Annotated in this window: 90 protein-coding genes, 1 tRNA gene, 1 other RNA gene and 2 pseudogenes (2 of these 94 only partly in view); 50 read left to right on the top strand and 44 right to left on the bottom strand. The window is 60.4% G+C overall.

The window, feature by feature from the left end; genetic code table 11:
* The 10 genes from aroF to AC6H1L_RS04030 all read right to left on the bottom strand — a co-directional run.
* Positions 1–811 carry the 5' portion of a 3-deoxy-7-phosphoheptulonate synthase gene (gene aroF, locus AC6H1L_RS04075; protein WP_497600268.1) on the bottom strand. It extends 266 nt beyond the left edge of the window, so the window shows 811 of its 1,077 coding nt (coding positions 1–811); its start codon is at positions 809–811; its stop codon lies beyond the left edge, outside the window.
* A gap of 484 nt (positions 812–1,295) precedes the next feature.
* Positions 1,296–1,673, bottom strand: a complete 378-nt coding sequence (gene aroH / locus AC6H1L_RS04070; protein WP_497600267.1) for a chorismate mutase — start codon at positions 1,671–1,673, stop codon at positions 1,296–1,298.
* A gap of 145 nt (positions 1,674–1,818) precedes the next feature.
* Positions 1,819–2,697, bottom strand: coding sequence for a tryptophan synthase subunit alpha (gene trpA / locus AC6H1L_RS04065; protein WP_497600266.1), 879 nt, complete (start codon positions 2,695–2,697; stop codon positions 1,819–1,821).
* A gap of 23 nt (positions 2,698–2,720) precedes the next feature.
* The gene (gene trpB / locus AC6H1L_RS04060; protein WP_497600265.1) at positions 2,721–3,983 is read right to left on the bottom strand and encodes a tryptophan synthase subunit beta; all 1,263 of its coding nucleotides are present in this window, start codon (positions 3,981–3,983) and stop codon (positions 2,721–2,723) included.
* A gap of 83 nt (positions 3,984–4,066) precedes the next feature.
* Positions 4,067–5,533 carry an indole-3-glycerol phosphate synthase TrpC gene (gene trpC / locus AC6H1L_RS04055; protein WP_497600264.1) on the bottom strand — a complete coding sequence of 489 codons (1,467 nt, stop codon included), beginning with the start codon at positions 5,531–5,533 and terminating at the stop codon, positions 4,067–4,069.
* Between the two features lie 65 nt (positions 5,534–5,598).
* Positions 5,599–6,654 carry an anthranilate phosphoribosyltransferase gene (gene trpD / locus AC6H1L_RS04050; RefSeq protein ID WP_497600263.1) on the bottom strand — a complete coding sequence of 352 codons (1,056 nt, stop codon included), beginning with the start codon at positions 6,652–6,654 and terminating at the stop codon, positions 5,599–5,601.
* A gap of 172 nt (positions 6,655–6,826) precedes the next feature.
* Positions 6,827–7,390 carry an anthranilate synthase component II gene (locus tag AC6H1L_RS04045; RefSeq protein ID WP_497600262.1) on the bottom strand — a complete coding sequence of 188 codons (564 nt, stop codon included), beginning with the start codon at positions 7,388–7,390 and terminating at the stop codon, positions 6,827–6,829.
* A gap of 95 nt (positions 7,391–7,485) precedes the next feature.
* Entirely contained in the window at positions 7,486–9,069 is a 1,584-nt protein-coding gene (gene trpE / locus AC6H1L_RS04040; RefSeq protein WP_497600261.1) for an anthranilate synthase component I, read from the bottom strand.
* A gap of 84 nt (positions 9,070–9,153) precedes the next feature.
* Positions 9,154–10,197: a tryptophan--tRNA ligase gene (gene trpS, locus AC6H1L_RS04035; protein ID WP_497601506.1), complete on the bottom strand. Its 1,044-nt coding sequence runs from the start codon at positions 10,195–10,197 to the stop codon at positions 9,154–9,156.
* Positions 10,198–10,816: 619 nt separating this feature from the next.
* Complete coding sequence (locus AC6H1L_RS04030) at positions 10,817–11,560, bottom strand: histidine phosphatase family protein (protein ID WP_497600260.1); 744 nt, start codon at positions 11,558–11,560, stop codon at positions 10,817–10,819.
* 702 nt (positions 11,561–12,262) lie between these two features.
* On the opposite strand from AC6H1L_RS04030, the gene AC6H1L_RS04025 reads away from it, so the two are divergent.
* The 4 genes from AC6H1L_RS04025 (at position 12,263) to AC6H1L_RS04010 (ending at position 16,711) form a co-directional block, all read left to right on the top strand.
* A complete protein-coding gene (locus tag AC6H1L_RS04025) occupies positions 12,263–12,967 on the top strand; it encodes a metal-dependent transcriptional regulator (RefSeq protein ID WP_497600259.1) in 705 nt (234 codons plus the stop codon).
* A 309-nt stretch (positions 12,968–13,276) separates the two neighbouring features.
* Complete coding sequence (locus AC6H1L_RS04020; RefSeq protein ID WP_497600258.1) at positions 13,277–14,149, top strand: FTR1 family iron permease; 873 nt, start codon at positions 13,277–13,279, stop codon at positions 14,147–14,149.
* Between the two features lie 468 nt (positions 14,150–14,617).
* Positions 14,618–16,285 carry an O-antigen ligase family protein gene (locus tag AC6H1L_RS04015; RefSeq protein ID WP_497600257.1) on the top strand — a complete coding sequence of 556 codons (1,668 nt, stop codon included), beginning with the start codon at positions 14,618–14,620 and terminating at the stop codon, positions 16,283–16,285.
* Positions 16,286–16,396: 111 nt separating this feature from the next.
* Positions 16,397–16,711: a DUF3307 domain-containing protein gene (locus AC6H1L_RS04010; RefSeq protein WP_497600256.1), complete on the top strand. Its 315-nt coding sequence runs from the start codon at positions 16,397–16,399 to the stop codon at positions 16,709–16,711.
* On the opposite strand, the gene AC6H1L_RS04005 is transcribed toward AC6H1L_RS04010, so the two are convergent.
* The 3 genes from AC6H1L_RS04005 to AC6H1L_RS03995 all read right to left on the bottom strand — a co-directional run bounded on the left by AC6H1L_RS04005 (position 16,692) and on the right by AC6H1L_RS03995 (position 20,246).
* A complete protein-coding gene (locus AC6H1L_RS04005) occupies positions 16,692–17,633 on the bottom strand; it encodes a YihY/virulence factor BrkB family protein (RefSeq protein ID WP_497600255.1) in 942 nt (313 codons plus the stop codon). The genes AC6H1L_RS04010 and AC6H1L_RS04005 overlap by 20 nt on opposite strands.
* 241 nt (positions 17,634–17,874) lie before the next feature.
* Complete coding sequence (locus AC6H1L_RS04000) at positions 17,875–18,648, bottom strand: zinc ribbon domain-containing protein (protein ID WP_497600254.1); 774 nt, start codon at positions 18,646–18,648, stop codon at positions 17,875–17,877.
* Between the two features lie 227 nt (positions 18,649–18,875).
* Entirely contained in the window at positions 18,876–20,246 is a 1,371-nt protein-coding gene (locus tag AC6H1L_RS03995; RefSeq protein WP_497600253.1) for a helix-turn-helix domain-containing protein, read from the bottom strand.
* Between the two features lie 474 nt (positions 20,247–20,720).
* On the opposite strand from AC6H1L_RS03995, the gene AC6H1L_RS03990 reads away from it, so the two are divergent.
* The 6 genes from AC6H1L_RS03990 (at position 20,721) to thiE (ending at position 29,256) form a co-directional block, all read left to right on the top strand.
* Positions 20,721–22,805: a DNA gyrase/topoisomerase IV subunit B gene (locus tag AC6H1L_RS03990; protein ID WP_497600252.1), complete on the top strand. Its 2,085-nt coding sequence runs from the start codon at positions 20,721–20,723 to the stop codon at positions 22,803–22,805.
* Positions 22,806–22,877: 72 nt separating this feature from the next.
* Entirely contained in the window at positions 22,878–25,412 is a 2,535-nt protein-coding gene (locus tag AC6H1L_RS03985) for a DNA gyrase/topoisomerase IV subunit A (protein ID WP_497600251.1), read from the top strand.
* A gap of 671 nt (positions 25,413–26,083) precedes the next feature.
* Positions 26,084–26,788 (top strand): thiaminase II, encoded by a 705-nt coding sequence (tenA, locus tag AC6H1L_RS03980; protein WP_497600250.1) that lies wholly within the window; start codon positions 26,084–26,086, stop codon positions 26,786–26,788.
* Positions 26,789–26,900: 112 nt separating this feature from the next.
* Positions 26,901–27,722, top strand: coding sequence for a bifunctional hydroxymethylpyrimidine kinase/phosphomethylpyrimidine kinase (thiD, locus tag AC6H1L_RS03975; RefSeq protein ID WP_497600249.1), 822 nt, complete (start codon positions 26,901–26,903; stop codon positions 27,720–27,722).
* Positions 27,723–27,760: 38 nt separating this feature from the next.
* Positions 27,761–28,558: a hydroxyethylthiazole kinase gene (gene thiM / locus AC6H1L_RS03970; protein WP_497601505.1), complete on the top strand. Its 798-nt coding sequence runs from the start codon at positions 27,761–27,763 to the stop codon at positions 28,556–28,558.
* Positions 28,558–29,256: a thiamine phosphate synthase gene (gene thiE / locus AC6H1L_RS03965; protein WP_497600248.1), complete on the top strand. Its 699-nt coding sequence runs from the start codon at positions 28,558–28,560 to the stop codon at positions 29,254–29,256. The genes thiM and thiE overlap by 1 nt, the downstream gene beginning before the upstream one ends.
* Here the strand turns inward: thiE and thiL are convergent, their stop codons facing one another.
* Positions 29,257–30,285, bottom strand: a complete 1,029-nt coding sequence (gene thiL / locus AC6H1L_RS03960; protein WP_497600247.1) for a thiamine-phosphate kinase — start codon at positions 30,283–30,285, stop codon at positions 29,257–29,259. It lies immediately after the preceding gene.
* Positions 30,286–30,447: 162 nt separating this feature from the next.
* On the opposite strand from thiL, the gene AC6H1L_RS03955 reads away from it, so the two are divergent.
* On the top strand, positions 30,448–31,365 hold the full coding sequence (locus AC6H1L_RS03955; RefSeq protein ID WP_497600246.1) for a cytochrome c oxidase assembly protein: 918 nt from the start codon (positions 30,448–30,450) through the stop codon (positions 31,363–31,365).
* A 209-nt stretch (positions 31,366–31,574) separates the two neighbouring features.
* Here the strand turns inward: AC6H1L_RS03955 and AC6H1L_RS03950 are convergent, their stop codons facing one another.
* Positions 31,575–33,332: a bifunctional lysylphosphatidylglycerol flippase/synthetase MprF gene (locus AC6H1L_RS03950; protein ID WP_497600245.1), complete on the bottom strand. Its 1,758-nt coding sequence runs from the start codon at positions 33,330–33,332 to the stop codon at positions 31,575–31,577.
* Between the two features lie 377 nt (positions 33,333–33,709).
* On the opposite strand from AC6H1L_RS03950, the gene AC6H1L_RS03945 reads away from it, so the two are divergent.
* Complete coding sequence (locus AC6H1L_RS03945; RefSeq protein WP_497600244.1) at positions 33,710–34,066, top strand: hypothetical protein; 357 nt, start codon at positions 33,710–33,712, stop codon at positions 34,064–34,066.
* A gap of 204 nt (positions 34,067–34,270) precedes the next feature.
* Positions 34,271–34,900, top strand: a complete 630-nt coding sequence (locus AC6H1L_RS03940; RefSeq protein WP_497600243.1) for an RNA polymerase sigma factor — start codon at positions 34,271–34,273, stop codon at positions 34,898–34,900.
* A gap of 77 nt (positions 34,901–34,977) precedes the next feature.
* Here the strand turns inward: AC6H1L_RS03940 and AC6H1L_RS03935 are convergent, their stop codons facing one another.
* On the bottom strand, positions 34,978–35,988 hold the full coding sequence (locus tag AC6H1L_RS03935; RefSeq protein WP_497600242.1) for a helix-turn-helix transcriptional regulator: 1,011 nt from the start codon (positions 35,986–35,988) through the stop codon (positions 34,978–34,980).
* A gap of 356 nt (positions 35,989–36,344) precedes the next feature.
* Here AC6H1L_RS03935 and AC6H1L_RS03930 point away from each other — a divergent pair, with 356 nt between their 5' ends.
* The 4 genes from AC6H1L_RS03930 (at position 36,345) to nagA (ending at position 43,612) form a co-directional block, all read left to right on the top strand.
* Positions 36,345–38,279 (top strand): ABC transporter ATP-binding protein, encoded by a 1,935-nt coding sequence (locus AC6H1L_RS03930; RefSeq protein WP_497600241.1) that lies wholly within the window; start codon positions 36,345–36,347, stop codon positions 38,277–38,279.
* Entirely contained in the window at positions 38,276–40,198 is a 1,923-nt protein-coding gene (locus AC6H1L_RS03925) for an ABC transporter ATP-binding protein (protein WP_497600240.1), read from the top strand. The genes AC6H1L_RS03930 and AC6H1L_RS03925 overlap by 4 nt, the downstream gene beginning before the upstream one ends.
* Before the next feature lie 382 nt (positions 40,199–40,580).
* On the top strand, positions 40,581–41,825 hold the full coding sequence (locus AC6H1L_RS03920; protein ID WP_497600239.1) for an NAD(P)/FAD-dependent oxidoreductase: 1,245 nt from the start codon (positions 40,581–40,583) through the stop codon (positions 41,823–41,825).
* A gap of 587 nt (positions 41,826–42,412) precedes the next feature.
* Positions 42,413–43,612 (top strand): N-acetylglucosamine-6-phosphate deacetylase, encoded by a 1,200-nt coding sequence (gene nagA / locus AC6H1L_RS03915; RefSeq protein WP_497600238.1) that lies wholly within the window; start codon positions 42,413–42,415, stop codon positions 43,610–43,612.
* 105 nt (positions 43,613–43,717) lie between these two features.
* Here nagA and AC6H1L_RS03910 read toward each other — a convergent pair whose 3' ends face one another.
* On the bottom strand, positions 43,718–44,758 hold the full coding sequence (locus AC6H1L_RS03910) for an SIS domain-containing protein (protein ID WP_497600237.1): 1,041 nt from the start codon (positions 44,756–44,758) through the stop codon (positions 43,718–43,720).
* Between AC6H1L_RS03910 and AC6H1L_RS03905 the strand changes: the two genes are divergently transcribed.
* The gene (locus tag AC6H1L_RS03905) at positions 44,757–44,963 is read left to right on the top strand and encodes a hypothetical protein (protein ID WP_497600236.1); all 207 of its coding nucleotides are present in this window, start codon (positions 44,757–44,759) and stop codon (positions 44,961–44,963) included. The genes AC6H1L_RS03910 and AC6H1L_RS03905 overlap by 2 nt on opposite strands.
* Positions 44,964–45,040: 77 nt before the next feature.
* Here AC6H1L_RS03905 and AC6H1L_RS03900 read toward each other — a convergent pair whose 3' ends face one another.
* Both AC6H1L_RS03900 and AC6H1L_RS03895 read right to left on the bottom strand, forming a co-directional pair.
* The gene (locus AC6H1L_RS03900; protein ID WP_497600235.1) at positions 45,041–45,463 is read right to left on the bottom strand and encodes a tetratricopeptide repeat protein; all 423 of its coding nucleotides are present in this window, start codon (positions 45,461–45,463) and stop codon (positions 45,041–45,043) included.
* 120 nt (positions 45,464–45,583) lie between these two features.
* Complete coding sequence (locus tag AC6H1L_RS03895) at positions 45,584–46,255, bottom strand: nucleotidyltransferase family protein (protein ID WP_497600234.1); 672 nt, start codon at positions 46,253–46,255, stop codon at positions 45,584–45,586.
* A gap of 230 nt (positions 46,256–46,485) precedes the next feature.
* Here AC6H1L_RS03895 and larE point away from each other — a divergent pair, with 230 nt between their 5' ends.
* Together larE and AC6H1L_RS03885 are read left to right on the top strand one after the other, a co-directional pair.
* Positions 46,486–47,385: an ATP-dependent sacrificial sulfur transferase LarE gene (larE, locus tag AC6H1L_RS03890; protein ID WP_497600233.1), complete on the top strand. Its 900-nt coding sequence runs from the start codon at positions 46,486–46,488 to the stop codon at positions 47,383–47,385.
* On the top strand, positions 47,382–48,125 hold the full coding sequence (locus AC6H1L_RS03885) for a hypothetical protein (protein ID WP_497600232.1): 744 nt from the start codon (positions 47,382–47,384) through the stop codon (positions 48,123–48,125). Before larE ends, AC6H1L_RS03885 begins: the two co-directional genes overlap by 4 nt.
* 138 nt (positions 48,126–48,263) lie before the next feature.
* Here the strand turns inward: AC6H1L_RS03885 and AC6H1L_RS03880 are convergent, their stop codons facing one another.
* The gene (locus AC6H1L_RS03880) at positions 48,264–48,857 is read right to left on the bottom strand and encodes a GNAT family N-acetyltransferase (RefSeq protein ID WP_497600231.1); all 594 of its coding nucleotides are present in this window, start codon (positions 48,855–48,857) and stop codon (positions 48,264–48,266) included.
* A 336-nt stretch (positions 48,858–49,193) separates the two neighbouring features.
* Here AC6H1L_RS03880 and nifS point away from each other — a divergent pair, with 336 nt between their 5' ends.
* The 5 genes from nifS to AC6H1L_RS03855 all read left to right on the top strand — a co-directional run bounded on the left by nifS (position 49,194) and on the right by AC6H1L_RS03855 (position 56,202).
* Complete coding sequence (nifS, locus tag AC6H1L_RS03875) at positions 49,194–50,348, top strand: cysteine desulfurase NifS (protein ID WP_497600230.1); 1,155 nt, start codon at positions 49,194–49,196, stop codon at positions 50,346–50,348.
* A 351-nt stretch (positions 50,349–50,699) separates the two neighbouring features.
* Complete coding sequence (locus AC6H1L_RS03870; protein ID WP_497600229.1) at positions 50,700–51,872, top strand: aminotransferase class I/II-fold pyridoxal phosphate-dependent enzyme; 1,173 nt, start codon at positions 50,700–50,702, stop codon at positions 51,870–51,872.
* An 822-nt stretch (positions 51,873–52,694) separates the two neighbouring features.
* Positions 52,695–52,865 (top strand): hypothetical protein, encoded by a 171-nt coding sequence (locus tag AC6H1L_RS03865; RefSeq protein ID WP_497600228.1) that lies wholly within the window; start codon positions 52,695–52,697, stop codon positions 52,863–52,865.
* Between the two features lie 713 nt (positions 52,866–53,578).
* Entirely contained in the window at positions 53,579–55,354 is a 1,776-nt protein-coding gene (locus AC6H1L_RS03860; protein WP_497600227.1) for a 2-oxoacid:acceptor oxidoreductase subunit alpha, read from the top strand.
* Between the two features lie 2 nt (positions 55,355–55,356).
* Positions 55,357–56,202 (top strand): 2-oxoacid:ferredoxin oxidoreductase subunit beta, encoded by an 846-nt coding sequence (locus tag AC6H1L_RS03855; protein WP_497600226.1) that lies wholly within the window; start codon positions 55,357–55,359, stop codon positions 56,200–56,202.
* Positions 56,203–56,658: 456 nt separating this feature from the next.
* Here the strand turns inward: AC6H1L_RS03855 and AC6H1L_RS03850 are convergent, their stop codons facing one another.
* From AC6H1L_RS03850 to AC6H1L_RS03840, 3 genes are all read right to left on the bottom strand, one after another.
* Positions 56,659–56,880, bottom strand: a complete 222-nt coding sequence (locus AC6H1L_RS03850; protein WP_497600225.1) for a hypothetical protein — start codon at positions 56,878–56,880, stop codon at positions 56,659–56,661.
* A gap of 134 nt (positions 56,881–57,014) precedes the next feature.
* Complete coding sequence (locus tag AC6H1L_RS03845) at positions 57,015–57,158, bottom strand: hypothetical protein (protein ID WP_497600224.1); 144 nt, start codon at positions 57,156–57,158, stop codon at positions 57,015–57,017.
* 400 nt (positions 57,159–57,558) lie between these two features.
* Positions 57,559–57,804, bottom strand: coding sequence for a hypothetical protein (locus AC6H1L_RS03840; protein ID WP_497600223.1), 246 nt, complete (start codon positions 57,802–57,804; stop codon positions 57,559–57,561).
* Positions 57,805–58,313: 509 nt separating this feature from the next.
* On the opposite strand from AC6H1L_RS03840, the gene AC6H1L_RS03835 reads away from it, so the two are divergent.
* From AC6H1L_RS03835 to AC6H1L_RS03805, 7 genes are all read left to right on the top strand, one after another.
* Positions 58,314–59,312, top strand: coding sequence for a hypothetical protein (locus tag AC6H1L_RS03835; RefSeq protein ID WP_497600222.1), 999 nt, complete (start codon positions 58,314–58,316; stop codon positions 59,310–59,312).
* 180 nt (positions 59,313–59,492) lie between these two features.
* Positions 59,493–60,089: an adenylyl-sulfate kinase gene (gene cysC, locus AC6H1L_RS03830; RefSeq protein WP_497600221.1), complete on the top strand. Its 597-nt coding sequence runs from the start codon at positions 59,493–59,495 to the stop codon at positions 60,087–60,089.
* 139 nt (positions 60,090–60,228) lie between these two features.
* Positions 60,229–61,413 (top strand): sulfate adenylyltransferase, encoded by a 1,185-nt coding sequence (sat, locus tag AC6H1L_RS03825; RefSeq protein ID WP_497600220.1) that lies wholly within the window; start codon positions 60,229–60,231, stop codon positions 61,411–61,413.
* A gap of 78 nt (positions 61,414–61,491) precedes the next feature.
* Entirely contained in the window at positions 61,492–62,004 is a 513-nt protein-coding gene (locus AC6H1L_RS03820) for a hypothetical protein (RefSeq protein WP_497600219.1), read from the top strand.
* An 80-nt stretch (positions 62,005–62,084) separates the two neighbouring features.
* Positions 62,085–62,930 carry a sulfite exporter TauE/SafE family protein gene (locus AC6H1L_RS03815; protein WP_497600218.1) on the top strand — a complete coding sequence of 282 codons (846 nt, stop codon included), beginning with the start codon at positions 62,085–62,087 and terminating at the stop codon, positions 62,928–62,930.
* A gap of 388 nt (positions 62,931–63,318) precedes the next feature.
* A complete protein-coding gene (locus AC6H1L_RS03810) occupies positions 63,319–64,350 on the top strand; it encodes a zinc-binding dehydrogenase (protein ID WP_497600217.1) in 1,032 nt (343 codons plus the stop codon).
* Between the two features lie 117 nt (positions 64,351–64,467).
* Positions 64,468–64,641, top strand: a complete 174-nt coding sequence (locus AC6H1L_RS03805) for a hypothetical protein (protein WP_497600216.1) — start codon at positions 64,468–64,470, stop codon at positions 64,639–64,641.
* Between the two features lie 176 nt (positions 64,642–64,817).
* Here AC6H1L_RS03805 and AC6H1L_RS03800 read toward each other — a convergent pair whose 3' ends face one another.
* From AC6H1L_RS03800 to tyrS, 9 genes are all read right to left on the bottom strand, one after another.
* Complete coding sequence (locus AC6H1L_RS03800; RefSeq protein ID WP_497600215.1) at positions 64,818–65,216, bottom strand: hypothetical protein; 399 nt, start codon at positions 65,214–65,216, stop codon at positions 64,818–64,820.
* The gene (locus tag AC6H1L_RS03795) at positions 65,213–65,974 is read right to left on the bottom strand and encodes a glucose 1-dehydrogenase (protein WP_497600214.1); all 762 of its coding nucleotides are present in this window, start codon (positions 65,972–65,974) and stop codon (positions 65,213–65,215) included. The genes AC6H1L_RS03800 and AC6H1L_RS03795 overlap by 4 nt, the downstream gene beginning before the upstream one ends.
* Positions 65,975–66,472: 498 nt before the next feature.
* Positions 66,473–67,585 (bottom strand): recombinase RecA, encoded by a 1,113-nt coding sequence (gene recA / locus AC6H1L_RS03790; protein ID WP_497601504.1) that lies wholly within the window; start codon positions 67,583–67,585, stop codon positions 66,473–66,475.
* 345 nt (positions 67,586–67,930) lie between these two features.
* Positions 67,931–68,557: a recombination mediator RecR gene (gene recR, locus AC6H1L_RS03785; RefSeq protein ID WP_497600213.1), complete on the bottom strand. Its 627-nt coding sequence runs from the start codon at positions 68,555–68,557 to the stop codon at positions 67,931–67,933.
* A gap of 3 nt (positions 68,558–68,560) precedes the next feature.
* Entirely contained in the window at positions 68,561–68,857 is a 297-nt protein-coding gene (locus AC6H1L_RS03780) for a YbaB/EbfC family nucleoid-associated protein (RefSeq protein ID WP_497600212.1), read from the bottom strand.
* A 12-nt stretch (positions 68,858–68,869) separates the two neighbouring features.
* On the bottom strand, positions 68,870–71,110 hold the full coding sequence (gene dnaX / locus AC6H1L_RS03775) for a DNA polymerase III subunit gamma/tau (protein ID WP_497600211.1): 2,241 nt from the start codon (positions 71,108–71,110) through the stop codon (positions 68,870–68,872).
* Positions 71,111–71,441: 331 nt separating this feature from the next.
* Positions 71,442–71,541: signal recognition particle sRNA small type (gene ffs / locus AC6H1L_RS03770), an RNA gene on the bottom strand.
* A 321-nt stretch (positions 71,542–71,862) separates the two neighbouring features.
* Entirely contained in the window at positions 71,863–72,735 is an 873-nt protein-coding gene (gene mtnP, locus AC6H1L_RS03765) for an S-methyl-5'-thioadenosine phosphorylase (protein WP_497601503.1), read from the bottom strand.
* A gap of 124 nt (positions 72,736–72,859) precedes the next feature.
* Positions 72,860–74,092, bottom strand: coding sequence for a tyrosine--tRNA ligase (tyrS, locus tag AC6H1L_RS03760; protein WP_497601502.1), 1,233 nt, complete (start codon positions 74,090–74,092; stop codon positions 72,860–72,862).
* Between the two features lie 425 nt (positions 74,093–74,517).
* Here tyrS and AC6H1L_RS03755 point away from each other — a divergent pair, with 425 nt between their 5' ends.
* Positions 74,518–74,949, top strand: coding sequence for an Hsp20/alpha crystallin family protein (locus AC6H1L_RS03755; RefSeq protein WP_497600210.1), 432 nt, complete (start codon positions 74,518–74,520; stop codon positions 74,947–74,949).
* Positions 74,950–75,191: 242 nt separating this feature from the next.
* Here the strand turns inward: AC6H1L_RS03755 and AC6H1L_RS03750 are convergent, their stop codons facing one another.
* Positions 75,192–76,226: a phosphoribulokinase gene (locus AC6H1L_RS03750; RefSeq protein WP_497600209.1), complete on the bottom strand. Its 1,035-nt coding sequence runs from the start codon at positions 76,224–76,226 to the stop codon at positions 75,192–75,194.
* Positions 76,227–76,502: 276 nt separating this feature from the next.
* Between AC6H1L_RS03750 and AC6H1L_RS03745 the strand changes: the two genes are divergently transcribed.
* Complete coding sequence (locus tag AC6H1L_RS03745; RefSeq protein WP_497600208.1) at positions 76,503–78,509, top strand: bifunctional homocysteine S-methyltransferase/methylenetetrahydrofolate reductase; 2,007 nt, start codon at positions 76,503–76,505, stop codon at positions 78,507–78,509.
* 142 nt (positions 78,510–78,651) lie between these two features.
* Here the strand turns inward: AC6H1L_RS03745 and AC6H1L_RS03740 are convergent, their stop codons facing one another.
* Positions 78,652–78,972, bottom strand: a complete 321-nt coding sequence (locus tag AC6H1L_RS03740; protein ID WP_497600207.1) for a hypothetical protein — start codon at positions 78,970–78,972, stop codon at positions 78,652–78,654.
* Between the two features lie 783 nt (positions 78,973–79,755).
* On the opposite strand from AC6H1L_RS03740, the gene infC reads away from it, so the two are divergent.
* A complete protein-coding gene (infC, locus tag AC6H1L_RS03735) occupies positions 79,756–80,484 on the top strand; it encodes a translation initiation factor IF-3 (RefSeq protein ID WP_497601501.1) in 729 nt (242 codons plus the stop codon).
* A gap of 813 nt (positions 80,485–81,297) precedes the next feature.
* Positions 81,298–82,710 carry a S41 family peptidase gene (locus tag AC6H1L_RS03730; protein ID WP_497600206.1) on the top strand — a complete coding sequence of 471 codons (1,413 nt, stop codon included), beginning with the start codon at positions 81,298–81,300 and terminating at the stop codon, positions 82,708–82,710.
* Between the two features lie 566 nt (positions 82,711–83,276).
* Here the strand turns inward: AC6H1L_RS03730 and AC6H1L_RS03725 are convergent.
* The 5 genes from AC6H1L_RS03725 to AC6H1L_RS03705 all read right to left on the bottom strand — a co-directional run bounded on the left by AC6H1L_RS03725 (position 83,277) and on the right by AC6H1L_RS03705 (position 88,571).
* Entirely contained in the window at positions 83,277–83,894 is a 618-nt protein-coding gene (locus AC6H1L_RS03725) for a hypothetical protein (RefSeq protein ID WP_497600205.1), read from the bottom strand.
* 107 nt (positions 83,895–84,001) lie between these two features.
* Complete coding sequence (locus tag AC6H1L_RS03720; protein ID WP_497600204.1) at positions 84,002–84,925, bottom strand: hydroxymethylglutaryl-CoA lyase; 924 nt, start codon at positions 84,923–84,925, stop codon at positions 84,002–84,004.
* Between the two features lie 353 nt (positions 84,926–85,278).
* On the bottom strand, positions 85,279–86,769 hold the full coding sequence (locus tag AC6H1L_RS03715) for a hemolysin family protein (RefSeq protein WP_497600203.1): 1,491 nt from the start codon (positions 86,767–86,769) through the stop codon (positions 85,279–85,281).
* Positions 86,770–86,777: 8 nt separating this feature from the next.
* On the bottom strand, positions 86,778–88,229 hold the full coding sequence (gene glmU / locus AC6H1L_RS03710) for a bifunctional UDP-N-acetylglucosamine diphosphorylase/glucosamine-1-phosphate N-acetyltransferase GlmU (protein ID WP_497600202.1): 1,452 nt from the start codon (positions 88,227–88,229) through the stop codon (positions 86,778–86,780).
* A gap of 268 nt (positions 88,230–88,497) precedes the next feature.
* Positions 88,498–88,571, bottom strand: a tRNA-Gln gene (locus AC6H1L_RS03705).
* Positions 88,572–89,004: 433 nt separating this feature from the next.
* On the opposite strand from AC6H1L_RS03705, the gene AC6H1L_RS03700 reads away from it, so the two are divergent.
* From AC6H1L_RS03700 to AC6H1L_RS03665, 8 genes are all read left to right on the top strand, one after another.
* Positions 89,005–89,490: a DUF4395 domain-containing protein gene (locus tag AC6H1L_RS03700; protein ID WP_497600201.1), complete on the top strand. Its 486-nt coding sequence runs from the start codon at positions 89,005–89,007 to the stop codon at positions 89,488–89,490.
* Between the two features lie 21 nt (positions 89,491–89,511).
* Positions 89,512–89,961, top strand: coding sequence for a thioredoxin family protein (locus AC6H1L_RS03695; protein ID WP_497600200.1), 450 nt, complete (start codon positions 89,512–89,514; stop codon positions 89,959–89,961).
* Between the two features lie 210 nt (positions 89,962–90,171).
* A complete protein-coding gene (locus tag AC6H1L_RS03690; protein ID WP_497600199.1) occupies positions 90,172–91,779 on the top strand; it encodes a carboxyl transferase domain-containing protein in 1,608 nt (535 codons plus the stop codon).
* 202 nt (positions 91,780–91,981) lie between these two features.
* Positions 91,982–92,965 carry a magnesium/cobalt transporter CorA gene (gene corA / locus AC6H1L_RS03685; RefSeq protein ID WP_497600198.1) on the top strand — a complete coding sequence of 328 codons (984 nt, stop codon included), beginning with the start codon at positions 91,982–91,984 and terminating at the stop codon, positions 92,963–92,965.
* Positions 92,966–93,214: 249 nt separating this feature from the next.
* Positions 93,215–94,006, top strand: a complete 792-nt coding sequence (locus AC6H1L_RS03680) for an enoyl-CoA hydratase-related protein (protein ID WP_497600197.1) — start codon at positions 93,215–93,217, stop codon at positions 94,004–94,006.
* A 1-nt stretch (position 94,007) separates the two neighbouring features.
* Entirely contained in the window at positions 94,008–96,041 is a 2,034-nt protein-coding gene (locus AC6H1L_RS03675) for an acetyl-CoA carboxylase biotin carboxylase subunit (RefSeq protein ID WP_497600196.1), read from the top strand.
* Positions 96,042–96,151: 110 nt separating this feature from the next.
* Entirely contained in the window at positions 96,152–97,093 is a 942-nt protein-coding gene (locus AC6H1L_RS03670) for an NAD(P)-dependent oxidoreductase (protein ID WP_497600195.1), read from the top strand.
* A gap of 216 nt (positions 97,094–97,309) precedes the next feature.
* Positions 97,310–97,519, top strand: coding sequence for a hypothetical protein (locus AC6H1L_RS03665; RefSeq protein WP_497600194.1), 210 nt, complete (start codon positions 97,310–97,312; stop codon positions 97,517–97,519).
* A gap of 60 nt (positions 97,520–97,579) precedes the next feature.
* On the opposite strand, the gene AC6H1L_RS03660 is transcribed toward AC6H1L_RS03665, so the two are convergent.
* From AC6H1L_RS03660 to AC6H1L_RS03650, 3 genes are all read right to left on the bottom strand, one after another.
* The gene (locus AC6H1L_RS03660) at positions 97,580–98,638 is read right to left on the bottom strand and encodes a site-2 protease family protein (RefSeq protein WP_497600193.1); all 1,059 of its coding nucleotides are present in this window, start codon (positions 98,636–98,638) and stop codon (positions 97,580–97,582) included.
* 201 nt (positions 98,639–98,839) lie between these two features.
* Positions 98,840–100,174, bottom strand: coding sequence for an Nramp family divalent metal transporter (locus AC6H1L_RS03655; RefSeq protein WP_497600192.1), 1,335 nt, complete (start codon positions 100,172–100,174; stop codon positions 98,840–98,842).
* A gap of 301 nt (positions 100,175–100,475) precedes the next feature.
* On the bottom strand, positions 100,476–101,720 hold the full coding sequence (locus AC6H1L_RS03650) for a competence/damage-inducible protein A (RefSeq protein ID WP_497600191.1): 1,245 nt from the start codon (positions 101,718–101,720) through the stop codon (positions 100,476–100,478).
* A gap of 479 nt (positions 101,721–102,199) precedes the next feature.
* On the opposite strand from AC6H1L_RS03650, the pseudogene AC6H1L_RS03645 reads away from it, so the two are divergent.
* The 3 genes and pseudogenes from AC6H1L_RS03645 to AC6H1L_RS03635 all read left to right on the top strand — a co-directional run.
* Positions 102,200–103,447: pseudogene (locus tag AC6H1L_RS03645) on the top strand (ribonucleotide reductase N-terminal alpha domain-containing protein); the annotation flags it as partial.
* A 216-nt stretch (positions 103,448–103,663) separates the two neighbouring features.
* A pseudogene (locus AC6H1L_RS03640) lies at positions 103,664–106,033 on the top strand (ribonucleotide reductase barrel domain-containing protein); the annotation flags it as partial.
* 57 nt (positions 106,034–106,090) lie between these two features.
* Positions 106,091–106,804, top strand: coding sequence for a TSCPD domain-containing protein (locus AC6H1L_RS03635; RefSeq protein ID WP_497601500.1), 714 nt, complete (start codon positions 106,091–106,093; stop codon positions 106,802–106,804).
* A 475-nt stretch (positions 106,805–107,279) separates the two neighbouring features.
* On the opposite strand, the gene AC6H1L_RS03630 is transcribed toward AC6H1L_RS03635, so the two are convergent.
* The gene (locus tag AC6H1L_RS03630; protein WP_497600190.1) at positions 107,280–109,532 is read right to left on the bottom strand and encodes a sodium-translocating pyrophosphatase; all 2,253 of its coding nucleotides are present in this window, start codon (positions 109,530–109,532) and stop codon (positions 107,280–107,282) included.
* A gap of 812 nt (positions 109,533–110,344) precedes the next feature.
* Positions 110,345–111,559, bottom strand: coding sequence for a 6-phosphofructokinase (locus AC6H1L_RS03625; RefSeq protein ID WP_497600189.1), 1,215 nt, complete (start codon positions 111,557–111,559; stop codon positions 110,345–110,347).
* A 338-nt stretch (positions 111,560–111,897) separates the two neighbouring features.
* Here AC6H1L_RS03625 and AC6H1L_RS03620 point away from each other — a divergent pair, with 338 nt between their 5' ends.
* The 3 genes from AC6H1L_RS03620 to AC6H1L_RS03610 form a co-directional block, all read left to right on the top strand.
* Entirely contained in the window at positions 111,898–112,530 is a 633-nt protein-coding gene (locus AC6H1L_RS03620) for a mycothiol-dependent nitroreductase Rv2466c family protein (RefSeq protein ID WP_497600188.1), read from the top strand.
* A gap of 377 nt (positions 112,531–112,907) precedes the next feature.
* On the top strand, positions 112,908–114,605 hold the full coding sequence (locus AC6H1L_RS03615; protein WP_497600187.1) for a beta-N-acetylhexosaminidase: 1,698 nt from the start codon (positions 112,908–112,910) through the stop codon (positions 114,603–114,605).
* 332 nt (positions 114,606–114,937) lie between these two features.
* Positions 114,938–115,343, top strand: the 5' end (the start) of a protein-coding gene (locus AC6H1L_RS03610; protein ID WP_497600186.1) for an NAD(P)/FAD-dependent oxidoreductase. 977 nt of this gene lie beyond the right edge of the window; the window shows 406 of its 1,383 coding nt (coding positions 1–406); its start codon is at positions 114,938–114,940; its stop codon lies off the right edge, out of view.

Below are 115,343 nucleotides of genomic sequence, written 5' to 3'. Positions count from 1 at the left end.
TCAGATCCAGTGTATTGCGCGTGCTTTTCTCGAACGTGCGAATACCCCGCTCGCAGAGAATAACTTCGCGATTGCCCTGGGAAAGAATATATTCCGCCGCCAGGAGCCATTCCTCAATGGTCGCCGCCATGCCGCGCTTGAGAAGGACCGGCTTCTTGGCGCGCCCCACCTCATCGAGCAGCATATAGTTTTGCATATTGCGCGTGCCGATCTGCAGAATATCAGCGTACTCGCAAACCAAAGGCACATCGGTCGGCGTCATGACCTCGGTCACCACGGCCATGCCGAACTCGCGCGAGGCCTTGGCCAGCAGCTTAAGGCCCTCCTCACCCAGGCCACGGAAGCCGTAAGGGGAGGTCGAAGGCTTGAAGGCCCCGCCGCGTAAGATGACCGCACCCGCCTTGCGCACCGCCTCAGCGGTGGTCATGAGCTGCTTCTCGTTCTCTACAGTGCAGGGGCCAGCCATCATCACGACCTCGGGGCCGCCGATGCGCACCTTGCCCGCAGCCACACAGGCCACCGGTACCTCAACGATGGTATCATCGGGATGAAATTCGCGGCTCGCCAACTTATAAGGCTTTGAGACTCGAAAGACGCCCTCCACTTCAGGAAAAGCCTCCAGCGCCTCGCCTAGAGCTGGAGTAATCACGCCCTTGCCAGGGGGGTTCTGAGTATTGACCGAACCGATCACACCGATCACCGTGCGCTCAACGCCGCGCGAAAGATGGCCGCTCAAACCCTCCTGCTCCAGAAAACGTAAAATACGCTCAATAGAGGCTTCGCTACAGTTAGGCTTCATCACAACGATCATGGCTCGTGGCTCCTTTATCATTTGGCAGACTGAAGAATCCAGGCTTTGTGCCGCTATCAGGCAGAGTGATCGTACAGATCACCTGGCAACAGCCAGCGAAGCGCTGCTAAATCCCTGGCCGTGCTCCGCCCGGCCCAGTCAGCTCAGCCTGTCCTCCGAGCTACTTTGTCGGCTGGCGGCTGCTTGATTGAGAATGAGAGCTGAGAAGACAGCTCACCAGAGGGACTGCCCTGGCCACACGGTGCACAACGAATCTCCTTCCTCCATTGCGACGCCATCGTCGTTATGATCGAAGCCAGTGAGGAAAGCGAGCAAGGCAGAGATGAGGAGGACAAACCAGCACGCGCCTGAGACACCTGGACTGCTTTACCGGTAGGCTGCCTGTCTGTCTGCCTTCTGGCTCCCATGCCAGAGGCCTGGCGACCGCCAACAGGAAGAAGGCAACCAGGTTCTGGGACCGCCTGCTCTCTTATCTTGTGCCTGCTCACGAGGACGTGAAACCGAACTCTGGGCGTAGCTGCACCGCGCCGCGCAGATAGACATGGCGCAGCTCAGCAGGACTGCGTTCGGTATTGACATGCAGCAGGATACGAATGCACTTACGCAAGCTGCCCGGCACAGGGATCTCTCGCACGCACAACAGTGCTACCTCGGTCCAGCCAAGTTCTCGTGCAGCCTGGGCCGGATAGGCGGCATCCAGATCATCGGTCACGCTGAAAATGGCGCTGGCGATATCCTCACTCCGAATCTGATTCAGCTCTACCATCAACTGGAGCAGCTCGGCGGTAGCGGCCAGAATCTCCTGACGATCATTGCGTTCAACCGTCGTCGCGCCCCGGATGCCTCGACAGTACACGCCCATCACCCTTTCGTGCAAGAATGGCGGCGACCTGCTGCGGCTCTCGCGCTCGGCGCTGAGGGGCGAGCAGGCACGCCTTCTATTGTAAAGGGTGCCGCAAGCACTGTGAAGCGCTCCGCCGCGCCCGGCGGTCACAGACGGTCGTCAATCAGGACTGGCGAACAGTCCGTTCGCGCAGACTGCGAATATAGTCCCGGACTGCCACCCTCTGGGCCTGCTCATCGCTGGCATGCTGCTCCAGAAGCTTGACCAGGGCACTCCCGACGACGGCCCCGTCGGCATAACGAGCGATCTCCGCCACATGCTCAGGGCGTGAAATCCCAAAGCCGACCGCCAACGGTAGATGATAAGGGGTCGTCTGGCGCCGTACACGGGCAATAAAGCTCTCCAGATGTGGCGGTAGGTGATCGCGCGCCCCGGTCACGCCGCTGAGCGAGACACAGTAGAGGAAGCCGCGCGGCTCCTCCGCCGCAACGCCCGCAATAAAGGCAAGGCGATCGTCAGGGGTTGTTGGCGGCACGAGGAAAATCAAGGCCAACCCCTGCCCGTGAGCGGCCTCCAACAGAGGCCCGGCCTCCTCGGGCGGCAAATCAGGGATGATCAGCCCGCAGACACCTGCCGCGGCGGCCTCCCGACAGAAGCGCTCTACCCCGTAGGCCAGGACTGGATTGTAATAGCCCATGAGAATCAGAGGAACAGCGCTGCGGGCGGCTACCTGGCTGGCGAGGTTCAGGCAAGTTGCCACAGTCGTACCGCGCTCCAGGGCCTGATGGCTGGCGTGCTGGATGGTCGCCCCATCGGCCAGCGGATCGCTGAAAGGTAGGCCCAGCTCGATCAAATCGGCCCCGCCCTCGATCGCCGCCTCCACCGCCGCCAGGCTCTGCGCCGCCGAAGGGAAGCCGCACATCAGATAAGGGATCAGTACGCAGCGCCCCTCGCGGCTGGCCTGGGCAAAAGCGTGTCCAATGCGTTGGGCCGGCACCGCCTGACGACGCTCACTGGTCTCAGATTGCTGATATCGCTGCATGGTCTTACTCTGCCTGACTGATTTTATGAAATCTTGACCTGCAACTCTCGGGCCACCGTCAACATATCTTTATCGCCACGCCCCGAGAGATTGACAATGATCAAGCTGCCCGGGGCCAGTTCGCCCCGGGCCCCCATCTCCAAGAGGTAGCCGAGAGCGTGGGCCGGCTCCAGGGCGGGAATGATCCCCTCGCTCTGGCTCAGGGCCTGCAGACCGCGCAAGGCCAGGGTGTCATCGGCTGCCACGTAGCTGGCTCGCCCGGTATCTTTCATATAGCTATGCTCAGGGCCAACACCGGGATAGTCGAGGCCGGCGGAAATGCTATGCGTTCCCAACACCTGACCATCCTCGTTCTGCAGCAGATAGCTAAAGGCGCCGTGGAGCACGCCCGGGCGACCCGCTACCAGTGTAGCGGCATGCTGGCCCGAGGCGATCCCCTTCCCACCTGCCTCGACCCCAAGCAGACGCACCTCTGAGGCATCGGCAAAAGGATAGAAGATGCCCATCGCATTGCTCCCGCCGCCCACGCAGGCAAGCACCAGGTCGGGCAGACGTCCCTCCAACTGCAGAATCTGCTCCCGCGCCTCCCGTCCAATAATCGACTGGAAATCACGCACGATCAGCGGATACGGGTGAGGTCCAACGACCGAACCGATCAGATAAAAGGTCGTCTCGACGTTGGTCACCCAATCGCGGATGGCTTCATTAATGGCGTCCTTGAGGGTACGGCTACCGCTATCGACCGAGCGCACCTCGGCGCCCAACAGGCGCATACGGAAGACGTTGAGTGACTGGCGCTCGATGTCCTCGGCGCCCATGTAGATGATGCATTCCAGCCCCAGCATGGCGCAGACCGTGGCCGTGGCTACCCCATGCTGGCCCGCGCCCGTCTCCGCAATGATGCGCCGCTTACCCATACGCTTGGCTAACAGGCCCTGACCCAAAGCGTTATTGATCTTGTGCGCTCCCGTGTGGGCCAAATCCTCGCGCTTCAGATAGACGCGTACCCCCGGCGCCACCAATTGCGAGAAGCGCGGTACATAGTAGAGCGGCGTTGGACGCCCCACGTACGAGCGCAGCAGCTCCTGTAGCTCCGCCTCGAAGGCCGGGTCGCGGCGCGCCTCGCGATAGGCCGCCTCTAGCTCCGCCAAAGGAGGCATCAGGCTCTCCGGCACAAATTTGCCTCCATAGGGTCCAAAGCGACCGCGAACGTCGGGATAGGTGCCATGCTGATAGATTTCAGTCGGCACCGGCTGCCGCTCTTGTTGTTCTAGGTGTTGCTGCATCGCAATCTTGCCTCATCTGATAAATCAAGGAGATAATTGTGGTCGGCAGACAGGCAGGCCTGGGTGAGAACAGGGCAGCGCCCTCATGAGCCGACAGCCTGTACGGCGGGAAGCTGTTCGCTGCTCTGGCGCACGGCCTCAACAAAGGCGCGCATCTTATGCGCATCTTTTTGCCCGTTGCTCTCAACGCCGCTGCTCACATCAACTCCCCAGGGTCGCACCGTGGCGATGGCCTCTGCGACATTGGCCGGCGTCAAACCACCGGCCAGCACGATCGGTAGCTCAGCGGCAATCGTACGCGCCACACTCCAATCGTGAGAGCGACCGCTGCCGCCGTAGCCTGCCGTCGGCGTATCGAGCAGCACCCGCCAGGCGACCGCCGCATAGCGGCGCGCCTCCTCCTGGGCCTCGGGACCGTGCACCGGCACCGCCTTCAGCACTGGACGTCGCAGGCTTGCGCACAACTCTGGCGGCTCTTCTCCATGCAACTGTACAAAATGCAGGTCTAGCTCGTCTGCTAATTCATTGATACGGCCACTCTCCTCATTCACAAAGACCCCTACCAGATCAGGCACGGCCTGGCCCTGCTCGGCCAAAGCCAGATAGCCGGCCTCGGTCAGCACGCGCCTGACCTGCGACGGTTCCAGGTAGCGCTTACTCTGCGGGTAGAACATCAGGCCCAGCAGATCGGCCCCGCTCTCTAGCGCCGTGCGCAGCGCCTCTGCGCTTCGCAGGCCGCAGATCTTCACCTGGATACCGTGATTGGCTCCCCGCAACAAACGACTGATCTGTCCTTGAACATCCCCGGCCCTCACCAGCGACTCGCCCACCAGCATCGCCTGCACATCATAGCGCCGCAGCCGGCGAGCGTCGGCCTCGCTATGAATCCCGCTTTCGGCCACCAGAATGCGATCGGCAGGAATCAGCCGGCGCAGCTCGCGGATCAAGAACGGATTCATGCTAAAAGTCACCAGATCGCGGCTGTTGACCCCAATCACGCGCGCCCCTGCAGTCACAGCCATCTGCGCCTCTGCCGCACTATGGACCTCTACCAAGGCCTCCATCCCCAAGTCGTGCGTAAGCGCTAGCAGCCGCTGGAGCTGCTGAGCGGTCAACGCGGCGCAGATCAGCAGCAGGGCGTCGGCTCCCCAGGCGCGAGCCTCATAGACCTGATACTCATCAAAGATAAAATCCTTACGCAGCACAGGCAGGCCTACCGCCTCCTTGACTGCCGTCAGGTGCTCAGGAGCACCCAGAAAGAAATGTGGCTCCGTCAAGACCGAGATAGCTGCTGCCCCGGCAGCCTCATAGGTGCGAGCCAGCGCCACCGGGTCAAGATCAGGCGCGAGAGGTCCCTTCGAAGGGGACGCGCGCTTAATTTCTGCGATCAAGCGCAGCCCCCGCTCACCCGCTGTAGACTGCAGAGCGGCGGCGAAATCACGAGCCGGCGGCTGAGCAGCCGCGCGCTCGCGGAGCCTTTCCAGCGGGAGCAAGCGCTGGCGCTCCTCAAGATCGCGGCGGGTACGCGCCAAAATCTGTTCAAGAAACATGGCTCACCTCAGCTCTGGGTCTCTATGCTCCCTGGCTCTTGCTTGTTAACGCGCCCGGCCTGGCCTTACGCGCCACTGCTGGCGGCCAGTGACTGCGAGAAGGCCACAACCTCCTCCAGCTTGCGTCGGGCCCGGCCCTCGCGCACCGTGCTGCGGGCCAGCCTGACCCCCTCTGGCAGCGAAGAGACGCACTCATTGGCCAACAGGGCCGCCGCCGTATTCAAATAGAGCATGTCAGCCAGGGGACCATCAATCTCGCCACTGAGCAGGCGGCGCAGCGTCTCAGCATTCTGCTGCGGGTCGCCGCCCTGGAAGAGACGGCGATCACTACAGCGCGTCAGCCCGGCATCCTCCGGGGTAATCACATACTCGCGCAATCCCTCCCCTTCGCGCACTTCGCAGACGCGCGTCGGCGCGCTCAGCGAGCACTCGTCAACCCCATCCTCACCGTGGATAATCAGCGCATGCCGGCAGCCGAGCAAAAGCAAGACCTCACCCATCTTGCGCAGTAGCGAGCCATCGGCCACGCCCAGCACCTGGTAGCGCGTCCCGGCAGGATTTGTCAGCGGACCCAGAATGTTGAAAACCGTGCGAATACCGATCTCGCGGCGAGTCGGACCAACATGCTTCATCGCCGGATGATAAGTTTGGGCGAACATAAAGCCGAAACCTGTTTCCTGGACGCTGCGCGCCACGGCCTCCGGTCCCAGATCGATGCGCACGCCCAGCGCCTCCAGAACATCAGCGCTACCGCAGCGGCTCGTTGCCGAGCGATTCCCATGCTTGGCCACATGAGCACCGGCGGCAGCCGCTAAAATCCCCGCTGCCGTCGAAAAATTGAAGGTACCCGCCCCATCGCCACCTGTGCCGCAGGTATCCAGCGCGCGCGCTGCTACCTCCTCGCGCAGGTGAACACGCAGCGCCTTCTCACGCATCACGCGCGCCAGGCCGGCAATCTCCTGGGGAGCCTCGCCGCCGGGACGCATGCGCAGCGCCGTCAGGAAAGCCCCCATCTGAGAGGGAGTCGCCACGCCCGACATAATCTCCTCCATCACTGCCGCCGCCTCCTCTTCGCTGAGCGTAGCGCCAGCAACAACGTGCGCAATAGCTTCGCGAATCATCGGGAGCACCTCGCTCTTTCTATGCTAATCTGCCTGCCAGCCAGCCGACCAGCCGACCAGCCGGTCATTCATACGCTGGTCGCCCATGTGTCTGAGCACAGACTTAGCGGCCGTCTGCCGCTCTGCCCCATGCCGTCCTAGTCGCTGGACAGCCTCGCTGGCTTACCTAAGCTCAGCAATTCAGAAAATTGCGCAGCAAATCCTTGCCGACGGGCGTCATGATAGACTCGGGATGAAACTGTACCCCTTCGACAGGATAGCGACGGTGGCGCAGGCCCATAATCAGGCCATCCGCCGTCTCGGCGGTAATCTCCAGCTCAGCCGGGAGAGAGGCGCGCTCAACAATGAGGCTATGGTAGCGGTTAGCTTCAAAGGGGTTAGGAAGATTGCGCAGACAGCCCAAACCACGATGATAAATCAGACTTGTCTTGCCATGCACCGGCTCTGGCGCACGGATCACGCGCCCTCCATATACCTGGCCAATGGCTTGATGGCCCAGACAAACACCCAGAATCGGCAGGCGTGGCCCAAACGTCGCGATGATCTCGCACGATAGGCCGGCCTCATTGGGAGTACAAGGACCGGGTGAAATCACAATACGCTCCGGCTGCAAAGCTGCGATCTCATCGAGCGTAATCTGATCGTTGCGCCGTACCAGTACCTCAGCTCCCAATTCCGAAAGGTACTGATAAAGATTGTAGGTAAAACTATCGTAGTTATCGATGAGCAAAATCATCGCTTGCGCCTCCCTTTCTGCTAGCCGGTGGCGACCTCCTTAGCCGCTGAACAAGTGGACAGCGCAGGCACGGTAGCGGCGCCCCCTCACTTAACTTACGTGCGGGCATAGCGCGGGCGCTGGGCCCGTGCCATCTCCTCAGCTACCTCCACGGCGCGCAGCAGCGCGCGGGCCTTATTCATGCTCTCCTGATACTCGGCGGCGGGATCAGAATCCGCTACCACGCCACCGCCTGCCTGGATATACGCATGTCCGTTCTTCATGACCATAGTTCGCAAAGCGATCGCCGTATCCAGGTTGCCCGAATGGCTAAAGTAGCCAACGGCGCCAGCATAGACGCCGCGGCGCATGCCCTCCAGCTCGCTGATAATCTCCATAGCCCGAATCTTGGGCGCCCCGGTCACCGTCCCTGCTGGAAAACCGGCGCGCAAGGCATCGAAAGGCGTCAGCTCTGGGCGCAGCCGTCCGACCACATTCGAGACCAGGTGCATCACATGCGAATAGCGCTCGATCTCCATGAACTGGCTAACAGAGACGCTACCGGGCACACTCACGCGGCCCACATCGTTGCGGCCCAGATCCACCAACATCACATGCTCAGCGCGCTCCTTGGGATCGCGGCGCAGCTCCTCCTCCAGCAAGCGATCGTGTTCAGGATCGCTGCCGCGGGGGCGCGTCCCGGCGATCGGATGGATCGTTACTTCGCCTTCCTCGACGCGTACCAGCAGCTCCGGCGAGGCGCCGAGGACCACGAAGTCCGCCAGATCCAGATAGAACATATATGGAGACGGATTGATCGTCCGCAGGGCCCGATAGACCGTAAAGGGGGCCGCATTGACCGGGCGACGCAGGCGCTGGGAAGGCACCACCTGAAAAATATCGCCCGCCGCAATATACTCCTTAGCGCGGCGCACCATGCCCTCATACTGCTCGCGCGTAAAGCTAGAGGTCACCGTTGGGAGGCCCTCATAGACCGGCTCAGGCTCGGGGGGGAGGCGCAGCTCCTCCTGCAAGCGAGCGGCAACCCGCTCGATCGTCTGCTGGCAGCGCGCATATTCCGCCTCCAGATCGGCTGCATCTAAATGGAGATGGGTGATGACGCGTAAGCGATGCTTCAGATGATCGAAGGCAAGCACCGTTTCCGTAAAGCTAAAGATGGCCAGAGGCAGGCCCAGCTCATCGGCCTCGGGAACCGGCAGCCGTTCGAAGCGGGAGGCCACCTCATAGGCCAGATAGCCCACGGCGCCGCCATAGAAGCGTGGTAAGGCGTCATCGCCGCCTTGACGTGGCCGCACTAAGCGATAGCGCCCTAGCTCCTGCTCGATCAAGCGGAGTGGATCATAGGAGGGCAGGCGGACCACTGAGCGGCAGCTCTGCCTCCCATCCGCCTCATAGGACAAATAGCGCAGCGTCGCCTCCTGCTCGCCCTGAATCAGTACCAGATATGGATCGATGCCGATAAACGAGTAGCGGGCCATACGCTCGCCGCCCTCCACGCTCTCCAGCAGGAAGGTGTAGGGGCCACGGGCCGCCTTGCAGTAAGCGGAGACCGGCGTCTCTGTATCGGCCAGCACATCGCGGTAGAGTGGAACCAGCGGAATCCGGCCGTTGGCCGCCTGCCCCTCGGCCTCTAGCTCCTGACGCAAGGAACGCACTTCATCCAGAGATGGCGAAAACATAGTCAGCCTCTTCTTCTCCTTCTTCCTCGGCGCGCCTGAGCAGCGCGTCTGGTCTGAGCTGAGCCTGAGCGCCCAGGCTAGCGCTTAGCCGAGACCGATCACATCCTTCATGCGCTGCAAAGTGGCCTCCGCGATCGGACGCACTGCGTCGGCCCCCGCTCGCAAGATCGCCTCTAGCTCTGCCGGATCGCGCATGTACTCTGCGTAGCGGTGCTGGATCGGCTCCAAGGTGGCTACTACCACCTCCGTCAAGCGCGCCTTCAGCTCGCCATAGCCCTTACCCTCAAACTCCGCCTCGATCTCCTCGCGCGACTGCTCCGTCAGGGCCTGGTAAATCGTCAGCAGGTTATTGATACCGGGCCGCTCAGGATCGAAACGGATCAGGCGCAGCGAATCCGTGGTTGCCCGCGCGATCTTCTGCTTGATCGTCTTTGGGTCATCTAGCAAATTGATGCGCGAGTTAGGATTAGGATGCGTCTTGCTCATCTTCTGGGTCGGATCAGTGAGGGACATAATGCGGGCCCCCACCTCGCGAATCAGCGGCTCCGGGATCGTAAATACCTCTTGCTGGTAGATGTGATTGAAACGCTGGGCCAGGTCGCGTGTCAGCTCTAGATGCTGACGCTGGTCCTCGCCGACGGGAACCAGGTGCGTCTGATAGAGCAGGATATCGCAGGCCATCAGCACCGGATACATATAGATGCCCGCCCCCACCGTCTCCTGGTTCTCGCCAGCCTTGACCTTGAACTGCGTCATGCGATTGAGCCACCCCATCGGGGTGAAGCAGCCCAGAATCCAGCTCGCCTCGGCATGCTGGCGTACATGCGACTGCACGAACAGCTTGCAATAGCGCGTATCGAGGCCACAGGCCAGATAAATGGCGGCCAGCTTACGAATATTCTGGTGCAGCTCCTGGGGATCAATGGGCAATGTGATCGCGTGGAGATCTACAATGCAGTAGATGTTATCATACTCTGTCTGTGTGCGCACCCAATTGCGAATCGCCCCCAGATAGTTACCCAGATGGATATCGCCGCTGGGCTGAATGCCGGAGAACGTGCGCTTCTTGAGCGGCGGCGCACTGCTGCTACTCGTTTGTACCTGTTGATCGTGACCGATCGTCGTCATAAGAAAGACCTCCAGCGGGACCTGCTGCCCGCACCGAACGACTGACACTGACACAAGCTGCCTACCTCTCTCCCCGGCAGAGAGCAGAGGCAAGAGAGGCCTGTGGCGCGGCTCAGAGCGTGTGCAGTAAGGCAGAGGCAGGAGCGAAATCAATAAAAAAACGCTCCTCGCCACAGGGACGAGAAGCGTGAAGCTTTCGTGGTGCCACCCTTCTTCGGATCTTAGGCCCGCTAGCTAGTGGGCGGCTCTCCAAGAGCCTGGAGAGCATACGAGCAAACATGTCGCCCTGCCGCGGCCAGGTAGCCTGCAGCGCAGGGAAGGTCATACATAACCCACAGCGGACAAGATCCCTCATTGCCGGGTACGCTCTGATACCCTGTCCTCGATAACGGGGGACGCTCCGGGAGCCAGCTACTGCCCTTGCCGTCTATCCTGCAGCGAAGGGGTTCGCGCTCCAGCTCACAGGCCCATTCTACGACCGCTGCAGCATCGGTTTCCACCGGTCCCGACTCTCTGGCGCGCAGCGCAGTCGTATACTTCTCCTGCTCGTCGCTGATTGTCTGTCGTTGTTGTCTTCTTCTTACCTGGGTAAGAGTATAGATGACCGGGGGAGGCTCTGTCAAGTAGCGGCGGAAAGTCCTTCAGCGACGGGTGGCGCCGTGGGCTTATCGGCGTACTGGAGCTGGCCGGGGACCAGCTCGGCGGCTTGGCCTGAGAGATGGGCGGTACTGGCCCACAGGCGCAGATTACCGACAAGCACCTCTTCAAAGGCATGCAGCTCGATTTCCGTGATCGCGCAGTTGTCCATCGCGCCGTGATAGATGGGAGTGGGGGCGCGATCCGCATTATAGCAGAGGGACTTGACCAGGACCGTGAAGATGCCGCCGTGACCAGCGATAATGATCCGGCGTCCGCTCTGACCGGCGATGACCTTGCGCAGACCCTGACGGATGCGCTGCAGCAGCTCCAGGAAGTTTTCCCCATCGGGGAAGCGTGTCAGATAGCGGCCACTATACCAATCGGCAATGATCTGGTCGTGAAGCTTCCAATTCTCGACCGTTGGAGGGCGGCGCTCAAGGTCGCCAACGTTGATTTCGCGAAATTCTTCTAGCAGAGTGACAGGCAGGCCCAGCGCCTCAGCAATGATCTCGGCTGTCTGGCGCGCTCGCCTCAGCGGTGAGGCGTAGATGGCATCAATGGACTGGCCGCGAAAAAAATCAGCGGTCTGCCTGGCTTGCAGCAGACCCTTGGCATTCAGGGGGTAGTCGACAAGACGATAGGAAAATTCCTTGGTCAGATTAGCCGGGTTCTCTCCGTGACGTACCAGATAGATCGTATTGGTTAATACTGTGCTACTGCTCATTCGCTCCTTTTTAGGAAAAGTCTCCTCAAAGAATAGCAAAAACATGCTAAGCCGCCCGGCTGCACCTGATGACCGTGCCGGCGCAGCGAGCGGGGACTAATCACATTATCATCGTATCACAGGAAGCAGGCTGCTGTCCAAAACGCCAACGCCTGGGATAGCAACAGGACTTTCAGGCCATCTGTTGCCGTCAATCAGGGGCTGTGACTTGCATCTGCTCCTATCCTGGTAGAAGATAGGTATAAGATGATCAAGCCTCCTGGACGTAGCGAAGTGTTCCATCGTGTCCTTTGGAAAGGCTTGTTGGCCCTCTTGCTCCCCCCTGATGGCTACTGGCCTCGTCTTGCTTGGCCGAGGAGAGGAGGATCAGGCTGCCGGACTAGCAAAGGCTTGATCAGGCCGTGGCTCAATAAGCGCACAATTCCCATCAATGATAAGCACGTGAAAAGAAAGATCAGCCTGTGTAGAGGACAAGACCAGGAGGAGCCTCCGGCCCAACCCGGTCGGCCTGCTCTCTTGAGGGCCCTTGACGACCCGGAACCTGGAAACGATCCGGGTCCCACCTACAGCCGGCGTGGCCTGCTCTCTCCTTAAGGAAGCTGGCGTTGATTTGGCATTGCCTGCTTGATATGCTATACTGCTCGTGGGGTAGTATCGCCATTTGCACGAGTTCTGGCCAGCAGCAAAGGGAACGGAAGGATCATGAAGACCGCAGAGTCAGTGAGTCAGACTGTTGAGGAGTATCTTGAAACAATTTATAACATGAGCATGGAGGGGGAAACGGTTATTGGGGCCAGATTGGCCCAGAAATTTGGCGTAGCCCCTCCCACAGTTACGGAGACGCTGAAGCGTCTGGTACGCGATGGTTATGTGGAAATGGATAGCAAGCGGCAGGTCCGTTTAACGGAAGCTGGTTATCGGATTGCCGAATCGGTCTTACGGCGTCATCGGCTTGCTGAGCGCTTCCTTGTCGATCTACTAGGCATGGAGTGGCACCAGGTTCATGAAGAAGCCTGCCGCCTGGAGCACGTCATCTCGGGCAAGTTTGAAGAGCATGTCATTCTCAATCTCAAGGAGCCAACCACCTGCCCGCATGGCAATCCTATCCCCGGTCTGGTGCCCAACGCCCGGACCTATCTCAGCGACTGCGGCGCTGTGCGGCTCTCCACTCTGGCGCCGGGAGAGACGGCGACGATCCTCCTCATTTCAGAGGTAGTCGAAGATGAGTCGGCCCTGATCCTCTATCTGCATCAGCGTGGGCTGACACCAGGCACGCGCCTGACAGTTGTTTCCCAGGGGCGCAAGCTCAATCCCGACGACAGCGAAGAGAGCGTAGTGCTCCTGGTCGATGGGCGGGAGGTGGCCATCATGAAGTCCATTGCCCCCAAAATCTGGGTCACGCGCTAGCCAGGTCCTATCTGTTGGCAGACAGATAGTCCCCAGCCCTGCCCAGGGCTGGGGCGTGGGGTGAGGCAAGACAAAGCAAAAAAAGAATGGCGAGGTGCCGGAGCTAGCCCTGCTGTAATCTGGGCGCGGGCAGAGAGCCGAGAGCAGGCCGGTCCCTTGACGGTCGCTTGCAGTGGCTGCTATCATCAACATAGACTTATATCTGAGTAGTGCGCTCGGATTTCGGCAGGTAAAGCCTGAGAAGGAAGGAAGGGAATCCGCAGCCCGCGGCGCTATTCAGTGGAAAGTGGAGCCAGGAAAGACTGTTCTATGCTCGCGACGACCATTCTCTATCTCCGTGAAGGGCTGGAAGCCAGCCTGATTGTTAGTATTCTGCTGGCGGCTCTACGTCAGTTACACCTGTTGCGCCAGGTGCGCGCGGTTTGGATCGGCGTTGCGCTGGCTGTCCTCTGCTCCTTTCTCGCGGCACTGGCCTTATATGTCACAGTTCGTATCTACGATGGGACCTGGTTCGAGGCCGCTTTTGAGAGCGTGACCTATCTGGTGGCGGTGGTGCTGCTGACTTCGATGACCTTTTGGATGCAGCACCATAGCCGCACCTTGAAGCGCGAGATGATGACCAAGGCCAGTATGGCCAGCTCGGGTCTGGCCTTGGGACTGTTGGCCTTCACCTCGGTCGCGCGTGAGGGGTTGGAGACGGCTTTCTTTACACTGGCATTTGCTTTACAAACTCACGAAGCCCCGCTTCTGATGCTGGGGGCCTTGCTTGGTCTGGCCCTCGCCCTGGCCCTCTGCTTCCTGATCTATCGTCTGGGCTACCGGCTTGACTATCGCCTCTTTTTCCGTGTCATGGGGCTTCTCTTGCTCTTTTTTGCCGCCGGCCTGCTTGGTAACGCCGTGCAAACCATGCAGGAAGAGCTGCACTGGCTGCCGTTCGGCACGGCTGTCCTATGGGATAGCAGTGGCTGGCTGAGCGAAGAGAGCACGGTCGGCAGCCTCCTCCACAGCCTGCTTGGCTATAGCGATGCACCGACTCAGCTGCAGGCTTGTGTCTATGTTGTCTTCCTCCTGGTCTTTGGCGCCCTCTTCTGGCGTTTAACGCGCAAGCCTGTTCCGCTGCGACCTACGGAGTCGTCGCCGGTTCTGCCCTCAGAGGCCGTGACTGAGGGGACCTCGCATTGAGGCTCCCCAGCCCGGCACCCTCTGCGCCTATCAGACGGCGAGGAGTAACGCCGCTGGTCCTGGCACGCGCTGGCCGCCGAAGCAGCCTTCTCGTGCTGGTCAGTGGAGCGGCTGCCATTCTTGGCCTGGCCTTGGTTCGGCTGGCAACTCTTCGCCGTCTTTCTGGCAAAAGGCGAGCAGGAGAGTTGCCAACCTCAGCCGCGCTTACCCAAGTCGGCTATTCTGGGCCTGGGCGGCTGCTTTCCAGCAAGCATATGCTACAATTGAGAGCGTCGGAAAGGGCCGCTCCTGCTCTTCCCTCTCGGGTTCGGGCCGGGCCGGGCCGACGAGCGGGAGCAGGACCTCTTTGCTCTCTTGCCTCTTGTGTCCCTGATCAGTTGCTCAAGGTGCGACGAATTTGCCCTTTCTTTCGATCTATAGCTATGGGGAGCAAGCTACACCCGCACTATCGAGAAGGTTTATCTAAACATGAGCGAAAAAGTCGTTCCTTCCAACGCGCCGGAGATCGAGCCGCAGCGGGCCTACCTCGCTGAACCTGGGACCCCTGGTTCAAGCTCTGCCACTTTTGACTCCCCCAGCCGCCGCGCGCCTTCGCCTTTCTGGCTTGATCGCTTGCTGGAAGCCGGCCTGATCCTCTCGCTGGCCCTCTACTACTCCGCTGGCAATACCCATCTGGGATCGGGGCCGTTCTTTCATCTTCCGCCTCTCTGGACCTTGCCTTTTCTATTGATCTTTATGATCCTTTGCTGGTACCGCCCAGCCACGGCGATTGCGCTGCTTCCGCTCAGCTTGCCTTTTTATTTGCTACAGAAGACAGTTGTGAGCCATTATAGCTTTAGTGCTGCTGAGATCAGTCTCTGGAGCTGTGTCGCTGTTGTTCTCCTGCAGGCGGTGCTGCAACGACGGCGCTGGCCATATTGGCTGTCATGGTCCGAGCTGCGGGCGCGCCTGGGACCTTTGCTGTGGCCGATCATCGTTTTCCTGGGGGCTTCGGCCTTTTCTATTGTTGTTGCCTATAACCGCACGCTGGCTCTTCGGGCTTTCCGTGAAGAGGTCTTCGATCCTCTGGTCTATGTGCTGCTGGCGCTCTACTGCCTGCGCACGCGCCAGGACCTTGTGAGGCTGCTGCTCGCGCTTTTCGCCACGGGCCTGCTGATTGCTCTTCTTGGGATCGGCCAATCTCTAGAGCTGCTCTCGCACGGCGTCGCTCTCAGCGCCCTGCCACGCATCAGTACCGTCTATGGCAGCGCTAATAGCGTGGGACTCCTCTTTGACTACACGCTGCCGGTAGGGCTAGCCCTGATCCTCATGCCGCGCACAGCCTCTAGCGGCTTCCTGGCCTCCTGGCGCTGTCGCCTGCTGGCGCTGGCGCTCTGCCTGCCGCTCGCCTTTGTGCTCTATCTGACGCGCTCCGGCGGCGCCTGGGCGGCCTGCTTTGGTGCTCTAGCCTTTCTGGTCGCCTGCGCGATCGCCGATCGCCAGCTCTTGCTGATCTGCGGCCTGGGGCTTGTCCTGCTGATAGGGCTTGGCTTCTTGTGCTTCCATAACAATATTAGTAGCTATTTACTGGAGCGCCATGCGAACGCTCAGGGGGTGGGTACGCTTACCAAGCGTATCTATCTGTGGGAGAGCGCTCTCCATATGATCCAAGATAGCCCGATTACCGGTTATGGCCTCGATAACTGGCTATGTCACTATAGTCTTAATAACGTCTGTCACACTACCAATCTCTACCACTACTGGATCACCACAGATCCACAGACTCACCAGCCGACTGGCTTACGTTATGAGCCGGATCTCTCCCATCCGCATAATATTTTTCTGCAAATCTGGGTGAGCATAGGAATTGTCGGTCTGGTGGCCTTTCTGGCTCTGCTGACGCTCTTCTTCTGGCTCCTCTTTCGCATTCTGGCCGGCCTCTACCGCCAGAGCGAGGCTGATCCCTGGTTAGTCTGGGGGACGCTCAGCGTTGGCGGCGCTATGGTGGCAGCCCTTGTTCAGGGCATGGTTGATAGCTCAGTGCTCGAACAAGACCTGGCCTTCTGCTTCTGGATATTGGTCCTTGCTCTATTACTGCTGCGTGTACTCTCGAAAACACCCTGGCGCAGCGCAGCGAAGGTGGCGAGTGGAGTGTAAGCTAGCTCACTGTCACAGTGCGAGCTAGCTCATAGTGTAGCCCCCCCTCTGTTGCTAGGCTAGCCGCAAGAGCCGATTGACAGCTCTGGCTCCGCTCAGAGGGGGTGGCCTATGTTCAGCAATAGCATCTGGTCAACGCTTCTCACCTGGCTGGCCTGCCATTTTGTTGGAGACTTTGCCTTTCAAAGCAGCTGGATGGCCCTAGAGAAAGGGAAAAGCTGGGAAGTGACCTTTTATCACTGCGCGACCTATACAGCCACCTTCGTTCTCTTTGCCCACCCCTCGACTCTGGCGACCCTGATCCTCCTGGTCACGCACCTGATCATCGACCCCCTCAAAGCGCGCTACCATCTAATCACTGCCCTCTGGGTTGACCAGCTCCTGCACATTGTGACCATCGTCTTGATTATCCTGTTGCATCTTTAGCACCTGGGGTGGCTGTGTCTGAAGAAGAAGCGGCGAGCGAGGAGGATTGCGACCTGGCGGCGCTTTCCTCGCGGCTGCTATTGGCCACCAGAGTCACCAGATCGGCTGGCGCAGAGCGAATCTTTTCACCGAAGAAGGCATTGACCTCGGCGCCCAGCAGAAGGATCACAGCGAAGTAGTAAAAGAAGGTTACCAGAATGATAGCGAAGCCGATCTGGCCTCCCAGACCACTCAAGAAATGGGCCGCATAGAGCGAGAAGAGGGCCAGGTAGATCTGCGTCAAGACCGCGGCCAAAAGGGCTCCGCGCCAGGTTGAGCGCCAGCGGATACGGCGATTCGGTACAAAGGTATAGATTGTCAAGAAGAAGACCCAGGCAATCGCAAGGCCACCGAGCAGGCCACCCAGGCTAAAAACGAAGCCGCTGCCCGGCACCTGACCAAGCGCTGTCTTTTCCAGCAACGAGATCACCAGGGCTGGCAGGCTGGCCGCCAGCACCATCAGCGGCGTCAGGACGGCGAAGAGCAGCAGCATCCCCAAAGCCATCAAATTCTGCTGGAGCAAAGGACGCGGGCGCCGCCGGTAAATAATGCCGAAGCAGCCCTCTAGTAAAACGAAGAGGCGTGAGCCGGTGAAGAGAGCGATCAAGACAGAGACAATACCCAGAGGGCCAGAGACGCGATTGAGCTGACGCAGCAGCGCATCAATCAGCTCAGGTGAAGCTGTCATCCGAGGGAAGATCGAGAGAATCACCTGACTGAGGTACATACGTACCTCGGCTTTGCCCAGGAGCAGGCCCGGAATAGCCAACAGAGCTACAGCCAGCGGGGCCATAGCGGTCAGCAGATTGAAGGCCAGAGCTGCTGCCAGGTTCATCACCCAGTCATTATTGAACTTGACGAAAAAGGCCTGAGCGCGTTGCAAGATTTTTCCTGCCTTAGCACGACTAGACGTCAATCGCCTTGCCCGGTGAAACTGCTTCCTTTCAGGTAGTTCTTCCGTGGTCATAGCCATGCAAAAAAACTCCAGAAAAAAGCTCCTAGTCTATTCACGCCAGGGGCGCCCTGGATGTTTCAAGAGAGCAGTTCACCACTAGCGTAGCCAACCGCTAGCCCTGCCGGCGGGCAGGCCAGGAGAGCGAGAGAGAGAACCAGAGAAAGCAGGCTCACGGAAGCAGCGCGCCGCACTGTCCGCAATAGCGCTTGCCTGGACGCACGCGAGCCCCACACTGATCGCAGAAAAAGGTTTCATTCCCTGGCGCGACCTGAGCCTGACCCTGAGCTCCAGCGGCAGGAACGGCGGGATCAGGCGATAGATGGGCGGCCTGCGGGGCCGGTGCGGAGCTGGTGGGGGAGTGAAAGGCCGGTGCAGAAGGAGTGGCAGAAGAGCCAACCGTGGTTGAAGCTGCTGGCGAAGGCGAGGCAGGGCCTGGCGCCGTCGTCTGCGTCGGTTGGCTACTTTGGATAGCCCTGGCAGCCTTCACAGCCAGGCTACCAAGCGTGGCAGCGATCTTGAGGCCCTTAGCCAGCTCCTCCACCTCCTGCTTGAGGCGCTGGGGAGGAGGGAAAAGCGTACTATCGGAGATCTTCTGAAAGAAATCCGGGCCGAGCTGCACCCCCTCGCCGTTCCAGGCAAACTGGCCCTCCAGGCGACTGCCATCGTCAAAGAGTAGCAGCAGCCGGCGGTCCTGGCAAACATACTGGCCCTCGCGCCGTGTCTCCGCTGGAGGCGGATTGACAGCCGGCCCTGCGCCGGAGCCTGTACCAGCCAGCAGACTCTGAGCGGCCTGGGCCAGACGCGACCGCTCTTGCGTCAACAAGACAAAGCGTCCATCAGGCAGCAAGGTCAAGCGATCGACTCGGGCGGTCAGCGAGGCCAGCCCTGGCACCGGCAGCGAACGACGCTGACACTCGTACTGTCCAGTCACAGGCTTCAACATCTGATCCTCCCTTGGTATGCAAGCCAGAGCCAGGAGGGGCAGCCAGCCGTTCCTGACTCGCGCAGCCTTCTCTGCTCCGGCCTTCTATCGAACAGAGCTCGTAGCGCACACTGCGAGCCTCGCACAAGAATCTACGGGGAGCGGAGGAGGAAGTTGCGCCGACCTGGTCAGCGCAGCCTTGCTCAGACCAGAGAGGCTGCTAGCAGGCCTTGACTGACCAGGCCGCCTTACATCTCATCGGTCATCGCCAACGGGTCCTCCCAGTGACGACGTGTCTGAGCCAGAGCGCGTGCCACGTCAAGCTCGTGCTCACCCTCCTTGATCCTACCCCTCTTCAACAAATGGCGCCCCAGCAAGTCGTGAGCGTGGATCAGAGCCGCCACCCGATGCGTGGGCTTCAACTCTGCAATAGCGGCGCGGAAAGCTCGCTCAGCTCCAGACTCGCCGATCGGAGCCGCTTCCTGCTCTTGCTCCATCGCGTCGAGAATCTGGCCCTCGATCAGATAGGCCTCGGCGCGGCGCAGGATGTAACTCTTACGCGCGGCCTCGTGAGCCTGACGGACATACTGCAGCGCCAGCTCATAGCGCCGACATTGCAGCTCAAGGCTGGCCAGATAGGCAGCCGCCGCCGCAACTACATTCGCTTCCTGCTTCTGGCGGCGCTCCTCCAGGGTATTCTTGCCCGCAGGGGGGGTGGCTGCCACGCGCGGCTGCCACTTCTCTAGCACCTCACGCAAACAGGCGCGGGCCTCTTCCACACGGCCCAGGCCCTGATAGATCAGAGCGATTTCGCAGCTCAGCAGGCTCTCATTGATCTCATCGCCGATCGAGCGATAGAGCGTGCGCGCATTCTCAGCGTGGTGCAACGCACGATACTTTAGCCGCTCGGACTCGGCGGCCCACTGCTCATCGTCGCGGTGACTATCGGCGCGCTCAAATGAGACCAGCGCGATCCCCCAGTGGGCTTCTGCCACATAGTGAATGGGAGTTTCTGGCTGCATCAGCCTCAGCACAGTCTCATAGTGATCATTCGCCAGATCGAGGTGACCCAACTCACGGCACGTCGCGGCCAGATGCAGATGCAACAGGGTGGCCTCGTGCACCTGCTCTGTGGGAATCCGCTCGGGGCGCAGGGCCGCAGCCTGGAAAAACTGCCGCTGGGCCTCTACAAACTGGCGCAGGCTAAAGAAGCACTGCCCCTTAAGAGCGTAGAGCCTCCAGCGCAGCGAGGGAGGAGCATGCTCAATATTGATGGTTTTGATCAGATCCAGCGCCGCTTTAATGTGCTTGCTCTCTAGCAAGCGCAGAGCGTGATTCAGCTTCTCCTCATTTTCCTTATAACGATTGGCTTCGGCCTCCGACTCGCGCTGCTGCTGGACCAGGACCATCAGATCGTCCAGTGGCAGATTCAGCCGCTCAGCCAGAAAGCGCAGGCTCTCGGGCGAAGGCTCAACGCGATTGCGCTCGATCTGGGAGATCAGACTAGTGCTGTAACGACCGTCAGCGACATCCGCCAGCGAGAGGCGTAAGCTCTGCCGTGCTGCGCGGATACGCCCTCCTAGCGTGTCAGGAGATACTCGCTTGGCTGGACGTGCCATACGTTCCTTCCGTCCTTCCCGTCTTCAGTCTCGCTATGCTCTGCGGCCCTCAACCGGGACCGCTGCCATCGGCGTGGGTCACCAGGCATGATGCGACACCCTTTTAAATGTAAAACGATTATAATCAATGATGGTCAAAATTTCAATCGATGTTCTGGCAGCTCCCTCCCCCTGCTGCCCGACGAGGTGAGCGCTTCGCTTCTTCTGGCCTGCTGCCGGGACAGAGCCAGGGTCAAAGACCGCGCGTGGCCGGCAGGCCACAGAGAGCAAGGCCAAAAGGAGCCTGCGAGTTTAGAACTTTTGGTCCAAAACCCCCTTGACTTTCCCCGAACAAGGCTGTATCCTGTCTCGGCAAGAACAGCAAAGGCAAGAGAGGAACTTTCTCAGATGACTCGTTCCCCCCGGGCAAGCGCTGTTCCTGCAGGGGAACCTGTAGGAATAGACGGACAACTGACACTTTTTTCAGTAAGTACAGTGACCAGAGAGCCAAAAGAGGGGGCGGCGTCGCACGCGCGGGAGGAGCAGGTCGAAGAGCCGGAGAGGGGAGCGCCGGACGGGGAGAGGAGGGGACGGGGCAGAAATAGGGCTGAAGAGGGCGCGGCTGGCGCTGGTCCTGCTGGCTACTCGGCTGCCGATATTCAGGTGCTGGAAGGGCTGACAGCGATTCGCCATCGGCCTGGCATGTACATCGGCTCGACCTCGACCTCGGGGCTGCTGCATCTGCTCTGGGAGGCCCTGGATAACGCTGTCGATGAGGCCGTCGCTGGCTATGGCCGCCATATCTGGGTACGCATTGAACGCGATGGCCGTGTGACAGTGCGCGACGAGGGGCGCGGCATGCCTTTTGATCCAATGACGTATCAGGGGCGAACCCTGCCGGCGGCGACTGTCATTATGACTGTCCCTCATTCGGGCGGCAAATTTGCCGAAGGCGCCTACAAGACTGCCGGTGGCCTGCATGGGGTCGGAGCAACGGTGATTAATGCCCTCTCCGAAGAACTGGAATTGACAATCTGGCGCCATGGGCAGCAGTTCCGCCAGCGCTTTCAGCGCGGCGTCGCCTTACCACATGAGATCACCTCTTGTGACCCGCGTTTGCATGGAACTCAACTGAGCTGGCTCTACGACCGCAGCATCTTCGATGCCGATGCCTACTACGCTCCTGAAGCCGTACAGAGCCGGCTGAAGGCCGCCGCCTACCTTAATCGCGGCGTGGCCTTCCATCTCGATCTGTGGGATGAGGCCAGCGGTCAGCAGGTGCAGTACCTCTTTTATTCGCGCGAGGGCCTGCCTGATTATGTGCGCGACCTGACCGCTGGGGGCGCTGCGGGTGGTCAGCCGCTCTTTAAGCAGGTGATCGCTATTGCCGGAGAGCGCGACGGCGTTCAGGTGGAGGTGGCTCTGCAGCCAACTACTGGCTTCAAAACCACGCTCTTCAGCTATGCCAACGCGGTGCGCACGCGCGATGGCGGCGTCCATGAAACCGGCTTCAAGGCCGCGTTGACGCGCGTTGTGCACGATTACGCCCTGAAATGGGGCATCATCAGGAGTCGCGAGAAAGAGGGCTTTCGCCCCGAGGTGATTCAGCAGGGCCTCAATGCTGTCATCTCGGTCAAGCTGAGCAATCCGCAGTTTCAGGGCCAGACCAAGGATCGCCTCAACAATGCCCCGGTTGAGGGTATTGTACGCTCGATTGTCGACGAGGGACTCAAGGATTGGTTTGAGCGCAATCCGGCTGCGGGTAAAGAGTGGCTCAAGAAGATTCAGCAGATGCAGAAGGCCCGCAATGAGGCCCAATTAGTCGAGGAGCTGGCCCGCAGCGGCGACAAGAAGAATGGCGAACTGATCGATACCGCGCTCTCGCGCAAGTTTCTGAAGTGTAATACCAACGATCCAGCGCGGGCTGAGCTTTTCATTGTCGAAGGAGATTCGGCAGGGGGCAGCGCTGGCCAGGGACGCTTCTCCGAATACCAGGCGGTCCTCAAGCTGAAGGGGAAGCCCCTGAATGTAGCCAAGGCCGATCTGGAGCGCATTTTGCGCAATGAGGAGATCCGCACGATCATTAATGTCCTTGGCACGGGAACGCGCGACGCCTTCGATATTACGAAGCTCCGTTTCCAACGCATCATCATTGCGACCGATGCCGATGTCGATGGCCTGCATATTCAGTGCCTGTTGCTTACCCTGTTCCATCAAGAGTTTAGCGAGCTGATCGAGCGCGGTCATGTCTACATCGCCTGTCCGCCGCTCTACTCGGTGCGCTATAAGGGGCGGGTGATCTGGCTGCTGGACGACGAGGCGCGTCAGCAATTTCTGGCCAGTCACCCTGATGCCCAGGGCCTGGAGTTCAAGCGCTACAAGGGGCTGGGCGAGATGAACCCCCAGGAGTTGCGCGATACGACCTTTGATCCAGCTCAGCGCACGCTGAAGAGAGTGACGCTGGAGGATGCCGTCCTGGCTGCGAAATTGGTGGCCGAGCTTATGGAGGACCGCAATGCGGAGGCGCGGCGTAGCTTTCTGGCCGAGCATGCCCGTAAGATCAGGGAGATCGATGTTTAGCCAGCGCGGCGCTGGAGGCCACGGGGCCGGGGAGAGACAAGGCAGAGAAGGATAGGTTGACTTATGGCACGCATGTCTGATCGTTCGGTTGAGCAGGGAACCATTCGCGAAGAGGATTTCGCCGTCCTGCTGGCGCGCGCTTTCGCCACCTATGGGCTGTCTGTCGTAACGGATCGGGCTTTACCGGATGCGCGCGATGGCCTGAAACCGGTCCAGCGCCGTATCCTGACAGGGATGCGCGAAGCTGGCTATCGCTCGGACCGCCCTACGGTCAAAAGCGCTGAGGTCGTGGGCCTGATCTTGGGCAACTATCATCCGCACGGCGATGCCTCGGTCTATGAGGCCGCTGTGCGCATGGCCCAACCCTTTACGATGCGCTATCCCCTGATTGAAGGGCAGGGCAACATGGGCAGCGAAGATGGCGATGCGCCCGCCGCCTATCGCTATACAGAGATGCGCCTCTCGCCACTGGCGGAGGCCTTGATGGCTGACCTGGAGTGCGAGACGGTGCCGCTACATCCGACCTATAAGCAGGACCCCAAGGTTTTGGAGCCAGACTATCTGCCTGGGCGCCTGCCGCCCGTCATTAATCCCTCCAGCGGCATCGCCGTCGGCCTGGCGACAAACATTCCGCCGCATAACCTGGCGGAGGTCCTGCGGGCCTGCATTGCCTTGCTCGATCAGCCTGACATGAGCGTCGAGCAGCTGATGACGATCATCCAGGGACCGGATTTTCCCCAGGGGGGGCGGGTGATCGGGCTGGACGGCATTCGCGACTACTTTACGACGGGCAAGGGGCGCATTGTAGTTCGTGCTGAGGTACGGCTTGAGGAGACGCCGCGTAGTCGCTCGCTGGTAGTGGTACAGATCCCACCAGTGGGGCGCGATCGGGTAAAGGTTTCCCTTGCTGAGGCCATCAATGCGGGTCGTGTGGAGGGGCTGCTACCGGATGTCCGCGATGAGAGCGATGCGGAGAAAGGCACGCGCATTGTGCTTGACCTGCGAAGGGATGCCGATCCCGCGCGTGTGCTGACACAGCTCTATCAGGAGACGGACCTGCAGGTGACCCTTTCTTTTCAGATGGTTTTCCTTTTCGGAGAGCCGATGCAGCCGGCGCGTCAGCCGCGCCAGGTGGGCATGGTGGAGCTGCTCAACTATTGGAATGCGCATCAGGTGGATGTCCTGACGCGTCGAGCGCAGTTTCAATTGCGCAAGGCGCGCGAGCGCTTGCATGTCCTGGAGGGCCTGATCGTTGGCGCGGCCAATGCTCAGGAGATTGTCCGCCTCTTTCAGCAGGCTGAGGATCGCGCGGCGGCCCGGCGTGCAATTGAGGAGCGTTACGGCCTGACGGCTGCCCAGTCAGAGGTGATCGCCAGTATGACCCTCTCTCAGGTGACGCGCCTGGATGCGGCCAGGTATCAGCGCGAGCGCGAAGAGCTGCTGGCGCGCGTGACCGAGCTTGAGCACCTGCTGAGTGATCGGCGAGCCTTGATCGCGCTCCTCAAGAGGGAGATGCAGCAGCTCATCCGTCAGTTTGGCGATGCGCGGCGTACGCTGATCGATGCCCAGGCCCGCAGCGATGAGCCGGTGCGCGAGGTGCTCCCGCTCTATGAGCGGACGCCGCTGACGCTGGTGCTGACGCGCTCAGGAACGGTGAAGGCTCTGCCCCCCGGGGCCTATCTGCCGCGCGGCGAGGCGGGACGCAGAGCGGGCGAGGACGGGCAGCGAGATGAGAGCGGTGGCAGGCGAGAGCGCTATACGCCGGTGCGCGGCGATGAGCAGCTCCGTCAGGTGTTAGTTGGCTGCTCTCAGGATAGTGTGCTCTGCGTCGCTTCCAGCGGACGTGTTTTTCAATTACCGGCCTTTCGCCTGCCCCAGGCAACGCGCTCGGCTCGTGGTGAGCCGCTGGCTCGCTTGTTGGCGCTGATGCCAGGTGAGGAGCCTGTGGCGCTCTTTGCTCTGGCTGCCCATGAGGAGAATCGCTATCTCGTGACCTTCAGTCGTCAGGGCAAGATGAAAAAGTCGCCGCTGAGCGAGTATCGGACGGTGGATGAGGAGGGTTTTCAGGATATGAAGCTCGCGGAAGATGATGCGGTGGTGGCGGCGTTGGTGGTGCAGATGGGCGGCGAGTATCTGGTGAGCAGCGATAGAGGGCAGACGGTGCGCTTTGCTGATGAGCAGGTACGGACGCAGGGACGGGCCGGCCAGGGCGTAACAGCTCTGGCTCTGGCTCCTGGGGCCTCTGTCGTGAGTGCCTGCTATCTCCGCCGAGCGCAATCGGAGGCAGGGGAGGCCTTGCTCCTGCTCAGTGAGCAGGGTTACGCAAAGCGGCTCGCTTTAGAGCAATTGCCGCTGCGCGGACGAGCGACGGCAGGAGTGGCCAGCATGGCGCTCGCGGCTGGCGATCATCTCCTGACGACCCTGCTGGTCGCGCCTGATGATCAGCTCCTGTTGGTCTGGCGTCCGGCTGGCACTGTTCGGGGCGAACAGACGCTGGTCCTCTATGCTCAGGAGGTTCCATTGCTGGGCCGCGCTGAGCGGGGCCAGCCTCTGATTGAGGGCCGACTCCTGGCTGCTCTGCCTTTGCCGCGTGGGCAGGGCAACTAAAACAAGGGCGACGGGGAACGGCAAGGCCGGTGGCCAGAGTCGCTTACGTGGCGACTGCTGAAGCAACAATGAGACGTGCTGACAGCCTGTTCCAGGCCGGCGCTGGCAGAAAGGCTATGCTCTCTCTGCCCCCCCTGGCCAGGCTGGCCAGCGGGCACAGCGGCAAGAGACCGGCGACCATTACGTTGCACTTCTGTCTAGCCTTGGCTATAATTGGCGATGAGCAAAGTGTGTCTCCGCGACGAGGGGCGACGGTCTGTCTGCTGGCACTCCCTGCCTCGTCCTGCTTTCCCGTTCTAGCAGCGCCTGCTGACCAGCCAGCAAACAGCGGAGAGCAGCGATGGAGGGGAGCAAGATGCCAGTCGGTCGCTCAAGACTGCGCCGTCGGCCTTGCTGACAGGCGTGGCAGCGTGAGACACAGGGAACTGTACTCGCTAGGGGAGCTTGGTACAGCCAGGCTGAGAACACCACCGGAGTGTGTGGGGGACCCTGAACCGACCTGATCTGGGTAATGCCAGCGAAGGGAACGCGGGTGATCTGGAAAACTGTGGCCTCATCAGCAGAGTCGTCATAGTTTTCTCCTCCTCCATTCTCCTTCATTCTGCTAGTAGCGATTCCTGGCCTGAACGCTCTCCCAGCCTCGTGATCCGCTTTGTGGAGGTCAGGTCATCATGTCTACCACTGAAACCACCGCTACGCCTGCGGGGAGCGGCCTCTCCGCCCGTCTGCGCGAGAGTGTCTTGCCCCTCTGGCAACGGCAATTGCAGCATCCTTTTGTAGTAGCCCTCGGTGACGGCTCTCTGCCGCGCGCCAATTTCGAATTCTACATTCGGCAAGATGCCCTCTTTCTGGACGTGCTGGCCAAGTGTTTCGCCTATGCTGCGACACGTAGCGCAGAGCATGCTGAGATCGAGCAATTTGGCCGTTTGCTGCTCAATACCCTTGTCGTCGAACAGGATTTGCACCGCCGTTACGGCGAGCGCTTCGGGCTGACACCTGAACAGATGGCTGCTACTCCAATGGCTCCCACCAACTACGCCTATACCCGCCACCTGTTGACGATTGCCACCACAGGGACACTGCCAGAAATCATTACCTCCATGCTGCCCTGTGCCTGGATCTATGCCGACGTAGGTACCCATCTGACGGCCAACAAGCCACCAGCGCCTGACCACCCGTATGCAGACTGGCTGCGTACCTATGCCGACCCTGAATTCGACGCTGTTGGGCGCTGGCTCCGCGAGCGCCTGGATGCTCATGCTGAGCGCCTCTCGGCAGAGGCCATTGCTCGCCTCTACGAGATCTTCCGTATCAGCACCTGCTATGAATGGCTCTTCTGGGAAATGGCCTGGCGGCAAGAGCAATGGCCGGCCTGAAAACGGCGTAGCATAGCAGTCGTCCCAGCCACCTCAGCGGACCACTCAGCCTTTGCCAGAAGCCAGAACGGAGCAAAAGAGCGAAGAGGAAAAGAGCAGAGAGAGGAACAATATGAGCGAAGAGCAGAGACTCCCGCGGGCTTTGACCATTGCCGGCTCCGACTCATCCGCTGGCGCCGGCATTCAGGCCGATCTGAAGACCTTCGCCGCCCTGGAGGTCTATGGTCTCTCGGCCATTACGGCCATCACGGCCCAAAACACGCTGGGAGTGCGGGCCGCCTTTGAACTGCCGCCCGAGCTAGTCGAGGCCCAGATCGATGCAGTGCTCGAAGATCTCGGGGCTGATGCCGCCAAGACCGGTATGCTCGCCACGGCGCCCATTATCGAGGCCGTGGCCCGCAGCGTCGTCCGCTGGAAGCTTCGCCTGGTGGTTGATCCCGTAATGGCGGCCAAAAGCGGTGACCCGTTGCTGCAGCCCGAGGCGATCGCGGCCCTGCGCAACAGGCTGCTCCCCCTGGCGGAGGTGGTGACGCCCAACCTGCCAGAGGCCGAGATGCTGGTCGGGCGGCGCATCGCGACCCTGGAAGAGATGCGCACAGCGGCGCGGGCTATTCACGATCTTGGCGCGCGCCATGTAGTTGTCAAGGGAGGGCATCGCCTCGACGCGCCGATCGATGTCTATTTTGATGGGTCCAGCTTCACCGAACTGCACGCCGAACGCATTGAGACCCGCCATACCCACGGCACAGGCTGCACCTTCTCGGCGGCCATTGCCGCTTTCCTGGCCCGCGGCTTACCTGTTGCCGAAGCTGTGGCCGAAGCCAAACACTATGTGACCGAGGCGATCCGCCATGCGCCGGGGCTCGGTCATGGTCACGGACCCACCGAGCATTTCTGGCGCTGGAAACAGGGTCAGAAGGGAGAAGTAGCGTGAGTCAACAGCAAGCAGACGAGCAATCTGGAACGCAAAGGCTGGAAGGGCTAGCGTCCCTGGTAGGAGCGATTCGCGCTCGCAGGCCCCTGGTGCACCACATTACCAACATGGTGGTGATGAACGACACCGCTAACATCACACTGGCCATCGGGGCCTTGCCGGTGATGGCCCATGCGCGTGAAGAAGTAGAAGAGATGGTTAACCTGGCCAGTGCCCTGGTGCTCAATATCGGCACGCTCGCGCCGGAGCAAATTGAGGCCATGCTCCTGGCGGGCCGGCGAGCTAACGCGCGCCAGATCCCCATTGTCCTTGATCCCGTCGGAGCTGGCGCCACCCGTCTGCGCACCGAAAGCGCCCTGCGTCTGCTGCAAGAGCTGCGCATTACTGCTCTGCGCGGCAATGCCTCCGAGGTGGGGGCGCTACTCGGGGTCGCAGGCGAGACGCGCGGCGTTGAAGCCATCTCCCTGGCCGAGGAACGGGAAAGCGTTGCGCAACGGGCGGCGCGCCAGTTCAACTGCTGCGTAGCCATTACGGGGGCCCGCGACGTGATCAGCGATGGCCAGCGTCTGGCCTATGTGGAAAACGGGCATCCATTGCTGGCCAGCATCACTGGTAGCGGCTGCATGGCGACCACACTGGTGGCGGCCTTCCTCACTGTTGAGCAAGATGCCTGGAAGGCCAGTATCGCTGCTCTGGTGGCGCTTGGCCTGGCCGGCGAGCTGGCGGCCCAGAAGGCGGCAGGCCCGGGTACGTTCCGTTCTCACCTGATCGACGCTGTAGCTGCTCTTGATGAGGAGACGATCCATCGGGGTCAGAAAGTGAAGGTGATGGCCTGATGGCTATTCTGCTCCCTTCGGGATGGAAACGTGAGGAATTGATCCCGCGCCTGACTTTGCACGTCCTGACCGACCGCGAATGGTCGCGGGGACGCGACATGCAGACGGTAGCGGCGGCGGCGCTGGCTGGTGGCGCCACGATCATTCAGTTGCGCGACAAGCAGGCGACGACCCGCACCCTGGTCGAAGAGGGCCTGGCCTTGCGCGCGCTGACCCGTCGTCATGGAGCCCTCTTCATTGTCAATGATCGCGTTGATGTGGCACTGGCGGTTGAGGCCGACGGTGCTCACGTTGGGCAGGACGACATGCCTGTCGCCCTGGCGCGCAAGCTACTCGGACCCGGGCGCATCCTCGGGGTCTCGGCGGGCAACCTGGAAGAGGCCGAGCAGGCGGTAGCGGAAGGAGCGGACTACCTGGGCGTTGGCCCGATCTATCCAACGCGTGGTAAGGCCGACGCCGGCCCGGCCACCGGTCCTGAGCTCCTGCGAGCTATCAGCGCCCGCTATCGGGTGCCGCTGGTAGCGATTGGCGGCATCACGGCGGAGAACACACCGGAAGTCATAGCGGCGGGCGCCTGCGGCGTCGCCGTGATCACCGCCGTGGTTCACGCCGAGGACATCGCTGCTGCTGCGCGCGCCATTGTCAGGCAAGTCGAGGCTGCGCGGGCAGCGAGTAGCCTGCCCGAGGGGACCCCCTGACTAGCGGGGTGAAGTGAAATGGTCCCAGCTCTGCACTGAGAGCGGTTCTTCGCGCCCATCGGGCCAGCGCAGGCGCAGCCCGCTGGCGGCGTCCGTCATGCGCCCGATGGGAGTGGGAGGAGCCAGGCCTGCCGCGGCGAAACGCTCCAGGACTGTCTGCTCCTGGCCCGGAGCGACTGTAAAGAGCAGCTCATAGTCTTCGCCGCCGTGCAGGACCCAGGCGAGCGGGTCGCGCGCCAGGATGGCGGCCAGGCTACGCAACTCGGGCGAGAGGGGGAGACGAGCCACCTCGATGCAAGCCCCCACGCCGCTGCGCTCGCAAATGTGGCCCAGGTCACCGCTGAGGCCATCGCTGATATCGATGAGGGCTGTCACAATCTCAGGGCCTAGCTCACTCAGCAGGCGCCCCTCAGCCAGACGTGGTTTCGGCACACGATGGACCGCTCGTAGCCGCTCACAGGCCGCCGGAGGATAGGGGTGGTCTGGATGCAGCAGCGAATACAGGCCCGCCGCCGAGTCGCCCGGGCAACCGGTGACGAAGAGCGTGTCGCCCGCGCGAGCGCCGGAGCGTGTCAGGACGCGCCCGCGCTCGACCTCGCCAAGCAAGGTGATATCGATAGCCAGCGTCTCCGCCGCTCCAGTGCCGCTAACATTACCCCCAATGATCAGCGTCTGGGCGGCAGCCGCTTCCTGGCGCAGGCCGGTGTAGAGGCCGTCCAGCACCTCCAGCGGGCAGCGGCGCGGAATATGCAGCGAGATCAACGCATAGCGTGGCTCGCCTCCCATCGCCGCAATATCGCTGAGATTGATCGCCAGCGCCTTGCGCCCGATCTCCTCCGGCGCGGAGGTCTGTAGCGTAAAATGCACACCCTCAACCTGACTATCGCAGGTCAGCAGCAGCAACCGTGAGCCGCCGTTATCGAGAACAGCGCAATCGTCGCCGATACCAACCACGACCTCCTCGCGTGTCGGTAAACCCGCGGTCAAGCGGGCAATCAGCTCAAATTCGCTCCAGGCCGAACTAGACATCCTTCCCTCAGCCTCCCTCCTGGCTCAAGGCCAAAACCGTAGAGCAGCGCAGGATCGGACAGACAGCAACCTCTCTGGCCAGGGTGCGCTATAGTCTCTGGTAGAGAAGACAATCCTATCTTACTTGTTTCGCGCACGGAGAGACAACCCATGCAACCGCTTATGAGCTTAGACGAGCAGATCAACATTCCTGCTCTCATCGGCGCCTTGCTGCTCTGCCTGGGCTATCTACCCTCCCTCTGGCAGGAGCAGCAGCATCCCCAACCCGAAGCGCCTGCCAGCCAGACCACCTGGCGTCTCGCGGCCTTTCTCACGGCGCTGGTCGCCATGCTCGCGGTCCTGGTCACCCCTATCGACCGTCTAGCCCGTAGCCAACTCTTCCTTATGCACATGTTGCAAGTAATTGTCCTGAGCACCCTGTGTGCGCCCCTCCTCCTCATTGCCATGCCAACCAGGCTGCGCCGTCGCTTGCTGCCAGGCGAGGACCAACACCGGGCTGGCGGAGCCGCCGTACTCCGCTTTCTGACCCAGCCTTTAGCGGCCTCCATCCTCTATAACGGCTTCTTTCTCCTCTGGCACTTGCCGCCACTCTACCTGGTGACCTGCCAGCAAGCGCTGCTCTATGATCTGGCGCTAGTCATCCTCCTGCTCATGGCCCTGCTCAACTGGTGGCCGTTGCTCGGTCCCACAGCAGTCAGCCGCCGCCTCAGCTACCCGGCCCAGATGCTCTATGCCTTTCTTGATGGGCAGCCGATTGACATCTTTGCTTTTCTCCTCGTTTTTTCGGGCACCATCTTTTATCCCATCTATGCCCGCCAGGCGCACCCGCTCATTGCCCCGCTCAGCGATCAAGAAGCCGCTGGGGCCATGCTACTGGTGCCAGGCCTTGTTGACCTGCTCGTCATGACGCCCCTTTTCTTTCGCTGGTTGGCTGAGCTTGAAGCGCGTGCCAGGCTGCGAGATCAGCAGCTCCAGCAAATAGTAGAGGCCGAAGAGCAGCGGCGAGCCTCAGAGCCATTATCTGAGCCATCCGAAGACCAACCAGCCACGCCATCCCCCGGCGCGCCGCGCTCCGAGTAAGCGACCAACGGCCTGGCCGGCAACGGCTGCAGAGGTCTGGGACTGGTTGAGGGCTGAGCCGCATAAGCAGACACCAACTCTCAACCAGCCCAACTTCTACCCCGATCATCCAGAGCCGTCCTCGTGTGACAGCGACTGGACCGCTGAATCAGCCTGCCATTGGAGAAAATGGGATCACCTGGCTGGCGGCCCGGCGGAAGCCCTGGCGATCAAGCGCTACCGCGCCTCAGCGCCGGCACCCCTTGCGGGCGCAGGCGTGGGCGCAGCGAGCGCAAGAGCGCCAGAAGCAGCGAACCATCGTGCTGATGAACGCGATAGAGAGCCAGCCCAATTTTCGGCAGACTCAGCGTCTCCGCATAGACCAGATAGCGGCTCTCCCAGCGCGGCTGAAACTTCTTCTTAAAAGCCAGCAGCGAAGGGCCGCCGGTCAGACCAGCAAGCCGCCCGGTCAAAAAACTGATGCTCGCTCCCAAGAGCGTCGCATCTTCCTGATTGCAATTGCTGAGAGGAGCCAGCCCTAAACTCACCATCTCAGCCCCCTGCTCTTTCAAAAAAAAGAGCGAGCGCGTCAGCAGCAGCTCCATCGTGCCGGGGACCGCCTGCGGTGAGCGACGCATCAGATCCAGGGCCCAGCCGTGGCGCCCATAGATTGGCACAAAAGAAACAAAAGCGTGGACAGTCTGCTGACCATCGACGGCCAGCGCATAGAGCTGAGGAGAGGCCTCAAAGGGATGAAAGCGGCTCATACTGAAACCCATTTCCGTGCCACCTTTCCGCTGGAGCCACTCGCGCGAGATGCGGGCCATCTGCGCCAGATGCTCGGAAGAAGTCACACGCCCCTCATAAAAGACCACCGTCAACCCGGCCTTTTCTGCGCGGCGGGCACTCGTGCGCAGATTGGCCATTGCACCGCCCTGAAGCGAAAAAGAAGGCAACTCGACAATCGCATCTTCACCGATCTTTAACAAGTGCAAGCCAGCAGCGCGATAAGCCGGGGCTAGCTCAGCCCGCACCTGCCAGAAAACTGGCGTCCAATCCTGGCGCTCGCAGAAGGCCACAAACTGGCGGATCAGTGCCGGCAGCTCGGCCTCGGGACCGACAGGATCGCCAGCCACCACCGCTGTTGTTCCCTGGAGCACAAAGCCGATCACGGCCCGGCCCGAATCCGCAAAGAAAAAGGACTTTTCGCCGACCAGCAGATGGTACGAAATCGAATTCTGCCCATAGAGACGCACCAACTCCGCCACCCGCTGGCGCTCACTGGCCTGGGAGAGCAGAGCCGCCGCCACAGGCCGAAAAAGCTGCAGCATCCCATAGCCCACAGCGCTCATGCAGAGCAACGGAAGCGCCCGCGCAAAGAGGAAAGCTGGCGTTCCACGCGGCAAATGGAGATGCGCGCGGCTTAGCAGCTCCAAAAGAACCGTTTCCAGGCCCCAGCGGTCGATCAATGGCTCAAAGTCACTGTGGAGCGTTAAGAAGCCTCCGAGGGTATAGAAAAAGACAATGCCCAAACCCAGCGCCAGCGCCACATAGCCACGAAAGATCGACGGCGGATCACTACGAGCTGCAAAGAGCGGAGCACAACAGGCCAGCAAGGCCGCCAAGGCTAAAACACAGAGAGAAGGGAGCGAGAGACCTCCTCGCGGATGGTGAAGCAGCAAGGCTGAAAACACGAGCAGAATCAGCGTCACCAGCCAGGCCTGACGCTTCCCACGCGCCAGACCATAGGAAAGCATCAGCAGAAAGAAGCCGACCACTACCGTCAAAGGGTGAGCATGTGGGTGAGGCCCTGCCACCGCATCCAGCCAGGCGTTGGGAAGGATATCCCAGGCAGCCAGAGCAGGTACAAAGAGGGAGAGCATGTCAACCAACCCCACCAGACCGATCACCGTGGCAATCCCCAGGCGACTCAGGCGGCGAAGCTGTCGATGAGCAGCGATGCTGCGAGGAAAAGCAACCCCTAGCATAGAATTCCTTCTTTAACTTCTCTTCTGTACTGAGCGATCGAATTGTCTGTCCTGGCCAAAGAAAAACGCAGGCTGCTTCCATGCAGGCCAGCGATCAACCACCTGAAAGGTGCCTGGAGATGCTAGCATCCAGGAGAGTCGGCTCTATCCTTTCAGGTTCCTCTTTTACCTCCGCTAGAGATAGACGCGAGAGCGAGTGAGAAAGTTGCAGAGGCTAGGATTTCTGGAACAGAGATCCCGCCTCATAGCCTGGTAAGGCCAGCCACCAGCGATTACGCCGCCTCTTTGCTTGCATCAGATGCTAATTAAGAATATACTGCATGAAAGAAAAATCTTGTAACAAGAACATGTGGCCAAGCCGATAGAAAGGAGGGGACATGAACTTTGCACTTCTTCACAAGCTTGTCCAGGCGGCAAAACGCGATGGCCTGACCCTGCAATGGAGCCTGATCCATCTGCTTGACCGACTTGAACGCTACGAGCAGCGCCTTGGCTACCTGCGTTACAGAGACATAGACAGCGACGCTGGCGAGGCGCATCAGTTGCGGCTGGATAGCGAGGCCCTGGCTCTCGTGCTGGTAGCTGTCTTAAAAGCCTATCCGGCGGGAGCTGATATCGTCCTCGAAGATCACAACCTGCCCGAGCTGGCCTCTCTCCTCAACGACCTGGCCCCGGAACGTCGCAGCGGAGCGACCCGTGACAGGCACAGCGGAGAGAAGCGAGAACGTCCCTAGCCGGGGGCCCTACCCTACACCTGGGGCGACCAGCAAGGCAGAGCAGAAGCCAGGCGATCCATCCATGCGGAAGCTCAAGCGACAAAGGTTAGTATCTGCTTAGAAAAGCCCACAGCGGAGCTTATCCGCCGCTGCTGCACTTGTCATCCGCGCTAGAAGAGGCTACCCTGTGTAGCAGGAAGAACGAAAGCGAGGCAACGGCGTATGCAAATCGATCAGAGACCAGACAGTCCCCGGCAAGGAAAGCGCGGAAGCGATGGGCATCTGGCCCAGCGTGCCCTGCAGGGAGACACCAGCGCCTTTGAAGCGCTTGTTCAGCGCTACAGTGGCCCGCTTTTCAGCTTCATTTGCCACTTTCTGGGTGACTACGATCAAGCCTGTGATATTTTGCAACAAGTCTTTCTTCAGCTCTACCTCTCGCTGCCAGGCCTTCATCTAGGCGTGCCACTCAAGCCCTGGCTCTTCCAGGTCGCGCGCAATCGCTGTCTTGACGAGCTAAGGAGAAAGCGGGCCGTGACCTTCTCCGAGCTAGAGAGCGGCGGCGAAGAAGAAGAGCTACCAGTGGCCGTGGCGAGCATTGCAGACGGGCGCCCGCTCCCCGAAGATCTGGCCGAGCGTCATGATCTGCAGCAAATACTCTTAGAAGCTATTCAGGATCTACCTCCACGCTTTCGAGCAGTTGTGCTGCTGCGCTATACGGCCCAATTGAGCTTTGCCGAGATTGGGCAAGCGCTCAGCATGCCCGAGGCCACGGCCAAAACCTATTTTCAGCGCTCCAAGCCCCTCTTGCGCGCTGCGCTCAGCGAACAGCTACGAGCCGGGACCCCCTCCTGACAGGCCGAGAGAGGAAGCGGCCTGCCAGGCAGACGGGCCGAGCCGCAGAACGACCTGCAGCCGCTGTGCTGCAGGACCTAGAAATTCGAAGCATCCTTCACCTCCTCGCGATAGAGCGCAGCAATGCGCTCTGCCGTGGTCAGCACCGCCGCCCGCAGGCGAGACGGGCTAAGCACCACAGCCTCACTTCCCAGCGAAAGCACATAGGCCACCGCATCCTGTAGCGACTCCTGCTGCACCCGCACCAGGGCACTACCGTCAGCCTCTTCCTGCAACACCGTATAATTGCCGCGCAAGCGATAGCGCGCTGCCGCCTTCACGCGCAAAGTCACCGCCAGCGGCTGCTCCTTTTCGGCCAGATGGCGCCGCGCCGCCTGCCAGTAAGCCTGCAAATCAAAATTCGAAGATGGTTGAATCCGCTCCTGGCGAACACGCAGATCCTGAATATAGCCAACGCGGAAAGTCTCGACCTGTTGACTGGCGTGACAGAAGGCCACCAGGTACCAGACTCCAGTACGCATCTGGCGCGACGTCTGGCCCTTATAGACCAGGCCGTAGGGGTCCACCCGCAGCCAGCGCAGAGCTGGCATGGCCTGGCGTGTCGTCCACGGATAGAGCAGATCCAGACGGCGCCCCGCCAGCACGGCTTGACGAATACTTTCCAAAAATGCGCCCGTCGCGTCTCCGTCCCAGGCCGTCGTATCAAACAAAATATGCTCGCGCGCAGCCTTGATATCGGCGCGATACTCCTCCGGCAGCGCGGCCTCTAGCTTAAACAAAGCCCGGTGCAGACCGTCGTCGCCGGCGAAAAGACTATAGTTGCCGGCCATATCCACACCGAGCACCAGCGAAACCGCTTCCTCGCGCGTGAAGGCTGTCGCGTCGAACTGGTAGTGATCTGCAAGATAGTAGCCGCCGCCCGGGCCGTAATCCATCGCGATGGGGACATGAGCAAGCGAAAGGGCATCAATATCACGATAAATGGTACGTGCTGAGACTCCCAGAATACTCGCCAGGCGTTGCGCCGTCATCTTCCCGCGTGCTTGCAGGAGCAGGGTAATCGCCAGCAAGCGCTCTATCTTCTGCATACTTCTAGTATGGAACGATCCTTCTGAAAAGACAAGGGATAATGCGGAATACCCTGCTCGATTATGCCGCTTCAGGCATGAATTACCCCTTTACTCCCTCGCGTGACCCTGACCTGACGTGAGGTTGAGAGAGCCGGGCTGTTTCCCCGGTCTGTGAATTTCGCTCTCCGCTCTCCAATTGAGCAAAAGACTGACACCCTTCTGTCAGCTATAGGCGCCTAGACTGTTCCAGGAGGAACACCCAAATCTCCCGATCAGACGGTGCAGCCCCTCGCCGGGCCTGTCCGATAGAAGTCCTCGCCATTGTATCGCTCGCTATCCGTCGAGGCCTGCCAGACCGGAAAGGAACACTTCTCATGTCAGCAATCGTCGCCGAAACGATGCGCAAAACATTCTTTTCCGTCGATATTGCATGGTGGAGAAGCAACTGGCGCATCTGCAAACGCATCATTGGCCTGTTGCGGCCCTACTGGCTGTCTTCGCTCGGTGCGGTCATCTCAATGATCCTGGCCACCGTAGCCGCTCTTGTCGTACCCTGGCTGCTCGCCTGGGTCATCGACGTTGGCATCCGTGGGGGACAGTTTCACAGGCTCCTGCTGGCCGCGGGCGCCATTCTGCTCATCAGCGCGCTACGCGGTCTCTTTTCCTACGGTCAGAGCTATCTCTCTCAGGCCGTTTCCTGCCATGTCGCCTATGATCTGCGCAATCAGGTCTACGACCATCTGCAGCGACTTGACTTCTCTTTTCACGACGATGCCGAAACCGGCCAGCTCATGTCTCGCCTGACCGTTGACATTGAAGGGGTACGCAACTTTATTCCCCTGGGCTTGCTGCGCGCCCTCGTCGCGATTGTGACCTTCGGCGCCGTCGCCATTATTCTCTTGCAGCTTGACATCTTTCTTGCGCTCATCACTCTTATCAGCGTTCCACTCCTGATGTTGCTCGCCGTGCAGGTTGGCAAGCGCCTGCGCCCACTCTGGGAGAAGGTGCAAGAAGAGAACGGGGTCCTTGGCACCATCATGCAAGAGAGCCTGAGCGGCATGCGCATTGTGAAATCCTTTGCCCGCGAGCCGTTCGAAGTCGAGAAATACGACCGGCAGAATCGCAAGCTGCGCGAACTGAATCTGGAGGCCATGCGCCTCTCAGCCTGGAATCAACCCCTGATGGTCCTGGTTCTCAACCTGATCACGGTGCTACTTGTCTGGGTAGGAGGAGTAGCCGTCATTGGGCATCAGCTCAGCCTGGGCACGCTAGTAGCGGTAACACAGTATGTGCTCGTCCTGGGGACACCGACGCGCACCCTGGGCTTTATGGTGACCTGGTTTATGCGCGGCATCTCGTCCGCGGCCCGCATCTTCGAGATTCTGGACACGCCACCCGCCATTACGGACGCGCCGGGTGCGCGCGAGCTGCGAGACGTGCGCGGTCATGTCCGTTACGAGCATGTCTCCTTTGCCTATGCGGGCGGACAAGAGGTACTGCACGATATTTCGATCGAGGCCCGGCCTGGCGAAATTGTGGCCATTCTCGGCGCCACCGGAGCCGGCAAGAGCACCCTCCTCCATCTGCTCCCGCGCTTCTACGACGTGACCGCGGGGCGCATCACCATCGATGGTCATGATATACGCGACCTTACCCTTGCCTCGCTCCGTCGCTCTGTCGGGCTCGTCCTGCAAGACGTCTTTCTCTTCAATGCCACCCTGCGTGAAAACATCGCCTATGGCGTCGAAGAGGTGAGCGATGAGCAGATCATCGCCGCGGCCAAAATCGCCCGCATTCACGATTTCATCTGCAGCCTGCCGAACGGCTACGATACCTGGGTGGGCGAGCGCGGCGTCACCCTTTCGGGAGGGCAAAAGCAGCGCATTGCCATTGCCCGAACCCTACTGCTCAATCCGCGCATTCTCATCCTGGATGACTCGACCTCCAGCGTCGATATGGAGACAGAGTATCTGATTCAGCAGGCCCTGGAGGCGGTCATGCGCGGACGCACAACCTTCGTGGTGGCCTCGCGCCTGCGCACTATCAAGCATGCCCATCAGATTCTCATTCTCGACCGCGGGCGCATTGTCGAACGGGGTACACATGAAAGTCTTCTGGCGCGCAACGGCCTCTATCGTCGTCTCTACGATCTGCAGCTGCGCGAACAAGAAGAATTTGAAGAACGCTATCGTCAACAGCGTGCCATGCGCTATGAGCGTGAGAAGCGAGCACAAGACGAAGAGAGAGAAGTAAAGGCCCAGGCCGGGGCGGAAGAAAGTTGTTGTCAGCAGAGAGGAGGGAAGAGATGAAAGGGCACGGAGACAAGGCTGAGCGACACCAGCGCAGCCGGGCCTATCTGGAGCGGCGGCGCCGGCTCATGTGGGAAGAGAATACCCTGGCCAGCGCCGACGAGAGTGAGACGCGCCGTTTTGACTGGCGCTCCATTCGTCTCTTTGGAGTCTACCTGGCGCGCTACAAAGGCCTCACCATGCTCAGCGTCCTCTTGATGCTGCTCTACACCGCCACCAACCTGGCCAATCCCTACCTGATCGAGGTAGCCATTGACCAGTTTATCACGCGCGCCGACCTGGGGGGCCTGGCCCTGATCTGTCTGATACTCTTACTCGTGAACATTGTGATGTGGCAAGCGCAGTACTGGCAAATCTGGACCATGTCGTGGGCCGGTCAGCAAGTGCTCTATCTGCTCAGCTCCGACATGTTTCGCCATCTGCAGCAGCTCTCGCTGAGCTTTTACGATCGCACCCAGATCGGGCGTGTCATGTCGCGCCTGCAAAGCGATATCGACGTACTAGAGAGCATGCTCAGCTCGGGCCTGCTCTCCATTCTTGGCTCACTGGTGGCCCTGGTGGGCATCATAGGCGCTATGGTAGCAATGAATGCCTGGCTGGCCCTGCTCTCCTTCGCCGTCCTGCCAGTCATGTTTGTCATTGCCGCCTTCTGGTCGCGCCATGCCGAGCGCTCCTTCCGGCGCACGCGGGCGGCCATCTCGCTGGTGAATGCCACGCTACAGGAGAATATTTCAGGCATGCGCGTCATCCAAAGTCTGGCGCGCGAAGGGCGCAACCGTCAGGAATTCGATGAGCTAAACGCCTACAACCGCGATACCAATCTGGAGGCGAACCGCATTTCCTCGCTCGTGCTGCCACTGGTGGAGGTTGTAGCGGCGATCGCCATCGCCCTGGTGGTGGTCTACGGCGGTATGGAAGTTGCCCGCGGCAGCCTGCAGATCGGCGTACTCGTCGCCTTTACCCTTTACATTAACCGCTTCTTTGATCCCATCCGGGAGCTAAGCATGCAATATACCCAGCTCCAGCGTGCGGCTGTTGCTGCCGAGCGCATCTATCAGATTCTCTCGATTCCGGTGGAGATTACAGACAAGCCAGGCGCCCGTGAGCTGCCACCGATCCGCGGCGAGATCGAATTTCGCGCTGTCACCTTTGGCTATACGCCCCGCTATACAGTGCTGCGTGGACTGAACCTACACATCAGACCTGGGCAGACAGTGGCCATTGTCGGGCCGACAGGGGCCGGCAAAACGACCATTGCCGGTCTGGTCACGCGTTTCTACGACGTCCAGGAGGGAGCTGTCCTGATCGACGGCCACGATGTGCGCGACGTCACGCAGCGCTCGCTGCGCCGGCAGATCGGCGTCGTGCCGCAGGACCCCTTTCTCTTTACAGGAACAATCAAGGAGAACATCCGCTACGGTCGGCTCGAAGCCAGCGATGAGGAAGTGGTGGCGGCGGCGCGCGCTGTGGGCTTACACGAGCTGGTTGAGCGTCTTCCCCAGGGGTATGAAACACCCATTCGCGAGCGGGGGCGTAACCTGAGCATGGGCCAGAGACAACTGATTGCCTTTGCGCGGGCTCTGTTGGCTGATCCGCGCATCCTCATTCTGGATGAGGCCACCGCCAACATTGACACCGTCACGGAGCTGATCGTCCAGCAAGGCCTGCAGCGCCTGCTGCAAGGGCGTACCGCTATTGTCATCGCTCACCGCCTCTCGACGATCAAGAGCGCCGATCTGATCGTCGTGCTCCAGCAAGGCCAGGTCGTCGAGCAGGGCAAACATGAAGAGCTGCTGGCGCGTAACGGCGTCTACGCCAAGCTCTACGCGATGGGCTTCCGCGAGGCGACAAGCTCCGAAACGGGCGAAGCTGCGCAGCACAAGGAGGCGCAGTCACTGCAGGAGTGGGCTATCTCCTAGACTGGGGCAGTCAAGCCGAACGGGCAGGCCGCGCATAACATGCTGAAGAAAACTGATCAGCGGGGCTGCTCCGCTGTGCCGGCTTGACAGAGCGGGGGAGAGCTTCTTATCATCAATCATAGATAGGATGGTTGTCAGGTGGTAGCGTGGCCTGCCCGGGATGTGCAGGACCGCCATCGCCCAGGTGCCGCGCGGCTTTTCTCCTCCGCTAGCCGGCTACCTCGCGGGATGAGCCTGGTTGCTCCTGACGCATTGCTCCCCAAAGGGCATGCTGTAGTGTGCCACCGTCGTTATCGCGCCGGGGTTATTTCCCCCTTGGCGGGACGGTGATGCGCATCTCGTCCTGTACTGCCGCGCTACTGCCCTTGTGAAAAGGAGCTTTATGCGAGTTGAAACGCAGACTGAAGCCGATCCTGATCGACGTACGACTGTAGTCCCACCAACCACTCCTGTTCCTCAGTCCCTGATCCCCTGGTGGGATGACCTTGATCCCGTTGTCCGAGCCGAATTGCACCTTCCGGACATCGCCGATGAAGGCCCTCCCGCCCAACCGCTGGATGTCATCGTGATTGGGGCTGGCGTTGCTGGCTTAAGCGCGGCCCTGAGCGCCCGACGTACTGGCGCACGTGTGCTGGTGCTGGAGCGTCATGCGCTGATTGGCTACGGTACAAGTGGGCGCAATGCTGGCATTTTAAGCGTTGGTATCAATGCCGACCTGACGACTCTGCCTTCAGGACATCCAGCGCTTGCCCTCTGGCCTGCCACGACTGAAGTGCTGTTCTCGCTGGTCAGGGAGGCAGCTCTCCCCGATTCGCTGCTCTCCCTGCGCCTGACAGGCTCGCTGAGTCTGGCCGAGACGATCAGCGGAGCCCGCAATCTGGCGCGCGAGGCGCATCTGCGGCTGCGCATGGGCCTGCGAGCGGAGCTGTGGACGCCGGCGCAAGTAGCGGAGGCTACCAGGGGCCGGCTGAATGTGCGCACAGTCTATGCGGCCCTGTGGCTGCCGGATGAGGCGCGAGTACACCCGCTGACCCTGCTGGCTCACCTGGCGCGACGCGCGCGCCGTGCTGGCGTTGAGCTGCGTGGCAACGCCCAGGTGATTACCTACGAAGAGGTGCCTTTGCCCGGTGGAGTCAGTGGCTGGCGCTTGCATCTGGCTAACGGGTGCACGCTGCTGACACGCGGCCTGGTCCTGGCCGTCGGTCCGGGTGCTCGCCCCAATGCGCGCCTGTATGCTCTGGCCTTCCGCGCCGAGCTGCCGCCCGATTTCCCCATCTTCGGGGATGCTTTGCCTTATACCTATGCGGACTTCAGACCGGGTGAGGGGCGGCTCACAGTCACCGGCGGTCGCTATGGCCGCGCCGGTGTAACGCGCAATGATGCCCATTATCATTGCCGGCTGAAGGAGCTAACCTATCGCTGGCTGCCTGAGCTGGCGGAACAGGAGCCGGCCTACACCTGGGCTGTAGACCTGGAAGTCACCCCGCAGATGGTCCCCGAGTTGCATTCTCTGGGGGCCGTAGCGCCTGCCCTGGCTGTCGAAGGGCTGGGCGCTCTGGGAATGCTCCCGGGGATGGTGCTGGGCGAGCGCGCCGGCGAGCAAGTCGCCACCGCGGTAAGCCACTAATGCGGCGTGGCATGCCTCTCCTCACCTTTGCAGAGGAGCGCCTTCCTCGCTGAAGTGAGTGAGTAAGGGCGTCGGGCGGGCGGGCATATGCTGGCTCTGCAACAGCAGCGAGCGGTGAGCGGTGCCTGCCCGACGCCCGCGTCCGGCTCCCCCTGCGTGCAGGACGAGCCAGACAGACAGCTCCTTGCAGAAAGCCTTCCTTTCCTCCTTCCTCCCTATTCCTGCCTTTCTTGCCCGCCTCCAAAGCCGTGCTGAGGCTGGCCTGGCGTCGCCAATCGGCGGCCCTTTCGCAGGCCAGAGCAGATCAATGGGCTTGCCAAGTTGCTCATCTCCTGGTACTCTTGTGCCAGGAGGTACAAATGAATAGTTGTATAGATCACATAGCCACTTGCCCCCTGCATGCTCTCGGCGGAGGGAGCGGGAGGGGGCAGGAGCGGACAAGCGCGTATACATGCCTTTCATTGCAGGCATGGTCGCGTTTTATATAATACTGTGGTCACAGGTAGAAAAGAGTTCTCTTCTCCTGGGAATACTCCACAGTGTGAGATACCAGCCGTCAAATCAATGACCAGTGAAGGAGTACGTATTTGGGCAGATTCACCTTTCAAGGAGCGCATCTCGTCGATGCACTGGCTGAGCTGTCTAGCAGCAGCATGACTGTTGCTGATGGGCGTATTGAGCAGCTAGGTGAGGAGGGGGAGCAGCCGGGCTTAGTCATCGAGGCTGAGGACGCCATCATTCTGCCGGGCTTCATCGATGTTCACACGCATGGCGGGGGTGGTTTTAATCTCAGCACTGCGGACGCCAGCGAGATCTGTGCCTATGCCCGCTGGGCGCCTGGCAGCGGGACCACGGCCTTTCTCGTCGGAGTGATAGGGGTGCCATATGCCCTGCCGGAGCAGCAGCTGAGAGCGGCAGTCGAGGCCATTGAGCGCTGTCAGGCGAGTCAAGAGCCGCTGGCGGAGCCGCTAGGCATTCATCTAGAGGGCCCCTATCTCAACATTGCGCGGCGGGGGGCGCACCTGCCCGAGTGGCTGCGCCAGCCCAGCGAGGCGGAGGCCGAGCGCATCCTGGAGCTGACACGCGGGCATCTCCGGCTTGTGACCCTGGCGCCCGAATTACCGGGGGCTGAGGCCATGATTCGCCGCTTTCTCGACGCAGGGGTGACTGTGAGCCTGGGGCATTCCGACGCCTCCTATGAGCAGGCGCGGCGGGCCTTTGCCCTGGGAGTGAGCCATGTGACGCACTGCTTTAACGCCATGCGTCCTCTCCATCATCGGGAGCCTGGGCCGCTTGGGGCCCTGGTCGAGGCGGGGCATGTGCGTGGTGAGTTGATTGTCGATGGGGTCCATGTCCATCCAGCGGCCATGAAGGCGCTGGTGAAGGCGCTCGGACCTGAGCGCACGGTGGTCATTACCGATGCGCTCTGTGGCGCGGGCAGCCCGGAACGCTCCTTTGAGTTTGGGGGGCAGCGGGCGACCGTGATCGATGGGGCGGCGCGTCTACCCGATGGCACCATCACAGGAAGCGTGCTGACGATGGAGCAAGCCCTGCGCAACGTCGTCCAGATGCTTGGCTTCTCCTTGCGCGAGGCTGCGCGCATGCTGGCCTACAATCCTGCCCTGGCTGCCGGCGTCGGCGAACGCAAAGGCCGCCTGCAACGCGGCTATGACGCCGACCTACTCATTTTCGATCAGGCGCTTCTCCTCCAAGCGGTGCTGTGCCGTGGCCGACTGGCCTTCGTCAGCGAGTCCTGGCGCCCGCGGCTGGCCCCCCTGATGGAATAGATGACAAGACAAAGGATGCCCCGGACGTTGGCCGGGGCATTGCTTTGTCTTCTGAGCTGAGTCTGTCGAATTTCGCACGCCGAGGGGGATAACTGGCCAGCAGACTTAGAGCGTCAGCGTCACCTTCTGGAGGCCGCGCGGCACATCGGGATTGTAGCCACGGGTCAGCGCCAGGTGCAGGGCCAGCACCTGGCCGGGCACAATCGCTGTTATCGGACTCAGCCAGTCTGGCACCCCCCTGACCAGGGGTAAGGGCGTGCGCGCCAGGGCCAGGGCCTCTGCTTCCTCAGAGATCACCAGCAGCTCAGCGCCGCGGCGTCCCAGTTCCTCGGCCAGCTCATGCATATCGGCATAGGTGGCATCGCGCGGCATAATCAAAATAGCTGGCAGGCCGCTATCGACGGTAGCGATCGGGCCGTGGCGGAAGTCCGCCGACGAATAGGCGTTCGCCATCACATAAGTCAGCTCCTTGAGCTTGAGAGTCAGCTCAAAAGCTGTAGCGTAGTTAAAGCCCCGTCCGATCACCACGCAGCGATCCATATAGCGATAGCGCTCAGCCAGGCGGGCAATCTCATCGGCCTGGGCCAGCACCTGGGAGACGGCGGAAGGCAGGGCCTCCAGGGCGGCAAAGTGACTGGACCGCTGCGGGCTCCAGGCGGCAGCGAACAGCGCCAGGGCCGTAAGCTGGGCGGTATAGGTCTTGGTTGCTGCGACGCTGCGCTCAGGTCCAGCGTGCAGCGCGACCACATGGTCGGCGGCCTGGGCCAGGGGTGAGCTGGCATCGTTAGTAATGGCCAGCGTTGGACGGCCCTGGCGGCGCCCCTCTTCGAGTACCGCAACGATATCGGGCGACTGACCCGATTGCGAGATGCCGACTACAAGGGCCCCGTCCAGGCGCGGGGGCCGAGCATAGAGCGTATAGAGCGAGGGCGTGGCCAGCGCGATGGGATGGCCGGCCAGGGCCGCCCAGACATATTTCGCGTAGAGTGCGGCGTGATCCGATGATCCCCGGGCTGCAATCAGAACATAATTGAACGGGGGCAGCGCGGCAACAATCTGCTCTACATGGGGGCGTTCCCGTTCGAGCAGGCGGGCAAGAACCTCGGGCTGACTGCGTATCTCTTGCTCTAGCAATGATGAGGACATGCAGAGTATTCTCCGTTCGCTCGTGGTCGAGTCGCTTGCCTTCGCAAGCGGTCTGCCTGCCAGCGGCAGGCGTGGCGAGGCGGCTCCGCCTCCTGTGCTGGCGCGCACAGGGCGCAAGGAGAAGCGGCTTAGCCCAGCCAGCGGCCACCACGTCACTATCCTACCACGTTGTTGGCCGCTTGCCCACCATCTGACTCAGCCCTGACCTGGCAGCCCCTGACGCGCGGTTGCCAGTCAGCCCAGGCTGCAGCGGCCACCAGAGCCGGGGGCTATCACTGCCTGTCAGTCCGTCTCAGTCCCAGAGGTAGCCTCCAGGCGCGCCTTACGCAGGCGAGCCTGCAGATAGTGGGGATCAAGGCGCAGAGCTTCCTCAACGGCGGCCAGGGCCTCAGAGCGGCGTCCGAGGACGCCCAAGGCCCAGGCTTTACCATCCCAGGCGGGCACATAGCGCTTGTCCCGCCGTAGAGCCTCCTCGAAGGAAGCAAGCGCCTCCTCATGGCGGGCCAGCAGACAAAGGCAGGCCCCCCGCAGGTACCAGGCAGAAGGATCATCGGGCACCAGAGCTAAGGCGCGTTCGACCGCGGCCAGGGCTTCGGGATAGCGAATCGCCCCCCACAGCTCGCGCGCATAGCTCAACCAGAAGGACGCCTGTTCGCGCCCCGAATCCTCAGACTGCCCATGCTCGTCAATCTTCTGCTGAGACATCTTCTCCCCTCTCCTCAGCGCACTCACTCGCTCCACAGCAACTGGCCGCCGCAGGGCCAGGCCAAGAAGGCTGGTCTTGCCTTCCAGGGCGATCCCGCTTCCGACGGGAGCTTCAGGCCCTTATGGCCGGGGATGATCCTCACCTGGCTGAGCGCGCAGCGCCTCCTGATAGGCTTCCCAGGTATCGACATCAAAAGAGGCAAGCGTCTCCTCAGCCTGCGCCTCGACAAGCATAAGCTCGGCGCGGTGGCGCTCAATGACGCGACGCCCACCCTCGTCGCCCTCGACCTCCAACAGCTCTGGAAAGAGCGTAGAGGCGAAGAGCACCGGATTGCCGCGTCGCCCTCCATAGCTGGGCGCGACGATCGGGCGACCGGAGCTGTGCCAGGCGGCGATCAGGCGGTCAATCAGCCGGGCGGAGATAAAAGGCTGATCGCCAAGGAAAATCAGCGCGCTCGCGGGCTGCGGCTCATGCAGACGGGCCGCGCGAGCAAGCAGGGCCTGGAGACCGCAGCGCAGCGAGGTACTCATCCCTTGAGCATAGGCGGAATTGACAACCAGCTCAACTGCTGAATGAGAAGCGTACTCGCCCAGGGCCGCACGCACCTCCTCAGCGCGGTGGCCCAGAACAATCACCAGAGGGCGAGCCCGCGAGGCAAGGATCGCCTCCACGCTGTGCTGTACCAGCGGGCGCCCCGCAAGCGGCAAGAGCAGCTTATGCCGATCCGCACCCATGCGGCTAGAAGTCCCTGCGGCCAGCAAAATAGCGGCGCTCACTGGCTCTGCGCTCACGATTGCCCCTCCGCGTACCTGGCATTCAACTCTCGCTGGCTTGTCGCTCATGCTATAATAGCACTTGACCGCGCGCAGCCGCGATCTGCAAGACAAGACTGCTCTCATAGTATATCATCATCAGCTCGGCGAGGAACGCGGCTGACCCCATTATCAGTAGCAAGCAGGCAAAAGGACGGCCAGATCCGGCGTTCCCCTCTGGGAGAGAGGAAAGGCGATAGACTAGTTCTATGCTCACGACTTCCTCGGCGAAGAATGAACGTGTCACTGCGCTTGATGCCGTGACAATGGAGAAGTATCGACGCCTCCAAGGGCTTTTACAGGAGATGCAATCGGTCCTGGTGGCCTACTCTGGCGGCGTCGACAGCACCCTCCTCTTAAAAGTAGCCCATGATCAGCTTGGTGAGCAGGCCGTAGGTGCCCTGGCGCTCTCGCCGGCCTACGCTCCCGAAGAGAGCGAGGCCGCTTTGAAGTTGGCTCACGAGCTGGGCATTCGTGTGCTGACTATAGAGACCCACGAACTTGAGGATGAGCGCTATCTAGCCAACCAGCCTAATCGCTGCTATTTTTGTAAAGCGGAGCTGTTCACCCACCTGAAGGCCCTGGCCCATCAGCATGGTCTGCGCTACGTGGCCTATGGGGTCAATAAAGACGATGAGGGCGATTTTCGCCCGGGGCAGCGCGCCGCCCGCGAGTTTGGCGTCCGCGGTCCACTGCTGGAAGCAGGACTGCGCAAAAGCGAGATTCGCGCTCTGGCTCGTTGGTTGGGCCTGCCTGTCTGGGATAAACCTGCGCTCGCTTGCTTTTCCTCCCGCATTCCCTATGGAACGCGCATCGATATAGAAACACTGCAAAAGATCTATCAGGCCGAAAAACTGCTGCATGAGCTGGGACTCCGTCAGGTGCGCGTGCGTCATCATGGCAACGTAGCCCGCATCGAAGTCGAGCGGCAAGATATGCCGCGCCTGATCGAGGAGGAGACGAGCCGCAAGGTCACGGAAGGCCTGCGCCGTCTGGGCTACCTGTACGTCACCCTCGATCTGCTCGGCTTTCGCAGCGGCAGCATGAACGAAGGCTTCTTCAAGAAGAAGAAGTTGAATGAAGGCGGGTTATCAGGAGAAGAACGGTGAGCAAAAGAAAGGCTCAGCAGACAAGCGGCATTATCAGACGGACAACCGAGGCCAACCTGAATGGAGGGATGCGGGTGGAAGAGCGGAAGTCGAGCATCAAGCAAGCGCGAGAAGAGCGACGCCGACAAGCACAATGGCGGCGGGAGCGCGAGCAGCGCCGGGCCAGACTGCGTGCGCAGCTCTTGTCGATCGGCGTCGTCCTTCTCTTCTGTCTCTTGCTGGCCGGTGGTGGCTACTTTTTAATGCGTGCCGGAGCGCAAGATCAGGCTCAGAATCAGAGCCAGGCCCAAAACCATCCGCTAGTTGATGCGGCCTATCCACCAGTGGATCAGGTCTACTGCGACGCCAGCGAACAGGTCGCTGTTCACTATCATGCCCATCTCTCGCTCTACATCAACGGCCAACCGGTACAGATCCCGGCCAATACGGGCATTGCCAGCGACTGCATCTACTGGCTCCATACCCATGACACGACTGGCGTCATCCATATAGAGGCACCGCAGAACCAGCGCTTCACCCTTGGACAATTCTTCGATATCTGGAAGAACGAGTTTCCTCAACTGGGGAACGGCTTCCCCAGCCAGCTTGATCAAAGCACGGGCTGGACGGTCTATGTCAATGGCCAGCTCTATCACGGCGATTTCCACACTCTTCAGCTCCAGGCTCATCAACTGATTACCCTGGCCTACAACAGCCCGGGCATACAGCCTGACACCGTCTACAACTGGGGCAGCCTCTAGCTGCAAGAGCAGGCAGACAGGCAGGCAGCATACTGTCTGGCTAGCAGGAGCAAGGCCGGCAGGGCAAGACGGCAGAGCAGAGCGAGAAGACTGTAAAAGCTCTCTCCCGTCAGCCTGGCCGGCCTCTCTCTCGGTGGGTTACTGCCTGCTCTGCTGGTAGTCCGTTGAAGTCAGCGCAAAGACCAGCGTATTGCGCAACTGGCCGTCGGGCGCCAGCGACTCACTACGCAGGCACCCCTCAAAGACGAAGCCCAGGCGGCGCGGAATAGCGGCGCTGCGCTCGTTTCGCTCATCGCAGCGGATAAAGACGCGGTTGGCTGCGAGCTGCTCAAAGGCGAAGGCCGTCAATAACTGGACCGCCTCGGTCATGTATCCCCGACCGGTGGCTGTAACGCGCAGCCAGTAGCCGATCTCGAAGACGCGCGCCCGCCAGTCGTGCGGTTTCAAACTGATGCCACCCGCAAGCTGCCCATCGGCCTGGCTGATCACTGCACAGTTATAGATTTCGCGCAGCAACCAGGCTGCGCGCTGGCGGTTGATCCAATCGCGCGTCTCCTCGATGCGCTGATGCTGGTCGGCCCAGGGCAGCCACGGACGCAGGTGAGCGCGCGATTCTTGGATAGCGGCAAAAAGGAACGGGGCATCCTCCTCGCGATAAGGGCGTACAATCACGTTTTGGCCTGTAAGAGCGTCAAATCCAGGCAATAAACTAAGAAAAAGCTCGTCTTCCACTAACTTTTACCTTTCTTCTGTATCATTAAAAATGGTGTCAACAAAAAATAAAAACCTATTCCTCATTGAGGCATTCTACGACAGGAAGCGGAGCTAATTCTATGATACAATGAAGGCAGCCAGTGGACAAGCCTGCTTCGGTCAGAGGTGAGCTGCGAGGAGAAGGCAGCGGCTCCATGTCTGCCTTTCTTCCTTTCTGGCCATCTCAGAGGCGGGCGTGGCAGTGACCGCCGGGCACCAACGCGTAGAGGCTTTATAGTATCCAGGTTGTATCAAGAGCAAAATACTCAAAGAAAGTCGAGATATCTCAGTACGTCTGAAGATAAGAGCACGACCATGCCAGAGCGACTCATTTATCTTGACCATGCGGCAACGACGGCCCTGGACCCGCGGGTATTGGAAGCCATGCTGCCCTATCTCACCAGCGAATATGGCAACGCCAGCAGCATCTACACCCTGGGGCGGCGGGCCATGCAGGCCATTGATCATGCACGTGAAGAGATTGCCGCCATACTCAACTGCCGGCCCACCGAGATCATCTTCACCGGCTGTGGCTCGGAGAGCGACAACCTGGCCATCAAAGGCGTCGCCCTGGCCGCGCGGAACAAAGGCAAGCATATCATCACCTCGGCCATCGAACATCACGCCGTCCTGCACACCTGCCACTATCTAGAGCGCTTCGGCTTCAGCGTCACCTACCTGCCAGTCGACGCCTATGGCCTGGTCGACCCTGATGCAGTTGGGCGAGCCATCACCGATGACACCGTGCTCGTCTCCATCATGTATGCCAACAACGAGATTGGCACCATTGAACCGGTAGAAGAGATAGGGCGCATCTGTCGACAGCGCAAAGTGCCTTTTCACATCGATGCCGTGCAAGCAGGGGGGGCCTTGCCGCTCGATGTCAAAGCACTGAACGCGGACCTGCTCTCGCTCTCGGCTCACAAATTCTATGGACCGAAAGGGGTAGGCATCCTCTATGTGCGTCAGGGTGTACGGCTTCTACCGCAGCAGCAAGGTGGCTCACAGGAGCGCGGGCGGCGCGCTGGTACCGAGAACGTCGCGGGCATCGTAGGAGCGGCCACCGCCCTGCGCCTCGCCTATGCAGAACTAGAGCAAGTGCAGCCGCGGCTACGGACTTTGCGCGACCGGCTCATTGAAGGTATCCTGAGCCGTATCCCGCGCAGCCGTCTGACTGGCCATCCGACGCGGCGCCTGGCCAACAATGCCAGCTTCTGCTTTGAGGGAGTCGAGGGTGAGTCCATCCTGCTAAACCTTGATCTTCTCAACATAGCCGCCTCGACCGGCTCGGCCTGTACCTCCGGTTCAGTGGAACCCTCACACGTACTTGTTGCGCTGGGCCTGCCGCCCGAGTGGGCACGTGGCAGCCTGCGCCTGACGCTCGGCAAAGACAACAGCGAAGAAGACATCGAGACCGTCCTCGCTGTGCTGCCGGGCATTGTCGAGAAACTGCGTAGCCTGGCCACCTGAGCCCTGGTCGGCGGCCCGCCAGCAACCAAAGAAAAGCGGCGAACAAGGTGCCACGCTGGCTCTGCCAGCGCGCAATCATCCCAAGAGAGCGGGCCGGGGGACCCAGCCAGCAGGGGGAGAAAAGTAAGTCTGCCCCTGACCATCTGGGGCAGGCTCTGCGGCGGGGCGTTGTCTCCTCAGCCCGTTTATGTTACAGTGGAAACAGCAGAGGCAACAGGACACTAACAGCGAGGGCACCTGCGGGATCATCCGCCTGGCAGATGATCCTGGCAGAGAGTGAGCAAGCAACCGCGGGCGTTGCTTGCCGGTTCTGGCCTCCACGTGTGCACAAGAAGGGATAGGCAGCTTGTTATGGACACACTCAAACGCGAAGCGCTCTCACAGCGAGTACGGGCCGTCAAGCCCTCCGGCATTCGCAAATTCTTCGACATCCTCAACAACATGCCGGATGTCATCTCGCTCGGGGTAGGCGAGCCTGATTTTGTCACGCCGGAACATATTCGCCAGGCGGGCATCGAAGCCCTGAGACGTGGAGAGACGCACTACACGTCGAACTATGGAACCCTTGAATTGCGCGAAGAGATCGCTGCGATGTTGCAGCGCCGCTACGGCCTGCAGTATGATCCACACAAAGAGATTCTGGTCACCGTAGGCGTGAGCGAAGGGGTCGATCTGGCGATGCGGGCCCTGATTGATCCGGGCGATGAAGTGATCTCACTCGACCCTGGCTACGTTGCCTACGAGGCGGATATTCTCTTTGCCGGGGGCGTAGTCGTACCGGTCCCGACCTATGCGCGCTATGACTTTGCCGTCCGGGCCGTCGAGATCGCGCCACTGATCACGCCTCGCACCAAAGTGATTCTCCTTGGCAACCCCAACAACCCGACGGGGGCTGTTATTCCGCGGGCCGAGCTGGAAGGGATCGCACGTCTGGCGCTGGAGCACGACCTGTACGTAGTGGTCGACGAAGTCTACAGCCGCCTGGTCTATGACACTGAGCATGTCTGCATGGCGGCGCTGCCGGGCATGCGCGAGCGCACCATCTTGCTCGATGGCTTCTCCAAGGCCTACGCTATGACGGGTTGGCGCATTGGGTACGTGGCGGCGCCGGCAGCCCTACTAGAGGCCATGCTCAAAGTACACCAATACGCCATCATGTGCGCCAGCACCATCGCCCAGGTAGCGGCCCTGGAGGCGCTGCGCCACGGCGAAGAAGATGTTCAGGCTATGCACGCCGAGTACGCGCGGCGGCGCCGCATGTTTGTCGATGGCCTCAACCGCATTGGCCTGCCGACCTGCGAGCCGCGCGGGGCCTTCTACGCCTTCCCCTGTGTGGCCCAGACCGGCATGAGTGACGAAGAATTTGCCGAAAAGCTCCTGCTAGAGGAACATGTCGCCGTCGTCCCTGGCAGCTCCTTTGGCGCCTGTGGAGCTGGCTATGTTCGCTGCGCCTATTGCACCGCTTATGATCAGCTAGAAGAGGCGCTACGGCGCATGGAGCGCTTTCTCAAACGCCACCGGTAGGGGTGCGGTCGTACAGACCACACCCCTCCTTAATTTTGTTTTGGCCATTGGCGCACCCGGCGGCAGCGAGAGAGCAAACTCCTCTCCTGCTCTGGGCCTGCGCGTTCTCACTCAGCATCGGCCTCACCCCAGACGAACCCCGGCCACAGCGCAGGCCTTACATACCACGCCGGTCCGCAGCCGCTGCAAGGTCGCGAGCCGCGTTGAGCCACGCTGCGCAGATGGCTCTCAAGAAAACCGGGCGGGAAAGCAGACCTGTCGTTGAGTTGAAGAGGAGCAGCCAGAGAGAGCCGCAGAGTCACTCACACGGAGCGGGAGCAAGCGCGGTCAGGCAGCCAGCAGCAACCCAAAGCGAAGCGAACCGGGAAGCCAAAGCAGAAAGCCAAAAAAGAAAATGGGCCCACCTGGATTCGAACCAGGGACCAACCGGGTGAAGCCGACAACCAGTGCCTACGCGCTGCCTGTGAGCGATCAGCCGTATAACAAGCGATCGCTGGACGGCAAAGCGTAGAGCGCGGTCATCCCTTCCCGAACCGTGCGTGCGCCTTTCGACGCACACGGCTCTCCAGACGCTTCCTTGCCGCAGACCGGAGCGAAGGAGCCACCGTCTTAGCCAAGAGAAGCGTCCTGTGCCCCTTCCCCGTGTATCGGGCATTACCCCGATCGTTTGAGTACTATGGGCACTCCGTCACCAGAGGACACAGATCCGCTTACTAGCGATCTCACTCAGCTCAGCCAGTCACCTGGCAGCGAGCGCGACCTTCAGTTGCGTCAGGAGCGGCGTCGCTGAAGAAGGCAGCGCTACAGCGCGGCCAGGGTTCTGTGTCCTGGAAGGTGATCCCGCAGTTCCCTACCTGCCTCGGTCCGTACGTAGGTGCCCTTACGATGTGCCGGGCTACCAGCCAGCGGCCCGATGGGACCCTTGACGACCCTCATAACCACGATCGTCAAATCGGGCGGCGTGCGCGATCCTGCCATCGCACGGGTGGTTGAGCGGGCACATCTCGGGTTCGGAATACCCTCCTCACCATATACGGCCTAGCTGCACGGAGCGGGGTGAGCAGTTTCCCCCGAGCCGTACTTTTCTGGCCATGCTGCTGTCCCCTAACCCTTTCGGGATCGGGTCAGGCCAGGCTTTAACCACAGCGGTCCCAGTGGTACTGCACAACGCAGCGGAGACAGGTAGAGCACAGCGGCGCACTTATGAGCCGGCTGCTCTAACCGCTGAGCTATGGGCCCTTGCGAGGACTATTGTATCATACTTGGGAGGTGCTGGGAAGAGGGAAAGGGAAGAAAAGTCAAGACGGCCCCGCGACATTTGGACCAGCATTGCTACGGATCGATACATCGTACGGTCCACATTGTGCTATAATATCGAAAGTGTAGAGACAGCCAAGGCTGGCTGCCCGTTCCAAGATGTCATCAGGAGAGCAAAGAGGGGGCAAGCCAGGCCAGTAAGCAACGAGCGCAGTGGCGGATTCCGCAGCAAGCAGCAGCATCGTGAACACAGGAGCCGTGCCATCGGCAAAGCACCCTGTTTTCAGTGCAAGGCAGTCGAGCAGACGCAGACCGGAACGAGAGCAGAGGGCGACCGCAGCCGTCGTTAATCGAGTTGGCGGGCACTCTGTGGAATCCCGGGAGCGCTTTTTAAGGGCCGCGCCATTTCTGTGCACAGGGCGCGGTTGAATTTTTAGAGGGGGCATTCAATGGAGAATGAAGTGACGATTCGGATTGGTGGCGAGTCGGGCGAAGGGACCATCTCGGGTGGAGACATCCTGGCGCTCGCCTCCGCGCGCTGGGGCTATCACGTCTTTACCTTCCGTACCTTCCCGGCGGAGATCCTGGGCGGTCCCTGTATGTTCCAGGTGCGCATCAGCGATCGCCCCGTGAAATCGATGGGAGACTATGCAGACGTACTGGTCTGCCTCAACAAAGAGGCCTACGACCGCAATATTCGCGACCTGCGCCGGGGGGGTGTCTTGGTCTATGATCCTGGCGACTTCACGCCCGAGAGCGACGACTTCATCACCTATGCCGTGCCCTTCAACGAGCTAGCGCGCAAGGAAGTGCAGCTTTTCCAGACCAAGAACATGGTCATGCTGGGGGCCATAGCTGGCCTCTTCGGGCCACCGCTGGAGGCCCTCCTCCAGGTAGTTGAGTCCCGTCTCTCCAAATCGCGTAAGGCCAATCCCATCTTGATGGAGAAAAACCGCCTGGCGCTGGACATCGCCTATCGCTACGTGCGTGAGAAAATTGAGAAGCGGGACCCCTATCGACTTGGCCCGGTGGAGAAAGCCGATCGAGTGGTGCTCAATGGGAATCAGGCCGTGGTAGCTGGGGCCTTGGCGGCGGGCTGTGGCTTCTTCGCCGGCTATCCGATTACGCCAGCCAGCGATATCATGGAAGCTATGGCTAAGGAACTGCCCCAGGTAGGCGGCACCTTCCTGCAAGCGGAGGACGAGATGGCCGCGCTGGCGGCGGTCTTGGGGGCCTCTTTCGGCGGTGTGCGCGCTATGACGGCGACCTCTGGCCCTGGCTTCTCTCTGATGACCGAGCTGATCGGCCTGGCCTCAATGGCCGAGCTACCGGCGGTCATCGTCGATGCTCAGCGCGCCGGCCCTAGTACGGGCATGCCCACGAAGATGGAGCAGGCTGACCTCAGCTTCGCTCTCTACGGCGGTCACGGCGATACCCCGCGCATGATTGTGGCTCCGGCCAATGTCGCTGACTGCTATACTCTGATGGGCCTGGCCTTCAATATGGCTGATCGCTATCAGATGCCGGTCATTTTCCTCACCGATCAATCGCTGACGGCCCGCGTCGAGAGCGTTGACCGCAGCGTCTTTCGGCCCTTCACCATCGAAGGCCGCCTTGAGTATGGCAAGGCCGAGAGCAATGGCGCCAATGGGGCGAGCAGCAACGGCAAGCACGAGGCGGCAGCGGCTTTGGCGGCCAGCTTTGCCCGCTACGCCTATACTGTCAGCGGCATTTCTCCCATGACCATCCCCGGGCCTGGGGCCATTCCCTACTCCGCCACGGGCCTGGAGCATAACGAGCATGGTCATCCTGACTATGAGCCGGAAGACCACACGGCCATGATGCAGAAGCGCTTTCGCAAGCTGGAGACAGCGGCTCAGGAGCTACCGCAGCCGGAGCCGTATGGCGATAGAGAGGCCGAAGTTGGTCTTATCGGCTGGGGATCGACTGAAGGGGCCATTCAGGAGGCAGTGGATCGCGCGCGTGCCAAGGGCTACAAAGTGGCCTCGCTGCATCTGCGCATTCTCTCGCCGCTGCCCGACCGGGCGATTCGCGACTTCATCAGCTCGGTCAAGACGGTCATCGTGCCCGAGTGCAATTACTCCGGCCAATTGGCCAATCTGCTCGGGGCCCGGTATGGTCTACAGCCGATTCGTGTCAATAAATTCGGGGGCATTCCCTTCACCGCGGGTGAGATCCTGCGGGCCATTGAGGAGGTTTGTTAGCCGTGGTTCAGTCAACCACTCCAACGCTCACGCTCAAAGATTACAAGAGCGAGGTCAAGCCGACCTGGTGTCCGGGTTGCGGCGATTTCGGTGTGCTTAACGCGACGCTGCGCAGCATGGCCGCCCTCAAGCTGCCGGTCGATCAGACGGTGGTTGTCTCGGGCATTGGCTGCTCCAGCCGCTTTCCCCACTTTATCCGTACCTTCGGCTTCCATAGTGTGCATGGGCGAGCCTTACCGGTCGCTCAGGGCCTGAAGATGGCGCGTCCCGACCTGACGGTGATCGCCGTGGGGGGCGATGGTGACTTCTTCAGCATCGGGGTGGGGCATCTGGTGCATGCGGCCCTGCGCAACATCGATATCACGGCCATCGTCATGGATAACGAGACCTATGGCCTGACGAAGGGACAGACCTCGCCTACCTCGCCGCATGGCCATAAGACGAAGTCGTCACCCTACGGCCTGCTGGCCTCGCAGTTTAATCCTATCGCCACCGCCCTCTCGCTGAACGTGAGCTTTGTGGCCCGCGGTTACTCCGCTCGCCCCAAGGAGCTGGCGGCCTTGATCGAACAGGCAACCCTGCATCGGGGATTCTCCTTTGTGCATGTGCTGAGTCCCTGCCCGACCTTCTATAATACCTTCGATGCCTGGGATGCCGCAGTGACGCCGCTGCCTGAAGATCATGACCCGAGCGACCGCCTCAAGGCGCTGGAGTACGCTCTTGACAACGAGAAGCAGTACATCGGCGTCTTTTACCGCGAGGAGCGGCCGACGATGGAGCGCGTGGCGCGTGAGGTCGTCGAGCCTCGCGAGTTCCGCATCGAAGAATACATTCAGCGCTACGCCTAGGTAGGTGCGGCGCAGACCGTTGGGCCCGCTGCCTCAAAGCCAGGGCCCCGCTGAAGAGCCAGGCAGCGTAGAGGGAATAGGGTCAAGGTGGGTAGAAGGCTCGCGGAAGGCTCGTGGAGAGCTGACCGTAGGTGGGCGCGTAGGGCAGATGGCTGAGTCTCTACCGGTCACCGCTGCACTAGGCGAAATGCTGTGCTGAGTGAGCACACCGGGGACGCACAAGGACGCGCCGGCTTTAGTGGCTGCCAGGCGCGTCCTCTTTGCGTCTGTTGGAGGTCAGTCAACGAAGAAGAAGACGGGTAAGGAATTCCGCTGAGTGTGGTTTGCCCTACCTGCTGCAAGCTACTCTGCTAGGCGCGTATGACCAGTGGACAGACTGGATGCAGGCAGATCAGGGCAGGGACAGAGTGGTTGGTGGGATGCATGCAAGGCCGGCCTGACCTGCTCGCTAACCCGCTAGCGAGCGCTCAGGCCTAGCTGACCGGGGAGCTGCAGCGAGTTAAGCACCGCCTGGATAAACTTCTCACCACAGGGACGACAGAAGAGGCCGCCATCGTTGTGATAGAGACCGCCGATGGCTGTGAGCTGCCGCTCCGCCGGCTCACCGCACCATTCGCAGCGGCTGCCCCTGGGGGCAGAATCCACAGAAACGGGCTGATGAAACTCATTCTTCGGCATCGCTTGTCCTCCTGGACCGTGTCGGGCAGACACGTCACTGCTACGCATCGTTTCTTGCTTCAGGGGAAAAGTTGCTCAAAAGCAGCAGTAGAAACGGCTCTGGTGAACAGAAAGGAACGGACCCGTATCGGTGGTCAGCAGCGCGTGGTGAAGAGGCCGGGGAAGCCGCCACGGTAGCCATCAGAGGAGCCGCCACGGTGGCCACCACGATACCAGCCACCAGGAACCACAGCGAGAGGTACCACGGTGATACGGAGCCGGTCAACGACGATACGCACTGTGCGTCATTGCCCGAGCGCTGGAGCGGCTTTGCTCAGCATACTGCGCTGACAAGGAAGACGGTCCACTGCCTGACCCCTTGTCAAAGGCGGCGAAGTGGAACCGAGAAATCCTTGTAGTTAGAAACAACTATACCACAAAACGCCGGCCAGTGCCAGTCTCTCTGCCAGCCTGGCAAAAGGCTGGCAGCTTGGATGGCTCGCCTGGCTGCCTGCATGCCTGTCTGATTGCCTCTCTCTGTAGACCAGCCCCTCTCTCTGCCGTCCTGGCCTGGTCAGCACCGCCGTCAGCGAGATTATCGATGAAATGATCCAGGGCTGGCGCTGTTGCGGCCTGCCCTCGCCCTCCTCAGAAGGCCCGGTATGGGAAGCGACGAGTGAGAGGGACCAGCTAGCCATCTCAGGTCTGCGGCGGCTGCTCTTCTTCCAGAGCTGGGAAGCGCGAGGAAAGACGATCTCCGATAATCCAGCCTATTCCCCCGAGTACTACGGTCAGGCCGAACCAGATGGCCAGGTCTACATTAATATTGACGTTGAAGCTGGCTGCTAAGATCGCTGCCAGGATCAGGCCAATAGTAAGTCCGAGCGTTGTCCCCACGAGGCAGCCGGGATGAGCCAGATTGCGACCCCGTAGCTTGTTCAACATATGCTATCTCTATGCCTGCCGATCTTTTGCAATCTTTTGATGGTCTGTTGATTTTTTCCTCATACCTGTCTGATAACCTCTCCGATGATAGCGCGAGGCCAACGCGGCGTCAAGGGGCCTCACCACGTCCGCCGTCTCGCGCTGCCAGACGGCTCCGACTTCCCCAGGGTTGACAAGGCCCGATCCTCTACAGTAGTATAGTAACAACAGAAGTACTCGACATTGTTGATAGACAAAATCAACAAAGCGAACAGCGTAAAAGGCGGGGAGGAAGAAGAAAGCGTGCGTGCGGCGATGGCGCCAGGGGACCGGACCGGGCCGGGCCAAGCCGAGCCGGGCAAGGGTTCGGTCCCCTTTGCGCCTCTGTGGGGAGGCTGACCTGATCGCTGGCTGAGGGTGGGGGCCAGGTCCCTTGTATGATCGGTCGTCATGACATCATGTTCACATCGACCTTGAGAGCGAGGCAGAGCTCAGCAAGGTCAGACTGGAAAAGGTGGAAAAGCACGGTTATGAATCTGCTCGTCAGTTGCATCTCGACCAAGCACTCGACGCTGAAAAAGCATTGGGCTGACACGGGCCAGCAGCTAGCCTGTCCACTGACGGTACGTGGCAGCCTGCAGAAGCCTAACGAAGACCTGGGCGGCCTGCTCTGTCTGGTGGTTGATGGAGCGATTGAGCGCACGCTGCCGCTCAGCATGGCGGCGGGCATGGTGCCCTCCGACCGGGGGATTCTCGTGACCACCGCCACCAGCATTCACGAAGTTGATCCTTTGCTGCGCGAGCTGCGCCGAGACGTCATCTCGCTGCCTCTCTTCAATGCGCTCCATTCCATCTCACGCAGCGCGCGTGGCTATGTAGTAGCCAGCACGGGCCTTGACCTTGTACTAGAAGTCAGCCGTGCGGGTGAAGTCCTCTGGCAATGGTGGGCAACCGATCACGGCTTCACCCATACCCCTACGGGGGTCCTCCGGCAGCTTGACAAGACGCGCGACCATCGTCAGGAGAAGTACGGCACCCTCAGCCAGACGACCCATGTCAACGCGGTAGCTGAGCATCCCTCCGGGGCCATGCTGGCCTCGCTCTTCCATCAAGGAATGGTGATTGCCATCGACCGTGAGAGCGGCGAATGGTGGCCAGTCCTGGAAGGACTGGATCATCCTCACTCCGTGCGCATTCTCGACAACGAGCATTTTACCGTCGCGGATACCGTTGGTGGGCGGGCGCTGCTGGCACGGCTATCTGATCCGAAGAGCAAGGCCACCATCGAAGCGGTGGTTGAAGCCGGCACCGACTGGCTGCAGGACTGCAGCTATGACCCGCGCTCTCAGACATGGGTGCTGGTCGATGGCAAAGCCTCGCGCGTCGTGCTGCGCTCGGGCAGCACTGGTAGCGCTGAGCTCACCGCTATCCAATTCGACCCAGAGTGGCGCCTCTACGAGGCTCTGGTACTGCAAGAGGTCGCTCACGAGCAAGAGCCGTCGCTAAGCGTGGCGAGCCTCCAATCGTAATGGTCTCGCCTGAGCCTGGTCGAGGGGATCGGCTTGCTGGCGGGGCGGGGCTGTGGCTGACATGCGTCTCCACCCTGCCGCTCTCCTTACCGTGACCATTCCCGCTCTGACCCGGCTGTCAAGCTGTCAACAATAAGCATAAAAAGAAAAAGCAAAAGCAGAAGGAGAAAGCAGAGGTTCATGGCAACGCACGGTAATAGCGGCTTTACGCTCTGGTTTACCGGGTTATCGGGCGCCGGCAAAAGCACCCTGGCCCGCGCTGTCGAGCAACGCTTACGCGCGCGCGGGCGCAACGTCGAGGTCCTGGATGGTGACGAGGTACGCACCCATCTGAGCAAGGGATTGGGCTTTAGTCGCGAAGACCGCGACACCAATATTAAGCGCATTGCCTTTGTATGCAAGCTGCTCACGCGCAACGGTGTGATCTGCATTTCGGCGGCCATTTCCCCCTATCGCGAGGCGCGCGAATGGGCCCGGCGCGAGATCGGACGCTTTGTCGAAGTCTACGTCAAATGTCCGTTAGAGGTCTGTCGGGCCCGCGATGTTAAAGGTCTCTATCGCCTCGTCGATGAAGGCAAGATCAAGAACTTCACCGGGGTAGATGATCCCTACGAAGAACCCGAACGGCCCGAGCTGGTCATCGAAACGGATCGCGAGACGCCCGAGCAGAGCGTGGCGCGTATCTTTGCCAAGCTGGTCGAGCTAGGCTATCTCGAACCAGACTTTGTAGAAGAAGCAGTTCCAGCGGGGCGCCCTGGCGAGAGCCTGGCCTCCTGATCCCGAGCGGCGCTCTCGGGCCTCGAGCCAGTTCCTGGCCCAGCCTGCTCGCGGTGAGCGAGAAAGCGAAAGGCGGGGCCAGGCCAGGCCGGCTAGAAGAACAATTAGCGTTGGGAGAGCACAAGGAGAGAGAAAGCAGATGTCAGAGGATGGATTGATTGCCCCACATGGCGGGGAGCTGGTCATCAATCTCGTTGATGAGGGCCAGCGGCAGGAGCTGAGCGAGCACGCGCGTCATTTGCCGCAGGTGCCCGTTGGAATACGCGAGCTGGCAGACCTGGAGATGCTCGCGGTGGGCGCCTATAGTCCTCTGCGCGGCTTCATGACGCGCGCCGACTATGAGAGTGTGGTCGAAGAGATGCACCTCAGCAATGGCCTTCCCTGGACCATCCCCATCACATTGGCCACCGATGCCGATCGGGCGGCCACGCTCAGAGAGGGCAGCGACGTGGCGCTTGTCGATGGGCGTGGAGTGCTGCAGGCTGTACTGACCGTAGAGGAGAAGTATCACTATGACAAGCAGCGGGAAGCGCGGCGCGTCTACCGCACCGAAGACGCAGCCCATCCCGGGGTCAAGGCCCTCTATCAGCAAGGCGATGTCTTGCTGGGCGGCCGCGTACGGGTCCTGACCTTGCCGGAGCAGACCTTCGCCGCTTATCGCTACACGCCGCAGCAGGCGCGGCGCCTCTTCCAGGAACGTGGCTGGCGGCGCGTCGTTGGCTTCCAGACGCGCAATCCTGTTCATCGCGCCCATGAATACATTCAGAAATGCGCCCTGGAAATTGTCGATGGTCTCTATTTGCATCCCCTGGTCGGCGCCACCAAGGACGATGACATTCCTGCCGCGGTGCGCATGCGCTGCTACGAAGTGCTGCTGGAGCACTATTATCCTGCCGATCGCGTGATCCTGGGGGTGTTGCCGGCGGCCATGCGCTATGCGGGTCCGCGCGAAGCGGTCTTTCACGCCATTCTGCGCAAGAACTATGGCTGTTCCCACTTCATTGTCGGGCGTGATCATGCCGGGGTCGGCAACTACTATGGGACCTACGACGCCCACTACATCTTTGCCGAATTTGATGCGAAGCAGCTCGAAATCACGCCGCTCTTCTTCGACCATACCTTCTACTGTCGTGCCTGCGAAGGCATGGCCTCGACAAAGACCTGTCCCCACGATAGCAGCCAGCATGTCATTCTCAGCGGCACAAAGGTGCGTCAAATGCTGCGCGCCGGTGAGATGCCGCCGCGCGAATTCACACGGCCAGAGGTGGCGCGCATTCTGATCGAAGCCATGCGCGAGAGGAGCAACGAAAGGGCCTCTCTCTGAGGCAGAGCTGCCGCAAGCCCCAGGGCAGGCGCGCTTCGGAGGGGGGCGCAGCTAAGCAGTCTGAAAAGAGGAGGAGGTATGTCAGCAGCGAGATTCAGCGCGGGCAAAAGTGGCAAACTGCCATCGCTGCGGCGCTTTCTGACCATAGAGATGGCCGTCCACGGTGCCCCGCTCATCCTCAGTGAGCTGGGATTGGCTGCGGGAGGCTACGCCGGGGCCGGCCTCTGGCTTCTGGGCTGGAGAGCAGGATGGCATTGGGGCAGACATGGCGGCCTGGCACCAGGCTGCGGGAGCTTCTTTCTTGGGGTGGCCCTCAATGAAGGCGCCCTGCTGATCTATGCTCTGCTGATCCTGGCCCAGCGCCGAAGATGGGGCAAGGCTCCACTGGAGCAGTCGGAGAGTCGCCAGGTGCTGCTACCGCTAGCGCTCTTCTCGCTGCTTCCCCTGGCTATGCCGCTGCTCATCTGCTATGAGGAAGCACGGCGTATCGCGCCATATGCAGCCAGGTTGATCGGTCGAGAAGACAAAGGGACAACACTACAGAATATCGCTGGTATGCAGACGCCGGGCCTGGCTGACGGACAGGGCTAAGCACCGACGGGAGCAGACTACCAGTCAGGGTATCTGTGGTATCGAGCGTTGGTCGAGTTACCAGTGTGGGAGGTATATTGATGGATTTTCGTATATCGCTTGCAGGGCTGATGGTAGGCTTCCTTATCGGCCTCACCGGCATGGGGGGAGGGTCGCTCCTGGCCCCTATTATGATCCTGCTCTTCCGGGTTCCCCCATTATGGGCTGTTACCTCGGACGTGACCTACTCAGCCATCACCAAAGGTTTTGGCACCATCATCCATGCGCGTCAGCGTCAAATTGACTTTCGCGCTGCCTTCTGGCTGGCCTGCGGCAGCGTGCCGGCCATCCTGGTCAGCGTCTTTCTCGTGCAGTATATTCGCGCCCACTACGGTCATCTAATTAACACCATTCTGCTCCATGCCATTGGCTACACGCTGGTCCTGGTTGCTGTCCTGTTACTAGCGCGTCCCTACCTGCTGCGCTACGCGGAGCGGCGAGCACGCGAGCGCAAAAAGGCGGCTCTTGCGGCAGCAGCGGGAGCTGGAGGAGAAGGGCAAGCTGGAGAGGCTGGCGAAGGAGGAAGCCCGTCCTGGTACCGCAGAGTGCTTCTGATCATCGCTGGGGCCTTTGTCGGCTTCCTGGTAGGCCTCACCTCTGTTGGCAGCGGCACCCTGATCATCGTCACCCTGGCCTTTCTTTATCCCGAACTAGGGCCTAAGAAGCTCGTTGGCACCGACATCTTTCAGGCCTTTCTCCTACTGCTGGCCGGCATGGTGGGCTATCTCAGCTCCGGCTCAATCAACTGGAGCATCGTCGGTCTGCTCCTGCTCGGCTCGCTGCCAGGCGTCTACATTGGCAGCAAACTCAGCAAATTCATCCCAGATCAAGTACTCAACCCTGTCCTTGCCGTAGTCCTTGCAGTCTCGGGCTTAAAGCTCATCTAAAACCCGGCACTGCTCCTTGTCTCTGCCCTGTATCGGCCATATCAGCCATTGCGGGCCAAGGGCCTGAAGCACTCAAGGGAGGTGGCGCTGCGCTGACTGTCCTGCTGCTGCCGGGGCAAAGCGACCAGCCGAGGCAGCAGCAGGACAGCCGAGCGGTCAACCAGGCGTCAGCGCCTCCTCTTTCTCTATCTGGCTGGCCTGTCTGAGCGCTGGCGGGGCCTGGAAGGGCTGCGCGGCGACAGCCCTGTAGAGTAGAGCGCCGTCGTTGAGACTGGCCGAGCGAGCATTACCAGATGCGTACAATCTGGGCGAAAGCAAGAGAATGAGGTACAATACATCATAGCTTGCATACGCAGAAGATACCCATCTCTTGCCAATGGGAGGCAGCATGAAAGCCGCAGTCTTTCACCAAACCGGTGGCCTGGAAGTTCTGCAGATCGAAGAAGTCCCCTATCCGGTGCCCGGTCCCCAGGATGTGATCGTCAAAGTCCGCGCCTGCGGTATGAACCATCTTGACCTGCACTCGCGCCGTGGGAGAACCAAAGTGGCCCCCATGCCGCATATTTGTGGATCAGAGATCGCCGGCGAGATTGACGCCCTGGGAGATGCGGTCAGTGGGCTGAGCGTAGGTCAGCGGGTGGCAGTGGCGCCGTACCTCTTCTGTGGCCGCTGTGAATATTGTCGCTCGGGTGAGGAGGTCCTCTGTCTCAACGGCGACATCATAGGACTGGCCAGCCAGGGAGGCTTTGCCGAGTATGTGCGCGTTCCCGCCTCCAGCATTGTGCCTTTGCCGGAGGGCCTGGACTTTGTCTCGGCCGCAGCGGTGACCCTCTCGACGATTACCGCCTGGCATATGCTCACCACACGGGCGCCATTGCAGCCGGGCCAGGATGTACTTGTTCAGGCTGCTGGCAGTGGTGTTGGCAGCGCGGCCATCCAGATTGCCAAACTCTGCGGAGCGCGGGTCATAGCCACCGCGGGCACAGACGAGAAATTGGAGCGGGCGCGCGCCCTAGGCGCTGACGAAGTCATTAACTATCGCACTACTGATCTGGTGCAAGAGGTCCGCCGCCTGACCAATAAGCGAGGCGTCGATGTCGTGGTGGATCATATTGGCAAGGATACTTGGGAACAAGACATCGCCTGCCTGGCCCGTAAGGGGCGCCTGGTAACCTGCGGCTCAACGAGCGGCGATGTAGCTCCAACAAATGTATGGCTGCTTTTCGTCAAGGAGATTGCGCTCATCGGCTCCTACGGAGGCACGCGGCACGACCTGGCCGAGGTGCTCAAGCTGGTGGCACGCGGTCAGCTCAAGCCAGTAGTGCATGGTACCTATCCGTTGAGTGCCATCGCCGAGGCTCAGCGCCTTATGGAAGAGCGCCAGCAATTTGGCAAGCTCATTATTCTCCCCAATGACTAGGGCGGGAGACATGCGCTGCAAGCAACAGTGAGAGAGTTCCTCTGTCCAGTGGCGGCCAGACTATGGATGGCCTAACCGGGCCAGAGGCCAGAAAGCAGTGCAGAAGGGAGCAGTGTTATGACGCAGACAACCGGTGAGGCGAGCAGCAGCCCCATCGAGATCGTTGATCAGCCAGAGGAGGAGCAGCAGGACCAGCGGCTGACCATCATCCTGGTCCTGGCAGTCACAGTCATTAGTGCCGTGATTACCTTTCTCATCGTGCGTCGCCTGCTGGGTGAGCAGGAGAGCTAAGGGCCGCCGGCCCGGCCTGCTCACTCAGCCAGGCGCAGCCAGCCGGCACACGAGCGCGTCGGCTGAGGAAGCCTGGCCGGCAGCACAACAGGCGGGCGGCCCAGTCGGAGAAAGGTGGGCTGCCCGCGCCTGGAGGCTCACAGCGGTAGTGAGCATAGTACCAGCACTATTACTGCTCAAAATTCCTCATAGCCATGCTCCAGCAAAGGGCGCAGATCGCTCCCCGTTGAGAGGCCAACGATGCGCGGGGCCCGCACCAGACGCAGATGACCGCGGGCCTGGATCAGATAGACGATGGCTTCAGGCCGGTAATAGCGGCGCGCGATCAGCGTATAGACATCCTCCCAGGGCTGATAATGACCGCCGGGCAGCTCAATCAACTGGATGACGCCCTCCCAAGGGCGGGGGCCAGCGTACTCGAAATACACGCGCGTACCAACCGTGTAGCTCGGGTGGGGGAGGCGCTGCGGCTCCACCTCGGGAGGCCAATCGCAGGGCTGAAGACCACGGAACGGCTGCCAGCAAGCTGCTTCGGGTAGCCAGCGGAGGGTAGGCAGAATCAGCTCCTCACTCACTGAGCGCTGCGTCCTCCGTCAACGGCCAGTACCTGGCCAGTGATATAACTGGCAGCCTCGGAAGCCAGGAAGAGCACCGTTGGCGCCAGCTCACCCGGGCGGCCAATACGGCCCATTGGGGTGGTACTCGCGATATAGCTCTCAGCCCGTTCCAGCACCGCCTCCGTCATCCGTGTGCGAAACATGCCTGGGGCCACAGCGTTCACGCGCACGCCGCGACCGCTCCACTCCACAGCCAGGGAGCGCGTCAGATTAATCACGGCTGCTTTGCTGGCGTTATAGCCCACCGTTCGCAACTGTTCGCCGCTCAGCCCGGCGATCGAGGCCACATTAATGATCGAGCCTTTTTGGCGCTCCAGCATATGGCGGCCCACCGCCTGAGACATCAGAAAGGTTCCGGTCACATTAGTCTCCAGCACCTGGCGCCAGCGTTCTAGGGGCATTTCCTCGGCAGGTGCGCCCCACGTTTGGCCGGCGTTATTGACCAGCACATCGATCTTGCCGTAGAGCGCCAGGCTTTGGCGTACCAAAGCCTCAACTGCCTCTGCCTCGGCCACATTGCAGAGCTGAGCATAGACAGTGATCCCCTGTTCCTTCAAGTGACGCTCCGCCTCCGCAAGCCACTGCTCGCGCCGGGCAGTAATGATCACCGTGGCGCCGGCCTGTCCGAAAGCCTCAGCGATCTCCAGACCAAGGCCACGAGAGCCGCCGGTAATCAGCGCCACCTCACCACTAAAGTCGAAGCGAACCTGTCCCATACAGCCTCCTTGTCGTAGGAACATTCGGACGGATGGACGGACTGATTTGCTCACCTCACTCGCCCTTGCAGTGAGCGGGCAAGCAAAGACATAAGAACAGGACCAGCCAGACAAGCGGAAGAGACCCGATGGCAGAAAGCAAGCAGCCAGCAAAGACAAAGGAACGAAGCCGCCTGCGGCTGGCGAAAAGCAACAAAAAGCGGGCGGCCCGACCCCCTTCGCCGCCCGCACCAGATGAAGCGAAGAACCAGCGAGCTAACTGGTTAGAGCAGAGTTGGCAAACAGCACCGGCGCTCTAGCCGGGCAGTCTAAGCGAGCTGGGTGCCAGCAGTTGCCTCCTGTTCCGTTCGGTGGCGGCCCCTGCGATTGCGGCTCTCTAGCGGGCTGAACCGCCGGCAAGCGTGACTGACCAGCCAGCGAGCGGCTCGCTCGACCTCTCGCTCGCTCGACCTCTCTGCCGGCCTGCCTGGTTGAGCTTAGAGCAGAGAGAGGAGAGGCTCAAATCTCCTCCAGGGCCTCTGGAGGTGGCTCATCGACATGGCCATCCTCCAATGGCTCGGCCTCGCCGCCGCGGAACGAAAGCATATTGCTGCGAATCTGCTCCTCCAGAGCCTGGGCCACATCCGTATTCTGGCGAAGGAACTCCTTGGCATTCTCGCGTCCCTGGCCGAGGCGGATATCGCCCACCGTGAACCAAGCGCCGCTCTTCTTCACCAGGCCCATTTCCAGGCCAAGGTCGAGCAAGCCGCCCTCGCGAGAAATACCCTCGCTATACATAATATCGAACTCAGCCACCTTAAAGGGAGGAGCCACCTTATTCTTCACCACGCGCACGCGCGTCCGGCGACCGACCACCTCCTGGCCCACCTTAATCGTATCGGTTGAACGAATATCCAGGCGGACGGAAGCATAGAACTTCAGCGCGCGGCCACCGGAAGTGGTCTCAGGATTACCGAACATCACCCCGACCTTCTCGCGCAACTGGTTCGTAAAGATAATCGCCGCATTGGAATTAGTGATAGCCGACGTCAACTTGCGCATAGCCTGGCTCATCAGACGGGCCTGGAGGCCGACATGAGAATCTCCCATTTCGCCCTCAATTTCGGCGCGAGGGGTCAAAGCGGCCACCGAATCCACCACGACCACATCGACGGCCCCACTGCGTACCAGCGCATCAAGAATCTCCAGCGCCTGTTCGCCCGAATCCGGCTGGGAGATCAACAGATTAGCGATATCCACTCCACAGCGCGCAGCGTAAGCCGGGTCAAGCGAGTGCTCAGCGTCGATAAAAGCCGCGTAGCCGCCGGCGCGCTGAGCATTTGCAATAATATGCAAGCAAAGCGTAGTTTTCCCAGAGGACTCCGGGCCATAGATTTCCGTGATACGACCGCGAGGCACGCCGCCCACGCCGATCGCCAGATCCAGGGCGATCGACCCTGTCGGGATCGCCTCCACCTGAGCGTGAGCTGCCTCGCCCAGACGCATAATCGCCCCCTTACCAAAGCGGCGCTCGATTTGCTGAACAGCCTGTTCAAGCGCGCGCTCCCGCTCACTGGCCGGGGCGCTGCTATTGGTGCCCGAAGCGATGCTCATCTTCTCTTTCCTGGTCATCATAGTGCCACCTTTCGTGCTGTATCCAACCACAAGCGAACCGATGCCCCTGCCACGTGAGAGGTAATCGCGGGCAGCATCGGATGACCTCCTGCTGTACTCGCTCTCACAGAATCTCTTCCCTCGTGAGGATCAGAAAGCGGAAGACACGACTTCCCTCTCTCTTCAGTCCGGGCGCTCTCCCGCAGCTCTGCTGTTGTGCTGATTTGCTCATCTGTGCCGTCATCCGCTAGTGTTCGGCCCTGACAAGCTAAAAGGAGCAAGGTCAGCATGAGTGTAGAACATCTGTCAAAGAAAGTCAACAGGCGAGCGTGGCGGAAAGTCTGGCCCGCTCCGCTGCCGGCTTCAGGCGCCGAGATCAAGGCGTCCCTCGATCGAGCGGCGCAAGGTGCCCTCATCGGCATATTCCAAGTCGCCGCCGATGGGCAAACCGCGGGCCAGGCTGGTGATCTTCAACTGGCGCGGGGCCAGCTCTGGCTTCAGCTCCTTGAGACGAGAGACGAGGTAATTGGCCGTGTACTCGCCTTCAAAGTTTGGGTTGGTTGCTAGCACGATCTCGTGAATCTCCTCGTGTCTGACGCGTTCAAGCAGCTCTTTGATGCGCAAATTGTCAGGCCCGATCCCTTCTAAGGGGGAAAGTGCCCCATGAAGCACATGGTAGAGGCCCTTGTAGGCGCCGGTGCGTTCCAGCGCCAGGACATCCAGCGGCTCTTCAACCACACAGACGACGTGGCGATCGCGCTGAGGGTCTTCGCAGATGCTGCACGGATCGTGCTCTGTGATATTGAAGCAGCGTGAGCAGTAGATGATGCTCTCCTTCACACGGAGAATAGCCTCAGCCAGGCGGCGGGCCTGCTCGGCTGGGCTGCGCAGCACATGGAAGGTCAAGCGCTGGGCGGTCTTGACGCCGATGCCAGGCAATTTTGAAAACTCCTCGATCAAGGCCGCAACGGGGGGAGCCAGCTCGCTCATGTCCTAGAACAATCCTGGAATCTTCAGGCCACCGGTAATAGAGTTGACCATTTTCTGTTGGGCCTCGACCACCTTGCTAAAGGCGTCCTTAGCCGCCGCCAGCAGCATTGCCTCCAACTCGCCAATGTCCTCGGGGTTCACCGCCTCGGGATCAATTTTGATGGCAGTAATCTCATAGTTCCCCTTCATGGTGATGGTGACAGCGCCACCTCCCGCGCTCCCACTAAACTGACTCTGCTCCAGTTCCTCCTGTAATTTCTGAAGGCGCTGCTGGGCCTTCATGATTTCTCGCATGTTCATGAGAGAAGCTCCTCACTCGCTTTTTTCGATGTCGATGTCGACGATCTCCGCATTAAAGGTTTTGATGACCTCTTGCACTCTCGGATCACTGCTTGCCTTCTCGCGCAGCTCTGCCGGAGGAGGCAAAGGGCCGCTCCTCCGGTCCTGCGACTCGCTGGCCGCTGAAGCGGCGGGTTCGCCCTGGTGTTCGGCGGCAGCTAAGGACCGCTGGGAAACTGGAGGCTCAGCGGGTGGCTGGGTCGCTGGCTCCTGCTGCTCGGCAGGTGGCGCCGCTACCCCAGACCTGTCGTCTCTATCATTTTCTGTCACGCTGCCATTTCTGGCAAGGGGGGAGGTGGCCTCATCAGTCTCGGTCTGCGCGCTGCCCGAGACGCTCGCAGCATCAGGGGCTTTTCCGGCAAGAGGTTCCCCACCTGGCGCGCTGGCCGGGCCAGGGCTACTGGTCGCAGGGGCCGAGGGATCGCGCCGGAGGATGGCGCGACCAAAAAGCGGGGCGCCAGGCGGCTGGCCAGGCGGTAACAGGCGTACCAGGCACTTCATACTAAATTGCAGCTCCAGGGCCTGTTCGACTGGCTTGTGGCGGTTTCCCTGGCTCAGAAAATCGTAGTGGGGTTGATGCCCGGCCTGTATAACAACGACCGGCAGGCCGTTATGTTGTTCCACAGCGACAACGCGGAAATCCTGAAGGCAGGAGGCAGCTTTCGGATTTTTCTGGCTTACGCGGCGCCGAATAATCTCCCACGACTGTTGCACCTGCTGGAGCGTCAACGTACCGCCGGCGGAAGGAGAGGCGGCTGAGGCAGCGCGGGAAGCGGGACGATTGCCAGCACTGCCAGCGTGGGAACGAGAAACGGCGGAGGAAGGCATAGCCGTGGAGCTGGAAGTCGTGGCCCCTGCGGCGCCGGCTGTTCCTATAGTACCAGCATGGGCAGGAGCAGTAGCGGAGCCAGGCTCAGCAACATGGCCGCGAGCGGGCGAGGCAGCCGCTGACCGCGACGGTGGCAAGAACGGGCGCAGAGCGCTGGCCACGTCGGGGGTCTCCTCGCCGCGTCCTGCAGCAGGAGAGGGAGGCGCTGGCTGAGCAGCCGAAGGAGCGACGGGAGCGCTAGCACCCTGCCAAATTGGGCTGCCGGCGGGCAGCGGTGTCCCGCCGGCCTGGACACGACGACGTAGCTCCAGGCACTCCAAAAAGGCCAGCTCCAGGGCCAATTGAGGCGTGCCCAGGCCCTTCTGAAGCAGCTCGTTCTGAGCACAAATACGGGCAAAGCCTGTCAACTCCTCTAGAGAGAAAAGGCGTGCCAGCTCCTGGATCTGCCGGATCTCCTCGTCGCTGCGATCGAGAATCTCGGCCAACGAGGCCCCCGCGCGGGCCAGCATCAGAGCGCGCCAGAACTCCACCAACTGGGCATTAACCTGGCGTAAATCGGCCCCCTCCTCAGCCAACTGATGGATCAAATGCAAGCCGGCCGCGCTCTCGCCCGCGGCCACCGCCTGGACCAGCTTCTCAATAGCGCGCGGGTCAGCCACTCCTAGCATGGCCTGAACCTGGGCCAACGTGACCCGCTCGCCTGAGTAAGCGATCGCCTGGTCCAGCAAACTGAGCGCGTCGCGCATGCCCCCAGCGGCGGCACGGGCGATCAACTCGGCCGCCCCTGGCTCCAGCGTCACCCCTTCCTGGCTGGCGATATAGTGCAAGTGATCCACGATCTGCCGCGTTGTAAAGCGCTTGAAATAAAAGCACTGGCAGCGCGAGATCACGGTAGCTGGCATCTTATGCATATCGGTCGTAGCCAGCACAAAGATCGCGTGCTCAGGCGGCTCCTCCAGCGTCTTCAACAGAGCATTAAAGGCCTCTGTCGTCAGCATGTGGGCCTCATCGAGGACATAGACCTTATACTTGCCGGAGGTAGGGCGCACCATGACCTTCTCGCGCAGCTCGCGGATATTATCGATGCCGCGATTTGAGGCCGCGTCGATCTCGATCACATCGAAAGAAGTGCCGGCAGTAATCTCGCGGCACTGTTGGCACTCATTACAAGGCTCGCCATTGCGAGGCTGCTGGCAATTAATGGTTTTCGCAAGCAGGCGGGCGGTAGTCGTTTTGCCAGTGCCACGCGGACCGGTGAACAGATAGGCATGCGCCAGCTTGCCGCTGCTGAGCGCATTTTTCAGCGTCTCAACGACGGCCTCTTGGCCGACCATCTGCTCAAAGGTTTGTGAACGCCACTTGCGATAAAGAGCCTGTGAACTCATAGGGATGCACTCTCGCTCGCCTTTTGGCTGACTGCAAGGCTAGCGGACGGGCAGGAGGCGAGATAAGGCGACTCTCTCACGCTAACCGCCCTGGCCAGCACGGCAGGGACCAGGTAGCTGGCGCGCCTGAAGGAATCGCATAGGCCTGCGCGTCGCGCCGGCAAGAGCAGCGTGCCGCAGAGCGGTGCCTACTGTGCCGCCGAGCGTGGGACAGGACAGAGCGCGTCAAAACGCTTACAAGCGAGCGGTGCGCTTCTGAGGCAGACAGGGACGCGAGCGAGCTAGATAGACAGAGACAGAAAACCGGCTTTCGCCCGGCCCTGCCGCTCAGCGCAATCAGGCAACCCTGCGACGCCCAGAGAGGTCCATTTACCGTTGCTTCCTCACGGACCTGGCGGGGTTCACAGACATCTGCCGCGCAGGACCCAATTGCGCCGAGCGGCAGGGCGGGGAGAAAACCGGTCTGCTCCTTACCGCTCGTTCTCTCTTGCAGGATCTGCCTTCGCGGACCAGGGCTTATTGTACACCTGTCCCAGGTGTCTTGTCAAGATTGATTGGAAGCGGCGGCGGCTGACGGGCGGTCTTGGCTCTCCGCCCTGCTCCGCTCATCTCTTCCCCAAAAGACCCCAGCCGGGGCGAAGGTCCTAGTCTGGAGAGGGGCGAAGCGGAGCGCGGCCTGTGCCGTCAGAAGAGCAAGCTGGCGCAAGACAGGCGAGCAGGCAAGCGCTCCGGCAGAATCGCTTATAGGCTGGCTACAAGTACTTCTCGATCAACAGGCGGTATTTCTCGCGCACCGTCTCAGGGATCACCGTGCGATCAGTGATGATAGCGGAGGCCAGCGCCTGGGAACAACCACAATTCACCGTGCTGCGATCGGCAGGAATCTTGCTAACCAGGCGCCGCAGGATGCGCTGAGCATTAGTCACGTTAGCATTCAGATTCTGGACTACCAGCTCAACCGAAACCGACTCCTCGCTCTCATGCCAGCAGTCATAGTCGGTCACACAGGCCAGAGTAGCATAGCACAGCTCCGCCTCACGGGCAAGCTTGGCCTCTGGCAGGGCTGTCATGCCGATAATATCCATGCCCCAACTGCGGTAAGCCAGCGACTCGGCCTTCGTTGAAAAGAGCGGACCTTCGATACAGACATAGGTTCCGCCCTCGTGAACGCGCACATCGCCCAGCTCGCGGGCCGTTTCCAGCAGCAGCCGGCTCAACGTAGGACAGAACGGCTCAGCAAAGGTGCAGTGAACCACCAGGCCGCCTTCGAAAAAGGAATTCACGCGGCTCTTCGTGCGATCGAACAACTGGTTAGGAATGACCAAATCGCGCGGGGCGATATCCTCGCGCAGGCTGCCGACTGCACTGACCGAGACTACCCATTGCACGCCCAGGCTCTTCAAGGCCCAGATATTGGCGCGTACCGGAATCTCTGTGGGACTCAGGCGATGGCCTCGTCCGTGGCGCGGCAAAAAAGCCACGGGAACCCCTTCCAGCTTCCCAATCGTAATCACATCGCTGGGAGCGCCAAAGGGCGTCTCCACAGCCACCTCTTCCAGGTCAGTCATCCCCTCCATACGATAGAGGCCGCTTCCGCCAATCACCCCAATAGTTGCCTGAGGCATAGCGATCACATCCTCCTTGCTGGCAGAAATTGTCACAGCTCTCCTGGCCGTAAGCTAGCAGGAGAAGGGCTTGAGAGCTGCGCCGAGGGCCAGGCTCTCTGCTCTCCCTCATGCGCAAGCAAAGTCACGCTGACCTGATGCGCAGATAGCGTAGCTTGCCCACCTTTAGCACAGCGCCCTCGCTGGCGGGCACCATGAAATCGGGCGTCTGAATTGGCTGAGCATGGCTGGCAGAGCCTTCGGGGAAGAAGCTCACACCCCCCTGCTGAATCAGGCGCCGGGCCTCATTGCGGCTGGCAGCCAGTTTGGCATCGACCATGAGCGACACAATGTTGACCGGCTCCGTCAAGCGATACTCTGGCATCTCCGCTGGCAGTTGGCGCTGCGAGAACTGGCGGATAAAGGCCTCTTCCGCCTCCTGAGCCGCGGCGGGACCGTGGAACTGGCTCACGATCTCGCGAGCCATCCGGCGCTTGACCAGCATCGGATTCAGCGTTCCCTCGGCCATCTTGCGGCTCATCTCCTCTAGCTCCTCCTCCGGCACATCGGTCAAGGTCTCAAAGTAGCTCATCATGGCATGGTCGGGCAGCGACATCAACTTGCCATACATATCGTTGGGCGGAGCCGTTAGAGCGATATAGTTATTCAAAGATTTCCCCATCTTCAATTGGCCGTCCAGCCCGACGATCAGTTGCACTGTCAGAATCTGCTGAGGAGCCTGACCAAAGATCGGCTGCAACTCGCGCCCCACCAGGAGATTAAAGGTCTGGTCGGTCCCACCGATCTCCACATCGGCGCGCAGGGCCACCGAATCGTAGCCCTGCAGGAGCGGATACATCAGCTCGGAAAGATAGATCTCGATGCCATTGTGGAAGCGCTTGGCAAAATCGTCGCGGGCCAACATCTGAGCTACCGTCTTGTAGCTCAACAGGCGCATGACATCGGCCAGCGTAAACTGATCGAACCATTCGCTTTGCCAGCGCACCTCGGTCTGTTCGCGATCAACGATGCGATAAAACTGATCAAGATAGGTGGCAGCGTTGGCTTTAACCTGCTCGGCGCTCAACGGCTTGCGCGCGTTCTCGCGTCCACTGGGATCGCCCAGGCGAGCTGTCCAGTCGCCGATCACGACCACGGCCTTATGACCCAGACGCTGGAACTGGCGCAGCTTGCGAAAGACCACTGCATGGCCGATGGTCAGTTCATAGTGGCTGGGATCAACGCCAAGCTTGACCCGCAACGGCTCCCCGCGATTGCCTTCCAGCAGCAGGCGCCGTAGCTCTTCCTCCTTCTCCACCAGCACCACGCCGCGCTTGAGCACGCGCTCGATCTCAGCTTGCTCTGGTGACTGCTTCACCGTCACGTCTTCTGCACCCTTCCTCTTCTAGGAGATGGTTTGGTGAGATAGAATTGCCTGCGTATTGTCAGCATTGTAGCAGAAAGCTAACAGGGCGTCGAGAGGCTGAGTTTGATAGGACCATTATCAACTTTTCTAACAGAATTCTTATAGATTGCAAACGTTGCTCTAATACAAAGCGCGCTATACTCTAAGGCGAGAGACAGGCTCAGCTCAGAGCATCGCCTCCTGGCGACCGCTCTCTCTGGAGACAGAGGCGGAGGGATGGCCCGAGCGACCGGGGAGCTGGCCTGTCAGCGTGAACGGACGAGACGCAGAGGGTATGAGCGAGAGAGGCAGCAAGTTATAGGATGGCATTTGATTATTAGTTGGTAAGACAAGGGATAGTGAGGCTAGAAACAATTAAAAGGAGGTGTTGCTCTACTATGCCGGATCTGACACGTTATAATCCCTTCCAGGAGATGATTTCCCTGCGCGAGGCGATGGATCGCCTCTTTGAGGAGAGCTTCATTTCGCCGCGCAGCCTGCTGAGCCGTGGAGTTGCCTCAAACCTGTACGAGACAAAAGATGACTTCATCCTGCAGATCCCCATGCCGGGAGTGAAGCCGGAGGAAGTTGAGATCACGGCGCAGCAGGACACCGTCTCTGTCAAGTGGGAGACGAAGCCGGTAGCGCCCGAGAACGCGACGGTCCACTGGCGCAACTTCGGTAACGGGCAGTATCAGCAATCGTTCACGCTGCCCGCGCCGATCAATCCCGATCGAGCCGAGGCCAACTATCAGAACGGCATCCTGACCTTGCGCCTGCCCAAAGCCGAGCAAGCCCGTACGCGCACCGTCAAAGTCAATACCCGCTGATCGGGGCCGGGTGCGCAACGGAGCAACAACGCTGGCCTGTCTGTTCTCTTCCCACGTGCTCGCTGGCGGCGAAGCGTGAGGGAAGAGAAGGCACGGGCCAGCGCTGCCCTCGTTGATCGGCTGAGCCGCAACCTGCCTGTCGTCCTGCTATCTGCACGTTCCCCATGTTCACCTCCACGTCCACGGTGAGAGAGCGACTGGCGCGTGCCCGGCCTATAGCCAGCCAGGTCTGAGCCTGGCCTCTACTCGCGATCGCCGTAGCCCTCCACTGGCTCCCTTGATACAGAGGACTCGCCTCCCTGGGCTTCCTGGTGCTCTGTGGCCTGCCGCAGACGGTTGCGCGCGCTAATGATGTGGTAGAGAATAATCAGTTGCGTGAGCGCCAGCGGGTCACTTTGGCGCAAAACGTTGCCGACGTAGAAGCGCCCGAGCATGCTCAAGCGCTCTGGGCGCAGGTGATTGATCTCCTGCATATGGGCCCAGATACAATTTTCCAGCTCACAGGCCTTTTGATGGCTAATGTCACCGTCGATCTCCAGGACATCGCGCAGCACCCCATCGTAGACCTCCTCCACCAGGCGCAGGGCCGGTTTGCGCCCGTTGTGAGAGGCCTCCAGGACATCTGAGAGGTCAATTTTTGGGGCGTGCTTCGCTTCAATCAGGCGTACATCGAGATGGGCCAGGTCGCGGGTGCGGTAATAGAGGCTGCCGCGATAAAAGCGGACGATGATATCGGCAAAGCGCTTCTGCGGCTGGATATAGAGCAGGCTATCGCGGCGGCGCAGGGCGATCTGTTCGCGCACCTGCTCGACAGTGTAGCCGCGCGAAGTGCTGTCGCGCATAATCTTCCACTGCTGTTGGAGGGCGGCCTCCGGGTCGAGATAAATGCGCACATGGGCCAGGCGGCGCAGCTCTGGCGTAAAGAGCGCGTGGAGGCCGTGAACGAAAATAATCTCCGCCGGCTTCACCTCCTCGGGCGGGCCAAAGGTACCAGTGCGGTGATCATAGACCGGCTTGACGATGGTCTCGCCGCGCGCCAGGCGCTGCAAGTGCTCGGTCATCAGCGGGAAATTATTGGCGCATGGATGAAGGGCCGTGATGCCGGCGCGCATGCGAGCCGCGCGATCCAAGGTGTGGTAGTCGTCGAGGCAAATATGTGTCACGGAATCCTGGCCGAAGAGCTGCACCATTCCATCGGTCAGAGTGCTCTTCCCTGAGCCGCTATCCCCACAGACCGCGACGATGAGAGGCTTGTGAGCTGTCTTCTGTCTCTCCATGAGTTAGCCACTGATTAGCAAACCAGCAGACAGCACTCATCAAGGTGCTGTTGTCTGGCGTCTGCGTGCTCTGAACACCATCCGTTCCACCTCGCCGGAAGCGGACCTTTCCCAAGGGTTCGCTGGTTAAAAGTATAGCATATCTCGCCTATGTCGCGGCCAGCCCGCCCTTGAGAGGCGTGCCCACTCTAGAAGAAGAGGCCAGAGAGGGAGTACAATAAAAGGACAACGAAGTGAACTCAATTGCCAGTATCGCCGGTGGAGTGGTCTGTTATCATGGAACATGTATTGTTGGAGCGATTGCGACAGGGTCCGTTGCTGTGTGACGGAGCAATGGGGACCCTGCTCTACGCGCGGGGCGTGCCCTACGAGCAATGTTTCGACCTGCTGAATGTGACGCGCCCGGAGTTGATTCAGGGCATCCATCGCGAATATATCAGCGCCGGAGCCCAGGTCATCGAGACCAATACCTTTGGTGCCAATCGCCTGCGTCTGGCTGCCTACAACCTGGAGGATCGCGTCCGCGAAATCAACTTTCAGGGAGTACGCCGGGCGATCGAAGCCCGTGAGATTGCCGGGCTGCCCGTCTTTATCGCCGGCGCCGTTGGACCGAGCGGCCAGCCGCTCCAGGCGCCCGAGACCGGGCGGCTGAGCGAAGTGCGGGCGGCCTTTCGTGAGCAGATCGAGGCCCTTCAGGAGGGAGGGGCCGAGCTGCTGATCTTGGAGACCTTTACCAGTCTGGCCGAGCTGCGGCAAGCCATTCTTGCGGCTCAGGATGTCGGTGGATTGCCGATCGTGGCCCAGGTCAGCTTCTACGAGGATGGGCGCACGCTCTCCGGCCAGTCGGCGGCCAGTGTAGCGCGAGAACTCTATGAGCTAGGGGTGGACGTCATGGGGGCCAACTGCTGCGTTGGGCCGGCGATGACGCTGGAGGCCTTGCAGGAGATGATCGCCGCCCTGGACGAGGAGATTCAGAGCGCCACGCAGCAGGGGAAACGCCCCCCGCTCTTTTCGGCCCAGCCTAATGCCGGTCTGCCTACGCGCATCGGTAATCGCTTCTTTTATGTCTCGACACCTGACTACTTTGCTGACTACGCGCTCCGCTTCGCTCAGGCTGGTGTGCGGCTCATTGGCGGCTGCTGTGGCACCACGCCGCGCCATATCGAGGCCATGCGCAAAGCGCTTGATACCCACTATGGCCGCGGTCGTGAGGCGGCGGGCCAGTCCGGCGAGGCCGGGCAGCAAAATGGCATAGCTGGCCCCGCTCAGGGGCAGCAAGGCAGTCGTGCGGCTCCGGCCCCGCTTCAGGTGCGCAGCGGGCCTCGTCCTCCAATCGGCACCCTGCCCGAAGAAGAGGTCATTTTGCCCCAGGAGGGGAGTAAGACCCGGCTGCAACAGAAGCTAGAGGCTGGCGAATTCGTCATCAGTGTCGAGCTGGACCCGCCGATGGGCCTCAATCCTTCCAAGATCTTGGCGGGAGCCGCCCAGCTCCAGCGCGATGGCGTGGACTGCATCAATATCGCCGATAGCCCGCTGGCCCGGGTGCGCATGAGCTGCATCGCCCTGGCGCGCCTGATCCAGGATCATCTAGGGATAGAGACCATCATCCACTTTACAACGCGCGATCGCAATTTGATGGCGCTACAGGCCGAGCTGCTTGGTGCTCACGCTCTGGGGCTGCGCAACATTCTGGCGTTGACAGGTGATCCGCTGCGCGTGGGCGACTATCCCAATACGACGGGCGTTTGGGATGTCGATTCGGTTGGGCTGATCCGTATCCTGCGCGGGATGAACGAGGGACACGATGCCGCCGGTGGCTCTATCGGAGCAAAGGCCTCCTTCCATATAGGGGCGGCCCTGAACCTCAATGTGAGCGAAGAAGAGGCCGAGCGCGAGATCGAGAAGTACTATCGCAAGTTGGAGGCGGGGGCTCACTTTATCATGACCCAGCCGATCTATGAATTGGCTCCCCTGGAGCGCTTCCTTCAGCGCGTCGGCAAACCGCCGGTTCCCATCATTCTCGGCTGTATTCCTCTCCATAGCTGGCGTCATGCTGAATTCCTTCACAATGAGGTGGCCGGCGTTACCATTCCTGAGCGGGTCCGGGAGCGCATGCGCGCCGCGGGCGATCAGGGGACGGAGGAGGGCTTGCGGCTCGCTCAGGAGCTGCTGATGGAGGCGCGCGATCTCGTTCAGGGCGTCTACCTGCTGCCTTCCTACCGGCGCTACGATATCGTCGGTCGTCTCACGCGCATGCTGCGTGAAACGCCTGCCAGCGCCTGACCTGAGTACGCCCTCTATTGCTGGCGCCGTTCCTTGCGCAGGCAAGACCAGGGCCCTGGCTAAAAAGAAGGCGGGAGCTGCTTAGCGCATCAGGCCAGGACAGCCCCAGCGCTAAGTAGCTCCCGCCTGGTGCTCGTCCTCTTTACGGGGTATTGGCGGCCTCGCTCTCGTAGACAAGACCTTCGGGAAGGGCGTCGGGGTGCGGCTGGCTAGCGTAGCGCTGAGCGTATTGGCGGCTTGTTCCGGGAAGGAATGGCCCGCCGGGCAAGCTCCAGCCGTGAGGACGTGAGACCACGCTGATGCGTGGGAGCACGAGCGAGGCCGCCAGTCGGTAGCGGTCCCTGATATAGCGTTGCAGGATATCGGCCAGTTGCTCTTCTGCCTCGTAGAGCGTTTCCGCGTAGGTAAATGAATGGACGGTGCGTCTCCCAATCGTGACGTGGCCAGTGTAGAGCGTTCGCATGGGCTTGCCTCTTCTGCCGGGCTGTGCCATCACAGGCACAGAAAAGCCTCAGAGCCAGCACTCCTGTCGGCGCTCGCTCTCTTGCGAGCGCCGCGCACCGGATGTGCTCACGGACCTGAACGAGCAAGCGGGAACTGGGACGGTCGCTAGAACGAGCGGCCAGGGGTGGATAACATGGATCGGCCAACTGCCCTGTAAGATCAGCAGGCAGGCCTGCTGTGCCACCCGGCTTCTCCTACACGCTGGTGAGAGAGGGGCCAGCGTGGGGGGCAAGGAAAATGGAGACAGTAGCCAGGCAACCGCTCATAGTGGTCCTCCTTCGAGTTTCCGCCGCCGCAGACTAGCGCGAAGCGCGGCGCGGAAGCAGCATCTGAAGCACGGACAATGCGCATAGAAGGACGCAGTCGGCGATCTTCCGCGTCAGGTGAAGGCATAGAGGATAGAGCCAACAAACGCATTACTTCAATAAGTATAACATAAGATAGAGGCACTCTGTCGCGGCAAACTGGCCTGTGAACAGCACAGGAGACCCAAAGCGGCAGGGCGGCCCAGGGCAGGGTAGAGCAGAACGGTCATAGAGGTAAAATCTTACTTTGATAATTTTAGAAGTAAAAAATCTGTAATAAATGATATTAGTATAAAAGAGTGGGAGGGGAACGCGGGGCTAGCAGCTCTCCAGATAGAGAGTGCAAAATCAATTGACTTCCCGCACCCCTTATGCTACACTTTATCCGTCTATCTACGGGATAGACACTGGTTCCAAAGTAAACAGGTAAGCAGGTCATCACAAGTCAGGAAAGGAAAAGGGAGGTTTGGCCTATTAACAGAGATCCTCGGGGGAATGACCGGACGCGCGAAACACGGGTCAATGAGCGCATTCGGGCGCGAGAAGTACGCCTCATCGATGAGAATGGCGAGATGATCGGTGTGATGCCGACGCCCCGCGCTCTTGAAATTGCCCGTGAGAGGGATCTGGATTTAGTCGAAGTGCAGCCCAACGCTGTACCACCGGTCTGCAAGTTGATGGACTATGGACGGTACAAGTACGAGCAGGCCAAGAAGGAGAGTGAGGCGCGCAAGCACCAGAAGACGATTACGCTGAAGGAGATTCGCCTGCGCCCTCGTACCGATGAGCACGATGTCGGCGTGAAGACACGCAAGATCCAAGAGTTCTTAGCTGATGGCGATAAGGTGCGGGTCAGTGTCCAATTCCGCGGACCGGACTTGCGCCACCCAGAGATTGGCCGTAGGCTGCTGGATAGCATCGCCGAGACCCTCAAGGGGACGGCGGTCATCGAGCGCCCGCCCGTCATGGAGGGCCGGGTGATGTCGATGATTATCTCGCGCGCGCCGGGGTGGGAACCGCCAAAGAAACAGGCACCTGCCCCCACCGGTAAACGCCAGGTGGCAACGGCTGCCGCCGTGGCTGGCAGTCAGGCACCAACCTCCCCATCCGCTCCTGCCGCTGGGAGCCAAGAGGTGGGGGACGCCACTGATACTCAGCAGAAGTAGCAAGAAGATGCTCTGTCTCTGTCGAATCCCCTCCTGAGCTTCCTCTGCGCCAAACACGCAGAGAGAACAAGCGAGGGCTGGTACTAGCGGGGCTTCCCCGAGCGGTCTGTCGCGAGGGAAGCCCCGGCTGTCGGCAGTCGGCTTCTGACAGTAAAGCTACTCTGGCTGGCACCAGCAAGCATCAGCCGCCGTTTGGGTTTCTCTCACATGGTCGCTGGTGGAAAGCAAAAGCCCTGTCTCAACCGTCGCTTATTCTCGCCCTCCTGTCTCCGCGGGAGCGGGTGCTCTTCTCCTGTAGAAAGTCAGACGACTTGATACAACTTGCGAAAGGACGTAGTTCCCAGTAACTACGTCCTTTTTCTTCTCTACCCGCATGAGCGATTGACTTTTTGCGACAAGATGACTACCATACGGAAAGGACTGTTCTGGTAGCCCTACCGCAGATGCTCTGCCCGCCTGTCTGTCTGCCGGTGCTCTGCCCACTGCTCTGCTGGCTGGCGGGCAGCCTGGTTTCGCGAGGGCATACGACGGCTGCAGTTGTCGGCCTCTACCTGACCTGTCCTGACCTGCGACCAGGCGGGGTGGACGACCGTCTTGCTGCTCCCGGCTCTCGCAGGCCCTGATCGCATCCTGTCTTACTGTTTGGGCTGTGCCTGGAGCGGGCTGGCAAGTCTCGGTCGGCAGGCCGCGCGACTGCTGCATGGCCGGCCTGGCTGCGCTGACCTACCTGTGTTTGTGATTGCCTCTGCCTGCTGTTTCTTACCTGTGGTTGGTCGCTAGCTAGCTAGAGACGCATTCTTTGGGAGGAATCTGGTGAGCAACTATTATGACCCGCGCTGGTATGAAGACAATGAGCAGCGCAGTTGGAGGTCGTTTTCTACCGAGAGTGTTCCCGACGCCGACTCTGGTCCGCGCTCGCAAGCTGCCGCTTCGCCTTCTGCCGGCTCTCCTGCTGTTCCGTCTGATCAGCCTGCGCCCCCTGGTTGCCATGCTGCTGTCCGGCGCGCTGTCACTGTGACTGCGCTGCTCATTCTGGCTTTCATCGCCGGCTGGTTTAGCCACCAGTTTTTCTCTTCCGGCTCCTTCCCCGCCAGTAGCCAGTCGCAGAAATATGCGCAATTGGTGCAGCAGGCCTGGACCTTAGTCGATCAGAAATACGTCGATCGTAAGGCTATTAACTATCAGAAGATGGCCTACAGTGCTATCCAGGCGATGCTTGATACACTTGGCGATAAAGGTCATACACGCTTCCTCACGCCTGATCAGGTCCAGGCCTTTAATCAGTCGCTCAGTCCGACTCTGGTTGGCATTGGCATTTACATTCAGCAAGATCCCACCACCAAGCAGGTGGTGATCAGCGACACAGTACCGGGTGCCCCAGCGGACAAAGCTGGTCTCAAGCCGGGTGATATCCTGCTTTCGGTGAATGGTCAGAGCATCCAAGGGAAGGACTTGGAGACGATCAGCTCACTGCTACGAGGGCAAGAGGGGACCTCTGTCTCGGTGACGATTCGGCGTCCGAGTACTAATCAGACCTTGACCTTTCACATGAAGCGGGCCAAGATCACTGTGCCAAATGTGATCATGCATTACATTCCTGAGATCCACGTGGCTCACATCCAGATCGTACAATTCGCCGATGGAGTGAGTGATCAGTTACGTAACAGCATTGAGCAGGCCAAGAAGCAGGGGGCCAGAGCAATTGTGCTTGATCTGCGAGGTAATCCGGGCGGCCTGGTAGAAGAGGCCATCAACACGGTGAGCGAGTTCCAGTCTAGCGGCACGGTCTTCCTGGAACAGGATAGCTCAGGGAGTCGCACTCCCTATGAGGTCACGGGGCATGTCGTCGATGCCAAGATCCCGCTGGTTGTGCTGGTTGACAGCGGGACGGCCAGCGCTGCAGAAATCGTCTCGGGCGCTTTCCAGGATAACCATCGGGCGACGATCATCGGCACCCGTACCTATGGCACAGGAACGGTGCTGCAGCAGTTTCCTCTCTCGGATGGCTCTGAGCTGCTGCTAGGAACAGCGGAGTGGCTGACGCCCGATGGCCACTTTATTCGCCAGAATGGCATTCAGCCTAATATCGTGGTCTCGCTCAAGAGCGGACAAAGCCCGCTGACACCTACTGTTGAGAATCGCGATCATATGAACTATCAGCAGATTTTGCAAAGCGGCGATAGCCAGCTGATCCGCGCCTTGCAATATCTCCAGGGCCAGCACTAGCCTGGTCGGCCAGCCTGCTTGCCCAGGTTGGGAGCGCCCTCCCCCTCTCTTCCTGCCTGTCTATCTTGCCTGCCGGAGAGCAAGCTGCCAGCTCGCTGGCGGACAGGCAGGTTGGTCGGCGAGCAATGAATGAAGGAGAGAGTTCCTCGGCAGGGAGGAGTATCCACTCCGCTGAAGCTGGCGGAACAGATTGGCGGAGGAAGCGCAGCCCTCTCCAGGTCAGGGGCGGAAAGAAGAAAGAACCGAAACAGCAGGCAAGGGCAGAGCGGGAAGCCTGGCAAAGACTGCCCTGTCTCGGCTTTCAGCTTCCTCTCGGGGGGCTGCTCCGTAGGGTGGCCGCCATAGGCGATGGCTAGCGCTTCCTGCGCCATTGCCAGCGCCTGAGCGAACGGTTTTTGTTCCAGGCGACCTGGCAGCCTGACGTCCCTTGCGCGCTGTAGGCGCTCTCTTTCACTCAACTGGTGAGAGGAGAGAACCAGCGTGAATCGAAGCAACACGCGAATAGACAGTAGACCGACGACCCAACACAGTGCTGAGGCGCTGATCAGCGCGTGAAGCTACCAGCTCTAGCCTCTTGTTGAGGAATTGCTCCTTTCCCCCTTATGAGGGGCTTGCCATGACGGCTGCCCTGATTGTGGCGGGTATGACGGCTGACCGGAGAAAGGCGGATAAGACTGGGGGGCCTGCTGTGATCCCGGCTGATACTGCGTGCCCATATAGCCGCCTCCTGCTGGACCTGTTGGCCACGGTGTCCCGCCCCACCACGACAACTGAGAAGGAGGGGGAGCGGAGAAGGGTGAAGAGGCCACAGGGGCTGAAGTGGCGCCAGGATAAAGGCCCTGTCCAGGAGGAAAGGCCGAGCCTACCGGCGACTGACCGGCCAAACTCGGGCTCAGCCCTGGTCCGGCAACCTGCGTCTGGCCCTGCCCAGACCTGGCCGTAGCGAGATCTGCCTTGCTCCGCCGGCTCAGTAGGATAATGAGGCCCTTGAGCACCAGTGCAATGCCGAAAAAGGCCAGGCCGCCGCCCAGAATCACCCAATAGGGATAGATATATTCGCCGCTACAAGCCGCATAGGCTACCACAGCTCCAAGAGGAATCAATAAGATCCCTACCACTAGCTGCAGTAGCGGCTTATCCTTAGCAGAAACAAAGCGGTAGAGCCAGTAAAACAATCGAATCACAAACTTGCTCCTTCCTCAGAACAGAACAAGACAGCAACCGGTCGATGGGATTAGCCATCGATACAGGTTTCTATTTTAAAAAGAGAGGAAGAAGCAGTCAACTAGCTCTAGCTACAATGGGTCTGAGCAGTAGCAGCAAGGTAATATTTGCTTGTCGGTGGATGATCGAGTACCGTGGCGATAAAGCGTGTCGCCTTAACGACCTGCTCTAGCGAGATCCCGGTTTGGATACCCATCCCGTGGAGCATATAAAGCAGGTCCTCGGTGGCCAGATTGCCGCTGGCGCCGGGAGCGTAGGGACAGCCACCCAAGCCGCCGGCAGAGGCATCGATGCAGCTCACACCCATCTGCAGGGCGGCCAGCACATTGGCCAGCGCGGTGCCGCGTGTATCGTGGAAGTGGACCGCCAGTCGATCGAGGGGAATAGCGCCGTCTGTCATCAGCAACTCCAGCACCTCAACCACCTGGTTAGGGGTTGCCACGCCAATTGTATCGCCCAAAGATAGCTCAGCCACACCCATCTCCAGCAGCTCTTGAGCAACTGCTAATACGCGCCGCGGATCGACCTGTCCCTCATAGGGGCAGCCAAAGACCGTCGAGATATAGCCACGAACACGCACCCCTTCGCGCTGAGCCAGAGCCAGCACGGGGCGGAATTGGGCCAGGCTTTCTGCCACTGTAGCATTGATGTTATGCCGCGTGAAGCTATCGCTGGCTGCCGTAAAGACTGCTACCGAACGTAGTCCCGCGGCTAAAGCGCGCTCCATACCCTTGAGATTAGGCACCAGGGCGGTCAGGCGCAACGTCGCTGGCAGGTCGCGCAAACCGGCCATGACCTCGCTGGCATCGCTCAACTGCGGCACCGCTCGCGGACTGACAAAAGAAGTGACCTCGATCTCTGCGTAGCCTGCCTCGGCCAAGAGACGGATAAACTGGATCTTCTGTTCTGTCGGAACGTGAACCTTTTCATTCTGCAGACCATCACGCGGTCCCACTTCGACCACACGCACCTGACGCGGTAAGCGAGACAAATCAAGCTTCATTGCTAGACGCGGCCCCGGTCGCTAACCAGCAACCGGCGTGCTCCTGCTGCCCACGGCACGAAACCGCTCGGCTCGACAAACCGAACTGGCAAGAGCACGGCTGAGGCCACTCTCTCCTTTCTCCAACATGGAGTCTGGCTGACCTGTTCTGATAGACGTGACAAAGACTGGCGCAAAGACCGGCGACCTCCGCCAGGCCTTTCACCATGAGAAGAAGAGCCTCTGTCTGGGAAACTGACCGGCGAGCGGACGGGTGAACAAGCAAGCGAGCCAGCTCATAAAGAGCAGAGTGAAGCCAACGATTCGCCAGCCGGTCAGCCTGCCCAGCATCGATCTTCTACCTAGGAGAGGTTAGTCGCCTCTCGCATCACCGAGGACTGAGCCATTGCCTGCTTAGGTGAGGCAATAGCGCGTTTCTTCTCAACGCTGCTTGCGGCAGATGTCGGATTCGAAGGCTGCGGCGCCGGCAGCCTGGGCGGTTCCGCCGCTCTCGCCAGCGACTCAGGCGCGCCTGGGCTGCTCAAACGCAGTACGCGCACCTTCGTAATGCGCCGTCCACGCGTTGCCAGTACCGTCAAATTCAGGTCCCCATAGGTAATGGTATCACCGGCCACGGGGATCTTGTCGAGCTGAGCATACAGAAAGCCGCCGAGCGTCTCATAATCCTCGTTATCGAGCTTCGTGCCCATCAGCTCGTTGAAATCGTCGATATTCATCTTAGCATCGACGATATACTCCGTATCGCTAACGCGCTCGTAGAGGTTCTCCTCGCGATCGTACTCATCCTTAATATCGCCGACAATCTCCTCCATCAGATCTTCGATTGTCACCAGGCCAGCGACCGAGCCATACTCATCAACGACGATGGCCATATGCGTGCGACGCTGACGGATCTCGCGCAGGAGATCGTCAAGCTTCTTGGTTTCTGGCACGAAGTAGGCCGGGCGCACCAGTTCCCGCACCAGGCGCGTATGATGGCCCTGCCGCAGCTCTTTCAAGAGATCCTTCGTATAGAGGATGCCCAGGATATTATCGAGCGAGCCTTCATAGACCGGGATACGGGAGAGACCACCCTGTAGGGCCACATCGACGGCCTGATCAACGGTTGTCTCGGCCTCCAGCGTAATCATGTCAATGCGAGGCACCATGACCTCGCGCACTGGCGTATCGGCGAACTCGAAGATGCTATGAATCATCTCCTTCTCTTCTTCTTCGAGGACGCCCTCTTGCTCTCCGACCGAGACAAGCAGGCGCAGCTCCTCCTCTGTCACGAAGGGGCCAGCATGCTTCAGCTCGCCGCCGAGCAAACTGGCCAGAGAGGTGGTAATCACCCCGAGCAGCCAGACCAGCGGTCTCAGTAGCCAGGCAGCCAGGCGCACAAAGCCGCTCAGAGCGCGTGCCCAGCGCAGAGGATTCTGCACAGCGGCGGTTTTGGGCGTAATTTCGCAGAAGATCAAGACGATCAGCGAGATGAGCACAGTGGCGATCAGCTCGCCCCAGGTGGCCGAGAAGCGCAGCGCCAGCACTGTGGCCATGCTTGAGGCCACGATCACTGCGATGCTATTGACCACCAAGATCGTCGAGAGGAACGTATTCGGATGGGCCAGCAGCCGCTCTAACTCGGCAGCCTGCGGGTCGCCCTCCTCGACGAGGTTTTTCAGTTTGATGCGACTGACCGAAGTCAGCGCGGTTTCGGCGGCGGAGGCCGTAGCGCACAGGATCAGGGCTACGACAAGAATGACCAACTGCAGCCAGGCCACACCGTCGAGCTGGGGGAGAGAGAGACTAAGAGCGGCGGCAATCCTGACAAGGGGTATGCCATCGGCGTCCATAGTCGTAATTACTCCTTTTTGCCTCCTTCTACTTCTGAGGAGGCCTGCTCTGCTGCGCTGGAATCGAGCATGCGCAGCAGACGGGCGGGCACACCGACCACCAGCGCATGAGGAGGCACGTCGCGGTTGACCACTGCATTGGCGCCCGTCATGGCTCCCTCACCGATGGTCACGGGCGGCACAATGATCGTATCGCAGCCGATAAAGGCGCCGTCCTCAATAATCGTGCGATACTTCTGGCGCGTGATCCCGTTATAGTTGGAAGTCACTGTACCCGCACCGATATTGACATGTGCCCCGACAGTGGCATCACCAATATAGCTGAAGTGATGCATGTCTGTTTCCGCACCGATATACGCATTCTTCACCTCGCCGAAGTTGCCCATACGCACGCCGCGGGCCAGGTGGGCGCCAGGGCGACAATGGCTAAAGGGACCGATGCGTACATCGTCTTCGAGAATAGCCTCTTCAAGAACGGAGTTGCGAATGATACAGCGGTTCCCGATGATCGAAGACTCGATAGTCGTGCCAGGGCCGATGCGACAGCCAGAGCCAATTTGTGTGCGACCCGTGATCAGAGTGCCTGGCAGGATGACCGTATCGGGACCGATAGAGACCTCGGCCTCGATGTAGGTGGCCGCGGGATCAACGATCGTGACGCCCGCATACATGTGGCGCTCCAGAATGCGACGACGCAGGATCTGCTCAGCCGCCGCGAGCTGCACGCGATCGTTCACGCCGACAGTCTCCTCCAGAGCGCCGGCCACTGTCGCGATGGTGCGCCCTTGTGAGCGCGCCATCGCCACCAGGTCCGTGAGATAATACTCCCCACTGAAGGGATTGCGCGCGAGACGGGGCAAGGCTTCCCAGAGCCAGCAGCGCTCGAAGCAGTAGACTCCCGAGTTCACCTCTTTGATGCGCTTCTGTTCCTCTGTGGCGCGCTTGACCTCGACGATCTCTACGACAGCTCCCGAGGCATCGCGAACCACGCGCCCGAAGTCCGAAGGCTGCTCCGTCATGGCCGTCAGGAAAGTGACAGTGGCCTGACTTTCCACGTGCTGGACCAGAACGCGAGCCAGCATCTCAGCGCTGATGAGAGGCGTATCGCCGTAGCAGACAAGCACGATTTCAGGAGGAGGAGCCAGGGCGTCAACAGCCTCACGCGCGGCCAGGACGGCGTGACCGGTGCCCAATTGCTCGGCCTGCAGGGCATAAGAGCAGCGCTCACCAAAGGTAGCCTGGACCTGAGCGGCTTCGCAACCAACAACAACAATGGGGCGATGGGCGGTAATGGTGGCTGCCAGCGGAGCAAAGGCAGAGGTAAGAGGGATGGTTTCCACGGCATTGAGCACGTGGCCTAACATCGGCAGCCCGGCCAGCGGATGGAGCACCTTAGGAATGGCGGAACGCATCCGCGTGCCCTTGCCCGCCGCAAGGACCACGGTCGCATAGGTCTTCATTGTCGAATTCACAGAACCTCTGGTTTCATAGCTGTCTCCTCGGCGGTTCGTGCCCCTGCGCCACGCCCCGCCGGGCTAAGCTCTCCTGAGCCGAAAGAGGGAAAAAATTGAATGAGCCTCCTTTTCGACTCAGATATGGGAAAGAAATAAACTCCCCCTTCTCCTTGCCTGCTCGCCGTACAGGCAAGGTAAAGTACAAGGCTCAATCAAAGCATACTGCCAATCACAAGACTGACCCCACTCCCTGCAGTGGGGAGCGGAGCAACGCTGGCTCGGGTGCCAGGATTCGAACCTGGGATCGCGGATCCAAAGTCCGCTGCCTTACCGCTTGGCCACACCCGAATGTGGTTCTCTGCCAGACCTGCCTTACCTACCAGATCAGCTCTCAGCGGTCTTGCGCTAGTGAGTCTGCTGTTCTGCTTGCCTTGTCGTTGTTGCACGCTCTGATGGCAAGGCAAATGGAGACGCGACACCTTGTCTGTAGCTGTCCGTAAACAGGATACCCTTTCTTGCCAGCTCTGTCAAGAGGGGAGGAAGAGCTAACCTTGGCTGAGGCCTGCTGTGAGGTGATGGGGTGGCCGGGCCTGGCCTGACCCGGCCTGACTTCGCCGTGTGCCGGGAATACGGCAAGCCGCGCTGTGGTTGTTTACTTACTAGATACACTATGTTATCATTCTCTCTGAGGTAAAGGCTCCGTTTCAGTGAGAAGGCGCCCGGCTGCTCGGAGAGAGATGGGCGCCGCTTGGGCCTGAACTGAACTGGAGGAGGAACGATCGTGGAAGCCGCTTCTGCAAGTGACCTGCGCGTCGATACGCGTCTGGCGAAGTTCTCCCAGGGCAGCGTTGTTGTGCTGACGGCTGTGGCCTTTCTGCTGAGTTGGCCGCCCCTGGTCTTGATCACCGGGCTGCTGCTGGCCTGGAGTGCCCTCTGGCCGGCGGCTGGTCCTTTCGCCCTGCTCTATCGGCATGTCCTCGTACCGCTCGGCCTGTTGAAACCGCGTCTGGTTGAAGACGATCCGGCTCCGCACCGGTTCGCCCAGGGGGTGGGGGCCACGCTGCTGCTGGTGGCTGGGTTGGTGCTCCTCTTGACCTCGGCGACCGTGGTCGGCTGGGCCCTGGACCTGCTGGTGTTTGTCCTCTCGTTTGTCAACCTCACGGTTGGCTTTTGCGCCGGCTGTTTGGTCTACTACTATCTGGGGAAAGCTGGCCTTGTCCCCCGCGTGCGCTACGAAGGGGGCTTTCACTGGCGCGGTGTGCGATAAGGCAGGGCAGGCAGGTGCACTATGGAGGTGATGCTCTGGCGGGCAGCCTTGCTACTAGGGCTGGCGGCCCTTCTCTGGGGCTTGATTGCACTTGGACGGCGCTTTGTGGAGCGACAGCGCCGGGCGGCGCTGGCAGCGCCGGCCCTGGCCGCTGGGGGGCCGCCTGCGCTGGCGGTCTCTGAGGCGCCGGTACGTGTCCTGCTCTTCAGTAGCGCCGAGTGCCAACAGTGCCAGCGCCTGCAGAAGCCGGCGCTACGTCAGGTGCAGGCGGCCCGCGGCGCGCTGGTTCAGGTTATTGAGATCGATGCGCCGACCCAGCCGCAGTTAACGGCGCGCTATCGAGTGCTGACTTTACCAACAACTGTCGTGCTCGATGGTGAAGGCAAGGCCCAGGCGGTCAACTATGGCTTTGCTCCTGCCGGACGGCTGCTGACTCAGATCGATCGCGTGCTCGCCCAGGTGCGAAGGTAACTAAAGCCTGGCCTCGCTTTCGGGCCGCGTCTCGGGCGCTCCTTTTTCTTCTCTTGCTCTCTAAGCTGGTCGGGCGGTGGCCTGGGGCCTGGGCAGCCTCGCCTCTCCGGTGGCGCGAGGCTGCTCCCACTCACGGGAGATCTTGACGAGGCAGAGGGCCGCATGTCACAATGACAGTGATTTCTTCAGAGAGGAAGAGAGCAAACGCCCATGCGCGTCCTTGACACGCACGTTGATCGCAATAGTCCTGAATTCCAGGAAAATGCGCGCTATTTCCGTCAGCTTGTGGCTGAGCTGAAGGAGCGTCTACAGCAGGTGCAGCAGGGCGGAGGCGCCGAGGCCATTGCTCGTCATCGTAAGCGCAATAAGCTGCTGGCGCGCGAGCGCATTCGTTTACTCTGTGATCCCGATACTCCATTTTTGGAGCTGAGTCCGCTGGCTGCCTGGGATATGTACGATAACGAGGCTCCCTCGGCGGGCATTGTGACCGGCATAGGGGTGGTTGAGGGCCAGGAGTGCATGATTATCGCTAACGATGCCACCGTCAAAGGCGGAACCTACTACCCGATGACGGTTAAGAAGCATCTGCGGGCTCAGGAGATTGCCGAGCAGAATCGTCTCCCTTGTATTTATCTTGTCGACTCGGGCGGGGCCTTTTTGCCGCTGCAGGCTGAGGTCTTTCCCGACCGCGACCATTTCGGGCGCATCTTTTACAATCAGGCCCGCATGTCGAGCCAGCGCATTCCGCAGATTGCTGTGGTGATGGGGTCGTGCACAGCGGGCGGGGCCTATGTGCCGGCGATGAGTGATGAGACCATTATTGTACGTGGCACGGGGACGATCTTTCTTGGGGGCCCGCCGCTGGTGAAGGCGGCCACCGGCGAGGAGGTAAGCGCCGAGGAGTTGGGCGGGGCTGACGTCCATTGTCGCGTCTCGGGGGTGGCTGATCACTATGCCCTGAACGATGAGCATGCCCTCGCTATCTGCCGCAGCATTGTGGCCAATCTGCAGCGGCGCAAGTACATTCCCTGGGAGATCACCGAGCCGGAGCCGCCGCGCTATGATCCCGAGGAGATCTATGGCATTGTGCCCCGCGATTATCGCAAGAGCTACGATGTGCGCGAGGTGATTGCTCGCCTGGTGGATGGCAGCCGCTTCCACGAGTTTAAGGAGCTGTATGGGACGACGATCGTCTGCGGCTTTGCGCGCCTGATGGGTTATCCTGTGGGCATTATTGCGAATAACGGGGTCCTCTTCTCGGAGAGCGCTCTCAAGGCAACTCACTTTATTGAGCTGTGTGCCCAGCGCCAGATCCCTCTGATCTTTTTGCAGAATATCACTGGCTTTATGGTGGGGCGCCAGTATGAAAGCGGCGGCATTGCCAAGGATGGGGCGAAAATGGTGATGGCGGTGGCCAATGCGCCGGTGCCTCGCTTTACAGTCATTATCGGCGGCTCGTTCGGGGCGGGCAACTACGCGATGTGTGGACGCGCCTACTCGCCGCGCCAGCTTTGGATGTGGCCCAATGCCCGTATTTCGGTCATGGGGGGCGAGCAGGCGGCAAGCGTGCTGGCGACGATCCGCAAAGAGAATCTGGCGGCGCGTGGAGAGACGATGACGGAGGAAGAGGAGGCTGCCTTTAAGCGGCCGATTCTGGAGAAGTATGAGCGCGAAGGCAATCCGTACTATAGTACGGCTCGCTTGTGGGATGATGGTATTATCGATCCCTGTGAGACGCGCACAGTATTGGCGTTAGGCATCGCCGCCTCGCTCAATGCGCCGCTGCCTGAAACGCCGTTCGGGGTCTTCCGTATGTAATGTAAAGCGGCTGCTCTCCCTGTCCGCCTCTCTGTCTGCCTGCTGCCTCCTTGTCGTTGGAGGCGGGCTGAGAGAGCGGTCCCCGCTGCGGAACTGCGCTGTTGGAGAGCTAGGTGTCCGCCTGAGCTGAAAGGGCAACGGGGTTGGCTGGTGGATTGATGTGATGTGCCTGACCCCATTTAAGGAAGGAGTAGCCACGCTTGTGCTGACGGCTCTACGTTGTAATGCCCAGGAGCGTTGCTTTCAGCGCGTCACCTCGCTAGAGGAGGCGCGTGAGGCCCTCGCCCAGACAGGGACTGTGCTTTGGCTCGATCTCTTTCAGCCAAGCCAGGAGGAGCTGCGGCGGGTGGGCGCGGCCTTCCATCTGCATCCGCTGGCGGTCGAGGATGCCGGCCATAAACACCAGCGTCCAAAGATCGAGGAGTACGAGCACTTTTTTTTCCTGGTCTTTTATACGCTGCGTACGACGGAGCTGCCGGATGAGGCGGGACTGCAGGTCTGTGAGCTGGACCTCTTTCTTGGGGAGCGCTTCTTGATCACGGTGCATGATGAGCAGATTCCCGAGTTGGAGGAGGTTGAGCAGCGCTGGACGCGCAATGTGCATCAGTTGGAAGGCGGGGTTGTGGTCCTGCTCTATTCCTTGCTCGATACGATTGTCGATCAGTATTTCCCGGTCCTCGATGCCATGGTCGAGCAGGCCGAGGGGCTGGAAGATCAGCTTTTCAGCGGTACCCTCCGTCAGCGCCCTTTTACTCAGGAGCTGCTCACTCTCAAGAAGCGCTTCCTGAAGTTGCGCCGCATTGTCGGCCCCGAACGTGATGTTCTTAATGTGCTAACAAATCGCGATAATCCCCTCTTCAGTGAGCATGCTCTGCTTTATTTTCGCGATATCTATGACCACATTATGCGCGTCGCTGATACCGTCGATCTCTACCGTGATCAGCTCAGCTCGACTATGGACGCCAATCTGTCAATTGTCTCCAACGATCTCAATAAGACGATGCGCACGCTGACGGCAGCCTCCATCATTCTGATGGTTGATGCCTTGCTGGCGGGGATCTGGGGGATGAATTTTGAGCATATGCCTGAGCTGCACTGGGTCTATGGCTATCCAGCGGCGCTGACTGCCATGGGAGGAATCTCGTTGCTCCTGCTGGTGATCTTTCGGCGCCTGCGCTGGCTCTAGGGAGGGGCTGAATAGCTGGCTGGTGACGGGTGCTCCGCGCGCGAGGCGGCGAGAGAGCAAGCGGAAGAGAGATCAGCCAGCAGGCTGGCAGACGGGTGGTATAATCAAAAACAACAAGCGAATGAGGAGCTGCGGCAGCCGTTGGCTCTCTGCCGGTGAGGGCCAGAGGCTGGCATTGGTGAGCGAACCGCCGGGCCGGCTGGTTCCGCTAGACCTGCAGCAGCTGAGTTCTTGTCGGGGATTGGCACAATGGAGTACACCCTACTCAGTGTTGAACGCAGCTTTCAGGACCGGGTCGCGACGGTGACGATGCGCCGTCCCGAGGTCCATAATGCTTTTAATGAGCAGTTGATTGAGGAGCTGCGGGCTGCCTTTACGGCTTTGCGCGACGATGAGCGGCTGCATGCTGTCGTCCTGACCGGCGCGGGTGCCTCTTTTAGCGCTGGGGCCGATATCAAGATGATGCAGCAGGCGGCAGGCTTGAGCCGTGAGGAGAATGTGACCGAGGCTTTGCGCTTAGCTGACCTCTTTGAGACGATCTATACCTTCCCCTGTCCGGTGGTAGCCCGCGTCAATGGCACGGCGATGGGTGGAGGGCTAGGTCTGATTGCGGCCTGCGATCTGGTGATTGCGGTGGAGACAGCTCGCTTTGCTTTCAGCGAAGTGCGTCTGGGCATCGCGCCGGCGGTGATTGCTCCCTACGTCGTGCGCAAAATCGGTGAGGGGCAGGCGCGGGCTCTCTTTGTAACGGGCGAGCAGTTCTCTGCGGCACGGGCCCGTGAACTTGGGCTTGTGCATGGGGTGGTGACGGCTCAAGAGCTGGATGCGGCGGTGGAGCAGGTGCTGCATCATCTGCTCCGAGGTGGGCCACGTGCCCTGCGCGCCTGCAAGGCCTTGGCCCTACAGGTTGGCTCGTTGAGTCGCGAGGCGGCGCGTGACTATACCGCCAATCTGATCGCCGAATTGCGGACGAGTGCCGAAGGACAGGAGGGTCTGCGCGCCTTCCTGGAGAAGCGCCAAGCGAACTGGGTGAGCAACTAAGATGTTCAAGAAGATTCTCATCGCCAATCGGGGGGAGATTGCCCGCCGCATCATGGCCACCTGTCGCGCGATGGGCATTCGCACCGTTGCCGTTTACTCGGAGGCCGACCGTTATGCGCCGCACGTCTACGAAGCCGACGAGGCCTATCCCATCGGCCCGGCGCCTGCCAGCGAAAGTTATCTGCGCATCGAGGCAATCATTGCAGCGGCCCGTCAAGCTGGGGCGGAGGCCATTCACCCCGGCTATGGCTTCCTATCGGAAAACCCGGCTTTCGCTGAAGCCTGCCAGGAAGCCGGCCTTGTCTTCATTGGTCCCCCGGCCTCGGCCATGCGTCTCATGGGCTCGAAAATTGCGGCGCGTCGGGTGGCGCAGCAGGTCGGTGTACCAACGGTACCGGGCTACGATGGGCCCGAGCAGACCCCGCAGCATCTGCTCCAGGAGGCCGAGCGCATCGGCGTACCGCTCTTGATCAAGGCGGCAGCCGGCGGTGGTGGCAAAGGAATGCGGGTGGTGCGCTCGCTGGAAGATTTTCCCGCTCAGCTAGAGGGAGCGCAGCGCGAGGCGCGTGCTGCCTTTGGCGATGGCACAGTCTTTCTGGAGCGCTTGCTAGAGCAGCCGCGTCACATTGAGTTCCAGGTCTTGGCCGATGCCTACGGGCAGGTTGTGCATCTGGGCGAGCGCGAATGCTCGATTCAGCGTCGCCACCAGAAGATCGTTGAGGAGACCCCATCTCCTGCCTTGACGCCGGCCTTGCGCGCTCAGATGGGGGAGGCCGCCGTACGCATTGCTCGCGCTGCTGGCTATGTCAACGCTGGCACGCTAGAGTTTTTGCTTGATCGTGATCACCACTTCTATTTTCTGGAGATGAACACGCGCCTGCAGGTTGAGCACCCTGTGACCGAGCTTGTGATGGGGGTTGACCTGGTGCGCCTGCAGATCCTGATCGCCGCTGGCGAGCCTTTGCGTCTCCGTCAAGACGAGCTGGTGGCCCGCGGTCATGCTCTCGAAATGCGCCTTTATGCTGAAGATCCCGAGCAGCAGTTTCTCCCATCTACTGGCAAAATCCTCCGCTTTGTCATGCCGCAGCGGCCCGGTATGCGCATTGATAGCGGCGTGGAAAGCGGCTCTGAGGTCAGCCAGTTCTATGATCCCATGCTGGCCAAGCTGATTACCTACGGCGAAGAGCGGGCTGTCAGCATTGCGCGCATGCGGACCTTACTGGAGGAGTTGGCGGTCTTCGGCGTCAAGACCAATAGCGCTTTGCTCCACGCGATCACCGAGAATGCGGCTTTCCGTGAGGGCCTCACCTTCACCAGTTTTCTAGAGGAGCAGCAGCTCCTGAAACCGGGGGCCTTGCAGGAGCCAGCGGCGCTGCCCTTGGCTTTAAGCGCGGCGGCTCTGGCTGAGGTGTTGGCCGAAGAGCCGAGTGAGCGCAATCCCTGGCGGCGCCTGGGGGCCTGGCGCTTGAGCGGTGAGGGGCGACTCCTGCGTTATCGCTATGAAGGAGAAGAACATCAGGTTCGCCTTGAGCGTCTGCCGGGCACTGGCGGAGGCTGGCGCGTCCAGGTTGACCAGGGAGAGCCGGAGGAAGTGCTGCCGCAGCAAACGCCGGATGGGGCGCTTTGCCTCCAGCGTGGGGCACGACGTGAGCGTGTCCAGCTCTTGCGTCTGGCTGGTGAGACGCAGGTCATACTGCGGGGACGGCTCTATCGTCTGCTGCGACCGCAGCCGCCAGCTATCGAAAGCAGTCTGCGCGGGAGTGGCCAGCGCGGCGGTCAGAGCTTGACGGCCCCTATGGCGGGTACCATTGTCAAAGTGCAGGTCAGCGAAGGTGAGCATGTCAAACAGCGTCAGGTGCTGGTCATTCTGAGCGCTATGAAGATGGAGCATGTTATCACTGCTCCCTATGAGGGGATCGTCCGGCGCATCTATTATCGCGAAGGCGATGTAGTCCAGGGCGGGGCGGTCGTTGTCGAGGTAGAGGCGGGAACAGAGCAAAGCGCGGCGGCCCTCACGGGCGTGCAAGAAGAATGACCCAGGTTTGCAGACCTGATCAGACCTGGCCCGGCGCGCTGTCGGCCATCTGGAGCCTCTAGGTGACCAGCCAGCCAAGCGAAAGCTGGATCGATTGGTGGAGAAAGGACGTGATATCTAAGATGAAGGTCGGCTTCATAGGGATTGGGACAATGGGCCGTCCGATGACGCTCAATCTGCTCAAAGCCGGGCATGCAGTCGCGATTTATGCGCGTCATCCTGAGAAACCTGGTGTTCAGGAGGTACTTCAGGCGGGAGCCAGGCTTGTTCCCTCGCCGCGCGAACTGGCTGCGAGCGTAGAGGTAGTGATCACAATGGTTCCCACCTCGCAGGATGTCGAGGAGCTGGTGGCCGGTCCCAATGGCATTCTGGAAGGGGCCCAAGAGGGGTTGATCATCATCGATATGAGTACCATTGCACCGGCAACGAGTCGCCGACTGGCTCAACTCGCCGGCGAGCGCGGGGTGTCTTTCCTGGACGCGCCAGTGAGTGGAGGCTCCCAGGGGGCGATAGCCGGCACCCTGGCCATCATGGTTGGCGGGGAGCGCGCCGTCTTTGAGCGCGTCCGTCCGCTTCTGGAGGCAATGGGCAAGCCTGAGCGCATTTTCTATGTGGGACCTTCGGGGGCCGGTGAGGTTGTCAAGCTGGTCAATAACATGCTGGCCGGGGTGATTGCTGCCGCTACCGCAGAAGCCCTCGTATTGGGGGTCAAGGCTGGCGCCGATGTCGAGCTGATGGCAAACATTATCAATGTCAGCACGGGAGCCAACTGGCAGCTTGCCAATCAATTTCCCATGCGCGCCTTTACTGGAAGCTTCCAGCCCGGTTTCATGACCGACCTCTTGCAGAAGGACCTGAATCTAGCTCTGGAGCTGGGAGCACAGTATCAGACGCCGCTGCCGTTGACAGGGCTGACGCGCCAGCTCTATGAAATGGCCCGCGCCCAGGGCTATGGTCGCGAGGATTATACCGCCTTACTCAAGGTCTTAGAACAGCTAGCAGGAGTTGAAGTGCGCAGCCGCGCCGCCTCCACTCAGGAGCAAACGAGATAGTGAGTGAGTGCCAACGCGTCATAGCGCGCCGGGGCCGGCCTGGCGTCAGGCGTGACGCGCACAGCCAGCAGCGCTTATAGCCTGCCGTCCGCATAAAAGAGAGGCTCGTCGTGCTTTCGCCATTCTGAGTCATTGTCGCCGCCTGCTGCCAGTTGCGCTGGCATCATGCGCAGATCCGCTGGCCGGCCAGGCGCGCAGAAGAAAGGAGCATTCCCAATGGAGCAACTCTCTCACGAAGAGGCCAGCGAAAAGATCGTAGCCCTAGAGCGCCGGCTCAAAAAGGAGCAGCCATCTAAAGCGCGTCGCGCCAAAGATGGCTATTTACGCCCATCTTTTTCCTGTGTTACCAGTCTGCGTGCGGCTGATATCTCTGTTCCCAACGGATCAAAGCAGACGTGGCCGGTCCCGCCGCGCGACACGCGGTGAAAAGAACAGTCAGGCAGGTCTAAAGGGAGCGCAGGAAATTCTTGCCTGCTGAGCTGAGGATTACACGTAGTAAGGGATGATGAGGCTCTGCGCGAACGACATCCCAAGGATGAGCAAGGCTATTAGCCCAAAATAGGCCACTGTCATAGCGACGCGAAAGCGCGGGGAAACCTCATAATACTGGTGCGGGTAGATAGCATTGTCGCTGTGCTGTGTCCACAGCCGGGTAGCGCCCACGATCAGGAAGAGGAGCAGCCAGAGAGAAACCTGGCCGTCAAGCCAGAGCCAGACCTGATAAGCCAGCAAGAGCAGCAGGCCCACCACATAGAGGCGGCGGTCGATCGCTCCCACAACGCGCCCGCCGTCCAGCATGGGAGCAGGAATCAAGTTCAACAGATTGATAAAGAAGCCAAAGTAAGCCAGCGGCGCCCAGACACCCATAGGATGGAACCAGGCTATCAGCAAACAGAGAGCGGCGCCTAGCGCTCCCGCTAACGGCCCGGCAATACCGATCTCGGCATCATCGCGTGCATTCTGCGGATGACGCTGCATAAAGACTGCGGCTCCCACGAGAGGAATGAAGAGCATGCCCCAAAGGGGGATGCCTTTCGCCTTGATAACAATGGCGTGTCCCAGCTCGTGGACAAAGAGCAGAGCCACGATTCCCAGGCCAAAAGCCCAGCCGAAGAGCATGGCGTAGAAAGCCAGCGAAATGAGCGCGGAGATCCCGGCCCAACCGAATTTCAGCAACCAGCCGAGCCACTGAAATTTCAGGAGCAAAGCCACCAGCGCCGCCAGACTTCCGCCCAGGCCAGCCCAGCCCTTCTTCCCCTTGATGCCACTGGCCGCTGGGGCTTTCCCCTTCTCTTCTGCCGGGGCACCCACAGCGTAACCGTTCTCGCCCGCGCCCGCCACGGCAGTATAGCGCGCCAGATCCTGCGGGCCGCGATAGGGCTGGAGCGCTGCCTGCGCTGTAGCCGGGTCAAGATGCGGTGTGCCTGTCGGGAGGCGGTAAAAGTCGGGATGAGTATAGTCAAGAGGCCCTTCAAGCGAAACACTCAGCTCGCCGCGACTGCCTTGGGGGGCATAGCTGTGGGCCTGGTCTGCATCGTGCTCCATACTTTCTGGCCTTTCTCCTTCGCTGCGTGCTCCACTCATGGTAATACTATTCTAGCACACCTCGGCCAGAAAAACCTGTTGCCTGCCAGGCGGCGCAGAGCAGAGACAGACCGATGAAGAGACCGAATCAAGCGCTGTCGCTGGATAGAACGCTTGCTGCTCGCTTTGCGCGGAGCGGCCTCCCCCGTCCCGCTGCCGACCTCAGAGGTGGAAGACATTGACGGCCAGCAAAATCAAGGTCAGGATCGAGACAAAGACGACGGTTGCCCAGCCGAAGATATTGAACAGAAGCGAGTTCCGATGTCTGCCCATCAAGCGGCGATTGTTAACCAGCAGGATAATGAAGACCAGGATAATCGGCAACATAGCCGTATTGATATCCTGGAGCACGATCAGCACCTGGAAGATGGGCAGTCCAGGGATCAAGGTCACCAGCACGCCGAGCGCGATCAGCGCCGTAAAAAGGCCCTGGAAGACCGGCGCCTCGCGGAAACTGCGCGAAAGGCTACGCTCAAAGCCGAAGGCCTCGCAGATGGCGTAAGCGGTCGAAAGCGGCAGAACCGCCGCCGCTAGCAGCGAGGCGCCGAAGAGACCGATACTGAAGAGCAGCGAAGCATAGGGACCGGCCAGATTGCGCAGCGCAAAAGCGGCATCCAGCGCCGTGCTCACCGGATGGTGAGAGACAAAGAGCGTTGCCCCGGTGGCAATAATGATAAAGAAAGAGATGATCGTCGCGAAGAGGGTCCCGCTATAGACGTCGATCTGCTCATAGATATACTCACCGGCATGGATGCCCTTGTCAGCGACAGCCGACTGCACATAGAAGAGCATATAGGGACTGATCGTCGTGCCGACCAGAGCCGCCGCCGTCAGCAGATAATCGCTATCCCAGCTCCAGTCGGGAAACACGCTCTGATGAGCGATCGCCCCCCAGTCGGGATGAGCGACGAAGGCGGCAGGAATATAGGAGAGAAAGCCCAGCGACATCGCGATAAAGACCTTCTCGACGCGCTGATAGGAGCCTTTAATGACCAGCCACCACAGCACCAGCCCGCAGACAGGCACAGTGACATAGAGCCAGGGCGTATGCACATCCTGAGCCAAGACCTGCACACTGGCGCCAATGCCGAGAAACTCCGAAATGGTAATCCCCGTATTGGCGATCAGCAGAGCCAGCATGGCCAGCGCCGTCCAGCGTACGCCAAACTCCTCGCGAATCAGATCGGCCAGGCCCTTGCCGGTCACCGCTCCCATGCGGGCACACATCTCCTGGATCACAGCCACAAAGAAACTGCTAATGAAAAGCGCCCACAACAGGTTATAGCCATAGTTGGCCCCAGCCGCCGAGTAGGTAGCGATACCCCCAGCGTCGTTGCCGGCGTTGGCCGCGATCAGGCCCGGGCCAAGCACCGCCAGCAGCCGGATCAGCGGTGACGAGCGGCTCAGGCGAAAAGGAAAACGCGACCGCGCCGGTTTCCTGCGAGCGGCGCGGTCCTTTCTCTGCAGCTCCGTTGTTTTCTGGCCAGATCTCTCCATAGTGCACCAGCGTCAGTTTCGCTAGCAAGGTGCCGTCCGTCTTGGCCCCGAGCCGGAGGGGTCGTGCATCGGTGGGACCCCTGCAGTCTTCTTACAGCCTGCCCAGGCTGAGCCTGGCCCACGGCTGCGAGTGCGGGCAGGGCGTGGTAATGATAGCACTCAGGCTGGTCTTCTGGCAAGGGGCAGACAACAGACCAAAGCGGGTGGGCCAGGCACCTGGCCACCAGTTGCACAACAGCCTGACCCGGCCCTGCCTGCCAGCTTACCGACCCTACTCAAAAGAGACGGCCTGTGTCGTGCCTCACTGCTGCGCCTTTTTATGGCCCAGTAGATGGAGACGCAGCAGATTCAAGGCGGAGAGAGCTGAGCGATATTTCTGATCCTCGCGACTGCCCCGCCAGCCGCTGCCGCTAGAGGTGACAAAGCCTGCAGGGCCAGCGATAGCCAGGACCAGCGTTCCCGCAGGTTTCTGCTCGAACGGCTCAGGACCGGCCACGCCAGTGATACCGATACCATAGTCAGCTCCCAGGCGCTGCCGTGCGAGCTGAGCCATAGCGCGGGCCGTTGCCTCGCTGACCAAACCTGCTTGCTCGACCAGCTCTGGCGCAAGACCCAGCTCCAGAGCTGCAGCGCGACCGTAGGCGACCAGGCCGCCGCGGAAGTAACGCGAGCTGCCAGGTACATCGGTAATCACACTGGAGAGAAGTCCTCCTGTAAAGCTCTCCATGACTGCCAGGGTCTGACCGCGCTCGACGAGCATGGCGCCAACCACGCCCGGAAGTGTCTCCTTATCAACCCCAAAGATGTAGTCGCCAAGCACTGCGCGAATACCCGCCTCAGTCTCGCTGACCAGGCGCTCAGCCTCTTCGCGGCTGGCCGCCTTGGCAGTCACGCGCACATCAACGGCATCGCTCTTGGCATAGGTGGCTACCGTCGGGTTGCTCGCGTGAATGAAGGCCTCCAGTCGCTGCTCAACTGTGGATTCTCCCAAACCGGTCACCCGTAGAATGCGCGTGAAGATCAGGCCGCCAGTATAAGGACTCAGGCGAGGGATGACCTCGGCCTCCCACATACGATACATTTCGCGCGGCACCCCCGGCATAGCGACAATGATGCGACCCGCTTTCTCAACCCACCAGCCGGGAGCTGTGCCCAGAGGATTAGGCAAAGGACGCGCCGAAGGGATTAGCGTGGCCTGCTTGACATTGCGCTCGGGCATCTGGACGCCCCGGGCAGCAAACCAGGCGCGCAGCTCAGCCTCCAGCTTTGGATCAACCTGCATGCTCTCCCCTAACAGCGTGCTGATGGCCTCGCGCGTCAGATCATCCTCGGTCGGCCCAAGGCCGCCAGTCATAATGATCAAATCTGAACGTTCCCAGGCCCGTCGTAGCGTCTCAACGATGCGCTCAAGGTTATCGCCAACCTGAGAGACAAAGTAGAGGTCGATCCCCAGGCCGCTCAGGCTCTGCGCCAGATAGGTGGCGTTGGTATCGGTGATCTGGCCAAGCAACAGCTCAGTACCACAGGAAATAATCTCTGCCCGCATGGTGCCTCAAATCCTCCAAAGCGATGCGTGGTCTGGCCCGCTCGTCAGCCGGAGGAAGCCTGCGGCACCGTCGGTCAGAAGCCTCTTCTGCGATCTGACCTGACCTGACCAGGCTGGCCCTGGCTCCCCGCTCAGAGCTTGCTTGCTGGCTGACTGACTGACCACGACCCCCCTTATCATACCACGTCTCAATATCTCTCAATATGTTGTGCCTGGGAATAAGAAAATCTCAATATCTTGTGCTCAAAGGCTTGTAATCGGGGAAGTTTCCTAGTATACTGTCCCGAGGAAGGTCGACCGGGGAAATCATAGCCGATAACTTGCCTGCAGGACAAGTTCACTAGAAGTGAGTCCTATTTCCTGACCATGCCCTGTCTTTGTCGTACGTCCGGCACCGGGAGGCGCGGCACAACGAGCGCGCAGTGTGTGGTAGCGTGCGACGACTGATGAGCTGCAATTTGAGAGAGGAGTAACATAGCATGTTAGAGCAGCAGGAGTCGAAGACTCCCAAAGCGCCTGGCGATACACCGAAGCGAACGCAGCTAGAAGGCATTCGCCTGAAAGTCTTTTTGGATCGCTATTCGCTGAAGGATGCCAATGGTCAGCCGCTGGAGCACTATCCTGAAGAGCTGTGGGCACGTGTGGCGCGGGGGATTGCGGCGGTTGAGAAGACAGAAGAGCTGCGCGCCTACTGGGAGAAGCGCTTCTACGATGCGATGACCGATTTTAAATTTGTGCCTGGGGGGCGCATTCTGGCCGGAGCTGGCTCCGGCCATCAGGTGACCTTTTATAACTGCATGCCACCTGATCAAGAAGTCCTCACAGCAGAAGGCTATCGCCCTATTGCCGAAATCAAGGTGGGCGATCTTGTAGTGACCCATCGCAAGCGCCTGCGCCCCGTCCTCCACAAATTTGAGCGCGAAACTGAAGAGCCGCTTTACATCATTCGTTCCACCGCAGTCGGCTACGCTGATTTGCGCCTGACAGGCGATCATAAGGTCTATCTCATCCGCTCAGAATGGGTAGACAAGCAGGAGGCGACCGCTAACCGGCGCCTGCATCATGAGCCGGACTGGATTCCCGCCCGGGAGATTAAACCCGGCGATTACGTTGCCCTCGGACAGCATGACGAGGAAAGCGCTTCCGCTACCATCTTTCTCCGCGATTACCTCCCTGAATATGCATTGCAGGGCGGTCAGCTCTTGAAGGTGACGCCAGGCAGCGACCATGAGGCGGCAACGGCCAGGGAAAAGTCCGTCAGGCTTCCTGATCGCCTGGTGCTCGACGAAGATCTCTGCTATCTGCTCGGTCGCTGGTTGGGCAAAGGTGGCCTGACTCATCGTCCAGGCACCGATATTCCGTCCGGTATCAAGATCGCCTTTGCCCTGGATGAGCAACAAGCAGCTCAAGAGAGCGTCCGTATTATCGATGCCAAGTTTGGTATTGAACCATCCGTCAGGCTGAGTAGTACCGCGCGCTGCTACGATCTAGAGGTGCCTTCTGAAGCCATTGGGCAGTTCTTCAAGGCTTTCCTGGGCGGCTATAGCTATGCGCGGCGGCTTCCCGACCCCCTGATGCACTTGCCGGCTAAACTCTCCCTGGCGTTGTTGCGAGGGCTGTTCAGCGCCGCTGGCTACGTCTCTGGCAGCGAGATCGGTCTTGTACTGGCGAATCGGACACTGGCCATCCAGGTTCATCAGCTTCTCCTGCGCCTCGGCTACCTCTTCGTGCTGCGTGAGGAGGCGCATCGTCTGGGGAGTGGACCGGTCTATCGTCTTCAGGTCAGAGCCGATGAGGGCGCGCCGCTCTTTGAGCAATTCTTTGGTATGCAAGCGCCCGATCATACCAGCGCTTTGCAATCCTTCTTTGAGCACGAAGGCCTGAAATGGGTGCGTGTTGACGAAATCGCCATCGCTGATTACACTGGCCCTGTACTGGATATAGAGGTTGAAGAAGACCACTCGTTCGTAGCGGCGGGCCTCGTCGTCTCGAACTGTTACGTTATTCCCAGCCCCGAAGACAGCCGCCAGGGCATTCTTGACAACCTCAAGATCATGACTGAGATCATGGCCCGCGGCGGTGGTGTTGGTATCAACCTGTCGACTCTACGGCCCCGTGGCTCCTATATCAAGACCGTCAATGGCACCGCCTCTGGCCCCTGCTCCTGGGCTCAGCTCTATTCGGTGGCCACAGGCGATGTCATCCAACAGGGCGGCTCGCGACGCGGCGCGCTCATGCTCATGCTCGATGACACCCATCCCGACGTCGAAGAATTCATCACAGTCAAACGCACTGAAGGGAAGATCGAGCATGCTAATCTCTCAGTCTGCATCTCCGATCGCTTCATGCAGGCCGTCAAAAACGACGAGCCGTGGGACCTGATCTGGCAGGGTGAGGTCAAGAAGACGGTGCGGGCCCGCGATCTCTGGGACCTGATCTGTAAGTCGGCCTGGGAATCGGCTGAGCCGGGCGTCGTCTTCATGGACCGCTGCAACAAAGAATCGAATACCTGGTATTACGAAAAGATCAATTGTGTCAATCCCTGCGTCACCGGTGACACCCTCATCTATACCAGTAAGGGCCTGATCCCCGCGAGCGAGCTGGCTCAGAACGGGCAGCCCGTAGAAATTGTCTCAGAGAACCTCAGCCTGTCGCTGGCGGCCCTCGTCGGCAGCGCACCCCAGACCGCCGGCCACCAGAGCGAGCACAGACCAACCTTGCTCGGCCGTCGCCTGCGGCTGGCCAGCCCGGTTTTCCCCACAGGCATCAAGCCCGTCTATCGACTGCGCACACGCGAAGGCTACAGCCTGCGCCTGACGGCTGATCACCGCATCCTCACAACCACGGGATGGAAAGCTGCCGCTGATCTGCGCCCGGGCGAGCGACTCCATCTGCTGCGACACGGCGGCGCCTTTGGCACTGAGGGCAGCGCCGAACTGGGTCAGGCGCTTGCCTGGCTGTGCCTCAAAGCCAACGGCCTCCCAGCACCCCAAGCCGCCCTCAGCAGCACCGTCCTTGCTCACGCTCAGGCCCTGACTGCTGCCGAAGAGCAGGCACTACGCGACCATCTGCCCGCCGCCGTACTGCGTGGCAATCGCCCTATGCAACAGGGGTTCCTGGCGCTCCTCTTCTCGCTGGCGGCTACGCTCACATGCGATCGCCAGCATGGCTACAGCCTCCTGCTCAGCGGCTGCTCGCGCACACTCCTCGAAGACATTCAGAGACTCCTTCTGAATTTTGCCATTCTCTCCCAGATCCGACCTCGGCATCTGGATCAGGCGCAGGCGACCCACGGGACAGAAGCGGAGGAACTATGCATCAGCGGCGCGCAACTGCGACGCTTCAGCGAGCAAATCGGCCTCCTGCCGGCGAGTCGCCAGAGCATCCTAAGCGCTGCGCTCTCCCAGGTCTCCCAGGACACGGCCCACGAGGAGCCAGCCGAAGAGTATCTGGCCACCTTCGAGAGCCTGGAGCCAGATGGTCAAGAGCTGGTCTATGATCTAGTTGAGCCGCAGATGCATCTCTTCATCGCCAATGGCCTGGTCGTGCACAACTGCGGAGAGCAGCCTCTCCCGCCCTGGGGCGTCTGTAACCTGGGTGCCCTCAACCTGGCCGCCTTCGTCAAAGACGGCGAGATGGACTATCAACAGCTCGCCGAGATTGCACGTGTGGCCATGCGCTTCCTTGACAACGTCATCGATGCCAACGAGTACTTTATTGAAGAGAACCGGCAGGCGCAGATGGCCACGCGGCGCACCGGACTGGGCACCATGGGCCTGGCCGATGCCCTGATCAAAATGAAGATCCCATATGGCAGCGATCGCTCCATCCCCGTCATTGAGCGCATCTATCGTACCATTCGCGACGCAGCGTACGATGCCTCTGCCGACATTGCCGCCGAAAAGGGGCCCTTCCCGCGCTTTGACCGCGAGAAATACATGCAGGGGCGCTTTATCCAGCGCCTGCCCAAGCATATCCAGGACAAGATTCGCAAGCAAGGCATCCGTAACGCCGTGCTGCTGACCCAGGCGCCAACGGGTACCACCAGCCTCTTTGCCGGCGTCAGCTCCGGCATCGAGCCCGTCTACGACTTCGCGATGGTGCGCCGCGACCGCACAGGGGAGCATATCCTCTACCATCCGCTTTTCAAGGCCTGGCGAGACGAGCACCCGGGCGAACCGATTCCCGACTACTTCGTGGCGGCCAACGATCTCACCCCGGAACAACACGTACGTGTCCAGGCCACTATTCAGAAGTACACCGATGCCAGCATCAGCAAGACCGTCAACGCGCCCAACAGCCACACGGTCGACGACGTTAAAAAGCTCTACACGCTAGCCTACGAACTTGGCTGCAAAGGCATTACCTATATGCGCGACGGATCACGAGTCGGAGTGCTTTCCCATATCGAAGAGAAGAAACCGGAGCAACAGCAGCACACGGCGGCGGCCCAGCCGCCCACATCAACGGCCCAGACTGGCCAGGAGCAGCCGCCGCTGCGCAACGAAAGCAAGCCTGAGCAGAGTGCCGGCCACGGGCCAATGATCAAGCCACCGCCCGAGGTCCTGCACGGCTACACGCGCAAGATCCGCGCCCCCGAAGGCAAAGTCAACGTTACCATCAACAGTGACGAGCACGGCCCACTAGAAGTCTTCGTCAATGTCGGCAAGGCCGGCAGCGACATCCTGGCGCTGGCCGAAGCTCTAGGGCGCCTGATCTCACTCATCCTGCGCATTCCCAGCCCACTCTCGCAGGTTGATCGCATGCGCGAAGTCGCCGAGCAACTACGGGGCATCGCTGGCAGCCGCTCTGTCGGCTTCGGTATCCAGCAGATTCGCTCCCTGCCCGACGCCGTAGCAAGAGCACTGGAGCTGCATCTAGAGATGCTCGAAAGCGGCTCGAACACGCCGGCCTCTTTCCATCACCAGCCGCAGAGCGAGAGTCAGAGCAACAGCGCGGGCGAACCATTGCGCCTCGGCTACCTCAACGTCACTGGCAACCTGTGCCCGCAATGCGGCTGCAACACGATGGTCTATGAAGAGGGCTGTCGTAAATGCTATAGCTGCGGCTATAGCGAATGCTAGCCTAAGCCAGCCGCCGAACAGGGCCGCTCGCCTTCCTGCCTGAACTGGCCGCGCCAGGAAACAGCTAGAGCCAAAAAAGGCAAGCCAGCAAAAAAAGAGAGAGGGGCGGAAGACCTCGCCTGTGGAGGGAGGATCTCCGCCCCTCTCCTTTGTCTTTTCTCTCTGCAGACCGTTTCACGCCATGCCTGCAATACAGCCCGGAGCCAGCGAGACAATCCAGAGCAAGTCAGGCTCCCCAGGCCATGTCTGCCTTCCGAAGATGCTTCCCACACGCATGGCAAGAACAGAGGAAACACCCAGGCAAAGCAGCGCCCAGATGTCAGACCAGACCTGGTCCAGGCCTGACCATAGGCCATGACCTTGACAAGATCAGGCCTGGCCTGTACCTCCTCTCCTCCCCCGCATTCGGCTGGGTGAGCCTGGCTGAGCTTTCCCTCCCTTCTCGTCTCCCGCGAGCCGAGCCGTCAGATAAGAGCTAGACATGCAGGAAGTAGAAGAGAGGAGCGAGCACCAGCGTGATTGTACTCAGCAACTTAATGAGCACGTGCAGCGAGGGACCAGCAGTATCCTTGAAAGGATCACCAACAGTATCGCCGATCACGCTCGCCTTGTGCGGCTCGCTCTTCTTGCCCAGAACAATCCCTTCGGGATCATCGGGCGGAACAATCTCGCCTTTCACATTCACGCGCAGATAGCCCGCCTCGATATATTTCTTGGCATTGTCCCAGGCGCCACCGCCATTATTCAAGAAGAGCGCGACCACAATACCGCCCATCGTAGCCACCATCAACAGGCCGGCAGCCGCCTGCGGGCCGAGGATGGCGCCTACGGCAATCGGAGTCAAGACCGCGACTGCGCCAGGCCAGACCATCGCGCGCAGAGCGCCTGACGTGCTGATGTCCACGCAGCGAGCGTAATCGGGATCGACCCGCTCATCAGGGTTCTCGGCCATAATGCGCGGATTCTCGCGGAACTGACGGCGCACCTCCTCGATCATGCGTCCGGCGGCCTTGCCCACGGCGCGGATCGCCAGCGAGCTGAAGAAGAAGATCAAAGCGAGACCGAGCAGGCCCGCAATGAACGTGCTCAAATTGGCCAGATCGACGCGATAGACCGACGGATCGTGACGGAAGCCATAGAGAACATCCAGATAGGCACTGAAGAGCAAGAAGGCGGCCAGAGCGGCGGAACCAAGGCCGTAGCCCTTCGTCAAAGCCTTCGTCGTATTGCCGACGCTGTCGAGCGCATCCGTAATGGCCCGCACCGACTCGGACTGGCCACTCATCTCGCTGATGCCGCCGGCATTATCCGTAATCGGACCGAACGTATCCATCGTCAGGATATAAGCGCAGCTCATCAGCATACCGACGGTGGCGACAGCCGTACCGAAGATCCCACTGACATTAATAGCCCCGAGCGTAGCCAGCGGGATATGCACCTGGCTACCGAAGAAGTAAGCCAGGCCCAGAGCGGCACTGATGGCTAACACAGGCGGGACGATGCACTCAAAACCCACCGTAATGCCGCTGATAATCGTCGTAGCAGGGCCGGTCAGCGTCGCCGCAGCGATCTCACGCACCGGGCGCCAGGTCCCGGAGGTATAGTACTGCGTGATAAAGACGAAGGCGATGCTCAAAGCAATGCCGACCGTACCGGCCAGCGCGAACCAGAGCCAGGCGGGCAGGCCATAGTTCGCCGCGACATTACTCTGTCCGAGCAGCAGATAGCAGCCCAAGAACATGCCGACGAGCGAGAGAGCACAGGTAATATAGTAACCGATATTCAGGCGCTGCATAGCAATCTGGCCGGGATCGCGGCCAGCCGCCTTCTCAGGTTCAATCACAGCCGAAGCTCGAACCGAGAGCACACCGATAGCCGAAGCGATCAACCCGAAAGCGCCCAGCACAAGCGGGAAGAGCATCCAGCCGACGTTGCCTGTGGCCTGATAGAGAGTAGCCCCCAGGATCATCGTACCAATATTCTCGGCAGCCGTCGACTCGAAGAGATCAGCACCGCGCCCGGCGCAGTCACCCACATTATCGCCGACCAGATCGGCCACCACCGCCGGATTGCGCGGGTCGTCCTCGGGAATATTCGCCTCAACCTTGCCGACCAGATCCGCCCCCATATCGGCAGCCTTAGTATAGATACCGCCGCCGAGCTGGGCGAAGAGGGCCACAAAGCTAGCGCCGAAGCCAAAGCCAACGATCAGCGACGGCGTTGTGGCCGGACTGGACAGGCCGCCAAAGGCGGTGAAGAGCAAAGAGACACCCAGTATCGAAAGCGCTACCACCAGGAAGCCAGAGACGGCCCCCCCGCGCAGGGCCACGACCAGGGCTTCGCCCAGGCTGCGGCGCGCTGCACTGGCGGTGCGGCTATTGGACTTCACGGCAACATACATGCCTGTATAGCCCGAGATACCAGAGCAGAGCGCTCCCACCAGGAAAGCGAGAGCGGTGTGCCAGGCCAGATTGAACCGATCAGCCGCTGTCCCCTGGCCAAGGAGCGCCAGGGCAGCTGCTACTAAGACAGCCGCCACAATCGCTAGCAATGCGATAGTGCGATACTGCCTGTTGAGAAAGGCGGTTGCGCCGGAGAAGATGGCATTCGCGATCTTCTGCATTGAAGGCGTACCTGTATCTCTCCGCAGCACGTCGTTGATCAAGAAGGCCGCAAACAGCACGGCAAGAAGTCCCACAACGATGGGGACCAAGATGTAAGAGACCATTCAACCTCCTTGGAAGGCAGATAGTGTCAATACCAACACCCAGCTCAAACAAAGTGAGGCCAGAACAATCTGGCGATGGCCGTGACAGCAGGAAGTAGCAAGGCCCTGGTGCGGGCGGACTGACGATGCTAGCAGTAGAACATTATTCTTATTTATCATATTATCCTGTCTTTCGTCAAGTTTGAAAAATAGCTAAAGCTGCCTCTAAGCTGGCTCTGAAAGACCCTCACCAGGCCCACACAGCGCCCTTCGCTTCACCTTCACCGGGCCCGCCCGTAACAGCTATAATCGATAGTTAACCCTGTAATGAAATAGCAAAAAAATGCAGCCATGATCAACCTCCTCTGACCGGGCTGAGTGGACAGGCTAGAGGCTTTGCTCATGCTCAAGACGTCCTGCCCTTACACGGAGGGTAACCATACCTGGTCTGTTCCTGCTCCAGCCGCAGACGGCCTCGCGCCTGGGGTCGCTCCACGTAGAGAGAAGAAGAGAAAGGAAGGAACGTGCCCAGCGGATAGACCAAAGGAGCGCTTGCATAGCGAGGCCAGCAGCAAGCTGACGGGGAGTATCTGACCTGCCTCTCCCAGAGAGAAGGAGGCGAAGAGGAGAGAACGAGTAGGGATCGGCGAAGCCGCCTCCTCGCTATGATAAGCGGCAACGCCGACGCTGGACGCCTGCCTGCACCTCACCGATCCCCTGCTTCATTCCTCATGCGGAGAGGGCCTTGCCGTCTCCAGGGCGCGGGACTTGAAGGCCCCTGCCTGACGCTTACCACGGCAGGCAGAGCCAGGAGGAAAGAGAGGCAACCGCCCTCAGAGCGGCATGTACGGCCCGCTGATGCGCTCGAAGCGCGGGCGGTAGCGAGTTGGGTGGTAGTCATCGGGATCAACGCGCCGCGGCGGCTTATCCTTGCCAGGCAAATCGGTGTAGATCACCTTCCCCTCGCGATAGCCGACCATCGCGCCCTGAATACCCTGCTCCACCAGGCTCATCGCCATATTGGCGAAATAGATAGCCATGTGGCGATCATAGACATCCGGCTCACCGCTGCGCAGAATGTAGGTCAGATCGATCGGCAAGAAGCGCACACCGGGGAGCCGCTCGCTCAGCTGACCGGCGAGAAACTCAGCTACGTTAGCCTTCTTGCGATGGCCATAGGCATCCGCCGGGCCGACCTCCGGCACTGGCATGCCCAGATTCGCCCCTTCCGAGAGGACCACGATCGAATAGTGATTCGGGTTATTGCGCCGATCGCTGGCTATCAACTCAGCCAGATGATCGATATTGGCCGGCACCTCGGGGATCAGCAGGCGATCGGCCCAGGTCACAATAGCCGTTTCCAGGGCAGTGAAACCGGCATCGCGTCCAAAGAGGCGGAAAAGCGCTGTCTCGCTGTGGGAGCCGAGAGTCGAGCGCAGGCGCCCGATAAACTCACTTGCACGGTTGATGGCCGTCTGGAAGCCGATGCAGTAATCAGTGCCAGGAACATCGTTGTCCATCGTCTTCGGAATTCCCCAGACCGGAACTCCCTTCGCCGCAAGCACAGCCCCGTAGCTCAGCGTGTCATCGCCGCCGATGACGACCAGGCCATCCAGGCCCAGAAACTCGATATTCGCCAGAACCTCATCAGTCAGATCCAGGTATTCCTGGGCGTCGCGTCCTTCGCCGCGGTGCTTCAAATGCTCGGGCAGCTCGCTGACGCGGACGCGTGCAGGGTTCGTGCGCGTTGAGAGCAAGATCGTCCCACCCTGGCGATCGATCGTGCGCGTATTCAGCCGACTGAGCGGCATCAAATAGTGATCGTCCCAGGTTTGCGGGTCGTCGGCGCGGAAGATCTGCTCATCGCGCGCGCGGTTGCGGTTGAGGAAAGTGATGCCTCTCCATCCGTAGCGGAGACCGATGATCTTGATCCCCAGTGTCTCCGCCCGATAGACCAGTGCTTTGATGGCGGCGTTCAGCCCCGGTACATCGCCGCCGCCGGTTAGGACGCCGAGCGTACGCACGGGGCTTTTGATCTGTCCTGGCATGATTTCCTGTCCCTCCTGAGTTCCTAGGGATGCTAGGGATGTTTGCCTTTTGCAGTATCTCATAAACTACGGTTCTGGTAAATAGGTGACTGACCATTGGCAAAGAGGGCCGACGGTTCGAGACACGTCAGGGCAGGGGCATACATAGGCGCTGGCCCGCCCGGCTGACCAATGAGAATGAAAATGAATAGGTGGAAGCGCGAGCGACCAGCAGCGCGTTGGCTTGCCTTGACAGTCCCGCGCTCCAGATTGTATGGTGATAACAGCCATTTCAGTCACTGGTGCCTTCTCGCAACACCACCGTTTTACCCATCGATTAGAGGAGCATTTGTCATCCTATGACTCAACAAGCATCCGCCACGCCCATTAAGGTGAACTTCCATTTTGATCCGCTTTGTCCCCTGGCCTGGCGTACAGCGCTCTGGATGCGTGAAGTGCGCAAAGTGCGTGCGGTCGCTGTAACCTGGCGCTTCTTCAGTCTGGAGATCGTCAATCGCAAGGAAGGGGCGCAGCCGAACTATGAAGATCACGGCTGGGCTGGCCTGCGCACGCTGGCACTGGTGCGGCGTCGCGAGGGCAATGAGGGAGTGGAGCGCTATTATCTGGCTCTTGGTGCTGCCCAGCATGGCCGCCGTGAGAGTATCTCGGATGCGGCGGGGGTGCGAGCTGCCCTGCAAAAGGCAGGCTTACATGCGGGTTTGGTTGATGAAGCGTTGGCTGACGAGTCAACCATTCGTGAAGTTCAAGCTGATCATCAGGAAGCGGTTGAGCGCTACCACGCCTTCGGCGTCCCGACTATCGCTCTCGAAGGCTCGCACGTGGGCTTTTATGGTCCCGTGATTATCGAGGTCCCGCGCGGCGCTGAGGCCGGAGAGTATTGGGATCATTTCTACTGGGCCCTGCGGCAGCCGAATCTCTATGAGTTAAAGCGCGATCGGGCCGGCGTCAAACTGGAGCCAATCGCTGAGTAGCAGCGCATCGGTCTGGCTTCGTGGCGCAGCGATCCGCGCCGCGCCGACGCACTGCAGGTCTGCTGATGCGGGTTCGAGAGACAGGCTCTGCTCGCTTGAGGTGGCTAGCTGGCTGGCTGGCCGGGCCTGTGCTTCTCGGACCTCTTTTCTTTTGCTTTCCTTTCCCTCCTTCTCTAGCGCCCCCGAGAGAGGTTCCTTCCGGTCTCTCTTGTTGCTCGCGTGTGGCGCCTTGGGCCTTGGTCCTGGGAGCTATCATCACTAGAAAAGGCTATAATATGGTACTATTCTGCTAATCAGCTCGTCTTACTAGGAAAAGCAGGCGCCAGAGACTACAATGGAACACGAACGATGCTGATAACTGCACGGAGAGCTTGGTCGTGATTTCTCCGCAACTGACTTTGTTTGGAAGAGGATGGCCTCTAGCACGTTTTCGCCTGACCTGGCGTCTGGTGGGGGCCCTGGTGTTGGCCCTGCTGGGCCTCTTCCTGGTGGGGGCTCGCTTCGCCATCTTTCTCTCTTCCTTGCCTCTCTCTGTCAATGCAGCGCCTCTGGTGATTCCAACGCTGCGCGAGTGGCACGGAGGCCTGGGGACCTTTACCCTCTCTGCTGGCGCGCGCATTGTCCTCGATCCCCCTGCAGCAGCTCGCTTGCGAGCGACGGCCCTCGTCTTTCAGCAGGATCTGCAGGCCGTCTCTGGTCTTCGTTTGCCTATTGTTACACAGGAAACCCCCAGCACTGGCGACCTCTGGCTTACATTGAAGAATGACGATCCAGTGATTGGAAGCGAGGGCTATGTGCTGGTGATTGCGGATACCCTGACGATCAGTGCGCACACTGAGGCGGGTATCTTCTATGGCACGCGCACAGTGCTCCAGATGCTCATGCAAGATCCGTTCAGAAGTCAACTTGCGCGAGGCATGGCGCGCGATTATCCCCGCTATCCTGTCCGTGGTTTCATGTTGGATGTGGGCCGGCGCTACTTTACGCCGGGGCTGCTAGCCGACTATATCCGGCTCCTTTCCTGGTTTAAGATGAACGAATTCCAGCTTCACCTCAACGACAACGCTCCGGGAGCCGGTGAGCGGCCTGATTGGCGGCGGCAGTATGCAGCTTTCCGCCTCCAAAGCGCACGTTTTCGCGGCCTGGCGGCGCGTGATGGGGCTTACAGTCGAGCTGACATCGCCTCTCTGCAAGCACTAGCCCAAACGCATGCTGTCACGCTCATCCCTGAGATCGACACCCCGGCCCATGATCTGGCTCTGACCCAATATCGTCCCGATCTAGCCAGTCCCCATGCCTCTAAAGAGTTCCTCAACCTGGCCAATCCCGGCTCTCTGCGCTTCGTTGAGGACCTCTGGAATGAGTTTCTACCCTGGTTTGCCAGCAGTCAGGTTCATATTGGGGCTGATGAGTACGCGCTCAACGATGCTGATCGCTATCGGGCCTTTGTCAATCGCCTGGCGGCCTTCCTCAGCAGCAAGGGCAAGACGGTCCGTATGTGGGGAAGTCTCTCGCTCATGAAGAGCCGCGTACCGGTAGCTCGTTCAATTGTATTAGACATTTGGAACAATCGTTGGGCCAATCCTGTGCAAATGGCGCGCGAGGGCTTTCAGCTCATTAATATGAACGACAATCTACTCTACATCGTACCGCGCGCAGGCTACTATCACGACTATCTTGATACGAAGACGCTCTACACGCGCTGGCAGCCCTTTATCTTCGATCTGACCGATCCTCATCTGAACCTGGCGCCCAACGACCCACATCTGCTGGGAGCCATGTTTGCCCTCTGGAATGATAAGCTCAACGTGGTCAGTGATGCCCAAATTGACGACCGTATTGAACCGGCGGTGCACGTGTTGAGCCAGAAGCTCTGGAGTGGAGAGACGCCCCTCCCCTATGGCCAATTCGTGCAGCTAGCCTTGCAGCTCAGCGCCGTACCGGGCACCCATCTACCGGAACCGCCGCTCCCCTTTGAATTCACGCCGCACCAGCAGGGGTACGGCCACGAAGGCCGCTCCCTGAGCAGATCGGAGCCTCTGGTAATGGGCACGCTTTGGAGGCGCCGTCTCTGAGCGCGGCCTGACGCGCCGCGCCGCGCCATCCCTCCGGCTGAATCAAAAAGCGCGGGCGAGTGGTCACCGTCCGGCGCGAGGGAGCATTTCTAGGGCCTGGGATGGCCGCTGTCTGGAATGTGAGCGGGGGACTGGCGTGTTTTCTTCTTTAGAAAGAGGCGACGTAGCCCTCTGCTGATGGTGCTCACCTACTGAACAGCATAGCAAGACAAGTCAGGCCTGCCTTCCGCGGGCAGGAGCGAGACCATGACCTATCCGAAGACGACGAAGGAGCGTCAGAACTCCTATCGTCGTTTTTTCTCCCGAGGGAGTAAAGGAAGAGAAGAAGAGCTATGCCGAAAACAAAGAATCGCCCTATCTCGCTGGGACTGTCTTCCTCCTGCACAGGCGACAACCAGCGTGTTCAGCATACAGAGACAGAGCATGACGCGCTCCCGCATGTTGTCATTGTTGGCGGGGGGTTTGGCGGCTTACAGGCGGCGCGTGCCTTGGGCAAAGCCCCGGTTAGAGTAACGGTCATTGACCGTACCAATCACCATCTCTTTCAGCCCTTGCTTTATCAAGTGGCCACGGCGGCCCTCTCGCCCGCCGATATCAGTGCTCCCATTCGCCATGTGCTCAGGCGGCAGCGCAATACGCGTGTACTCCTGGCCGAAGTCACGGGCGTTGACACAGAGGGCAAGCGCGTGCTCCTCGATGAGCGTGGTGAGCGGAGCATTGCCTACGATTACCTGATCA

Source organism: Thermogemmatispora argillosa (assembly GCF_059696725.1).
This window is presented reverse-complemented; position numbering and strand designations above follow the sequence as displayed.

Bases quoted from the DNA above. Each gene is read 5' to 3' on its own strand.
- AC6H1L_RS03940 (WP_497600243.1), top strand. From the start codon at position 34,271: ATGCAAATCGATCAGAGACCAGACAGTCCCCGGCAAGGAAAGCGCGGA.
- AC6H1L_RS03740 (WP_497600207.1), bottom strand. From the start codon at position 78,972: ATGCGAACGCTCTACACTGGCCACGTCACGATTGGGAGACGCACCGTC.
- trpB (WP_497600265.1), bottom strand. From the start codon at position 3,983: ATGCAGCAACACCTAGAACAACAAGAGCGGCAGCCGGTGCCGACTGAA.
- AC6H1L_RS04015 (WP_497600257.1), top strand. From the start codon at position 14,618: ATGAGCGAAAAAGTCGTTCCTTCCAACGCGCCGGAGATCGAGCCGCAG.
- AC6H1L_RS03665 (WP_497600194.1), top strand. From the start codon at position 97,310: ATGGAGCAACTCTCTCACGAAGAGGCCAGCGAAAAGATCGTAGCCCTA.
- AC6H1L_RS03635 (WP_497601500.1), top strand. From the start codon at position 106,091: ATGCGCGACGGATCACGAGTCGGAGTGCTTTCCCATATCGAAGAGAAG.
- thiL (WP_497600247.1), bottom strand. From the start codon at position 30,285: ATGTCTAGTTCGGCCTGGAGCGAATTTGAGCTGATTGCCCGCTTGACC.
- AC6H1L_RS03985 (WP_497600251.1), top strand. From the start codon at position 22,878: ATGTCTGATCGTTCGGTTGAGCAGGGAACCATTCGCGAAGAGGATTTC.
- AC6H1L_RS03750 (WP_497600209.1), bottom strand. From the start codon at position 76,226: ATGGAGAGACAGAAGACAGCTCACAAGCCTCTCATCGTCGCGGTCTGT.
- thiE (WP_497600248.1), top strand. From the start codon at position 28,558: ATGGCTATTCTGCTCCCTTCGGGATGGAAACGTGAGGAATTGATCCCG.
- AC6H1L_RS04045 (WP_497600262.1), bottom strand. From the start codon at position 7,390: ATGATTTTGCTCATCGATAACTACGATAGTTTTACCTACAATCTTTAT.
- AC6H1L_RS03950 (WP_497600245.1), bottom strand. From the start codon at position 33,332: ATGCTAGGGGTTGCTTTTCCTCGCAGCATCGCTGCTCATCGACAGCTT.
- glmU (WP_497600202.1), bottom strand. From the start codon at position 88,229: ATGAAGACCTATGCGACCGTGGTCCTTGCGGCGGGCAAGGGCACGCGG.
- AC6H1L_RS03715 (WP_497600203.1), bottom strand. From the start codon at position 86,769: ATGGACGCCGATGGCATACCCCTTGTCAGGATTGCCGCCGCTCTTAGT.
- AC6H1L_RS04000 (WP_497600254.1), bottom strand. From the start codon at position 18,648: ATGTTGAAGCCTGTGACTGGACAGTACGAGTGTCAGCGTCGTTCGCTG.
- AC6H1L_RS03755 (WP_497600210.1), top strand. From the start codon at position 74,518: ATGCCGGATCTGACACGTTATAATCCCTTCCAGGAGATGATTTCCCTG.
- AC6H1L_RS03935 (WP_497600242.1), bottom strand. From the start codon at position 35,988: ATGCAGAAGATAGAGCGCTTGCTGGCGATTACCCTGCTCCTGCAAGCA.
- AC6H1L_RS03680 (WP_497600197.1), top strand. From the start codon at position 93,215: ATGGAGTACACCCTACTCAGTGTTGAACGCAGCTTTCAGGACCGGGTC.
- AC6H1L_RS03835 (WP_497600222.1), top strand. From the start codon at position 58,314: ATGAATCTGCTCGTCAGTTGCATCTCGACCAAGCACTCGACGCTGAAA.
- AC6H1L_RS04030 (WP_497600260.1), bottom strand. From the start codon at position 11,560: ATGAGCAGTAGCACAGTATTAACCAATACGATCTATCTGGTACGTCAC.
- trpS (WP_497601506.1), bottom strand. From the start codon at position 10,197: ATGACGACGATCGGTCACGATCAACAGGTACAAACGAGTAGCAGCAGT.
- AC6H1L_RS03900 (WP_497600235.1), bottom strand. From the start codon at position 45,463: ATGTCTCAGCAGAAGATTGACGAGCATGGGCAGTCTGAGGATTCGGGG.
- AC6H1L_RS03860 (WP_497600227.1), top strand. From the start codon at position 53,579: ATGGAGAATGAAGTGACGATTCGGATTGGTGGCGAGTCGGGCGAAGGG.
- AC6H1L_RS03630 (WP_497600190.1), bottom strand. From the start codon at position 109,532: ATGGTCTCTTACATCTTGGTCCCCATCGTTGTGGGACTTCTTGCCGTG.
- AC6H1L_RS03675 (WP_497600196.1), top strand. From the start codon at position 94,008: ATGTTCAAGAAGATTCTCATCGCCAATCGGGGGGAGATTGCCCGCCGC.
- AC6H1L_RS03810 (WP_497600217.1), top strand. From the start codon at position 63,319: ATGAAAGCCGCAGTCTTTCACCAAACCGGTGGCCTGGAAGTTCTGCAG.
- AC6H1L_RS04020 (WP_497600258.1), top strand. From the start codon at position 13,277: ATGCTCGCGACGACCATTCTCTATCTCCGTGAAGGGCTGGAAGCCAGC.
- AC6H1L_RS03995 (WP_497600253.1), bottom strand. From the start codon at position 20,246: ATGGCACGTCCAGCCAAGCGAGTATCTCCTGACACGCTAGGAGGGCGT.
- AC6H1L_RS03910 (WP_497600237.1), bottom strand. From the start codon at position 44,758: ATGTCCTCATCATTGCTAGAGCAAGAGATACGCAGTCAGCCCGAGGTT.
- AC6H1L_RS03955 (WP_497600246.1), top strand. From the start codon at position 30,448: ATGAGCTTAGACGAGCAGATCAACATTCCTGCTCTCATCGGCGCCTTG.
- AC6H1L_RS04010 (WP_497600256.1), top strand. From the start codon at position 16,397: ATGTTCAGCAATAGCATCTGGTCAACGCTTCTCACCTGGCTGGCCTGC.
- trpD (WP_497600263.1), bottom strand. From the start codon at position 6,654: ATGATTCGCGAAGCTATTGCGCACGTTGTTGCTGGCGCTACGCTCAGC.
- trpA (WP_497600266.1), bottom strand. From the start codon at position 2,697: ATGCAGCGATATCAGCAATCTGAGACCAGTGAGCGTCGTCAGGCGGTG.
- AC6H1L_RS03690 (WP_497600199.1), top strand. From the start codon at position 90,172: ATGCGCGTCCTTGACACGCACGTTGATCGCAATAGTCCTGAATTCCAG.
- AC6H1L_RS03920 (WP_497600239.1), top strand. From the start codon at position 40,581: ATGCGAGTTGAAACGCAGACTGAAGCCGATCCTGATCGACGTACGACT.
- AC6H1L_RS03840 (WP_497600223.1), bottom strand. From the start codon at position 57,804: ATGTTGAACAAGCTACGGGGTCGCAATCTGGCTCATCCCGGCTGCCTC.
- recA (WP_497601504.1), bottom strand. From the start codon at position 67,585: ATGACCAGGAAAGAGAAGATGAGCATCGCTTCGGGCACCAATAGCAGC.
- trpE (WP_497600261.1), bottom strand. From the start codon at position 9,069: ATGTTTTCGCCATCTCTGGATGAAGTGCGTTCCTTGCGTCAGGAGCTA.
- AC6H1L_RS03945 (WP_497600244.1), top strand. From the start codon at position 33,710: ATGAACTTTGCACTTCTTCACAAGCTTGTCCAGGCGGCAAAACGCGAT.
- AC6H1L_RS03655 (WP_497600192.1), bottom strand. From the start codon at position 100,174: ATGGAGAGATCTGGCCAGAAAACAACGGAGCTGCAGAGAAAGGACCGC.
- AC6H1L_RS03620 (WP_497600188.1), top strand. From the start codon at position 111,898: ATGACTCAACAAGCATCCGCCACGCCCATTAAGGTGAACTTCCATTTT.
- AC6H1L_RS03820 (WP_497600219.1), top strand. From the start codon at position 61,492: ATGTCAGCAGCGAGATTCAGCGCGGGCAAAAGTGGCAAACTGCCATCG.
- AC6H1L_RS03815 (WP_497600218.1), top strand. From the start codon at position 62,085: ATGGATTTTCGTATATCGCTTGCAGGGCTGATGGTAGGCTTCCTTATC.
- dnaX (WP_497600211.1), bottom strand. From the start codon at position 71,110: ATGAGTTCACAGGCTCTTTATCGCAAGTGGCGTTCACAAACCTTTGAG.
- mtnP (WP_497601503.1), bottom strand. From the start codon at position 72,735: ATGCCTCAGGCAACTATTGGGGTGATTGGCGGAAGCGGCCTCTATCGT.
- sat (WP_497600220.1), top strand. From the start codon at position 60,229: ATGTCAGAGGATGGATTGATTGCCCCACATGGCGGGGAGCTGGTCATC.
- aroH (WP_497600267.1), bottom strand. From the start codon at position 1,673: ATGGGCGTGTACTGTCGAGGCATCCGGGGCGCGACGACGGTTGAACGC.
- tenA (WP_497600250.1), top strand. From the start codon at position 26,084: ATGTCTACCACTGAAACCACCGCTACGCCTGCGGGGAGCGGCCTCTCC.
- cysC (WP_497600221.1), top strand. From the start codon at position 59,493: ATGGCAACGCACGGTAATAGCGGCTTTACGCTCTGGTTTACCGGGTTA.
- AC6H1L_RS03850 (WP_497600225.1), bottom strand. From the start codon at position 56,880: ATGCCGAAGAATGAGTTTCATCAGCCCGTTTCTGTGGATTCTGCCCCC.
- AC6H1L_RS03870 (WP_497600229.1), top strand. From the start codon at position 50,700: ATGGACACACTCAAACGCGAAGCGCTCTCACAGCGAGTACGGGCCGTC.
- AC6H1L_RS03930 (WP_497600241.1), top strand. From the start codon at position 36,345: ATGTCAGCAATCGTCGCCGAAACGATGCGCAAAACATTCTTTTCCGTC.
- AC6H1L_RS03650 (WP_497600191.1), bottom strand. From the start codon at position 101,720: ATGCGGGCAGAGATTATTTCCTGTGGTACTGAGCTGTTGCTTGGCCAG.
- AC6H1L_RS03805 (WP_497600216.1), top strand. From the start codon at position 64,468: ATGACGCAGACAACCGGTGAGGCGAGCAGCAGCCCCATCGAGATCGTT.
- thiD (WP_497600249.1), top strand. From the start codon at position 26,901: ATGAGCGAAGAGCAGAGACTCCCGCGGGCTTTGACCATTGCCGGCTCC.
- recR (WP_497600213.1), bottom strand. From the start codon at position 68,557: ATGAGCGAGCTGGCTCCCCCCGTTGCGGCCTTGATCGAGGAGTTTTCA.
- AC6H1L_RS04025 (WP_497600259.1), top strand. From the start codon at position 12,263: ATGAAGACCGCAGAGTCAGTGAGTCAGACTGTTGAGGAGTATCTTGAA.
- AC6H1L_RS03660 (WP_497600193.1), bottom strand. From the start codon at position 98,638: ATGGAGCACGATGCAGACCAGGCCCACAGCTATGCCCCCCAAGGCAGT.
- AC6H1L_RS03625 (WP_497600189.1), bottom strand. From the start codon at position 111,559: ATGCCAGGACAGATCAAAAGCCCCGTGCGTACGCTCGGCGTCCTAACC.
- trpC (WP_497600264.1), bottom strand. From the start codon at position 5,533: ATGTTTCTTGAACAGATTTTGGCGCGTACCCGCCGCGATCTTGAGGAG.
- AC6H1L_RS03780 (WP_497600212.1), bottom strand. From the start codon at position 68,857: ATGAACATGCGAGAAATCATGAAGGCCCAGCAGCGCCTTCAGAAATTA.
- AC6H1L_RS03795 (WP_497600214.1), bottom strand. From the start codon at position 65,974: ATGGGACAGGTTCGCTTCGACTTTAGTGGTGAGGTGGCGCTGATTACC.
- AC6H1L_RS03745 (WP_497600208.1), top strand. From the start codon at position 76,503: ATGGAACATGTATTGTTGGAGCGATTGCGACAGGGTCCGTTGCTGTGT.
- larE (WP_497600233.1), top strand. From the start codon at position 46,486: ATGCTCACGACTTCCTCGGCGAAGAATGAACGTGTCACTGCGCTTGAT.
- AC6H1L_RS03905 (WP_497600236.1), top strand. From the start codon at position 44,757: ATGCAGAGTATTCTCCGTTCGCTCGTGGTCGAGTCGCTTGCCTTCGCA.
- AC6H1L_RS03925 (WP_497600240.1), top strand. From the start codon at position 38,276: ATGAAAGGGCACGGAGACAAGGCTGAGCGACACCAGCGCAGCCGGGCC.
- AC6H1L_RS03695 (WP_497600200.1), top strand. From the start codon at position 89,512: ATGGAGGTGATGCTCTGGCGGGCAGCCTTGCTACTAGGGCTGGCGGCC.
- nifS (WP_497600230.1), top strand. From the start codon at position 49,194: ATGCCAGAGCGACTCATTTATCTTGACCATGCGGCAACGACGGCCCTG.